A 113251-nucleotide genomic window follows, 5' to 3' on the forward strand; every position below is an offset into this window, starting at 1 on the left:
CATCATCGGCGGCTGTGCATAAAGCGCATGGGTCACAAGATTGGTGGCCAGCACGCGGCCCTCGCGATCGACGATATCGGCCCGCTGCGCATGGATGCCCGAAGGGGCGGCCGCGCGCGGCTCGACCGGCTCGGAGGCCGCAAGCGAGCCCATACGCACGCCCACAACGGTAAAGCCCGCCACAAAGGCGAGCCCCATCACCAGAAGCCGCCCCTCGGCACGCACCCGCGCACGGTCGCGGGTGGCCTCGCCACGGATGCGGGTGTTCTCGCGTTCGATATCGTCGGGGTTCTCGCCGCGATTGCGGGCCGAAATGATCTTTGCCAAAGGCCGGAGCGGAATGCGGATCATCTTACAACCCCTCTTTTGGTGCCTGCCCGTTTTTCGCCGCCTGACCGTTCTGCGCCAAGACATCCGGCTCCTGCGGGGCATCCGGATCCGCCATCTCGACCGGATTCGGATAGGGAATTTCCGACACGGTGGCGAATTGGTCGGCCTGTAGCGGCAGAAGCTCGAGATCGGTGAAATTCAGGTTCACCAGTTCCCGCAGACGATCGGGCCGGTTGAGATAGGCCCATTCGGCATGCAGAACGCCCAGACCCTCGTTCAGCGACGCGATCTCGCGATCCAGTGCGCGCAGCTCGTCCCGCTTGTCCTGAGTATCGTAATTGACGCGATATGCCCAGAAGGCCAGCCCCATCACACACAGAGCCGTTGCAAGATAGATCAACGATCTCATCGAGTTCTCCGTTTATGCGGCGTGGCTTTGCCAGCGGGTTCCAGAACAGGGGCAGGAAGCCCCAGCGTGCTACGGTCCGCCGGTGCGGCGGGGGTATCAAGACGACGCGCGACTCGCAATTTGGCCGAACGGGCGCGCGGGTTGTCTATAAGCTCTTCTTCGTCCGGAGGAATAGCCTTTGAGGGCTTATCAAAGCCCGGCACGGCGGATTTCTGCACTGGTGCATAGCGCGAGCCCTGCCCGCCCCCGCCAGAGCGCGCCTGCAAGAAGCGCTTCACAACACGGTCTTCCAGCGAATGGAAACTGACCACAGCCAGAAGCCCGCCCGGTTTCAGCGCGCGCTCGGCGGCTTCAAGCCCCTCGATGAGTTGACCGAATTCATCATTCACCGCGATGCGCAGCGCCTGAAAGCTGCGGGTCGCCGGATGCGACTGACCGGGCTTGGGGCGCGGAAGCGAGCGCTCGATCACCTCGACCAGCTGTTTGGTCGTAGCAAATGGCGCGATCTCGCGGGCTTTCACAATATTGCGGGCAATCCGGCGCGAGGCGCGCTCCTCGCCATAATGATAGAGGATATCGGCCAGCTCCTCCTCATCCAGCGTATTGACCAGATCGGCCGCCGACGGCCCGCTCTGCGACATACGCATATCCAGAGGGCCGTCCTGCATGAAGGAGAAGCCGCGCTCGGCCTGATCGATCTGCATCGAGCTGATGCCCAGATCCAGCACCACGCCATCCACACGCCCCTCGGGCGCGATCTCGGCGGCATAGTCATCCATCTCGGAGAAGGTTCCATGCACCAGTTGCAGCCGGTCGCCATAGTCTTTGCGCCAGCTTTCGGCCATATCGAACACCATCGGATCACGGTCCACACCGATCACCGTTGCTGCACCTTCCGCCAAAAGCCCGCGCGAATAGCCGCCCGCGCCGAAGGTGCCATCAATCCAGATGCCCTCGACAGGGGCCACAGCCTTCAGCAAGGGACGCAGAAGAACCGGAATATGCGGACGGCCAGGCGCGCTCATGGTTTAGGCCCCCAAAAGCGAGAGCGGGTCGAAATCATCGCCCATCTCGTCGATCCATTGATCCACATTGGCCTGATCGGCATCCTCGAAGGTCTCGGGCTTCCATATCTCGAAGGTCTCGCCGACGCCGGCGAAATAGGCCTCGTTCTCAAGACCGATCTTTTCGCGCAGGAATGCCGGAAGGACCATCCGGCCATCCGGATCGATCTCCAGCGGTTGCGATTTGGACAATACCATACGTTGCAGGATGGTACGGTTTTTCGAGCCGCGCGGCAGGGCCGCGATATCGGCCGCAAGCGCCTCGAAGGCGCTTTGCGTGTAAACCGTAAGCATTTTCTGATTGTCGGCCCCGTAGACGATCACCATGCGGGGGCGGTCCTGATTGGGGCGGCTCGGGTCACCGTCGGCCAGTTCTTGGCGATACGCAGCCGGGATCGACATGCGACCCTTGCTGTCCACCTTGAAGGTGTATTCGCCTATGAACATGCCCGCCAATTGCGAACCCTCTCCTGCCCCTCTCGACGCACCTTCTGCCTCTGGCCGTCGGGTGTATTGGCGACCCCGAAGGGTCAGAATGAAAACGGCGGATTGAGCTGCTGCCACTGCCCAATCCGCCGCCCTCGTTCCCATCTCTGGGCTGTCCGACTGCGCGCGCCACCTGGGGGGATGTCTGCTCGCTCGCGCGCCGGATCTCTCTTTTTCGCGTCAGGGGGTGCCTGTATGAAACTGCTCTTTTCGCCGTGAGGTCTTTGTGCCTCTATGTTCCCGCCTTTGCGATGAGTTAGGGATGCCACGGGAATTTACGGGAGGCAATAGGTTTTTAGCTAACAGTTGGTTAATGACCTTGGACAACTCTGTGGATAAGTTAACCTTCTGAGAACATGAGGGGAACGGCATAGTAATAAATCGTGGTTTTGTGAGATTCAGACACCAAATCTAGTAATAAAAAAACTTTTGCTTAATCCCGCCAAATCCCAAATGGCGGAGCGCAATGTCACCCAAAAACCACGGGTCCAGAACTTATTAACTATTTATTAACCACTATCACCGGAGCGTGATCTCTCGTGATCGGCCACCAGAGTCAAGCCCAACTCACCCTCGGAATTCGCCAAAAATTAGGCAAAATGCGCCATTTTTTATGATGCAACTGCGGGAGAAGGGGAATATGCGCGAAGCAGTTCCGCTGCGTCACGGGAGATTAACCGGCCAACCGTACCCCGAATCGGAAGCAGGGCCACTATCTCCCCAGTCAGAATCAGAATCGGCCGGCCTCGCCAGAAGCCGACCATTTCCCGTCATTTCCCGTCCCGCGAATTCCCGTGGCCCGTTCCCGTGAATTCCCAGCGGGGTCCCGCCCTGCCCCCGCCACGGCTTTGCCGGATCGGGCGACACGGATCGGCGTTCTCGGGCGCCGGACCGGACCGGCCCTTCAGCCCGCCAGATCCGCGACCCGCGCAAGCGTCGCGGCCAGCCCCGCATAAGGCGCCGCCACAGCGGTTTCGCCCGCCGCAACAGGGGTCCCCGCATCTGCGGCCAGACGCACCTCGATATTCAACGGCAAAGACCCCAAAAGCGGCAGACCAAGCCGCGCGGCCTCCTCGGCCACCCCGCCATGACCGAAGAGATGCGCCTCATGGCCGCATTCCGGGCAGATATAGGTGGACATATTCTCGACCAAGCCCAGCACCGGCGTGCCAAGACGCTTGAACATATCCAGCGCCTTGCGCGCATCCAACAGCGCGATATCCTGCGGGGTGGACACGATCACCGCGCCGTCAAGCTTGGTCTTCTGACACAGGGACAGCTGGATATCTCCCGTTCCGGGCGGCAGATCGATGATCAGCACATCCAGCGGCCCGTAATGATCCCATTTCACCTGCCCAAGAAGCTGCTGCAGCGCCCCCATCAGCATCGGACCACGCCAGATCACCGCCTCGTCCTCTTTCAACATGAACCCGATCGACATCAGAGTGACCCCATGCGCCTGCAACGGCAGGATCGTATGGCCATCGGGCGAGGCCGGACGTTTGGACACCCCCATCATACGCGGCTGGGAGGGGCCGTAGATATCGGCATCCAGCAGCCCGACCTTTACCCCCTGACGCGCCAGCGCAACCGCAAGATTGGCGGAAACGGTCGATTTCCCGACCCCTCCCTTCCCCGACCCTACGGCGATCACATGTTTCACCCCCTCCACCGGCAGCGGACCGGACTGCTTCTTGGGATGCCCGCCAATGGTCGGCCCCTTCGCCCCTGCAGGTCCGGCGGCGGGGATCACAATCGACAGGCTCTTGAGATCCGGCAGAGCCTTCAGCTCGACCTCGAGCCGCGACCGGATCGCCTCCAGCTCGGCCTGCGGTGCCCCCTCCAGCACGAATCGCACCACACCCGCCTCGACTGCCAGCGCGTGAATCAGGTTGCGCTCTGTTACGGTGCCGCCTTGCGGCAGCCTGACCTGCGCGAGGGTTGCCAGAACGGTGTCTTTGGTGAGTGTCATCGGGGCCTCCAGAACTCGAATTTCGCCGACTGTGGCCATTTGGACGCGCTGTTCAAGCCCCCGAAACGCCCTGCCCGCCGTTTTCCCGCAACCATGACGGGGCACACGCAATGAAATATCCGAATCCAGGGGGAAATAGGTCAGAATGTGTTATGCACTTTCCGCATGACGGGCTTGCCGCCGTCACCATTGTGCGAACGCGGCATTTTCGCCATGTTAGCGACAACAGAAGGCGAAAACGCCACGAACGCAAGCACGAACCCAAAGGAATACGCAAATGGCAGTAGCAACTGAAATCCGCCAAGACCGCCGTGGCTTTGGACTGATCGAAGCCCTCAAGGACGCGATCGCTCGTCGCAAACTCTATAACGAAACGCTGGCCGAGCTGCGCTCGCTCTCGACCCGCGAACTGGATGATCTGGGCATGAGCCGCGCAATGCTGACCCGCGTTGCTGCAGAAGCCGCCTACGGTCGTCACTGAACATAAGCTTCCATAGGCTCCCTCCTCCTCCCTGAGCCTTAGGAATGGGCGGCAGTCTCCTCCTCCTCCCTGAGACCGCCGCCACCCTTTACAGGCCCTGTTGCGCCACAGCCGGATACGCCGATCTTCCTCCTCCTCCCTGAAGATCGCGTTTGTGAAGTCGGCGGTTCCTCTTCTCCTCCCTTGGGGAACCGCCAGACTTCTCTTTCGGCTCGAGACGCCGCCGATGGTCTTGAAACACGGGAAGCCTCTTCCCATTTGCATACGGACAGCCCGCTCCTCCTCCCTAGGGCTGATCGTTTCGCGGTGTTCTCCTCCTCCTCCCTGAGGACACCGCATCAGATACCGCGCCTCACTCCTCCTCCCGAGGCGCGCGTTAGGACCGGTTCTCCTCCTCCCTGAGAACCGTTCCGTTTCCAAGGGCCCTCACTCCTCCTCCCGAGTGCCCTGGTCTACAAGAACGGCGATGCCCCTCTCCTCCCGGGCGTCGCCGTTTTTCTTTAATTCCCCCGAATCCGCCCCTTGTTCACGCGCCCCCTTGCGCCACGGCCCGTATCGCGGCATCACCGCCCAAACGACCGGGAGCCTTTGCCATGCTGTCCTATCAACACGCCTATCACGCCGGAAATCTGGCAGACCTGCATAAACATGCGCTGCTGTCGGTGATGCTGGACTATCTGACCCGCAAGGATAAGCCGCTGAGCTATCTGGAAACCCATGGCGGGCGCGGGCTGTATGACCTGTCGGATGCCTCAGCGGTAAAGACAGGCGAGGCCGCCCAAGGCATCCAGCGCCCCGAGGTCGCGGGCTGGTTCAAACCCGATCATCCCTATGCCCGCGCAATTACTAAGACCCGCGAAGCCCATGGCCCCGATGCCTATCCCGGATCGCCGCTGATCGCAGCGACCCTCCTGCGCGAGATCGACAGCCTTCAGGTCTGCGAGCTGCATCCGCAGGAATATCAGGCGCTGTTTCCGGTGATGAAGCGCCATGCGCGGTTGCATAACAAGGACGGGCTGGAGATGGCTGTGGCCATGACGCCCCCCACGCCGCGGCGCGGGCTGATCATGATCGACCCCTCATGGGAGGTGAAAACCGACTATACCGCCATCCCCAAACTGATCGACAAGCTGGTGACGCGCTGGAATGTCGGCATTATCGCGCTGTGGTATCCGGTTCTGGAAAACCGCGCGCAGGCGGGAATGGTGGCGCGGCTTGTGGGTCAATACCCCGAGGCGCTGTCCCATGAGGTCCGCTTCCCGCCCGCCCGCGAGGGGCATGGGATGATCGGGTCGGGGATGTTCATTATCAACCCGCCCTTCGGGTTGGATGGCGAGGCGAAACGCCTCACCAAACTGTTCAGCACGCTTTAAAACGGCACATCATCGGCGCTCTCGGCGGGCACCACGAAAGAGGCGATCAGCTTCTTCGTGCCCGCCATGTCGAATTCGACCACCAGCTTGTCGGCCTCGGTACCCATGACCTCGCCATAGCCGAATTTCTTGTGGAACACGCGGTCGCCGATATCGAAATCATTCTCGACGGTGACGGCACGCGGGCGCGAGGGCGTCTGGCTGTGCACCCCACGGCTTTGCAGCCGCTTCCAACCGGGGGAGTTATAGACATCGGCACTGGCCGCGCGCGCATCGATCTGGCTGCCCAGCGTCGAGGGCGCGCCCCCGCCCAGACCGGGCGGCGTCATGACATCCACATGATCCGAGGGCAGCTCATCGATAAAGCGCGAGGGCATCTGCGATTGCCACTGGCCATAGACCCGACGGTTGCCCGCAAAGGAGATATAGCAGACCTCCTCGGCGCGGGTGATGCCCACATAGCCCAGACGGCGCTCTTCCTCGAGCCCCTTCATCCCCGATTCGTCCATGCTGCGCTGGCTGGGGAAAAGACCATCCTCCCAACCGGGCAGGAAGACCACCGGAAACTCCAGACCCTTGGCACCATGCAGCGTCATCAGGGTGACCTTGGCCTCGGTATCTTTCGATTCGTTATCCATGATCAGCGCGACATGCTCCAAGAACCCCTGAAGGTTCTCGAATTGCTCCAGCGCCTTGATCAGCTCCTTGAGGTTTTCCAGACGACCCGGAGCCTCGGGGGTCTTGTCGTTCTGCCACATGGCGACATAGCACGAGTCCTCCAGAATTTCCTCGGCCAGACGCAAGTGCGAATGATCATTGGCCGGCGGCACCGCATCTTCCAGCACCTCGAACAGATCATCATCGTCATCGGCAGGGCTGCGTGCCGAGGCAGGCGAGGCCGCCCTCACGACCTCATTCCAACGATCGACATTGGCCACAAAGGCCCGCAGCTGCCCTGCCCCCTTGCCGCTGATCCCGCCCTGAGCCAGCAACAGCCGCGCGCCTTCCAGCAGGCTGACACCATTCTGACGCGCCTCGATCTGGATCTTCTGCTGGGCCTTATCTCCCAAGCCCCGTTTGGGCGTATTGATCACCCGCTCGAAGGCAAGATCATCCTCGGGGCTGATCGCAAGCCGGAAATAGGCCATAGCATCGCGAATCTCCATGCGCTCATAGAATCGCGGGCCGCCGATCACGCGGTAAGGCATGCCGATGGTCAGAAAACGGTCCTCGAAGGCGCGCATCTGATGCGAGGCCCGAACCAGAATCGCCTGATCCTCCAGGCTATAGGGCGCCATGCCCCGCGTACCGCGCGACAAAGCCTCGATTTCCTCACCGATCCAGCGCGCCTCTTCCTCGCCATCCCAATGGCCAATCAGCCGGACTTTCTCGCCGCCCTGCTCCTCGGTCCAGAGCGTCTTCCCCAAACGCCCCTCATTGCCGGAAATCAGCTGCGAGGCCGCCGCCAGTATATGTTCCGTCGAGCGGTAATTCTGTTCAAGCCGGATCACCTTGGCGCCCGCGAAATCGCGTTCAAACCGCAGGATATTGCCCACCTCGGCCCCGCGCCAACCATAGATCGACTGGTCGTCATCGCCCACACAGCAGATATTCTTATGCCCCTGCGCCAGAAGCCTCAGCCAGAGATATTGGGCAACGTTGGTATCCTGATATTCATCCACCAGAATATATTTGAACCAGCGCTGATAGCGTTCAAGCACATCAGGAAACTTCTGGAAAATCGTGACCATATGCAAAAGAAGATCACCGAAATCCACGGCATTCAGCGTGCGCAGACGTTCCTGATATTGCGCATAAAGCTCCGACCCGCGGTGATCAAAGGCCGCCGTATCGCCCCCTGTCACGCGATCCGGCGTCAAAGCCTTGTTCTTCCAGCCGTCAATCAGCCCCGCCAGCATCCGCGCAGGCCAGCGCTTCTCATCCATATTGGCCGCAATAATCAACTGCTTGAGCAAGCGGATCTGGTCGTCGGTATCCAGAATGGTGAAATTGGTCTTCAGCCCAACAAGCTCTGCATGGCGCCGTAAAAGCTTCACACAGACCGAGTGGAAGGTCCCAAGCCACGGCATCCCCTCGATCGAGCCGCCCAAAAGCGCCCCGATCCGGTCCTTCATCTCTCGCGCGGCCTTATTGGTGAAGGTCACGGCCAGAACCTCATTGGGACGCGCCCGCCCCGTAGTCATCAGATGCGCAATCCTGCAGGTCAAAGCCTTGGTCTTACCCGTCCCCGCCCCTGCCAACATCAACACAGGCCCGTCCAGAGTCTCCACTGCTTCACGCTGCGCAGGGTTCAAACCGTCAAGATATGGCAGCGCACGCGGCACAGCCCCAGCCATTGCACGCGCAGACAGGCTGACCGCGCCTTCAAATGCGTCATCTTCGTCAAATCGCGCCATGTTCCGGCCCCAAGCGTTCTACCATTGTTCCCGTCATAGCAAAGATGCCCGTCGACCAAAAGGGGGCTCTGCCCCCGTCGCTCGTTCCGAGCGCCTCCCCCGGGATATTTTAGGCAGCTGGAACTAGGGCGCAAACGCTACATTCCAGCTGCTAGAAATATCCCGGAGTGAATTGAGCCGCAGGCTCAAGAGAGGCAGAGCCTCTTACCCCCCGTGAATCAGGCTCGCAAACAATCGAGGGTCAAGGCTTTCGGATGCAAAGACCGACCCTTCTGTCAGCACCGCAACTGCATCATGGCTGTGCAGGCTTTCCTGATGGCTGGCAACAACACGGAAGTCGCCGATACGCGGATCTGCTTTCAGACCTTCGGCCAGCACTCTTACGGCATCTTCAACGAAGATCGGATGAGCGGCATTCAACTCGGCGAAGGCCTGTTCGTCTTCCCGCTTCACCATGACTTGCGTTTCAGTGGGTATCTGGCGGCGGGCAATCGCGATCAGATCCTCGAACCACAGGCGCTCACCCGGCAGCGTCTCCACCGAGATTCGTGCCACAGAACGCTGGGAGTGTGGTGTCGCCAGTTGCCCGCGTTGCGAACGCGCGTGCTCTGACAGTTCCAGCGAGCAGGGGCATGTCGAGCTATAGACATAGTCCAGATGCATGATCTTGCGACGCTGGCCGCTATGTTCGATCAACTCCAGAGCGATATCGTAATATTGCCAGCCCGACAGCCCCGAGCGTAGGCTGTCGCGCCGCATCGGGTAAGAGAACGCCATCGCAAGGCGCGCATCGAAGCTTTCGAGGTCGGCCTTATAATCGTCCAGCACCCCCGCCATCACATCCAGCGAGAAATCCGTCTCGGAATGGGCATAGAAGGACCGCATGATGCGGCTCATATTGATGCCTTTTTTCTCGGCCTCGAGGCTGACCGTACCGGTGACCGAGGTTTCCAGCTCGCGCTCGCCCCCGTCGCGGCGGCGGTAACGGATCGGCAGGCGGAAATTCGAGATCCCCACATGGCCGATGCGCGCCTTGGCCCCTACAATCAGCGAGGACGGCCCGTTCTGCAGATCGGGCATTGTGGCCTTATAGGCCTCATCCACGGTAAAATCGTGATCGTAGCGGCGCGTGAGATCCGGATAGTTGGCCACTTCCCGCCCGGGCAGGAGCCGCGCAATCGCCGGATCCAGTGCGGCTACTTCTTCCGGTGTGACGGAAGCCGCCCAATCCCGCAACTCGTTCAAAGCTGCGCGGGCACGTTCCTGACGGGCATCAATACGGCGATCGACGTTCATGGGATTTGTCCTTTCCGTAGATCGCACAGATAGGGTGGCAGATGTGATCATGCCACCCTTTTAACGACAAAAGCTTATCAAACTGCGTCAAGTGCCCCGACGATATCTTTCACCAGATCATCGCCATCCTCGATCCCGATCGAAATGCGCACCATGCCGGGGGTGATCTTGATTTCGGCGCGTTCGTCTTCGGTCAGGTTCTTGTGGGTGGTGGTCGCGGGGTGGGTCGCGATGGATTTCGCATCCCCCAGATTATTCGAAATCTTCACGATCTCCAGCGCATTGAGGAATTTGAACGCGGCCTCCTTGCCCCCCTTCAGATCCAGCGCCACCATCGTGCCACCCGACCCCATCTGGGCCATCGCCAGATCATGCTGCGGATGGCTCGGCAGGCCTGGATAGATCGAGCGGTTCAGCGCCGGATGGCCTTCGGCCGCCTTGGCAACTTTGGCCGCGCTTTCGGCCTGAGCCCGCACCCGCAGATCCAGCGTCTGCATGCCCGACAGGTGCAGCCATGCGTGATAGGGGCTCATCGCGCCGCCGGTATGTTTGGCATAGGTTTCGAGCGGCCCACGGATGAACTCGCGGTCGCCACAGACCACGCCACCAAGCGCGCGCCCGCCGCCGTCGATATGTTTGGTCGTCGAATAGACGATGATATCCGCGCCCTGCGCCACCGCATTCGAGAAAACCGGCGAGGCGAAGACGTTATCGACCACCAGTTTCGCGCCATGCGCATGGGCGATTTTCGCCACGCCCGTGATATCGATCACTTCCAGCCCGGGGTTCGAGACCGACTCGAAGAAGCAGAGCTTGGTGTTGGGCTTGATCGCGGCGTCCCATTCGGCAAGCTGGGTGCCATCGACCAGCGTGACCTCGACGCCAAAGCCCTGCAGGACCTTCAACACGTAAAGGCACGACCCGAACATCTGGCGCGCGGCCACGATATGGTCGCCCGCTTTCACCTGAGAGGTCAGCGCGGCATTGACGGCGGCCATGCCCGACGCGCAGGCAAAGGCATCTTCGGTGCCCTCGATCGCGGCGATCCGGTCTTCGAACATGCGGGTGGTGGGGTTGCCGTAGCGGGCATAGATGAATTCGTCCGGACCGGCATGCAGGAAACGTTCCTCGGCCACTTCTGCCGAAGGGTAGACAAAGCCTTGGGTCAGAAACAGAGCCTCGGCCATCTCGCCATACTGGCTGCGGCGGATGCCTTCATGAACCAGTTTCGTGCGGGTGTTCCAATCCTTGGTCATCGTCGTCCTCATCCTAAATGGCCGGACCGTCACCCGGCGCTTCTTGCCGATGCGATACGCCTATAGGCTGGGCCGGTCAAGGATTGGCTGCCCCGGAACGCCTCAGTCGTCGGTCTTGTCCTCGGCGCTCTCCTCAAGGGCATAGCGTTTCAGCAGCCCCCCCTGCGCCATCAGGAAGACGAACATCAGGATCATCAGGCCGAAGGTCTTGAAATTGACCCACATCTCTTCCGACTGGGTGCGCCAGATCACTTCGTTGAGCACCGCAAGCCCCAGAAAGAACAGCGCCAGCCGCTTGGTCAGGATGGTCCAGCCCTCGGGTTTCATCGGCAGATTGTCAGAAAGCACAAGCTGCAACCACGGTTTTCCCAGCAGCAGCCCCGCGCCAAGGATCCCCGAAAAGAGCAGGTAGATCAGCGTCACTTTCATCTTGAAGAATTTCGGATCATTGAGCCAGACCGACAGCCCGCCGAAGACAATCACCAAGACAAGCGTCGCAATCTGCATCGGCGCCAGCTTGCCCGTCAGTTTCCACAGCACAAGCGTGCAGATGGTCAAGAGCGGAATGAACATCGCCGTCGCGACGATAAAGCCGTGATATTCCGTGCCGTGGAACATCACCGTCTGGTCCTTGAGTTTCATATAGACCACGAAAAAGGCCAGAATGGGACCCCATTCAAGCGCGCCTTTCACCACGGGGCTGATCTTGCGTTCCGACATATTCCGTCCTGTCCTAGCTGGGCCTTTATTCCGATATGCCGCGTTCGGGGCGCAAAGTCACGCCCCGCACGGCTCACGGTGCCGTCAGGCCTGTTTCACGGGTTGGGGCCATAGCCGATCTGCAGACCAAAACCGCCCTGCGCCAGCAGCTTCGTGCCATAGGCCATCGCCCTATCCTGCGCCTGCAGTTCTTCCTGCGTCAGCGACAGTGATGGCACCCTGCCCCGCAGATCCACCGATAGCGCATGCTGCGGATGCGGCAGGTCCCCGATCAACCGCACAAGCGCCGCGCGTGACGGCGCATCGATATAGGCGTCCGGCAGCGCCTCGGCCAAAGCCGCATATTGGGTTTGCAATGCGGCAAGAGCTGCCGCAGGATCACCCTCTTCAGGCAAAAGCGCCATACCCATCGGCATCAGGGCAACCGCCTCGAACAGCCACGGCAAGGCCAGATCCAGCGAGAAAGCTTCGACCGAAGGGAAGCTCGCCTGTTCGACGGGGGCCGCGAAGAACGCAGGAGTGACCGACCCCAGCGTGAAGGACAGCTGCGAGACCTGCCCCAGCGGATCGGTCACCTCCATCCGGTTCAACCGCAACTCGGCATCTTCCTCGTTCCAGTCGAGATCCAGCGCAACCTGATATGCCGCCATCCGCGCGATTTCATTCTGTAGATAGGCCATCTTGGGCGGATAGCCTTCTATCCCGCGGATGCCATAGAACAGGTTGGATACACGCAGATCCACATGCGAGGGCAGCGCATCGGGCCGCAGCCCCGCATCCATCCCGCGCAGTGAGACATCCAGCTCGTCAGCATAAAGGGCCGCCAAATCAAGCGGAATCGGAACGACCAGATCGCGGAAAATGCAGCGATCGCCGTTCTGCTCCTGCGTGCCATAATCGACCTTTGCCAGCGCAAGCAGCTCTGCCACCGGCGCACAGGCTGTCTTTTTGGCATCATCGGCGGATGCAGGCCCCGCCATAAGCGGAAGCGCCAGAAGGGGCATCACCCTGACGCCTAGCGAAAGCCCCTGTGTAATAAATCTTCTAATACTCACGTCCTTCTAATACTCATTTCGCCTCGATCCCCACCAGCGCCTGCGCGAATTCCTGCGGGTCGAACGGGGCCAGATCGTCGATCTGCTCGCCTACGCCGATCGCATGGATCGGCAGGCCGAAGCGGTCTGCCAGCGCCACCAGAACCCCGCCCTTCGCGGTGCCGTCAAGCTTGGTCATCACCAGACCCGACACATCGGCCAGCTTGCGGAAGGTCTCCACCTGGTTCAGCGCGTTCTGCCCCGTCGTCGCATCCAGCACCAGAAGCGTGTTATGCGGTGCCGAAGGGTCTTTCTTGCGGATCACACGGACGATCTTGGCCAGTTCTTCCATCAGATCGGCGCGGTTCTGCAGGCGGCCTGCCGTGTCGATCATCAGAAGGTCTGCGCCCTCGGCCTCGGCACGGGTCATCGCGTCAAAGGCAAGGCTTGCAGGGTCCGAGCCTTCGGGCGCGGTCAGCACCGGCACATCGGCGCGCTCGCCCCAGACCTTCAGCTGCTCCACCGCGGCTGCGCGAAAGGTATCGCCTGCCGCAATCACCACCGATTTTCCGGCGGCCTTGAACTGGCTGGCCAGCTTGCCGATGGTCGTGGTCTTGCCCGAGCCATTGACCCCCACCACCAGCACCACCTGCGGGCGCTTGGGGAAGATCGGCATCGGCTTGGCCACGGGCTCCATGATGCGGGCGACTTCCTGCGCCAACAGCCCCTTGATCTCGTTGACCGAAAGCTTGCGCCCCATACGGCCCTCGGCAAGGTTTGCCGTCACGCGCAGGGACGTATCGACCCCCATATCCGAGGCAATCAGCAACTCTTCGAGGCTTTCCAGAAATTCGTCATCCAGCACACGGCGCGGGCTGTCATCGCGCGCCCCGCCCAGAAGCCGACCGAAGAAACCGGGCTTGCTGGCTGGCGCGGCAGGGCGAAGCGGCTCCGCTGCGGCGGGCATTTTCTGGACCGGAGCCGCAGGCGGCACAACAGAAGGCGCGCCCTGCGTTTGCGGCTGAGCGGACGGCTGTGCATCGGGCCGCGACATACCCGCCCCCGCATCCCCCGACCCTGCCGCCTCGGGCTTGTCCTTTTCCGGCGTTACCGCCTCGGGCTTAGCGCCTTCCGGCGTTACCGCCTCGGGCGTCGTATCTTCGGGCGCCGCCACACCCTGTGCATCGGGTGCGACGTCAGGCACCGCTTCGGGTTCGGGCAGCGCCGGCTTTTCGGCCACAAGATCCTCGATCCCTTCCTCAAGACGCGAGGAGGACCGTGTCAGACGGGATTTCAACTTTTTGAAAAACGACATAGCTTGCCCCTATACGCCTAATGGCCCTGCCCTGACGGCCCCGACCAGATTGGTTTCGTTTTCACCTAATCAATCCTGCCGAGCGATGGAAGGGCTTGCCAAAGCATTCTCCACGCAAGCGCAGGGAAATTGCGCCGTTTTCCGTCGATTCTACCCCGAAAATCCCGTATCACCGTCGCAACCTGCCCAGATCCACTGAAGGACCCCCATGAAGCGCCCGCCCGGAACATCGCTTTTCGCCTGTGCGACACTGGTGCCCATGATCTTGGTCGGGCTGGCAGCGGAGCTTGGCGGCTGGTGGTGCCTGCTGGCTTTCTGCGCCAGTTCGACGGTTCTGCACCTGCTCGACAGGCTCTTCCCCGCCCCCCTGCCGGATGCGCCGGAAGGGGTGGAATTTCCGGCCGCAGACGGGCTTCTGCTGGCAATTTTCGCAGGCCATCTGGTTATCTTCGCCCTGTGCCTGAACGCACTGGTCACAGGATGGGGCGCCGCTCCGCTGCCCACCACTCCCCTGCACAAGGACCCGTTCACGCTTGCCCTGTCCAAACTTGCCCTGTTTCTTGCATGTGGTTTCGTTCTGGGGCAGGTGAGCGTGCCCGCCGCCCATGAGCTGATCCATCGCCGCAATCGGCTGTTCTTCCGGCTGGGACAATGTCTCTATATCACACTGCTCTTCGGCCATCACGCCTCGGCCCATAGGCTGGTGCACCATATCCATGTCGCCACCCCGCAAGACCCCAATTCCGCGCCGCGCGGCATGGGGTTCTGGACCTTCCTGCCACGCGCTTGGATCGGGTCTTGGAAAGCGGGCTTGCAGGCCGAAGAAGCGCTGCGTCGCAAGGCTGGACGTCCGGTCCGGCACAGGGTCTATCTCGCCTATGGTCTGGGGGCTGTGCTGATGATCTGCATGGTGACACTGGCTTGGGGGCCTTGGGGGCTATGCGCCTATCTGGGCCTATGCGCCCATGCGCAGATCCAGCTCCTGCTGGCCGATTACGTGCAGCATTACGGGTTAAGGCGGCAGATCCGGAACGGGCGGGTCGAACCGGCAGGACCGGATCACAGCTGGGATGCCTGCCCACCCGCCTCTTCGCTCTGGATGCTCAACGCTCCGCGTCACAGCGACCACCATGCCCATCCCGCGCGCGCCTATCCCGCCCTTCGGATCGGCGAGATCACGGCAACCCGCCCGATCCTGCCGCGCTCGCTGCCGGTCATGGCGACGCTGGCGCTCTGCCCGCCGATGTGGCGGCGCGTCATGGATCGGCGGCTCGACCGGCTCGCTGGACCCGCTACGCACACAGACAGGCGCTAGCAGGCGGCCGTCGGCAAGGTCCCGCGGCCAGAAGCGGCTTGGCGCGGCCTTGGCGCAGGGAAAGGCCACGCAACGCAGCGGCGGTTCCACCCACCCAAACCGCCGTGAACTTCGCGTCCAGCCCCCGCAAAAGCCCCTGGCTTCCAGCCCCCCGGATAGAATGCGCGCATAGCAGGCGTTTCACGGGGCTGTGGGTTTCACATTGGCACGGTTTTTGCCAAGATGGCCCCGATCTTGCCCAGCCGGAGCCCCTGATGCGCGCCCTCGTCCTCGCCTTCCCGCTTGCCCTCCTTGCCACTGTGTCGCAGGCCGAAGATGCCACGCCCCCGCTGGATGCCGCGGGGTTCGACGCCCGCACCACCGGAAAGACAATCACCTATTCCGCCAATGGCCAAGCCTATGGAATCGAGCAATATCTGCCCGGTCACAAGGTGCTATGGGCCTTCACCGAAAGCGCGTGCAAAGTGGGCACATGGCATCAGCAGGGCGAAGAGATCTGCTTCGACTATCAGGACGAGAACGGCCAGCAATGCTGGAAGTTCTACGATACAGACAAAGGGCTGAAAGCCCAGTTCATGGGCGATGGCGGCATGTCCGAACCGCTGATCTCGCTCAGTGAAAGCGAGACCCCGCTGAATTGCCCCGGCCCCGATATCGGCGTCTGACAAGTCTCGAAGACCTATGGGTAAAGCGCCCCGATGCGGCACGCATCGCGCGGACTGGCGGGGTCCAATGCCCCGACAGGACGCGGCCCCGCCGAAGATCGGCGCGATCAGAACAGGCTGCCCTGCTCCGGAGGCGTAGACTTCACCGCTTTCTTAGGCGCCTTTTTGGCGGGTTTCGGCGCAGCAGTCTCCGCCACGGGGGATTTCGGCACGGGGGATTTCGGCTCTAGGGATTTCGGCTCGGGGGCCTTGGTCGCCTCAGGCAACGGACCGCCCTCCCCACCAGTGACCACCGGCAGAACACCATCGGCAAATTCGACCTGCAGCGCCGCGTGCCCGGCCGCCTCAACAGCCGTCGTCACCACGCTCTCGCCCGCGCGCACCACCGCATAGCCGCGCTTGAGCGTCTCACGATAGCCCAAAGTCTGGCGCATACGGTCCATCTGCTCCAGCCGCTCACCCAGCTGACGGATCCGGCGTTGCTGCGCCTGCGCCATCCGCTCGCCCAAAGCCTCCAGCCTTTCACGCGACTGCGCATTGCGCGAGCGCGCCAGATCAAGGTTGCGCGCCCGTGCCGAAACCAGCCGCGCGGACAGCCCCTCAAGCCTGCGCCCCTGTTCCGAAAGCCCCCGCGTCAACAGGGTCGGAGACAGCCGCGCCTCGATCCGGCCAAACTCGGAGCGCTTGCGCAAAGTCACCCCGCGCAGCGCCGGATCCAGCCTGTCGGCCCACCAGTCATAGCGCTGGCGCACAGGGTCCAGAACCGCCTCGGGCCGCCCCAAGGCACGCGACAGATCGCTATGACGCTGGCGCTGGATATCCACCCGCGCCCGCACCGCGCGCGCCATCCGCGCGCCTGCATCCTGCAGCCAGACAGCCAGCTCGCCACGTACCGGCACCGCCATCTCGGCCGCCGCCGTCGGCGTGGGCGCCCGCTTGTCCGAGGCATAATCGATCAGCGTGGTATCGGTCTCATGGCCCACCGCCGAAATCAGCGGGATACGGCTTTCCGCCGCCGCCCGCACAACAATCTCTTCGTTGAACCCCCAAAGGTCCTCGATCGACCCACCGCCCCGCGCCACGATCAACAGGTCGGGCCGCGGGATCGGCCCGTCAGGCGCCAGCGCATTGAAGCCACGGATCGCCCGCGCCACCTCGCCCGCACAGGCCTGCCCCTGCACCGCCACCGGCCAGATCAGCACATGGCGCGGAAAGCGGTCGCGCAGACGGTGCAGAATATCGCGGATCACCGCCCCCGAGGGCGAGGTCACCACCCCGATCACCTTCGGCAGCCACGGCAGAGGCCGCTTGCGACCCGCATCAAACAGCCCCTCGGCACCCAAGGCCTTCTTGCGCGCCTCCAGCATCGCCATCAGCGCGCCCGCCCCCGCAGGTTCGACGGTATCGACGATCAGCTGGTATTTCGACTGGCCCGGAAAGGTGGTCATCTTGCCGGTGGCAATCACCTCCATCCCCTCTTCGGGGATCACCGCCATCCGGTCCACCTGCCCCTTCCAGCTGATCGCAGCGATCACCGAGCGGTCGTCCTTCAGGTCGAAATACAGATGCCCCGAGCGCGGGCGTGTCGCACGCCCCACCTCGCCGCGCACCCGCACGCGGCCGAATTCGCCCTCGATCACGCGTTTGACCGCCCCCGAAATCTCGGAGACCGTGTAATCATGGGCGTTGTTATTGCCGCTCGGGCCTGATTCATCTTCAAAAAGATCCATACCCCTGTTTCGCCCATCCTCCCTGCCGCTTCAAGGCGTCAATGCCACTTGCCCGAAAGCCCCCTTCGCCGTAAACGGGGCGCGATCACACGAGTGCGGCAAAGGGACGACATATGAACATTCTGGTTCTTGGAAGCGGCGGGCGCGAACATGCGCTGGCATGGGCCATCAAGCAAAACCCCAAATGCGACCGTCTGATCGTCGCGCCGGGCAATGCGGGGATTGCCGCGATTGCCGAATGCGCCGCTATTGACCCCTGCGATGCGCAAGCCGTGCTGGACCTGTGTCAGGAACAGGCGATCGATTTCGTGGTGATCGGCCCCGAGGCCCCTCTGGCCGCAGGTGTGGCCGATGCGCTGCGTGCGGCGGGCCTTCTGACCTTCGGCCCATCGGCCGAGGCCGCCCAGCTCGAAGCGTCCAAGGCCTTCACCAAAGCCGTCTGCGATGCCTGCAACGCCCCCACCGCCGCCTATGCGCGGTTCGACAGTGCCGATGCGGCCCGCGCCTATGTCGAGGCGCAAGGCGCCCCCATCGTTATCAAGGCCGATGGTCTGGCCGCAGGCAAAGGCGTGATCGTCGCGATGACGCTGCAAGAAGCGCTCGACGGCATCACCGAGATCTTCGGCGGCGCCTTTGGCGAGGCCGGCGCAGAGGTCGTGATCGAGGAATTCATGGAGGGCGAGGAAGCCTCGCTCTTCATCCTGTCGGATGGCGAGAATATCGCGGTCGTGGGCGGCGCTCAGGACCACAAGCGCGTGGGCGATGGCGATACCGGCCCCAATACCGGCGGCATGGGCGCCTATTCCCCCGCCCCCGTCCTGACGCAGGCGGTCGAGGATCTGGCCATCACCCAGATCGTCAAACCGACCGTGGCCGAAATGGCGCGTCGTGGCACCCCCTTCCAGGGCGTGCTCTATGCGGGCCTGATGATCAAGGACGGCCAGCCGCGTCTGGTGGAATATAACGTCCGCTTCGGCGATCCGGAATGTCAGGTGCTGATGATGCGCTTGGGCGCGCAGGCGCTGGACCTGCTGCTGGCCTGTGCCGAAGGGCGTCTGGATCAGGTGCAACCGCAATGGGCCGATGACCATGCGCTGACCGTGGTGCTGGCGGCAAACGGCTATCCGGGCAGCTATACCAAAGGCACCGAGATCCGCGGCCTCGACGCCCTGCCCTCGACCTCAAGCGAAACGGTCTTCCATGCGGGCACCACGGCAAAAGACGGCGCAATCCTCGCCACCGGCGGGCGCGTGCTCAATGTCACTGCCCGAGGTGCTACGTTACAAGAAGCCCGCGACCGCGCCTATGCGCTGGTCGACCAGATCGACTGGCCCGAGGGCTTCTGCCGCAAAGACATCGGCTGGCGCGCGCTCTGAGCCGCGTGTCGGGGGCGTAACGCGCCCCCGAGGCCCCGCCCGAGCGGGAGGGTCCCCCTCCCCGAGGAAGGGGCCACCCCGCTGGGATAACCCTAGCGCCGGACATCATCCCAAACAGGCACCACAGGCTGGCGCCCCGCGGCATAGCCCGGCACAGTCGCATCCAGCCGCCGCGCCAGTTCCGGCAGGCGGCTGACCGGCACTTTGGGAAACAGATGATGTTCACGGTGGTAGAACATCAGATAGGCAACCCACGCCAGTGGCCCGCGCTGGCTACGCCCCGCAAGCCCTGTCTCGTCCGTTCCCTGATGGGTGATCCACACGGCAAAAAATGCCGTCAAACACTGCCCCAAAGCCATCGCCAGAAGATGGAACCGCAGCGTCCCCCCTCCCCAAGCCGCAGGCAGCAGCACTCCCAGCAGCACCAGCGCCGCCACCAAAGCCCAATCCACCAACAGCCTGCGCCGCCAGCGCGCACCGCCCCGCGCCCATGTCGTTGTGTTCAGCTTGACCGGAAACCTCGGCCCATAGCGCAGCACCTCCCAAAAGCTCATGCGCGCGCAATGGCCCTCGTGATCGCCCTCGCCCATCATGTCGCGGTGATGCTCCAGATGGCAGAAGGCATCCGCATGGTTCGACCCCAGCATCAAACCGCTCAGCCCATGCATGATGGCGTGATCCACCGCCCTAGGAGCACCAAGATTGCCATGGATCGCCTCATGGTTCAGCCGCAGACAGCAGAGGAAAAACATAAAGCTGCAGATAAAACCCAAGGGCCAGAACGGCCCCGCATAAAGCACCAAAGACCCGACAAACCACGGCAGCGGCAAAGCCAGTTCGATATACTTCTGATAACGGGGGATCTGCGTCAGATCGTGATACTCGACCCCTTTCGGGGCGCGCTCGAATTCGGTCATAAAAACCTCTGCAGGAAATCGCAAAATAAATCCCGCTCGGTCTAACCAGCTAGGGCCTCGCCCGCAAGTCAGGCCTTTACAGCACCAGCGCCAACCACGCACCGCCAAGCGCCAGACAGGCGCTGCCCATCTGCCATGGCCGCAGCCTGATGAAATACAAAGGCACCTCTTGGCGCCGAGCGGCCCTCGGGTCCAAGACCGCATAGATCGCATAACACAAAGCCAGCAGCGCCAGCCCGATGGCTTCGGGCAGAATCAGCGCCAAAAGCCCAGCGCCGAACATCCCCAGCATCACCGCAAGCTGCCCGACCCGAGGCCCGCCCGGCGTGCGGAAGCTCAAGCCCCGCCGGACACCTGCCAGAAACATCACGATCCCCGCGCTCCACAGGACCAGACCGCGCAGCGCCAAACCCTGCATCTCGCCCTGAAGACAGACCGTCAGCGCCAAGAGCCAGATCGGCACCATCGCCAGCCAGCCGAAAACCGCCCCGTCCAGAGGCACCTGCGCCTGTTCCTCGATCCTGATTTCGCGTGCCATCCCGTGTCCTTTCGCCAGTCTCCCTAGCAAAAGCCACTAATGCCCTGAAAGTTTCCGCCGAAGAGCCCCGCCGAGCGTCAGGAAAGATCAGGGCTCAGCAATTAGGCACATTCACCGCCAGCCCGCCAAGGCTGGTTTCCTTGTAATGTTCATGCATATCGCGGCCCGTCTGACGCATGGTCTCGATCGCGGCATCAAGCGGCACGAAATGCGTGCCATCTCCGCGCAGCGACAGCGAGGCTGCCGAGACCGCCTTGATCGCGCCCAGACCGTTGCGCTCGATGCAGGGCACCTGCACCAGCCCGCGCACCGGATCACAGGTCATCCCCAGATGATGCTCCAAGGCGATTTCGGCGGCATTCTCGATCTGCTCGGGCGTGCCGCCCATCACGGCGCATAGCCCCGCCGCAGCCATGGCCGCCGCCGAGCCCACCTCGGCCTGACAGCCGCATTCCGCCCCCGAGATCGAGGCATTGGTCTTGATCAGCCCGCCAATTGCCGCCGCCGTCAGCAGGAATTCCCCCACGCGGGCTCGACTTGCCCCCGGAACATGGTCCAGCCAGTAGCGGATCACCGCAGGCAGCACACCCGCCGCCCCATTCGTTGGCGCGGTGACGACCTGCCCGCCGGCGGCATTTTCCTCATTCACCGCCATCGCATAGGTCGAGATCCAGTCGTTGACGATATGCGGCGCCTGCAGGTTCTGGCCGCGTTCGGAGTGCAACGCGTCATGGATCGCCTTGGCGCGGCGCTTGACCTTCAGACCTCCGGGCAGGATGCCATCGGTCTCGAGCCCGCGCGACAGGCAGCCGTTCATCACCTCCCAGATGCGCGACAACCCCGCCTCGATCTCGGGGCGACTGCGGAAACGGGCCTCGTTCTGCAGCTTCATTTGCGCGATCCCCAGCCCCGAGGCATGGGCCATCGACAGCATCTCATCCGAGGAACGGAACCCGAAGGGCACGGGTGATGGCGCATCCTTGGCCGCGGCATCATCGGCGGCCGCCATCTCGCGGGCACTGCGCACAAAGCCACCACCGATGGAATAATAGGTCTCCTGCGCCAGCACGTCGCCCTGCTTATCCAGCGCCTCCAGCACCATCCCGTTGGCATGACCTTCCAGCGCGGGGCCATAATCAAAAACCAGATCCGTTTCGGGGTTGAAGGCCAGCGGCCCCAGCCCTTCGGGGGTCAGCAGATGATCCTTGGCATTCTGCGCCAGAACCGCTTCGGCGGCCTCGTGGTCATAGCTCTCGGGCAGGACCCCCGCGAGACCGAGGATCGTGGCACGGTCGGTGGCATGGCCCTTACCGGTGAAAGCCAGCGACCCGTAAAGCCGCGCACGCAGCCCGTGCGCCTTGAAATGCGAGCCCCGCAGAAGCGCCAGAAACATGCCACCGGCGACCATCGGCCCCATCGTATGCGAAGAGGACGGCCCGACCCCGATCTTGAAGATATCGAACACACTCAGAAACATCTCGCACTCCCTGGATGGTCCCGCGCGGGCGGGGATGGCTGCCTTTGCACAATGTCACAGCCCGACCGGCGGACCTGCGCGAAAACGACATTCGGCGCATCAAACGCGCGAATTCCCCCACAAGATTAAGAACATTAGCTGAACATTTACCGAAAATCGGTCAGATAGGGGCTGGTTCTGTAACTGACGTGATGGTGACATGCCAACCTTTGGCGCCTGGCAAATTTCCGACCTCGTGATCACGGGGCCTGACCCGTTTGCATCGAATGCGACGGCCGAGACAGATGCGCCCGGTGCCACCAGCTTTGTCATCTCCCCCAGCGCCGATCTGCAGCTTGTCGATCTGGTCGATGACGATGCCAGCTTCGAGGATGCCGATGGCGGGCAGGCTCTGGCCGCCGCCACCACATTCGACGGGGTCGCGTGGGATGCGGGCGACGGGGTCGAGACCGAATACAGCTATATCATCCGCCCCAGCGGTTCGAGCGATCCTGCCGACAACATCACGATCTATGTGCTGGAATATCAGGGGCAAGTGCATGGGATCGCCTCTACCGAACGGCTCTTTGCCGGACAGAGCTACGATATTGTGGGCATCGACAGCAATGATCCGGTTATTGCCTATAGTGCGATGGCGATCTGCTTTGCGGCAGGCAGTCTGGTGGCCACCAAGCAGGGGCCGGTGCCGGTGGAAAAGCTGCGCGAGGGGATGCGTATCCAGACCGTCGATAACGGCTATCGCCCGCTGGAATGGGCGGGGCGCTGGCTGGTTAACGGACGCGGAGCCAATGCGCCGGTGCGGTTTGAAACCGGTGTTATCGGCAATACGCGCCCGCTGTTTCTGTCGGGCCAGCACAGGGTGCTTATGCGACCGGAGCGGGGGCCGTTGCAGGGCGAGGAAATTCTTGTGGCGGCCCGCGCCCTTGTGGGACAACCCGGCATCACCCGTGCCGAATGCGACCGCATCCAGTGGGTCCATCTGCTGTTCGAACGCCACGAGGTCGTCTTTGCCGAAGATGCCCGCACCGAAAGCCTGCTGCCCGGCCCCGCCGCGCTGAGTTGCGTCGGCCCCGAAACGGCCCGCTATCTGCAAGCCACGCGCGAGGCCGACCCGTTCGGCATGCTGCCTGCGCGCCCGATCGTGCCCACGGGCAAAGCGCAGCGGATGTTGCGCCTGCCCCAGCGCGCGTGATCACGCGCGCCTGATCACGCGGCCCATATGATTTTATACGAAACCCTGAGGAATAGCGCGTGCATGGTCGCGCAGGTCTGCTATAAGCCGCGCGAACGGATCTTTGAGGAGCAAAACCATGCCCGCCGAGCTTTCCCCCATGGACAAGGCCAAATTCGCCGCCGCCCGCCGCGCGGTGGATTTCATCGAGGACGGCATGCGTGTCGGCCTTGGCACCGGCTCGACCGCTGCATGGATGGTGCGCTGTCTGGGCGAGCGTGTGCGCGAGGAAGGGCTGAACATCATCGGCGTGCCGACCTCGACCCGCACCGCAGACCTCGCGCGCCAGATGGGCATCAAGGTCGTCTCGCTGGAAGAGGCGAAATGGCTGGATCTGACCATTGACGGTGCCGATGAATTCGACCCCGAGCTGAACCTGATCAAGGGCGGCGGTGCAGCCCTTCTGCAAGAGAAGATCGTGGCGACCGCTTCGGACCGGATGATCGTGATTTCGGATGCATCCAAGGAAGTCGCGCATCTGGGGGCCTTCCCGCTGCCCGTCGAGGTCACGCCCTTCGGCTGGCCGGTGACCCGCACCCTGATCGAGGAAGTGCTGTCGTCGATGGATGTGCTGGGCCGCGAGACCACCGTGCGTATGGAGGGCGACCAGCCTCTGGTCACCGATGAGGGCAACCATATCATCGACTGCCATCTGAACAAGATCGGCAATCCGCGCCAACTTGCACTGGCGCTGAACCAGATCGCCGGTGTGGTGGAAAGCGGGCTGTTCATCGACATCTGCGATATGGTCATCATCGGTGATGCCGATGGCCGCGTCGAAGTGCGCGATATCAATGCTGGCACCGTGGCGCATGAAAAGATCGACTTTGCCGAGAACGACAACATATTTGGCGATCTGAAATAACCGCCACTCCGCCAAGCCACCCGCCTTGCGGGCGTGCTGCGACGGCCAATAAGCTAGACCGGGTCCGGGCGGCGCTGCCGCTGCGGGCCCGTTTCTGTTCCAGGGCCTGCGGGAGGCGTTCCGCATATTGAAGCGCCCCGCCCAAGGCCCCGCCCTGCATTGCCCTGCCCCGCTCAGACCCGAAATGCCGCCAGCACCGTGCAAGCTGTGTCAACACATGCCGGCTTCAAGCGCTCATGGTCCCACGGCACGGCTTTGGGCTACCCGCCGCATTGACCATATTGGTCGCGCATTCGGGGCAGACGCGACCCGACGACGGCAACTCTGGCCAAGCCCGCCGATGTGTGGTCTATCTTCGCGCAACAGAAGGGCCATGTGCTGCCCATGACAGCCCCGCGTCTGGCGGAGCGGAACGTAAGGACATCTCCCATGAGCAATTTCGACTTTGATCTTTTTGTCATCGGTGGCGGCTCTGGCGGGGTCCGGGCCGCACGGATCGCGGCAGGCCACGGGGCGAAAGTGGCACTGGCCGAAGAATACCGCATGGGCGGAACCTGTGTCATTCGCGGCTGCGTGCCGAAAAAGCTGATGGTCTATGCCTCGGGCTATCCCGAAGCCGTGCGCGAGGCGCAGGCCTATGGGTGGGACGCCACGATCGGTGCCTTCGACTGGGAGGTCTTCCACAGGAAGCTGGAGGCCGAGCTTGACCGTCTGGAAGGGCTTTATCGCAAGGGACAGGAAGGCGCGGGCGTCACCCTCCACGACTGCCGCGCGACCGTGGCGGGCCCGCATGAGGTGAGACTGGCCGACGGGCGCATCGTCTCGGCCAAGCATATTCTGGTGGCGGTGGGCGGCAAACCCTTCGTGCCGGAGTTCGAGGGGTGCGAACATGTGCTGACCTCCAATGACATGTTCAAGTTCAAGACCCTGCCGAAGACCATGCTGATCGTGGGCGGGGGCTATATCGCCTGCGAATTCGCCTGCATCCTGAACGGTCTGGGCGTCGAGGTCTCGTTGCTCAACCGCTCGGCCCTTCTGCGCGGCTTTGATGCGGAATCGCGCGATGTGATCGTGGGGCAGATGGAACGCGCGGGGGTCCGCATCCGCACCGGCCATGTCATCGACCGCGTCACCTGCAAGGGCACGGCCTTCAGCGTGCATATCGCGGGACAAACCGAAGAGACCTATGACGCCGTACTCTACGCCACGGGCCGTGTGCCGCTGACCGAAGGGCTGGGGCTGGAGGAGGCCGGCGTCAAACTGGGCCAGCGGGGCGAGGTGCTGGTGGATGAATGGTCGCAGACCAACGTGCCCTCGATCTTTGCGGTGGGCGATGTGACCGACCGCATCCAGCTGACCCCTGTGGCAATCCGCGAGGGCCACGCCTTTGCCGATACCGTCTTCGGGGCCAATCCGCGCAAGATGGACCATGATCTGGTGGCCTCGGCGGTCTTCACCCAGCCCGAATTCGGCACCTGTGGCGTGACCGAGGAGGAGGCCGCGGGCACCGGTGCCGATATTTACACCTCTAGCTTCCGCCCGATGAAGAGCCTCTTTGCGGGCAATGACGAGAAGGTCTTCCTGAAGCTGGTGGTGGATCAGAAGACACAGGTCGTGACCGGCTGCCATATCGTTGGCCCCGATGCGGGCGAGATGATCCAGATGGTGGCCATTGCCATGAAGATGGGCGCAACCAAGGCGCAATTCGATGCGACCTGCGCCGTGCATCCGACAATGGCCGAAGAACTGGTAACCATGCGCAGCCCGACGCGCAGCGTCTGAGCCACGGCCCCCGCAGGTAAACCGGCCCTGCGGGAATCCGGAAATATCGACAATCATATACTTAGAACTGCTATGGGGCGGGTTGAAACCTGCGGGTTCCCTCCCCAAATCACTGCGGAGATCAAGAAAAGGTGAGGAGTCTCATGAGCAATTCAGGTCCCTGGGGAACGGGCGGCGGAGATGACGGCGACAAGCCGAAAGGGTCCGACAAGCGCCCCGGACAACGTGGCCCCGGCAAAGAGCAGGTCCCCGAGATCGAAGAGTTCATGAAAAAGGGCTCCGAACAGCTGCGCGTGCTGATGGGCGGGCGTTCGGGGTCCGGTCGCGGGGCCGGACCGCGCGGCCCAAGCAATGGTCCCGGTGTCAAGACCATCGGCGCGATTGTCGTGGTCGGGGCTGCCGTGCTTTGGGCATGGTCGTCGTTCTATACCGTGCAGCAGGGCGAAGAAGCCGTCGAGATGACCTTCGGCAAATATTCGGCCACCAAGACCGCAGGCCTCAACTTCGCCCCTTGGCCTGTGGTGACCCATGAAATCCTGCCTGTCGATCTGGAACAGACGGTGGATATCGGGATGGGGCGCGCAGGCTCGAACGATACCGGCCTGATGCTGACCGGCGACCAGAATATCGTTGATATCCAGTTCCAGGTCGTCTGGAACATCAAGGATCCGGCGAAATATCTCTTCAACCTCTCCGATCCGCAGGAATCGATCCGCGCGGTGGCCGAATCGGCCATGCGCGACATCATCGCGCGCTCGGAACTGGCACCGGTGCTCAACCGTGATCGCGGGGCGATCCGTGCCGAGCTGGAAGGCGCCATCCAGGGCACGCTCGACAGCTATAACTCGGGGATCCATGTGATCCGTGTGAACTTCAACAAGGCCGATCCGCCGCAGGAGGTGATCGACAGCTTCCGTCAGGTGCAGGCGGCCCAGCAAGAGCGGGACCGTCTGACCAATGAAGCCGACGCCTATGCCAACCGCGTCACCGCGCAGGCCCGTGGTCAGGCCGCCCAGCTGAAAGAAGAGGCCGAAGCCTATCGTGCCCGCACCGTGAACGAGGCCGAGGGTCAGGCCGCGCGCTTTACCTCGGTCTATAATGAATATGTCAACGCGCCCGATGTGACCAAGCGCCGGATGTTCCTGCAGACGATGGAAAGCGTTCTGGGCGGGGTCGATAAGGTGATTATCGACGAGCCCGAGGGCGCTCAGGGGGTCGTGCCCTATCTGCCGCTGCCCGACATGAAACCTGCAGCCAAAACCGACACGTCGAGCGAGGGATCGAACTGATGCAAAAACTCGCAATCGCCATTCCTGTGATCGCCCTTGTGGCCGCTGTCGGCCTGAGCTCTGTCTATGTGGTCGACGAGCGCGAACAGGCGCTTGTGCTGCAATTCGGGCAGGTGAAAGAGGTCAAGACCACCCCCGGTCTGGGTTTCAAACTTCCCCTGATCCAGACGGTCAAAACCTATGAGGACCGCATCCTGTCGCTGACGACGCGCCCACTGGAGGTGACCCCTCTGGATGACCGCCGTCTGGTGGTGGATGCCTTTGCCCGCTGGCGCATCACCGATGCGGTGAAATTCCACACAGCCACCCGTGGCCGCGGCGAACCCTGGGCGCAGCAGCAGCTGGACAATATCATCACCGCCCAGATCCGCGAAGTACTGGGGGGTGTGCCCTCGACTGCGGTTCTGTCGGATGACCGGATCAGCCTGATGGTGAAGATCCGCGATTCCGCCCGCGCCGAGGCACAGGCCCTTGGGGTCGAGGTGATCGACGTGCGTCTGACCCGCACCGACCTGCCCGACCAGAACCTTGAGGCCACCTATGCCCGTATGCGCGCCGAGCGCGAGCGGGAGGCGGCTGACGAGATCGCACGCGGGAACGAGGCCGCCCAGCGGATCCGCGCCAGCGCCGACCGGACCCGCACCGAACTGACCTCGGATGCGCAACGTCAGGCCGAGATCGTTCGTGGTGAGGCACAGGCACAGGCCAACAAGATCTATGCCGAGGCCTATAATAAGGACCCGAACTTCTTCGCCTTCACCCGCCAGCTGGATTTCTACGCCAATACGCTGAAGTCGGATAGCTCGCGGATCATCGCGCAGCCCGATAGTCTTTACTTCGACTATGACCGCTTCCTGAAATCGCTTGGGGAAGCCCCCAGCCAAGCGCAGACGGCAAAGCCGCCAGCCGCGCAATAGGCCCCGCATCACAGAAAGGCCGCAGCCGCAAGGTTGCGGCCTTTCTCATGGACGAGCGCGCCGGTTACCGGACCGGATCAGAGGGATCATCGCCCGCGATACCGACCGTGGCGACACAGAACCGCCCCCTCACAGCAGAGCCCGTGTCAAATCACGATCCGGCCAGACAGGTGGTCACCGGCGTTTCACAGCCAATTGTCCCAATGAGACGGGGCTTTCATTTGTGATTTCCGTCACGACGTTCTTAAACTGGCATACCGAGGTCGGAAGCCTAAAGGTGCCGGCCAACCGCATCTTCGGAGCAAGAGAGAGCATGACAATCCAGACCCCCGCCTTCCTGTCCGCAAAAAATGTCCGTGGTGCCTTCGGGGCCGCGGCCGTGGCGGCCGCAATCGCCCTGACCCCGCTTCATGCCACGCCGGTATTTGCCAAAGCCGCGCCTGACAGTTTTGCAGATCTGGCGCAGAAGGTTTCGCCTTCGGTGGTGATGATCACCACCTCGATGACCGTCTCGACCCCGACCCAGTCGAACCCGATGTTCCCCGAAGGCAGCCCCTTCGATGATCTGTTCCGCGATTTCGGCTTCCCCGATCAGGGCCAGCAAAGCCCCTCGCGCCCGCATCACTCGAATGCGCTGGGATCGGGCTTCGTGATCTCGGAAGACGGCTATATCGTGACCAATAACCATGTGATCGAAAATGCCGATGACATCACGGTGGCCTTCTTCGATGGCACCACCAAGAAAGCCAAGCTGATCGGCACCGATCCCAAAACCGATATCGCGCTTCTGAAGGTCGAAACCGACAAGCCACTGCCCTTCGTCCCCTTCGGTGACAGCGACAAGATGCGGGTAGGTGACTGGGTCATGGCGATGGGCAACCCGCTGGGCCAGAACTTCTCGGCCTCGGCGGGGATCGTCTCGGCGCGCAACCGCGAGCTTTCGGGCACCTATGATGACTATATCCAGACCGATGCCGCCATCAACCGTGGCAACTCGGGCGGGCCGCTATTTGACATGAACGGCGAGGTGATCGGCGTGAACACCGCGATTCTGTCGCCCAATGGCGGCTCGATCGGGATCGGCTTCTCGATGGCGTCGAATGTCGTGAAAAACGTGGTGTCGCAGCTACAGCAATATGGCGAAACCCGTCGCGGCTGGCTGGGTGTGAAAATTCAGGATGTCACCGATGATATGACCGAAGCGCTGGGTCTGAGCTCGAGCAAAGGCGCGTTGGTTTCGGAAGTGCCCGACGGTCCGGCCAAGGATGCGGGCATGCAGGCGGGCGACGTGATCGTGAAATTCGACGGGGGCGATGTCGCCGACACCCGCGATCTGGTGCGCCGCGTGGCCAAGGCCCCGATTGGCGAGAAGGTTCAGGTGATCGTCCAGCGCGATGGCAAAGAGAAAACCCTGACCGTCACGCTGGGCCGCCGCGAGACCTCGGAAGACCAGCCCATTCCGGCGGCGGCAAAAAGCCAGTCGCAAGACAGCGATACCGTTCTAGGCATGTCCATCGAACCGCTGAACGACGACCTGCGCGGCCAGCTGGATCTGCCCTCGGATGCCAAAGGTCTGGTCATCAGCGATCTCGACGAGGAAAGCGATGCCTATGACAAGGGCCTGCGCGCCGGAGATGTGATTGCCGAAGCCGGTCAGCAGGATGTGACCAGCGTCACCGACCTGCAAGACCGCGTTAAAGAGGCCAAGGATGAGGGGCGGAAATCGCTTCTTCTGCTGATCCGTCGTGGGGGTGAGCCGCGCTTTGTCGCGCTGCCGGTGAAATAATCACCGCACATCCCCACCTGTAGAGAGAGGGGCGCCCCACGGGGCGCCCTTCAACCGATCTTGGCAATGGGTATGGCCCCAGAGGTCAGGTTGGTCCCATCTGGCCGGGATAGGGCGCAGCAACACCGGGCGTGGCCGAAGCCGTCGGGGCGGTCTTGTCCGACCAGAGCGTCAGCCCCAGCTCCTGTGCCGCCCGTGTCGAAAGGGTCGCGCTATAAAGCCCGCGCGCTTTCTGATAGGCATGGATCGCCTGCCCCGTGGACCGGTCCAGACTGCCCGACAGCCCCCCATGATAATAGCCCCGCGCCGCCAGAGCGCGTTGCAGCATCACCACGAAATCCTGCGTAAAGACCGGCGGACAGGGCGCGGCAAACCAGCGCGTGCCCCGCGCTGTCACGATCTGGTGGCGGGTTTCGGTGTGATAGGCGGCAGCCTGCGTGATTTTGCCGGTCTCGGGGTCGCGGATCTCGGGCGAGACCAGCCGCTGTTCGGTTACCGTTTCGACCACCGCCGGACTGGTCTGACGCGCATAACACCCTGCCGCCGCCGGATCGGGCGGGGTGTCGCGCCATTCATTGGCCAGTGTCAGCGGGATTTCGGAATCATCGCGCGGTGCGATCTGGCGATCGCCCGTCATACAACCGCCCAGCATGGCCAGCACCGAGACAGCCGCCACATATTTACGCATTCCCGCCATCCGCATTCCGTTCAACTTCGCCTGACCTGCCGCTTTGCACCACAGAGCCCCTGCCCGCGCACTGGTCAAGCCTTCCGTCATGCCCTACACCAGTTCCACTGACAACCAAAGCAAGTTCGGGGCGCAAAGCACAGCCATGGCAAAGATCACCTATATCGAACATAACGGCACGAAACATGAAATCGATGTCAAACCCGGTCTGACCGTGATGGAAGGCGCACGCGACAACGGCGTGCCAGGCATCGATGCCGATTGCGGCGGGGCCTGTGCCTGCTCGACCTGCCATGTCTATGTCGCCAAAGAATGGGTCGACCGCCTGCCGCCGAAAGACAGTATGGAAGAGGACATGCTCGATTTCGCCTATCAGCCCGACCCCGAGACCTCGCGGCTGACCTGCCAGATCAAGGTCACGCCGGATCTGGACGGCCTTGTGGTGCAGCTGCCCGAGAAACAGATCTAAGCTCCCCGCCCGAGGCCCCCGCTTCGGGCGTTTCTTTTGGCAATGTCGCAGGCGGGCGTCGCCTTTTCCCGTCAGCCTGTCGCAAATCACCGCGAAGGGAATGGCCGTTCGGATGAAGGTCATGGCAACAAGCCATGCGAGAGGACATCCGATGACCGCCCCTGAGACAACAGCCGGAAAGACCGCCGAACAGACCCCCGAACAGACCTTTGTCCTGACCGTGCAATGCCCGACCGCCCGCGGAATTGTGGCCGCCGTCACCACCTATCTGGCAGAAAAATCCTGCAATATCATCGACGCGCAGCAATATGACGATGCGCTGACGGGGCAGTTCTTCATGCGCATGACCTTCCGCAGCGAGGGCGGTATGGCGCTGGAGGATATCTCGGCAGGCTTCGATCCGGTGGCGGCCCCCTTCGCTATGGTCTGGAAATTCCACGATCCGTCGCAGCGGATGAAGGTCATGCTGATGGTGTCGCGCTTCGGCCATTGCCTGAACGACCTGCTCTATCGCTGGCGTATCGGAGCACTGCCGGTGGATATCGTGGGCGTCGTGTCCAACCACTTCGACTACCAGAAGGTCGTGGTCAATTACGACATCCCCTTCCACCACATCAAGGTCACTAAAGAGAACAAGCCCCAAGCCGAAGCCCGCCTTCTGGCGCTGGTCGAGGAAACCGGCACCGACCTGATCGTGCTGGCGCGTTATATGCAGGTGCTGTCGGATGATCTGTGCCAGAAAATGTCGGGGCGGATCATCAATATCCACCACTCCTTCCTGCCCTCCTTCAAAGGCGCGAACCCCTACAAGCAAGCCTATGAACGCGGCGTGAAGCTGATCGGCGCGACGGCGCATTACGTGACCGCCGATCTCGATGAAGGCCCGATCATCGAACAGGACACGGTCCGTATCACCCATGCCCAATCGGCCGCCGATTACGTATCGCTGGGCCGCGATGTCGAGGCGCAGGTGCTCTCGCGTGCGATCCACGCCCATATCCACCACCGCGCCTTCATCAACGGCAATAAAACGGTGGTCTTCCCCGCCTCCCCTGGCTCCTATGCCTCGGAACGGATGGGCTGAATAGAAGGGGCGCCTCGGGCGCCCCTTTTCGATTTGCGGCGGGGCTCGATGCCCATTGATAATTTTAGGGCTGACCACCAATTCGAAGAGGTAAATTCAATTGATTGAAAGCTTCAGAATTTGGGAAACCCTCGGAAAAAACGCCCAGAAAAAGTGCCAAACTTCGACGAATTTGTGCATGAACTCCAGCTAGCGTTGGATGACCTCTGCGTCGACATTGCCTTTGTACAGGAATATCTCGAACGAAACCCGCGCAAGCTCAAACGGCACGAACTTGTTGCTCTAACTCCCGTTCAGCAGTCAGCATGGATGACGTTCAAGACTTATGAAAACAGCCTTCTGCTTGAGACCGCTAAACTGCTCGACGGCACCACTGACGTAATATCCCCTACAAAATTCATCCAACACAAAGAAGGACAGATAGGCTGGAAGATTTTCCCAGACGAAAGCGCCTACGAAGAGTGGCGCATTTTATTCAAAGACTGGGATGATCGATGCTCCACACTCAAGATTTTCCGAGACGAAAACCTAGCGCATAAACTGGCACGCGGTGCTGGCAGAAAGCGCAAAGAGCTTTGGGATTATAAAGATAGGGCAGACGAAGACAACGCGGCCGGAACCTATGAAGGTCAGTGGGGAAAGCAGTTTGCCCTTTGTCTCGAAGGGATCCACCTACTCTCGTGGCTTCTCTGGCTTTGTGCTCACTCGAAGCATGATCTGGACTCCGCAGAGATATGGAAGCAACGCGCAAAAGAGCGCGTCAGTGACGACATCGCAGAATACCGCGCAACCCACGCCGCCCTACTCGACCTCGTCACACCAACCGCCAAATGAAAAAGGGGCCCGAGGGCCCCTTTTCTTATACCAACCGGCTTTGCTCTTTCGCGGCTTTCACGAAACCCGAGAAGAGCGGGTGCGGCGCGAAAGGTTTCGACTTTAGCTCGGGGTGGAACTGCACACCGATGAACCACGGGTGGTCCTTATGCTCGACGATCTCGGGCAGGCGATTGTCGGGCGACATGCCCGAGAACACCAGACCGCATTCCTCCAGCTTCTCGCGGTAGCGGCCATCGACCTCATAGCGGTGACGGTGACGCTCTTCGATCTCGGTGGTGCCATAGACAGCCGCCACATTCGAATCGGCCTTCAGCACGGCGGAATAGGCGCCCAGACGCATGGTGCCGCCCTTGTCGTCGCTGACCTTGCGCTCGACGCGGTGATTGCCCTGCACCCATTCTTTCAGGTGGTAGACAACCGGTTCGAAGCGGCGCTTGCCTGCCTCGTGGTCGAACTCTTCCGACCCCGCATCCTCGATGCCTGCAAGGTGGCGCGCGGCCTCGATCACCGCCATCTGCATACCAAGGCAGATGCCCAGATAGGGGATCTTCTTCTCGCGGGCGAATTGCGCCGCGCGGATCTTGCCCTCGGTGCCGCGTTCGCCAAAGCCGCCCGGCACGAGGATCGCGTTATAATCGCTCAGGAAGTTGGCCGGATCTTCTTTCTCGAACAATTCGGCATCGATCCATTCGGCCTTTACCTTCACGCGGTTGGCCATGCCGCCATGCGTCAGCGCCTCGGCGATCGACTTATAGGCGTCTTCCAGCTGGACGTATTTCCCGACGATTGCAACCTTCACCTCGCCCTCGGCATTTTCCAGACGGTCCATCACGTCTTCCCAACGCGACAGATCGGGCTTGGGCGCGGGCGAAATCCCGAAGGCATCCAGAACCGCCTGATCGAGACCCACGCGGTGATAGGCCAAGGGGGCCTCGTAGATGGTTTTCAGGTCATAGGCCGGAATCACCGCATCGGGGCGGACATTACAGAAAAGCGCGATCTTGGCGCGTTCCTTATCGGGGATCGGCTGTTCCGAGCGGCAGACCAGCACATCCGGCTGCAACCCGATGGAGCGCAGCTCCTTGACCGAGTGCTGGGTGGGCTTGGTCTTCAGCTCGCCGGAGGCTGCCAGATAGGGCAGCAGGGTCAGGTGCATGAAGATACATTGGCCGCGCGGACGTTCCTGCGCGAATTGACGGATGGCTTCAAAGAAGGGCAGACCTTCGATATCGCCCACCGTGCCACCGATCTCGCAGAGCATGAAATCGACCTCGTCATCGCCCACGGCGAGGAAGTCCTTGATGCCATTGGTGACATGCGGCACGACCTGAATGGTCTTGCCCAGATATTCGCCACGGCGTTCCTTTTCCAGAACGTTGGAATAGATACGCCCCGACGAAACCGAATCCGTCTTGCGGGCCGGAACGCCGGTGAACCGCTCGTAGTGACCAAGATCCAGATCGGTCTCCGCGCCGTCATCGGTCACGAAAACCTCGCCATGTTCGAACGGGCTCATCGTGCCCGGATCGACGTTCAGATAGGGATCGAGTTTGCGCAGCCGCACCGAAAAGCCGCGAGCTTGCAGCAAAGCCCCCAGCGCCGCCGATGCCAGCCCCTTCCCCAAAGAAGACACCACACCGCCGGTGATGAAGACATAACGTGCCATGAAAGCCCCCGTGAGTTTGCTTGGGTTTGCCGGTCCAGCAGCGGACCTGACAAAAATTATAAACACTCCCGAGGCCAAAGGCTTCGGGATCACGGGATTTGATGCTTACATGATTCGCGGCCAGCCCGCAATCGGACCGCAAGCAGTTGGGTAAATTTTATGTGGTTACGCTACCACTTGTGCGCCCGACAAAGGGGCGCACAGAAGTTGTGAGATGTCTTACTGCGCGGCCGGAGGCGTGACGGGAGAATCCGTCGCGGCGGGCGGGGTCAGGTCAACACTCGGGATCGCGGCATCATCGGTCTTGCTTTCGGATGCGGCATCCGGCTTGGCCTCGTCCTTGCCCGAAACGGTGAAATTGCCAGCACCCAGACGGTCCAGAACCGAAGATTCGCCCGCGTCGCGTGCGGCAACAACCGTCAGCGCCACCGAGGTGCACAGAAAGCCCGCCGCCAGAACCCATGTCGCTTTCGACAGGGCATTGGCCGCCTGACGACCGGTCATCACGCCGCCCGCGCCACCGCCCGAGCTGCCCATCCCGAGGCCACCGCCTTCGGAGCGTTGCAACAGAACAACGCCGATCATCAACAGCGCGAGGATCAGATGAACGGTAAGGATGATGTTCTGCATATGGAGACGGACCTTCTTGCAAAGCTTGCGCCTACTTATTCATATGCCGCCCATCGCGCAACCCCTTATCCCACAGCAGAGGGGCCCCGCAGGGGGGCTGCGCACTCCTTATATATGCGCGCCCCTCCCCCCGAGATGTTTTTTCACCGCATTCACGGCAGTTTTCCCAAGAAACTGGTTCCCCCTCGGGCTTGGCTTCTGTATACCGCCCGAGGTTTTTCGCAGCGCCAAGGAGAGTCTCATGGCCAATGTCGTCGTCGTCGGTGCCCAGTGGGGTGACGAGGGGAAAGGCAAGATCGTAGATTGGCTGTCGGAACGTGCCGACGTCATCGCACGGTTCCAAGGCGGGCATAATGCCGGCCACACGCTTGTCATCGACGGCAAGGTCTACAAGCTGAACGCGCTGCCTTCGGGTGTGGTGCGTGGCGGCAAGCTGTCGATCATCGGCAATGGCGTCGTGCTTGACCCGTGGCATCTGATCTCGGAAATCGAGAAAATCCGCGAACAGGGTGTGGATATCTCGCCCGAGACGCTGATGATCGCCGAGAACACGCCGCTGATCCTGCCGTTCCACGGCGAGCTTGACCGTGCCCGCGAGGCGCAGGTGGCAGTGGCCAAGATCGGCACCACCGGTCGCGGCATCGGTCCGGCCTATGAAGACAAGGTTGGCCGCCGCGTGATCCGCGTCGCGGACCTTGCCGACCCCGCCACGCTGGAACTGCGTGTGGATCGCGCCCTTGTGCACCACAACGCGCTGCGCGCCGGTCTGGGGCTTGAGCCCATCGACAAGGATGCGCTGATCGCCAAGCTGGGCGAGATTTCGGCAGAAATCCTGCAATATGCAGCCCCCGTCTGGAAAGTTCTGGCCGAGAAGCGCAAAGCCGGCAAACGCATCCTCTTTGAAGGTGCGCAGGGCTCGCTTTTGGATATCGACTTCGGCACCTATCCCTTTGTGACCTCCTCGAACGTGATCGCAGGTCAGGCCGCAACCGGCGTTGGCATCGGTCCGGGATCGATCGATTTCGTGCTGGGCATCGTGAAGGCCTATACCACCCGCGTCGGCGAAGGCCCCTTCCCGACCGAGCTGAAAGACGATGATGGCGAGCGCCTCGGCACCCGTGGTCATGAATTCGGCGTGGTCACCGGCCGCAAGCGCCGCTGTGGCTGGTTCGATGCGGCTCTCGTGCGTCAGACCTGCTCGGTCTCGGGTGTCAACGGGATCGCGCTGACCAAGCTGGACGTGCTCGACGGGTTCGAGACCATCAAGATCTGCGTGGGGTATGAACTGGACGGCGAGCGTCTGGACTATCTGCCGACGGCTTCGGACAAACAGGCGCGCTGCACCCCGATCTATGAAGAGATCGAAGGCTGGAGCGACTCGACCGAAGGTGCGCGGAGCTGGGCCGATCTTCCGGCTGCGGCCATCAAATATGTCCGCCGCATCGAAGAGCTGATCGACTGTCCCGTGGCCCTGCTGTCCACCTCGCCCGAGCGCGACGACACGATCCTCGTCACCGACCCCTTCGCGGATTGATCGCGATGGCGGGGCGACACTTAAGCTGGACGACGCGGCGCAGGCTGGCGATTCTGGTGCTGGTCATCGCCCTGCCGCTTTATGTCGTGGTGGCGGTGACACTGGCCAACTGGCTGGAGGCCCGCTTCGGGCGTCTGCCGCTCTGGGCCGAACTGGCACTGTATATCGGCCTTGGCGTCGCATGGATTTTCCCGTGCAAGCCGGTCTTCATGGGGGTCGGCAAGGCCGATCCCGCGAAACAGTCCGATACCACGCCGTAAACTGGCCATCAGACCTCTTCAAAAGCTCCCGAAACCGCTTCGGGAGCTTTTTCACATTCCCCCCTGTCGAGACCATCAGCAAAGACACGGCATGCCGCCGCCCGCGCACGGGCGCGCGCCGTCCAATGCGGAAGACCCGAAACGGCACGCACCGTTTCGGGTCTCTTTTCTGGCTTTCCAGTCGGCTTCAGGGCCTGCGTGCCGGTCTCTCAGGCGCGTTTTTCCTCGAGAAAGCGCGACTGCTCGGAGACCACATATTGACCGCGATTGATCTTGGCGATCTTCCCCTGCCGTAGGAGTTTCCCGAAGCTGCGCATCCGGTCCTCGCGCGAATAGCCTGCCCCTTCCTCCAATGCGGTCACCTTGCGCATGATCTGCGGCGCGGTGAAATGCGGCTGCTGCTCGATCTGTGCGGTGTAGGCGGCTGCGGCTTCCAGAAGATCGGCCAGACCACGCGTCCCCGCACGGTCCGCAAATTCGGCAAAGCTGGTTGCACCTCCTTGCGGGAGGCTGTCCTGAATGTCCTCCGCAGCGTCATCGATCTGCTGCGCAATCTCGGCGGTGGTCACCCGACGCGGACGGATCGCCTCTTCCGCCGCTTTGGCAGTGGCCGTGGGATCATCCACCCGCTGCTCCGACACCAGCACCAGCGGTGCCTCACGACGCGGCTCGGCGGCCGTTTGCACCGCTTCCGGCGCTTCGGGGCGGTTGTCGCGATCCTCTCCGGCAACCGGACGGCGCGGGCGCACCGCACGGTCGAGATCCTCGCGATAGGCTTTCGTCTCATCGGGCTGGGCTTTCTCGCCTTTCAGACGGCGCTCTGCCACCGTCGCAGCCACTGCGGCTTTCAGATGCGCAATCGCCGACAATCTGCGCCGGTTGTCACGCCCTGCAAACTGGGTTTCGGCCTCTTTCATCAGACGCGAGACATCCGCCTCCGAGGCCCCTTCCCCCATGCCCGCTTTCACCACAGCCGGTTCCGTCTCGGGCTCCTCTGCCGCAGCCTCGGCGGGTTTGTCATCGGCACGGCGGCGGCGCAGGATATCGGTCAGGCTGGGGCCACGCCGCGGCGTGACCTTGGCCGCGCCCTCGGGCTCTTGTGCCCGCTCTGCCTCGGCAGATTGAGGAGCGAGCTCTTCGACCGGCGCGGATGCCTCGTCAGCGTCGCCCTCAGGAGCCTCTTCCCCCGCATCCGCAACCTGATCCGCAGCCTCATCTGCAAGCAAGTCGGCGATTGCGGCTTCGCTTGCATCCTCTTCGGGCATCCGCGGCTGCGGCACCACCTCTTGCGGGGGCAGGTCTGCCGCCTCTTCGGGGCCATCCAGCTCGGCCAAGGTCTTGAGCAGATCTTCCTCATCCTCGGGCGAAAGATCGGCCCCCGGCAAATCATTGGTCGGCACATTCGGCAAGGCTGCGGGCATAGCAGGCGCAGGCTCTTCTGCCGCAGGGGGCGGGGCAACGCGCCGCACCTTGATCACGCGGGTCCGAAGCTGCGGACGCACAGGGCGCGGCGTGGCCTCTGCAGCATCGTCCTCCGTAACCTCCGGCGCGGCAGGGGCTTCAACCGTCTGCGGCGTGTGCTCGGCATCCTCCGCCGTTTCTTCCAAGGCCGAAAGCTCTGCTGCCAGACGGGCTTCAGCTTCACGGGCCTCTGCTTCACGGGCCTCAGCTTCGGCTTCAAGGGTTCTGGCCTTGACTTCGGCTTCGGCTTTGGCCGCTGCTTCGGCCTCTTCGGCTGCCTTTGCCTCGGCCTCGGCTTTCGCGCGGGCCTCTGCCTCTGCCGCCTGCGCAGCCTGCTCTGCGGCAACCCGTGCGGCCTCTTTTGCGGCTTTCGCTTCTTCCGCAGCCAAACGCGCGGCCTCTGCCTCAGCCTCTTCGGCCTGACGCGCCGCCTCCTGCAACGCCTCGGCCTCGGCGCGGGCAGAGGCTTCCAGCTCGTCGGGCGAGGTGCGGTCGCTCTCGGCCATCTGTGTCAACTCGTCATCCGATACCGGCCCGGAAATATCGAGCGGATCGCCAAATCCCCCTTTCCCGATATAGTCCTGATCCTCCGGCACACCGGCCAGATCTTCCATGAACTCGGCTCCCGAAAGCTCCGGAGCCTCAGCCACCGCGGCCTCCGCTTTGGAACGGGCCACGACATCGCGGATGCGCGCCAGCTTCGCAGCCACAGACTCCTCCATCCGGGCCGCCATCGGCGCAGGCGTTTTTAGGGGTGTTTGCACCGGTGTTTGAACGGGTGTTTGCACGGGCACCTGAACTGCCGCGGCCTCTTCCGGCGCGGCGACAGCAGCCTCGGGCTTCTCCGGTGCCAAGGACCTGGCGGCGACAGAAGGCACAGAGCCCGTTTCCGAAGCACGCAGAATCACCCCGTTTTTCTGGATCTTGGCATCAACGCGGCGCTGGATCTCGCGCTCGGCAATCCGGTGCAGCATCTCCGCATCAGGCTGGGGAGGCTCGGCACCGAAATATCGGTCCTCGGCGGCGAGGTCGCGGAAATATTCCGCAATCGCCTGCATCGTCTGGAACGGCTCGTCAAAGCCCTCAAGCGTGCAGGAGAATGTCCCGTAAGAAACAGTGAGAATCTTATTTGCACCGACCATTTGCTCGCCTCTTTGGACTTCTGTTCGGCTAACCATGTTTCGAAATTGGTGCCATTCAGTGAACGAATAATGGCAATTACAAGGAATTTTACCTATTCAGAGGCCAATCCAGCGCCCCTGACAGGATCAAATAATGACGGAATCGCCTGTATTATCAAGAAAAACCGGCATTACGCTGCTGGGTGGCGGGCAAATCGACCCTCGGGACGTTTACCATGCCATGACAATCGCGCCGCATTTGGTCGCGGCAGATGGCGGCGCAAATCAGGCCTTGGCGCTGGAACTGATGCCCGAAGCCGTGATCGGCGATATGGATAGCTTCGATCCGGCCCATCGTGGCAGAATCACGGCAGAACGGCTGCACCACATCGCCGAACAGGACAGCACCGATTTCGGCAAATGCCTGCGCCTGACACAAGCCCCTTTCTATCTGGGGCTCGGCTTTACGGGGCGGCGGCTCGACCATACGCTGGCGGCCCTGTCGGCGCTGGCCCACCCGCCACGTAAAAAGATCATCCTGATCGACGCGGAAGATATCGTGTTCTGCGCGCCACCGGAAATGGCTTTGACCCTGCCGGTCCAAAGCCGCTTTTCCCTTTATCCGCTAGGCCCCTCTGCCGGAACATCCACGGGGCTACGCTGGCCCATCGACGGCCTGACGCTGGAGCCTTGCGGCCAGATCGGCACCTCGAATGAAGTCACAGGGCCCGTCACCTTGCAGATGACAGGCCCCTGTCTGGTCCTTCTGCCCAAAACCGCCCTTGGCGAAGCGCTAAGGGCGCTGGGATGCGTGTGATCAGAGCTTGGACAGCTTCGATTGCAATTCGGAAAGCTGTTTCTTGATCTTTTCCAGTTCCTCGCGGTCCTCGGAAGCGGCGGGGGTTTCCCGCTCGGGGCCGGTGCCCGCTTTGGGCCAGCCCCCCATCATCGTCTGCAAGAACGCCTGCTGCTGTTTTTGCAGCGCCTCGAATCCCGGCATGGAAGCAATCGGCATACGGCCCATATTCTCCATCATCTGGGACTGGCCCTGACGCAGCATGTCGAAACTTGCCGCCAGAAACTGCGGCACAACGCTTTGCGCCGAACTGGTGTAAGAGCGCACGAGATCGGTCAGCACATCCACCGGCAGAACGCTCTCGCCGCGGCTTTCATGTTCGGCAATGATCTGAAGAAGATACTGGCGCGTCAGATCGTCGCCCGATTTCAGATCGACAATCTGCACCTCGCGGCCATCGCGAATGAAGCGGGCAATATCTTCCAGCGTCACATAATCGCTCGTCTCCGTATTATACAGACGACGGCTCGCGTAGCGTTTGATCAGTAGAGGCTTTTCCGCATCGGCCATGATGATCCTCCCCAGGATATCGTATGAAACGCTATCATGAGGCGCAAATGCCATAAAATCAATAAGAAAGGGGCGAGCCGAAGCCCGCCCCTAAGTCCGTTCCCTGACTGGGAGGATCTTGCCAGAGACCCGGGAGGAAGAGATTACTTCGCGGTCGCTGCTGCGGTGGTCTTTTTCGCAGCCGAAGTTGCCGAAGACGTTGCCGATTTCATGGCAGCGGTGGCATCTTCCGAGAAGTCCTTGCCGGCGGCCAGCATCAGTTCGACGGTTTCCATCTGCACTTTTTTCGCAACTTCTGCGAAAGCGGCGATGTTTTCCGACGCGATTTCTGCCGAAGCCGACGCGAAGTCGCTGACAGCTTTAGCATAGTCTGCCGGTTCGGATTTGGTGGTTGCGATATCGCTCATTTTGGCGAGCGTTTCTTTGGTCCATTTTGCCGAAATCTCGGTCGATTTCTCGGCAGCATCCAAAGCCACTTTGGACATTTTCTCACCGAAAGCCGCTTGCGCTTTGAAGCCCTCTTGGAACTTCGACATGTCCATCGGCATCGAGGACATCATATCTTGCATAATCTTGGTGAAATCTTGGGTAGTTGCGGCCATTTCGTCGCTCCGATCTGAGATAGAAGGGCCAGGGGTTCGGTCTGCGCGGCCCTATTCGCTACAATGAAGAGTATATGCTGCAGCGCAGAAAATCAAGTCTTTTATGCTGCATTGCAGAAAATTTACACTAGGTAAAGCACAGGACAAGTCTTAAACCACTCGGAAAAATTTTCACAACAAAATTGTCTCGCGAACGTAACTTCCGGGAGCATCCGCCACAATTTCATGCCCGCCTGCTCCGGGCACGCGCGCGGCAACCTGCCGCCCCGACCGTCCGGCCAGCCATTCGGACCAGCGCGGCCACCACGTGCCTTCGTGATATTCGGCAGCCGCATGCCAGTCGTCGGCATCCTCGATCGGGGCCGGACTGGTGTAATGGCCGTATTTCTTCTTGTCGGGCGGATTCACGATCCCTGCGATATGGCCCGATTCTGCCAAGACGAACTGTTTGTCTTTCGACCCCATCTGCGCCACCCCCCTGAACGAGGCACGCCACGGCGCGATATGGTCGGTCTCGCAGGCAATCGCCATAAGCGGCACATCAATATCGGCCAGTCGCAGATCCTCGCCCAACAGGGTAAAGGTCTCCTCGGCAAAGCGGTTCTGCTGGCACAGGCCGCGCAGATATTCCATTGCCATCTTGCCCGGCAGGTTGGTCGCATCGCCGTTCCAGTAAAGCAGATCGAAGGCGGGCGGGGCCTCGCCCATCATGTAGCTGCGGATCGCCGGACGCCAGATCAGGTCGTTCGAGCGCAGGAAAGAGAAGGTGCGCGACATGAAATAGCTCGAAAGCACACCGTCCACACGGCACTGCACCTCCAGCCCGTCCACGAAATCATCCTGCAAGAACGAGACAAACTCCCCCTGATCGGAAAAATCGGTCAGCGTCGTGAAGAAGGTCGCGCTATTGATCGAATGATCACCGCGCTTTTTCATCAAAGACAGCGTCAGCCCCAGAGTGGTGCCCGCGATGCAATAGCCGATTGCGTTGATTTTGGCGACGCCGGTCTCCTGTTTGACCTGCGCAATGGCCTCCAGATAGCTGGCGACATAATCGTCAAAGCCCACATCGGCAAAGCTGGCATCGGGGTTTTTCCAGCTCACGACAAACACGCTGAACCCTTGCTCCACCGCATAGCGGATGAAGCTGTTCTGCTCTTTCAGATCCAGAATGTAGTATTTGTTGATCCAAGGCGGGAAAATCAGCAAAGGCGTGCGATACACTTTCTCGGTGCGCGGCGTGTACTGGATCAGTTCGAACATGCGGCAGCGGTAGATCACCTTGCCCTCGGTCGTGGCCAGATTGCGCCCGACCTCGAAGGCGGTGCGGTCTGCCAATGTCACCAGCAGATCGCCGTGATTGCGCTCGACATCATGCACGAGATTCTCCAATCCCCGCACCAGACTTTCGCCTTCGGTTTCGATGGCGCGTTCCAGCGCGTCGGGATTGGTGGCGAAGAAATTGGTGGGGGCCATCATATCCACCAACTGCTTGGTGAAGTATTTCAGCCGCTTGCGATCTACATCGGCAAGGCCCGGCAGGGCGTCGGTGCCCTCGTCAATGGCCCGCGAGGCGATCATATATTGCTGTTTGACGAAGTTGAAATAGGGATGGGTCGTCCAGAGCGGATTGGAAAAGCGCTTGTCCTCGGGGCCCGGATCCTCGGGCGGACGGAAGCCTTGCGTGGCAAGAGCATGCGTGGCCTGAATATAATGGCTCATCGCATCGCCCCAGTATTTCACCTGCGCTTCGAGAATCTGAGCCGGCTTATCCGACAATTCCCGCATCAGCGCCGCGGTCGTCGACATATACAAATCGACGCCGGGTCCTTCCAAAGAGGGATTCGGCATGCGCCGATGGCTTAACGCATCGACAAGTCGCTGCGAAAGCTGTTCTATCTTTGCAAGATTTTCCTGCATTTTCTGCGATGCAGCAGAAACCTGCGCCTCCCCTGTTGTCATGCCTTCTCGCTCCTCCTATCCTTTTCCCAACCATAGACCTCTCTTCTCTAGGGTAAAGCGGGCATTCAGCAGATTTTCACCTCAGGCGTGTGAAATGTCCGGACTGGTCGGCCAAAGGAGCGACACGATGAAAGGCATCTACAGCTACGATCTGATGGAGAGCATCAGAAACACCAATGAATGGATCGGCGCCTCCGCCCGTGCCATCGCCTCTTACCCGGTGTTCGGCCTCTCGCCCAACCCCGCTTTCCGCATCATGGAATCATGGGGTGCGGTGACCGAACGCAGCTTCTCGCGCATGGTCATGAAACCCGACTGGGGCATCCGTGCCATCGCCGCTGCCGACGGGCGCGACCACATAGTGGAAATAGAAACCCTGATGGACAAGGCCTTCGGGTCGCTTGTGCATTTTAAGGTGCAGGGCCGCGACCCTATGCCGCGCCGCATCCTGCTGGTGGCCCCGATGTCGGGCCATTACGCGACCCTGATGCGCTCGACGGTCATCTCGCTGATGCCCGATGCAGAGGTCTATGTGACCGACTGGAAGAACGCGCGCGACATTCCGGTCAGCGAGGGTAAGTTCGACGTCGAGGATTACACCCGCTATCTGGTCGATTTCATGCGCAAGCTCGGCCCCGATATCAACGTAATCGCGGTCTGCCAACCGGCCCCGCTGGCGCTTGCCGCGACCGCCTATCTGGCCGAGGAAGACCCCGAGGCGCAGCCGCGCACCCTGACGCTGATCGGCGGGCCGATCGACCCCGATGCCGCCGACACCGAGGTCACCGATTTCGGACGCCGCATCACGATGGGCCAGCTGGAACATAGCGTGATCCAGCGCGTGGGCTATCGTTACAAGGGCGTGGGCCGCATGGTCTATCCCGGCCTGATGCAGCTTGCCTCTTTCATCTCGATGAATGCCGAGACCCATGCCAAGTCCTTCTTCGACAAGATCATGGCCGATGCGAAAACCGGCCCTGCCGAGCGTGACCGCCACAACCGCTTTTATGATGAATATCTCTCCGTCATGGATATGACGGCGGAGTTCTATCTTTCGACGGTGCAGCGGATCTTCAAGGGGCTGGAAGTGGCCCGCAACCGGTTCAGCATCGATGGCAAGAAGATCGATATCGGCAAGATCACCACAGTGGCGGTCAAAACGGTCGAAGGCGAGAAAGACGATATCTCCGCCCCCGGTCAATGTGTCGCGGCGCTGGATCTGTGCACCGGCGTGCCCGACCATATGAAAGGCCAGCATCTGGAGCCGAATGCAGGCCATTACGGCATTTTTGCAGGCGGCGCATGGCGCAACAATATCCGCCCGATCGTGCTGAAATTCATCGACGAGCATGCCGCGCCAGAAGATGCGGATCGCGAGATCAAGGGCAATAGTGCGGTCACTCCGATGGCACCGCGCAAAGCTGCGGTCCGCAAGGCGGCGGCCTCCGAAACGGCAGCCCCCAAGGCGGCGACCCGTCGCGGGCGCAAACCCGCCGCTTCCAAAATCGAGGCCCCCAAAACCAAGACCTCCGAAACCAAAGCAGAACCGGTAAAAACCGCGCCGGTCAAAGAGGTCGCCAAAGAGGCCGCGCCCGCCGCGTCCCCTGCCCCCGTCCAGCCCGCGCCGGTGGCGGCCCCTGTCACTGCAGCGCCTGTAACCGCCACGCCGGCACCTGTGGCACAGACCGTTGCCCAGAAACCGGAGGGCGCAGCCGCAGCGCCGCAAGCCGCTCCGGCCACCTCTGCCACCAAAGCGGCAGACCCGCTTCCTGCCGCAAAGGCCGAGGGCAACAAATCCTGAGACAGCCTCGTCCATAACTCCATAGAAAGGGCGCGCCACACCGCGCCCTTTTTTTACGCCCTAGGCTTCACGGCTTGGGGAGGTTTCCCCCGAAGGCAGGCCGATGCTGCGAGCCCGCTCTGCCGCCGCATCCAGCCCCTCAAAAAGCATCCTGCGCAGCGGCGCGTCGCGCAGCACCTGCAACCCCGCCGCTGTCGTGCCGCCATAGGCAAGCATGTCCCGCACATGGGCCGAGGCGGTGGCGGGCTGGTGCGCCATCATCTGCCCCGCGCCTAGAAAGAGCTGACGGATCGCACGGTCCGCCACCGCCTCTGCGACCCCGCGCGCGACCAGATAGTCCTGCATCATTTCGGCAAAAAGCGCGACAAACCCCGGCACCGGGCCGGTCAATGCAGTGAAAAGCGCCAGAAGCTCTTCGTTCTCCAGACGCTCCGCCCGCCCCAAAGCCCCCAGAAACGTCCCGACCTGCGCCATGCCGCGCGCGTCCAGCCCTGCCCCCGCCACCCAGGGCGAATAGGCAAGCCCCTGCTCTGCCGCCGGACTGGACATCGCACGGGCCAGTTGGGCCTCGGGGGCGATCCGTGCAAGCTGGGCCAGATCTATTCCGGCCATGACCGACAGAACCGGCTTGCCCGCCAGATCAAGACGCAATGTCCGCGCCTGTGCGGGCGGCAGCAACAGCACCGCCAGATCGCATCGGGCCGCAAGCTGTCGGTAATCCTGCATCAGGGCAACCGCTTCCAGCCCCTCTGGCAGCGGTTGGTCCGAGCGGCTGAAAACGGTGATATTCCGCGCCGGCATCCCCGCGCGCATCAGCCCCAGCCCGAAAGCGCGCCCAAGCATTCCCCGCCCTCCGACAAGCGCCACTCTCATATCCTGCATCCGCGTCCTCCCTGGTCTGGCGGCCAAATCATGCGGGCGCATCGCCTGCCTGCCGCCCGTCCTGCCAGCCCACGAAAAAACCGGCGCCTTTGCAAGCGCCGGTTCTGGTCTGAAAGCGTCCGGGCGGGTTAGTTCAGGCCACCCAGACCTGCCGGAGCCGGAATGCCAAGGCTTGCATCCCCGCCCTGCGGCGGCGTGGCGGGCTGGCCCGTGGGCGCACCCGGCATGCCCAGCGGCGGCAGGCCAAGCGGGTTGCTATCGCCGCCCGAAGGCGCCCCGCCCAACGGCGCAAGGCCGCCCATTCCGCCAAGACCCGGCATATCGGGCAGCTTCATCTCGATCGTCGACGGATCGATGGTCGGCCCTTTGTAATGCATGACCATCTGCGGGAAGGCGATTACCAGCCCGATCATCGCGATCTGGATGAAGAGGAAGGGCACCGCCCCCCAATAGATCTGCGAGGTCTTCACCGGCGCAATCGTCTTGCCGGTGATCCGGTCAAGATAGGGCACTTTCGGCGCGACCGAGCGCAGGAAGAACAGCGCGAAACCGAAGGGCGGGTGCATGAAGGAGGTCTGCATGTTCACGCCCAAGATCACGCCAAACCAGATCAGGTCGATCCCCATGGCTTCTGCCGCAGGGGCCAGAAGCGGCACGATGATGAAGGCCAGCTCGAAGAAATCGAGGAAGAAGGCCAGGAAGAACACCATCACCGAGACCACCAGCAGGAAGCCAAGCTGGCCGCCCGGAAGCGAGGTCAGCAGATGCTCGACCCAGAGGTGCCCGTTCACGCCGTAGAAGGTCAGCGAGAAGACCCGCGCCCCAAGCAGGATGAACATCACGAAGGCCGACAGACGCGTGGTCGAGGTCAGCGCGTCACGCACCACATCGAACTTCAGCCGCCCCTTCATCGCCGAGAGGATCAGCGCGCCAACCGCGCCCATCGCCCCACCCTCGGTGGGCGTTGCCACGCCAAGGAAGATGGTGCCAAGCACGAGGAAGATCAGCGCCAGCGGCGGGATCAGCACGATAACCACCTGCTGGGCCAGACGGCTCATGAGGTTGGTCTTCAGCCCGCGGTCGGCCAGCGCGATGACATAGGCCACGATCACAGCGGCAAAGACCGCCAGAATGCCCGCATCATTGGCCGCGTGATTGGTCGCCAGATAGAGATCGGTGCCATAGAAGACCGCGCCCGCGATCGCCAGCACGACAACCAGCGACATGACACCAGAGCCCAGCGTACGCGCCTCTTTCGGCAGCGCCGGCATGGCGTTCGGGCGGATGATCGACATCACGAAGACATAGCCCAGATAGAGCCCCATCAGGATCATACCGGGGATCAGCGCGCCTTTATACATGTCGCCCACGGACCGGCCCAACTGGTCGGCGAGGATGATCAGCACCAGCGACGGCGGGATGATCTGCGCCAGTGTCCCCGAGGCGGTGATCACCCCCGAGGCGATCTTGCGGTCATAACCGTAGCGCAGCATGATCGGCAGCGAGATCAGCCCCATCGCGATCACCGAGGCCGCAACGACCCCCGTGGTTGCCGCCAGAAGCGCGCCCACGATGACCACGGCATAGGCCAGACCACCGCGCACGGGGCCGAACAGCTGACCGATGGTGTCCAGCAGGTCTTCCGCCATGCCGGATTTCTCCAGCATCAGCCCCATGAAGGTAAAGAAGGGAATGGCGAGCAATGTCTCGTTCGACAAGACCCCCCACATCCGTTCCGGCATCGCGTTGAGAAGCGGCCAGCTAAGATGGATCGAGCCGCCCGACATCGGCGCCAGATAGACCCCGATCACAAAGAACAGCAGACCATTGGCCGCCAGCGAGAACGCCACCGGATAGCCCAGCAGCAGGAAGATCACCAGCGAGGCGAACATGATGGGCGCAAGGTTCTGCGCGATAAGCTCCATCAACATTACAGAGCCTCCTCTTTCACGACAGGCTCATCGGACATATCGCCGTGGCTGGACTGGCCCGCATGCGGGTCTTCGGTCAGACCGCGCAAAATAGCGATCTTCTTGATGATTTCTGCGATATTCTGCGCAAAGAGCAGCACGAAGCCGATCAGGAGCAGAAGCTTTGCGGGCCACAGGATCAGCCCGCCCGCATTCGTCGAAACCTCGCCCGAACGGATCGACAGCATCACATAGGGATAGAGGAAATACAGCATCAGCGATGTGAACGGCAGCAGAAAGAAGACATGGCCAAACAGGTCGATCCAGTTCTGGGTGCGCCGTTTCAGCGCGCCATAAAGGATATCGATCCGGATATGTTCGTTCTTTTGCAGGGTATAGGCCGCCGCCAGCAGGAAAGCCGCCCCGTAAAGATACCATTGCAGTTCAAGCCACGCATTGGACGAGACACTAAACACCTTGCGCACCACCGCATTGACCGCGCTGACAAGGATTGCCAGCAGGATCAACCATGACACAGATTTTCCGATGAATTCATTCACGCGGTCAACAGCCCGCGCGAATGCCAACATGGCACCCATAAGTTTCCTCCCTCACATCGGGTCCCGATGGGCAGGACCGCACTATGACACCCCCCCTCTTGGTGCAGACAGCCGTCTCAGGTCAAGGGGAATGCCTAAATCTGGTGAGATTAATTGACCACTTTGCACTTTTACCGCAACCAATCGGGCCGTTTGCTCCCCATTCAGGCGCATACCTTCCGATTACCACGTCCGGCGCCGTTTTACACCCATTCGCCGCCGAGCGCGTGGCCTTTCTCCGAATCTGCCGCAAATCCGCCCGCCCGGCCGTGGTCAATTTGCGATTATTCCGACAAGCCCCGGCATTTACGCAATAAAGAACCGAATTATATGCCCGCAGAGTTACTTTATTTCCGATTTTGAGATTGACGGCCCTTGCGCGGGGACATAATGTGCCAGCAACCACAGTGAAAGGACTAGCGATGAACTCGCTCCTCGTCGTCATTAGAAGGAAGCGCATGGGCCGTTAAGCGGTTAGACCATGATGGTTCCCATGCGCCCCCGCCACAGGTCGGGGGCTTTTTCGTATCGACACACTGGGTTGGATTGGAACGGGCCCGATATTGGGCAATGGATGGAGTATGCGATGTCACGGCAGATGACTGGCGCGAAAATGGTGGTTCAGGCGCTCAAGGATCAGGGTGTCGAAGTTATCTTCGGCTATCCGGGCGGCGCTGTGCTACCGATTTATGACGAGATTTTCCAGCAAAACGACATCCGCCATATCCTTGTCCGCCACGAACAGGCGGCGGTCCATATGGCGGAAGGCTATGCCCGCTCGACCGGCAAGCCGGGCGTGGTGCTGGTCACCTCTGGCCCCGGGGCGACGAATGCCGTCACCGGCCTGACCGATGCGCTGCTCGATTCCATCCCGCTGGTGGTTCTGTCGGGTCAGGTGCCGACCTTCCTGATCGGCACCGACGGTTTTCAGGAAGCCGACACCGTGGGCATCACCCGTCCCTGCACCAAGCATAACTGGCTGGTAAAAGAGACCGAGGAACTGGCCGCCACGATCCACGAGGCCTTCCATGTGGCGACCTCTGGCCGCCCTGGCCCCGTGCTGGTGGATCTGCCCAAAGACGTGCAATTCGCGCTTGGCACCTATTGCGAGCCGAAACAGGTGGATGTCAGCCATTACGCCCCCAAGGTGAAGGGCGATATCGAGGCGATCACCAAGCTGGTGGAGCTGATCGAAACCGCCAAGAAGCCCGTCTTCTATACTGGCGGCGGCGTGATCAATTCCGGCTCGGCGGCAAGCCAGCTTCTGTGCGAGCTGGTCGATGGCACCGATTTCCCGATCACCTCGACGCTGATGGGTCTGGGTGCCTATCCGGCCTCGGGCAAGAACTGGCTGGGGATGCTGGGGATGCACGGTCTCTATGAGGCCAATCTGGCGATGCATGACTGCGACCTGATGATCAATATCGGCGCGCGTTTCGATGACCGGATCACCGGCCGCGTGGCAGATTTCTCGCCCGAGTCCACCAAGGTGCATATCGACATCGACCCCTCCTCGATCAACAAGATCATCCCCGTGCATCTGCCGATCGTGGGTGATGTGGGCCATGTGCTGGAAGACGTGCTGAAGGTCTGGAAGGCGCGTGGCCGCAAGACCAACAAAGAGGCCGTGGCCGCATGGCACAAGCAGGTGGACGAATGGCGCGCCGTGCGCTGCCTTGCCTATACCGGCTCGGAAAAGACCATCAAGCCGCAATATGCGCTTGAGCGCCTGCAGGCGCTGACCGCCGACCGCGACCGCTATATCACCACCGAAGTGGGCCAGCACCAGATGTGGGCCGCGCAATATCTGCATTTCGACAAACCGAACCGCTGGATGACCTCCGGTGGTCTGGGCACCATGGGCTATGGGTTCCCTGCCTCGATCGGGGTGCAGATCGCGCATCCGGAGGCGCTGGTGATCAACGTGGCCGGTGAGGCCTCGTGGCTGATGAACATGCAGGAAATGGGCACCGCCTCGCAATTCCGCGTGCCGGTCAAGCAGTTCATCCTGAACAATGAACGCCTCGGCATGGTCCGCCAGTGGCAGGAGCTGCTGCATGGCGAGCGCTATTCCTCCAGCTGGTCCGAAAGCCTGCCCGATTTCGTCAAGCTGGCCGAGGCCTTCGGCTGGAAAGGGATCGTCTGTGACAACCCCGCCGATCTGGATGATGCCATCATGGAGATGCTCAACCACGATGGTCCGGTGCTGTTTGACTGCCTTGTCGAGAAGCATGAGAACTGCTTCCCGATGATCCCCTCGGGCAAGCCGCATAACGAGATGCTACTGGCCGCCGATGCGCAGGCCTTCAAAGAGGGCGCAGCCCTCGTGTAAGCCTGATCGGGCGGGTCCGCCCCGCCCGAGCGCTGAAATGCATGGATTGAAAGGAGACAGGCTATGGCCGCTCTGAACATCAAAAAGGGCTCGACGAGCCATTCGGCCTATGACCTACGGGATTTCCATTCCGAGGTCGTGCAAAGCCACACGCTGGCGCTGATCGTGGAAAACGAAGCGGGCGTTCTGGCCCGTGTGATCGGGCTGTTTGCCGGTCGCGGGTATAATATCGACAGCCTCACCGTGGCCGAGATCGACCATAAGGGCCACCGTTCGCGCATCACCATCGTGACCCGCGGCACCGTGGCCGTCGTCGAACAGATCAAGGCCCAGCTTGGCCGCATCGTGCCGGTGCATGAGGTGATCGACCTGACCATCGAAGGTCAGGCCGTTGAACGCGAACTGGCGCTGATCAAGGTGGTGGGCGCGGGCGACAAGCGTATCGAGGCGCTACGTCTGGCCGAGATCTTCCGCGCCAATGTGGTGGATTCGACGCTGGAGAGCTTTGTCTTCGAGATGACCGGCGCGCCCGAGAAAATCGACGCCTTTGCAGAGCTGATGCGTCCGCTGGGCCTGAGCGATGTCGCCCGTACCGGTGTCGCGGCCCTGTCGCGCGGGATCTGACCACCGCGTCGACCACCGCGTCACTGGCCCCGAAATACACAAAGGCGCGGCTGTCCTGCCGCGCCTTTAGTCTATTCCGGCACACCCGCTTCCGGAATGACGCCTTCGGAATGTCTGGCTTCGAAATGTCTGTGCAGCCGGTCAGGGCGGATCTTGCAAGAAGACATCGCCCATCAATGCCCCCTCGATCATTTTGACCAAAGCGGCCGCCCGCCGCGCCTCTGCCATGTGACGTTCCAGAACCGCGCCCGCATCGGCTTCCACACGGATCGCCCCACGCCTGCTGCTGCCCCGCGCCGGCGGGCTCAGGCGCGCCATTTGCGCCACGGCATCATTTGCAGGCTGTGGACGCGCCGCGTCGTTCTCATATTGCGGTGCGCTGTAGCTCACCAGATCACACCCCTTTTCCAAGGAAGCAATGCGCACAGAGCTGCCCTGAAAATATCGATGATCGTAAACGGGGTCGTTCGCTTTGAAAGTGCAACTCACGATACGGATCATCAGGCCCTCCCTGCCATCGATCGCCTTCGTGCAAGGCAATTGAAATAACCGAACCCACTATTCACCGTAGACAAGAGAATAGAGGCGCAAAAGTTCTTTCTGCCTCTCAGGAAGATGTTCCAGTGCAAACGTTAAAAAAACCCAAAGAAAGTATCTATTATTTGAAAGATTCTGGCAGGTTGAGCCAGTCCCGCAGCGCCTCGGTGACCACCTCCGGTTGCTCGAGCGGCGCCAGATGCCCCGCCTGCGGGATTTCCTTGTAAACGCCATGCGGAATCAGTTCGGCCAGAAACTGGTGACGGCGCGGCGGACAAATCGTATCGGCCTCGCCGCAGAGCAAAAGCGCCCGCAGGCGGGCCGTGCGCAGCGACCGCTGCTGGTCGGGGCGGCGCATCAGCGCCCGCGACTGGGCGGCAAACCGGTCAGCGCCCAGGCTGCCTGCCATATCCAGCAAGATCGCCTGAACCGTAGCGCGATGTTCGCCCGCAGCCAGAGCCTCCGCAGGCACCTCTTCCAGCATGGCATCATCCAGACGCCCGATTTTGGCCCGCAGGATCCGCTGCTCGCGCAACCCCGCCATTGTGGGCGTTTCTGTCAGGGGCGACACGTTCATCAGGGCAATACGGCTGATCCGCTCGGGGGCCTGCTTGAGCATTTCCATCGCCACCAGCGCGCCCAGCCAATGCCCTGCCAAAGCAAAACGCGGCGGCGCATCCGCCAGCACCGCCTGCGCCATCGCCTCGACGCTCTCGCCCCGCAGCGGACAGACCATCACCGATCGTTCTGCGGAAAGCTCTGCAACCTGATGCCAATACATACGGGCATCGCACATAAAGCCCGGAAGCAGAACCAGTGGTTCAGCTGTCATCGCTCGAATTCCCTCTTCCTCTTGTGGCGGCTTCACCGCTCTTGACGCCAATGTGACGCAAGGGCGATGGAGATTGAAGCGGAAATGTCATCTCGGGGTTATAACGGCGGCCGCAAGCGACCGGATCAGGGGTGATCCCTTACGGAATACGAGCCAGCACATCGGCCACGGCACGCTCGATCATCTTCAGACAATCCTCATCCGAGAAGCGGTGATCGGCGCCCTTCACCAGTTGCAGCGTCATATCGGGGCAATCGGCGTGATTCAGTAGCCGGATCGCCCAGTCATAGGGCACGGCTTCATCATTGGTGCCCTGCAGAAGCCGCGTCGGGAAGGGCAGCGACAGCGGGTCGCGCAGCACCAGACGGGTGCGGCCCTCGTTGATCAGGCGGCGGGTGATGATCATCGGCGCGCCATAGTCCGAAGGGATCGCGATCTGCCCTTCGGCTTCCAGCTTATGCTTGGTGTCCTTGTCGAAACTGGCCCAATAGCCGTCTTCGGTAAAATCAGGCGCCGCCGCAATCGTCACCAGACCTGCCACGCGGTCGGGGATCGTGCGCGCCACCAGAAGCGACACCCAGCCACCCATCGACGAGCCCACCAGAACCTGCGGCCCCTTGGTTAGCGTGGTGATCGCCGCCATCGCATCTTCGAACCAATCGCCAATCGCGCCTTCCTCGAAGGTCCCCGAAGACACTCCATGGCCAGAATAATCGAACCGCAGGAAGGACTTGCCCTGGGCCTTCGCCCATTGTTCCAGCGCCAGCGCCTTGGTGCCCTCCATATCCGAGCGCAAGCCCCCCAGAAACACGATGCCCGGCTCGCTGCCCTCGATACGGTTATAGCCGATCTTGCGGCCTTCGGGTGTGGTCAGGAAATCGGTCATGTCTGAACCTCGGTCAATTTCGTTGCAATCCAAGCGCCTGCCACAGACATCACAAGAAACACCCCGATGACAAGGGGCACCGAGACACTTCCCAATGCGGCAGCCCCTGCCCCCGCCACCAGCAGGAAGATGCCCACGACCGTATTCGAGACCGCCGTGTAATCCGCCCGCTCGCCCGGCGCCGACATATCCACCAGATGGGTAGACCGCCCTTGACGCACGCCATGATAGGCCAGCATCAGGCAAAACAGCACCACAGGCATCGCCCAGATGGTCTGCGCCAGCCCCATAGCGTTCATCCCCAAGGCCAGCGCCAAGCTGACCGCCGCCGCAAGCCCCGCATAGATCAGCACGCGACGCGAGGACCGGTCCGACAGCCGCCCCCAGATATAGGCCGAAAGGAAAGCCGCCACGGAGGAGGCCAGCACCAGCCCGCCCAATTCGGCAAAATCCTGACTGCCCTTGGAGGCCAAAAGCACCAGATAGGGCGGCGCCAAAGCCGTACCGACCAGAAGCGCGCGCGCCATAATGAACAGCCGCAGCTGGCGGTCTTCGCGCATCAGGGTCCAGGGGTTGGGCAGGCCCTGATCGCCCGTGCCGCCATCATCATCCTCGACCATCAGCGCCATCATCACCGCACCAATCCCCCAGCCGATAGCAGCTAGAAAGATCGCCCATTCCACAAGGGCATAGCGATCCACCGGCACAAACAGCAGCACCAGCGCAAAGATCACCACCGCCGCAGAACCGATCGTCGAGGCCGTGCCCGTCACCGTGCCGCGGCGGCTTTGACCAATCGTCTTTCCCAGCACATCCTTATAGGCCACCGAACAGGCCGAGCGCGCGACCGCCAGCACCGCCAGAAGCGCCACGATTACCGCGCCCGCCAAAGCTCCCTCAAGCCGCAGGCCCGCCAGCGCGATGCCGCCCGCCGCAAGCCCCTGCACCGCCGAGCCCAAAGCCCAGACCCATTTGCGCCGTCCCCGCCCGTGGATCAGCGCCGCCGTGAAGATCTGCGGCAAAAGCGCCCCCGCCTCGCGCACCGGCACCAGAAGCCCCGTATAGAAGGCCCCTGCCCCCAGATGGCTAAAAAGCCAGCTGAGCACCAGCTTCGGGTCAATCAGCCCATCCGCCGATTTCGTCCCCGCCAACCCCACGATATGACGCAGAAAATTCGAAGGCTCGGCCTTGCGGGGGGCGGGTTTCAGGCCGCCGTCGCGGTCGGCGTCGTCCACAAGGCGGCGGAACAGGGAACGGCTGAACTGGCTGGGCATGGAGACCTCGCTGAGACTTCCATAGATAACGGTGCTGTGAATGGGGAAGTTCCGCCATAGGCACCCGTTTTTATGGACATTCTTTATCGAAGACTTGACACCGTTTCCTGCGGGTTCCACAAGGCCCCCGAATACATAACTTGCAACCGGGCGTTCCGTGGGCGCCAAACCGACGAGGAGGACTCAGATGTCCCAGATTACCCTCACCTTCCCCGATGGAAATCAGAAGCAGGTCGATGCCGGCATCACGCCGATGGAAATCGCCGAGGGCATTTCCAAATCCCTGTCGAAAAAAGCGATCTCTGCTCAGGTAAATGGCCAGCATTGGGATCTGCAATGGCCGATCAAGGAAGATGCGCAGATCGCCATCAACACCATGTCCGATGATGCGCCCGCGCTGGAACTGATCCGCCACGATCTGGCCCATATCATGGCCCGCGCCGTGCAGGAGATCTGGCCGGATGTGAAAGTGACCATCGGTCCGGTCCGCGACAACGGCTGGTTCTATGATTTCGACCGCGCCGAGCCCTTCACCCCCGAAGATCTCGCGGTGATCGAGAAGAAGATGCGCGACATCATCAACGCCCGCGAGCCGGTAAAGACCGAGCTGTGGTCGCGTGAGGATGCGATCAAATATTACGAAGACCGTGGCGAGCCCTTCAAGGTCGAGCTGGTTAACCGCATCCCCGAGGGCGAGGATCTGCGGATGTACTGGCATGGCGACTGGCAGGACCTCTGCCGTGGCCCGCACCTTGTCCATACCGGCCAGGTGCCCGCCGATGCCTTCAAGCTGACCCATGTGGCGGGCGCCTATTGGCTGGGTGATTCCAGCCGCCCGATGCTGCAGCGGATCTATGGCGTGGCCTTCAAGACCAAGAAGGACCTGAACGCCTGGACCACCATGATGGAAGAGGCCGCCAAGCGCGACCACCGCCGTCTGGGCCGCGAGATGGACCTCTATCACATGCAGGAAGAGGCCCCCGGTCAAGTCTTCTGGCACCCCAATGGCTGGACCATCTACACCACGCTGCAGGACTATATGCGCCGCAAGCAGCGCACTGACGGCTATGTCGAGGTGAACACCCCGCAGGTGGTGAACCGCAAGCTCTGGGAAGCTTCGGGGCATTGGGAAAACTATCAGGAGAACATGTTCATCGTCGAAGTGGACGAGGATCATGCCCGCGAGAAAACCGTCAATGCGCTGAAGCCGATGAACTGCCCCTGCCACGTGCAGGTTTTCAACGTGGGGCTGAAATCCTATCGCGATCTGCCGCTGCGTATGGCCGAATTCGGGTCCTGCAACCGCTATGAACCCTCGGGGGCGCTGCATGGCATCATGCGGGTGCGCGGCTTTACGCAGGATGACGCGCATATCTTCTGCACCGAGGCGCAAATCGAGGAAGAAACCGCCAAGTTCATCAGCTTCCTTGCGGGCATCTATGCCGATCTGGGCTTCGAGAACTGGACGATCAAGCTCTCGACCCGCCCCGAAAAGCGCATCGGCACGGAAGAAAGCTGGGACCGCGTCGAGGCGGCGCTTGGCAATGCGTGCAACCACGCAGGCTATGAATACGAGATTCAGGAAGGCGAAGGGGCGTTTTACGGGCCGAAACTCGAATTTACCCTGACCGATGCGATTGGCCGCGAATGGCAATGCGGCACGCTGCAGGTGGACCCCAACCTCCCCGAGCGTCTGGATGCCAGCTATATCGGGCAGGATGGCGAGCGTCACCGCCCCGTCATGCTGCACCGCGCGGTTCTGGGCTCGTTCGAGCGCTTCATCGGCATGCTGATCGAGAATTTCGCGGGCAAGCTGCCTTTGTGGCTGGCGCCGCGTCAGGTGGTTGTGGCCTCGATCGTGTCGGATGCCGATGACTTCGTGCGCGAGGTCACTGCTGCATTGACGGCCCGTGGCATCCGTGCCGAAGCCGATACGCGCAACGAGAAGATCAACTATAAGGTGCGCGAGCACAGCCTCGGCAAAGTGCCCTATATCTTTGCCATCGGGATGAAAGAAGTTGAGGACCGGACCGTTTCGGTGCGTCGTCTGGGGGAAAACCGCACCGAGACCGTCGCATTGGACGAAATTATCGCAACGCTTGCATCGGAAGCCCTCGCCCCCGATCTGCGCTAATTTTTCGGGCAAAATGCCATGCGCCGTGACGCCATATCACAGAAAGGTGAGAGAGTTCGCTCTCTCGCCATTTCGTCATTGCATTTTCATACGCATGGTTCATGTTCGTACTCGCGTGTAACGCTGACTTTCTACCCCGTGTCCTAAGGGCTGCCGGGCGACTTGGAAGACCAGGCAGCACGGCCCGGTTGCAATCTCGCCGCCGGGAAGACCTGAAGGAGACTACGGGAATGGCCACTGGCACCGTAAAATGGTTCAACACCACCAAAGGCTACGGCTTCATCGCCCCCGATGAAGGCGGCAAAGATGTGTTCGTCCATATTTCTGCAGTTGAGCGCGCAGGGCTGACCGGCCTCGCCGACAACCAAAAGATCGAATACGAACTGATCAGCGGCCGTGACGGTCGTGCCTCTGCTGGTGAGCTCAAGGTTCTCTGAGCTTCATAGTCAGATGACGAGACGGCCCGATTCCATCATCGGGCCGTTTTATTTTGTCGGCACCCTCCCTGCCCCGAAGCCCCACTCGGGCACACCTGCCTCCGCAGTTCCGGAACAAAGCAAAAGCGCGCCGGATCAGGCGCGCAGGTCTAGGAGCTTGTCCAGAAAGCAGAGTATCGACAGGCCAAGGCTTATTCGCGCAGATCACCTTCCGGCACACCCAAAGCCGCAGCCGCCCGCAGCCGAAGATCGGAACCCAGCGCTTCTTTGCGGCATTCGATCCGCGCGAGCTGTTCCGGCGAAATCCCGACCGCATCTGCCAGACCCGCAGTGGACAGATTGGCCGCATGACGCCATGCGCAAAGCGGCGTTGCGCCCGCAGTAATCCAGGCAAGATGCACCCAATAATCGGGACGGACGGAAGTCACACGGGTAACCGGCGCACCCATAAGCTGGGCGGGGCTTGCAAGCTGAACCATACGGAATCCTTCCGTTACTGCGTCTTTTCACTACTCTGAACGACAGAGGTTAAAAATTCCGACGCGGAAAACTGATACATCAGGAAAGAAACATAAGCTGGTAAATAAAGTTCCCGCCCAGCCCAAATTTTTATGCCAGCCAGAGCCCCTGAACATCTTTCGCCCAGCCCAGCGTCATTTGCCCTGCCTCCTCAAGCACAGGACGTTTCATCAAGGTAGGGTGCAGGGCCAGAAGGTCTTTGACGGGCGTGGCGCGTTCGGCCTCGTCCAGCCCCCGCCATGTGGTGGAGGATCGGTTCAGCAGCTTGTCCCCGAAAGCCTCGTAAAAGGCCGCCAGCTTTTCCGCCGACAGAGGCGTTTCGCGAATATCGTGAAAGATCACGGTCTTGCCCGCGGCCTCCAAGGCTTTGCGCGCTTTGCGGCAGGTATCGCAGGTCTTGATGCCATATAGATCCATATCAGTCCCTCAACAGCCCCCCATCCAGCCGGAGCACCCGATCCATACGCTGTGCAAGCTCCATATTATGGGTCGCAATCAGCGCCGAAAGATTCGTCTCGCGCACGAGATCCATCAGCGCCGCGAATACCGTATCCGAGGTCGCCGGATCAAGATTGCCGGTGGGTTCATCCGCCAGAAGCAGGCGCGGTTTATTGGCCAAGGCGCGGCAAAACGCTACCCGCTGCTGTTCGCCGCCCGAAAGCGCCGAGGGGCGGTGGCTGGCGCGGTCCTTCAGGCCGACGCGCTCCAGCAGGGAGCGGGCATGAGACACCGCCTCGGCACGAGCGACCCCATTGGCCAATTGCGGCAGCACGATATTTTCCTCGGCGGTAAATTCGGGCAGCAGATGATGGAACTGGTAGACAAAGCCCAGCGAATTCCGCCGTGCCGCCGTACGCCGCTTGTCGGAGGCGCGCCCCAGATCCTCACCGTCAATCTGCACCTCGCCGGTATCGGGCGTATCCAGCAGCCCCGCGATATGCAGAAGCGTCGATTTACCGGTGCCCGAAGGCGCGACCAGTGCCACCACCTGCCCCGGTGCAATCGCCAGATCAAGGCCCCGCAGCACAGCGATCTCTTTGGCCGTGCCACGGTTATAGATTTTCTCGATGCCGGAGAGCTTCAACACATCACTCATAGCGCAGGGCCTCCACAGGGTTCAGACGCGCCGCACGACGGGCGGGAAAAATTGTCACCACAAAGCTGAGCCCAAGCGACAGGCCCACGGATTTGACCACATCCATCACCTGCAGCTTGGCGGGAAGCTCGTAGATGCCGCGCACCGAGGCATCCCAGACATCGCCGCCATTAAGCGCATTCAGCCCGTCCATGATGTGCTGGATATTCAGCGAGAACACCACCCCCACGACCAGCCCCGCAAGGGTGCCGATCACGCCGGTAAAGGCGCCACACAGAAAAAACACCCGCAGGATCGAGCCTTCGGTCAGCCCCATCGTGCGCAAGATCCCGATGTCGCGGCCCTTGTTCTTGACCAGCATGATCAGGCCCGAGGTGATATTCATCGAGGCAATCAGCACCAGCACCGACAGGATAATGAACATCACATTATCCTCCATCGTCAGCGCCTTGAGAAAGCTCCCCGAGCTGTCGCGCCATGTCCAGAGCATGGTGCCCTCGCCGCCCGCCTCCATAAGCTGGGGCGTCCAGTTATCCACATTCTCGGGGTCGGTCACACTGACATCAATCTCGTCGGCCCCACCCTCGCGGTTGAAATAGCTCTGCGCCTCGGTGAAGGGCATATAGATGCGGGTCTGGTCGATGTCATAGCGCCCCGCCGAGAAGATATAGGTCACCGTATAGGCCGAGACCCGCGGGCTGGTGCCAAAGGCGGTCTTGGCCCCTTCGGGCGACAGAAGGCGCAGCTTGTCCCCCAGACCGATGCCAAGGTCGCGCGCCATGCCGGACCCGATGGCGATGCCCTGATCGAAATTGTCCAGACTGCCAATGGCCTGATCCGAATGCGCCACGCCGGGGATTTTTTCCAGATCCGCTTTGCGGATGCCGAACACCTCGCCCACATTGTTGCGGTCGTTGAACGTGGCCATCACCTGCCCTTTCACCAAGGGCGCGGCATCTGTCACACCGGGAATTGCGGCGATGCGCTTGGCGCGTGCGTCATAATCACGGATGATCCGGCTATAGACGCCCGAGCCCTCCACCACCTCGGTTGGTGCCGAATAGACCGTGACATGGGGATTTGCACCAAGAATGGTATCCACGAATTCCGCGCGGAAGCCCGCGCGCACGGCCAGCGTGATGATCAGCGCAGCCACCCCCAGCGTGATGCCGATCAGGCTGATCCAGGTCATCACCGAGACCCCGCCTTCGGCCCGACGTGCCCGCAAGTAGCGCCAGGCAATCATGAATTCAAACGCCGAGAAGGGCCTGCTTTGGCCAGCCATATGGTCTCTCCGGATAATCGTAATCGCGCGGCACAGTTGCGGCACGCGGGGGAAAGGTCAAGCGCTGGCCGGTGCCACCTGCATCAAACTGCCGATATTACGGCTCCAGCAGCGGCTCGTAGCGCGCATCGGTCAGGGTCTTGAGAAACGCCACCAGCGCGTCGATACGCTGGTCATCCAGCGCAGGCCCGATCTCCAGCTCTTTAAGGGACAGCGTCCCCGCCACTTCCGGCGGCGCAAAGGGCTTGCCGGTTTCGGGGTTGATATGCCGCTCGGGGCGCTTGGTGTTATAGGTGTTGTAGAACAGGATCACCGTGCGCAGGTCGGAGAACACCCCGTTATGCATATAGGGGCCGGTGACCGCCACATTGCGCAGGGTCGGCACCTTGAACTTGCCCGCCTGTGCGGGGTCGGTGATGGCGGGGTTGGCCAGAAGCCCCTGATCGTGGAAATCGCTGGCCACACCATTCAGCCCGCGCGCGGCAACATTCACCGGAACACCGATATTATGGTATTGGTAATTCGAGAAGGTCTCCCCCGCCTCGCCCGGTGTCGCGCGCAGCTGATGGCACTGGTTGCAATTTGTAAACTGCTGCGAAAAGAACAGGATGCGCCCCAGTTCCTCTTCATCCGTCAATTCGATCTCGCCGCGCAGAAAACGGTCATAGCGGCTGTCGAAAGGGGCGAATTCGTCCGTGGCCTCGAAGGCGGCAATCGCCTTGGTGGCGGCGGCCAAAGTGGCTTCGGGGTCGGCTTCGGGGTCGGCAATGCCCGCCAGATCGCGGGCCAGCCGCGCCTGATCGGGGTTTTCAGCCAGTCGCCGGGCAAACAGCCCCGCCGATGCCAGCCCCATCTCGATCGGGTTGAACAGCGGGCCACGCGCCTGCTCGGTCAGATCCTTGGCACGCCCGTCATGGAACTGCCCGCCACGATAGATCCCCGAGCCATCCTGACCGAAGGCGGGGGAAAAGCGCGCATAGCCCAAAGTCGGCGCGTTCCTGTCGCCCAGACTTGTCATGTCATCGCCCAAAGACACTGCCCGCCCCGCCTGTGATTCACGTGGATCAGTGAAGGCCAGCGCCGGATCATGGCAGGTGGCGCAGGATTGCGTGCCATTCTGCGACAGCTCGGTGTCGTGAAACAGCATCTCCCCCCACGCGACCCAAGGCGCGGGTGCCGCCTCTTGCGCGGCAAGTGGCGCGGCAAGCGGTACCGCACAGGCAACGCCAAGGACAAACGCGGACAGACGGAACAGAACGGGCATCGGCATCACGGGATGTTATAAACCTACAGACCAAGCCCATGCCGCATTTTCCTGATTTTTTCAATCAAGATCTTGCATATTGCCTGCGATCCCGCCCTGTGCCAGATGCCACAAAGCAATGACGGGCTGTTTCTGATGCGCTATATTCTGCAAGGTTTTGTTATTCTCGGGCTGACATTCCTGACCCAGATCGGCGGGGTGGCGTGGCTGCTTTCTTTGCCCATGCCACGGCGCACTCTGCGTCTGGCGCTCTTTGCGCTGAGCTATCTGGTGTTATGGGCGGCCTGCCTGTGGCTTGCACCGCTGGGCGGTCGGGTGGCCCTCCCCTGCCACGGCACTGGCCACGCCACTGGCCCGCTGGAAATGCGTAGCTGGCTGACCTGTGCACTCAACCGCAATTATGTGACGCCCGATCTGAAAGCCGCGCTGGAACGCACGGCCCAGACCATGCAGGACCGCCATCCGGGAACGATCACGCAGGTGCTGGACGCCAATTTCCCCTTTCTCGACGGTTTTCCGCTGCTGCCGCACCTGTCGCATAAGGACGGGCGCAAGGCGGATCTGGCGCTGTATTATATGCGCGATGGCCAGTATCTGGCGGGCAAAACCCGCTCGCCCATCGGCTATTTCGCCTTCCAGCAAGGGCCCTCGGACTGCCCGCGCAAATGGCCGACCTTGCGCTGGGATATGGGGTGGCTACAGGGGCTCTTCCCCGACTATCAGCTGGACCCTCAGCGGACCCGTGACCTGCTGGCGGTTCTTCAGGCCGACCCTGCCATCGGCAAGGTCTTTCTGGAACCGCATCTGGTGGCAGAGATTGGCGCAAACGAGCCCAAGATCCGCTTTCAGGGCTGTCGGGCGGCGCGCCATGACGACCATCTGCATCTGCAACTGGCGCCCCGAGGCGGATGACCGCATGAAAAACCCCCGCTTGCAGGAAGCGGGGGCCTGAACCTTAGCGGTGGGGGGCGTAGATCTCGATGATCTTGGCCACAGCCGCATCTGCCGACATTTCCTCGCTTTCGCCGCTACGGCGCGAGGTCAGCTCGACCTTATTGGCCGCCAGACCGCGCGGCCCCACGGTAATCCGCCACGGCAGACCGATCAGGTCCATCGTGGCGAATTTCGCGCCCGCCCGTTCGTTGCGGTCATCGTAAAGCGGGTCCAGACCCGCCTTCACCAGCGCGGCATAAAGCGCGTCGCAGGCGCTGTCACAGGCCGCGTCGCCCTGCTTGAGGTTGACGATCCCCACGTGGAAGGGAGTCACGCCCTCGGGCCAGATGATGCCCTTGTCGTCGTGGTTCGCCTCGATCAGCGCGCCGACCAGACGCGAGACACCGATCCCGTGCGAGCCCATCTCGACCGGCACTTTCGACCCGTCGGGCGTCTGGACAACAGCGCCCATCGATTCCGAATATTTGGTGCCGAAATAGAAGATCTGGCCAACCTCGATCCCACGGGCCGATTTGCGGCGCTCTTCAGGGACCTCGTTGAAGATCGCCTCGTCATGGGTCTCGTCGGTGCGGGCGTAAAGCGTGGTGAACTCCTTGCAGATCGCTTCCACCTCTTCGCGGTTGTCGTAATCGACCTCGCGGTCGCCCAAGGTGAGGTCGGTGACATTGCTGTCATAGAACACCTCCGACTCGCCCGTGGGGGCCAGCACGAGGAACTCATGGGTATTGTCGCCACCAATCGGGCCGGAATCGGCGCGCATCGGGATCGCGGTCAGGCCCATACGCTCATAGGTGCGCAGGTAGGAGACCATATGGCGGTTATAGGCATGCAGCGCGTCTTCGCGGGTCAGATCGAAGCTATAGCCGTCTTTCATGAAGAATTCGCGGCCACGCATCACACCGAAACGCGGGCGGACCTCGTCGCGGAATTTCCACTGGATCTGATACAGCGTCATCGGCAGCGATTTGTAGCTTTCGACATGGGCGCGGAAGATGTCGGTGATCATCTCCTCATTGGTCGGCCCGTAAAGCATGTCGCGGCCATGACGGTCCTTGATGCGCAGCATCTCGGGGCCATAGGCGTCATAGCGGCCCGATTCCTGCCAGAGTTCCGCCGATTGCATCGTCGGCATCAGCACCGGAATATGGCCCGCGCGGATCTGTTCCTCATGCACGATCTGTTCGATACGGCGCAGAACCTTATAGCCCAGCGGCAGCCACGAATAGATACCGGCCTGCTGTTGCTTGATCATGCCGGCACGCAGCATCAGCCGGTGCGAGGCAATCTGCGCCTCGGACGGGTTTTCCTTCAGAACGGGAAGAAAGTAACGGGAAAGACGCATGAGGGACGGCCCCTGTCGGTTAGGTGAAACTGGCCTTCGGGCTAGCCCATTCGGCGCGGTCAGGCAAGAGCAACCACGCGCATCACAGATCTTGCGCCTGCTCCGCAGTGTCCGGCACGGTCTGGAACAGCGCACAGGCAAGCTGCACACCGTTCTGGCGCAGGCTGACCGCACGCGGCTGCCGCGAAAGGAAGGCGCTGCGCACATCGGTATCGGGCAGAAGATATTCGGCCTTCTGACGACCGGCGGCAGGCAGCAGCAATTTCGGTGCCTGCCCCTGCGCCTGCATTTGGCGGTCGGCCTGTGCCTTGGGGTCGGGCGGAAGATCCGACTGCGGGATCAGCAGCGTGCCCGCCGCCCCACGCGGACAGGCGCTGGCCGAGGCCAGCTCGACCCCTGCCCCGAGCCTGTCGCCTGCCGCCAGTTCGACCGTAGCCAGCGCCAGACGCACAGACCCCTCCTCGGGGGCCAGATCGGCGACCGTCACAGAGGCCAATGCCTGCCCCTGTGCATCGACCAGATCGGCGCGGGCCGTCTCTGCGGCGGCTGGAAGTGCAAGCCCCAGCGAAACCATCGCCATCACAAAGAAGGTCTTCATTTTACGCTCCTGTTTGTGGCGCGTCATGAGTGACGCCCGCCGCCCTTGGATGCAAGCCCCGCCCGCCTATCTTATGTTCACGTCTTCTCAAGCGCCCTGACATGCGCAATCGCGAGGGCGTCGGGGACACTGTCCGGTGCGGGCGGTTGCCTTTGCCCGATTTTTCGTCATTCTGCGCAAGACCCATATCAGGAGCAATCATGTCTTTTACCATGCGCAACCAAGCGCTCATCTGGTCCATCGTCATCGTCGTTTTCGTGCTGGCGCTCTGGCTGATGGGAGATGTGATCCTGCCCTTTATCGTGGGCGGTGCCATCGCGTATTTCCTTGATCCCGTGGCCGACCGGCTGGAAAAATTCATGTCGCGCGCCTTGGCCACCACCGTGATTGCCGTCACCGCCACGCTGATCTTCGTGATTGCGGCGCTGGCCATCGTGCCGCTTCTGGTCGACCAGTTGACGCAACTTGTGCAAACGGCGCCGCAGATTTTCAACCAGTTGAAAGACTTCCTGACGACCCAATTCCCCGAACTGGCACAAAGCGGCTCGCCGGTAAACGAGGCGCTGGTCTCGATCGGGCAGACCATTCAGGAGCGCGGCGGCGAGCTGGCCAGCACCCTGCTCAGCTCGGCTATGGGCGTGGTCAATTTCATCGTCTTCATCGTCGTGGTGCCGGTGGTGGCCTTCTATATGCTGCTCGACTGGGACCCGATTGTGGCCAAGGTCGACCGGATGCTGCCGCGCGAACATGCCGCCACCATCCGCAGCCTCGCGCGCGATATCGACCGCGTCCTGTCGGGCTTCGTGCGCGGGCAGGTGACCGTCTGCCTGATCCTCGGGACGTTCTACGCCGTCGGGCTGATGCTTGCGGGGCTGAACTTCGGCCTGATCGCGGGGGCGATTGCGGGGTCGTTGACCTTTATCCCCTATGTCGGTGCGATTATCGGCGGCAGCCTTGCCATCGGGCTTGCGCTGTTCCAGTTCTGGGGCGAATGGGGCCATATCGCGATTGTGGCGGCCATATTCGCGCTGGGGCAGTTTCTGGAAGGCAATATCATCACGCCGAAGCTTGTCGGCAATTCCATCGGGCTGCATCCTTTGTGGCTGATCTTCGCCCTGTCGGCCTTCGGGACGCTGTTCGGTTTTGTGGGGATGCTGGTTGCGGTGCCTGTCGCGGCGATGCTGGGTGTGCTTGCACGTTTTGGCATCCAGCAGTACATGCAAGGACCGCTTTACAAAGGGGTCGGCGCCAAGGATCTTCCGCCGGAAGATTTCACCAAGTGAAAAGGCACGACCCGGCCAGACCGGGGGAGGCAGGATGACAGGCAAACAGCTGATATTCGACCTGCCGCTGCGCCAGTCGCAGGGGCGCGAGGATTACTATGTCGCACAGGCCAACGCGCTGGCGCTGGCGATGCTCGACACGCCCGAAAGCTGGACCTCGGGGCGAATGATCCTGACCGGCGATGCCGGCGCGGGCAAAACCCATCTGGCGCAGATCTGGGCCGATGCGAACCGCGCGCCGCTGATCCCCGCCGCCGAATTGCAGAACTATGATGCGCCCTGGCTGGCAACAGCGGGCGCAATCGTCGTGGATGACGCCAATCACATCGCGGGCACCCGCGAACGCGAATCACTGCTGTTCCACCTGTGCAATCTGTGTCAGGCGGAGGGGGTGAAGCTTTTGCTGACCGCCCGCACCGCGCCGCGTGACTGGGGGCTTGTGGTGCCGGACCTGCGCTCGCGTATGGAGGCCACGACCAGCGCCAAGATCATGCCACCCGATGATGCACTGCTGGCTGCCGTTCTGGTGAAAATGTTTGCAGACCGCCAGATTCATGTGCCGGTGACGCTGATCCCGTGGCTTGTCAGCCGGATGGACAGGTCTCTGGCGACGGCACGGGCACTGGTGGCCGCTCTTGACGCAAGGTCACTGTCGGAAAAACGCGCGATTACCCGCTCTTTGGCCTCGGACGTTCTGGACAGTCTTGGTCTTCACGAGGAAGATTGATCAAACTGTCATCTTTCCGATACATTTCAGGGCAATAACCGCGGTCATGACACAGGCTGATTTTCTCAAAACCCCGTTTCCCGTGCCCGTCGAACTTCCCGAGGAAGTCATCTCCGGTCCCGGACGTTTCTTCAACCGCGAGCTGTCATGGCTCGCGTTCAACTGGCGGGTCTTGGAAGAGGCCACCAATCCGCGCGTTCCGCTGCTCGAACGGCTGCGCTTCGTCTCGATCTCGGCCACCAATCTTGATGAGTTCTACACCGTGCGCGTGGCCGGTCTGCGCGAACTGGTCCGCGAGGGCAATAACATCCCCTCGCATGACGGGCTCACCCCGCGCGAACAGCTGCAACTGATCAATGAAGACGCCCGCCAGCTGATGGATATGCAGCAATCGAGCTGGAACACCATCCGGCGTGAACTGGACGAGGCGGGCATCCATGTGGTGACCCGCGCGACGCTGACCGAAGACGATCTGGTTTTCCTGCGCGATCACTTCCTGCAAAAGGTGTTTCCGGTGCTCTCGCCTCTGGCGATTGATCCGGCCCACCCCTTCCCGTTCATCCCCAATCTGGGCTTCTGTCTGGCACTGGAGCTGGAACGCCCCGGCGACAAGCGCCGTATGCAGGCGCTTCTGCCGATTCCGCAGCAGATCGACCGGTTTGTCCGCCTGCCCGGAGAGGCGCGCTTCCTGCCGCTGGAAGACGTGCTGCTCTTGCACCTGAACTCGCTCTTCCCCGGCTTCCGCGAGCGCGGCCATTGTGCCTTCCGCGTGCTCCGCGACAGCGATCTCGAGATCGAGGACGAGGCCGAGGATCTGGTGCGCGAGTTTGAAACCGCCCTGAAGCGGCGGCGGCGCGGTCAGGTGATCCGGCTGAAAATCACGGCAGGTGCGCCCGAAAGCCTGCATCAGGTGATCCGCGAGGAATTGCATGTCACGCAAGACGAGGTGGTGGAAGTGCGCGGCCTTCTGGGCGTGGCCGATCTCAAGGAGCTGATCCTTGACGACCGCCCCGACCTGCTCTGGCCCTCCTTCACCCCTCGCGTTCCCGAACGGGTGCAGGACCATGAAGGCAATATGTTCGCGGCGATCCGCCAGAAAGACATGTTGCTGCATCACCCCTACGAGACCTTCGATATGGTGGTGCGGTTTCTGGCACAGGCGGCCAATGACCCCAATGTGGTGGCCATCAAGCAGACCCTCTACCGGACCTCGAAGGATTCGCCCATTGTCGCCGCGCTCTGCGAGGCCGCCGAGAACGGCAAGATGGTCACGGCACTGGTCGAGCTGAAAGCCCGTTTCGACGAGGCCGCCAATATCCGCCAGTCGCGGATGCTGGAACGCGCGGGCGCGCATGTGGTCTATGGTTTCACCAATTACAAAACCCACGCCAAGATCAGCACCGTGGTGCGCCGCGAGGGAGACAGTCTTGTAACCTATACCCATTACGGCACCGGCAACTACCACCCGATCACGGCCAAAATCTATACCGATCTCAGCTTCTTCACCTGTGACGATGCGCTCGGGCGCGATGCGACCAAGGTTTTCAACTATCTTTCGGGCTATGTGCAGCCGGAAAATCTCGAGAACCTTGCAATCTCGCCCCATACGCTGAAGCCGCGCCTGCTGGAGCTGATCGCCCGTGAGGCCGAACATGCCAAAGCCGGTAAACCCGCCGAAATCTGGGCGAAGATGAATTCGATCATCGACCCCGAGGTGATCGACGCGCTCTATGCCGCCTCGAATGCGGGCGTGAAGATAAGCCTTGTGATCCGTGGCATCTGCGGTATCCGCCCCGGCATCAAGGGCCTGTCGGAGAATATCCGCGTGAAATCCATCGTCGGGCGCTATCTGGAGCATTCGCGGATCGTCTGCTTTGGCAATGGCCACGGGCTGCCCTCGAAAAAGGCGCGGGTCTTTTTCAGCTCGGCCGACTGGATGGGGCGCAACCTCAACCGGCGCGTGGAAACGCTGGTGGAGACCACAAACCCCACCGTCAAGGCGCAGATCACCGAACAGATCATGGCGGCGAATATGGCCGATGAGGCCCAAAGCTGGATTTTGCAGCCCGATGGCAAATTCATCCGCTATCTGCCCGAGGACAATCAGACGCTGTTCAGCTGTCACCGCTTCTTCATGGAAAACCCGTCGCTTTCGGGACGGGGTTCCGCAGGGGCAAGTGACGTGCCAAAGCTTGCTCATAGCTTCGACTGAGCCTAGAATTTGGGCGATGTTTGTTTAGCCCGGAAGGCACAGATGGCAGATATGGTGGCCGTCGGTAGCAGCACTGACAATGACGAGTGGGATCCCTTCGGAAAACCGCTCTTTGACGACCCCTCGATTCGCGCGCTCAGCCGTGTTGGGGTCGTCGATATAGGCTCGAACTCTATCCGCATGGTCGTCTTTGACGGCGCGGCGCGTTCGCCTGCCTATTTTTTCAATGAGAAAGTCATGGCGGGGCTCGGGCAGGGGTTGGCCGAAACGGGCCGATTGAACCCCGAAGGGCGCATCCGCGCCCTGACCGCGATGCGCCGCTTTGCCGCGCTGGCCAAGGGGATGAAGGTCAATTCACTGACCTGTGTGGCCACCGCCGCCATGCGCGATGCCGAAGACGGGCCGGACTTCCACAAGCTGATCGAACAGGAAACCGGCCTGACCATCCATGTGGTGGACGGTCCCGAAGAGGCGCGACTGTCGGCACAGGGCGTGCTGCTGGGCTGGCCCGATGCCAACGGTCTCATCTGCGATATCGGCGGCAATTCGATGGAACTGGCAGAGGTGCGAGATGGCAAGGTCTGGCGGCGGGTTTCCTCGCAGCTCGGGCCGTTCCGTTTGCAGCTTGTGGGCGACCGTGCGGCGCAGATTGCCCATGTCAAAGAGACCATGCAGCGGCTGGCCGCCGAGGTGGGCACCGATTACGAGCGGATCTATCTGGTCGGTGGATCGTGGCGCGCCATTGCCCGCATCGATATGGAGCGCGAGGCCTATCCGCTTCTGGTGCTGCATGAATACCGGATGACACCGGAGGCGGTGGGCAAAACCCTCGAGATGATCGAAAGCACCAATCTCTCGGATTTGCGCACCCGCACCGGCATCGGTTCGGCACGGATGGATCTGGTGCCCTATGCGGCCATCGTGCTGCGCGAACTGGTCGCGCTGTTCCAGCCCGCCGAAATCGACGTGTCCTCTTACGGGATCCGCGAGGGGCTGCTTTACGAACAGATGCCCGACCGTCTGCGCCGCCGCGATCCGCTGATCGAGGCGTGCCGTCATGCCGAACGCCGTGCCGCCCGCCTGCCCGGCTTTGGCAAGAAGATGCACAGCTTCATCCAGCCGATCTGGGGCGAGGTGCCGCCCGAAACCTACCGTCTGATCCGTGCGGCCTGCCTGCTGCATGACACGACATGGCGCACCCATCCCGATTACCGCGCCGATGCCTGTTTCGAAAACGTCACCCGCGCCAATATGGCGGCCTTGTCCCATCCGGAGCGGATTCTGGTCGGGCTCGCGCTTTTGCATCGCTACAAGAACAACCGCTCGAACTCGGCGCATCAGGCCCTTTTCAAGCTGCTCTCGAAAGACCAGATCCGCGAGGCCGAAATCTTGGGCAAGGCCATGCGCTTTGCGGCCATGTTCTCGATTGACGATCCGACCGAGGCGGGCGTGCTGACCCATCACCGCGAGGACAAGCGGCTGGAACTCAGCCTGACCCGCAAGGGCGCGGACCTGTTTGGCGAAGTCACCGAATCGCGCTTCACCTCGCTATGCAATTCGCTTGGCGTGAAGCCGGTCATCCGCCAGCCCGCCTAAGGGCGGCCTTGTGCTGCCCCTGCTTCGACGGGGGCATGCAGCACCAGATCCAGCGATACCGGAAAATGGTCCGAAGCGGTCAGCAGCGCCTCCCGCAATTCGGCATTGCGATAACAGGCGGGGTCGTCGAACGGATGCCAGATCCGCCATGCAGGCCGGTTGGCGCAAAGATCCCCCGACACCATGATGTAATCGACCATCGCGCCGAAATAATGCTGATCGGCCACAGACCAGAACCGCGCCGATGCGGGTTGGGCAAGCGTCGGCCCGACCTGCAGGCGGGCATGCGGATCATGCAGCAGATACCGCCCCGGCCCGAGCTGCCCCGAAATCACTTCCAGCGCGGATTGGCCCAGCACTTCTTCATATTCGTCCAGCCCCGGACCATCGTTCAGATCTCCCAGCAAAATCAGTGACTTCCCCTGCCGTAGCAGGTCCTCCACCCGCTCGCGCAGCCAGAGCGATTGCACAAGCTGCTTGCGACGGCTGCGCAACGCCAGCCGGTGCATGTTCCGCGCGGTCTGGCCATGCGAGACCTTCGATTTGATATGCACCCCGATCAGATGGAAGGTGCTGCCCGCACTTTCGATGATCGCTTCAAGCGGCGGCTTGTCGAAGACATGATCGGCCGCACTCAGCCCGTGCACGCGCGGCACCGGATGGCTTCCCGGTTCCGGATCAAGCCTCACCGCCACCCGATCAGGATCATAGAGCAAGGCGATCTCTTGCTGGGTCACACTGGCCGCCCCATGCAGACAGGCACGGGTGCGCAACCCGAAATACTCGGCAAACAGCTCCAGACTGACCCGTGTATGCCGCCCGACCCCGTCATCGGGGGCCTCGACCACAAGCATCAGATCGGCATCGACAGAGGCCATCACCCGCGCCACCGCCCGTGCCTGACCGGCGGCGGTCGTCTGCTCGTGGCGCGTAGGCCGCCCGTCAAATAACGGCTCGCCCTGCGCATCGAACAGATTGGTGAACCACTCCACATTATAGGTCGCGATCCGCAAATTGATATCGCGCTGCATGATGCCCCTAGGCCATCTCCCGCCGCGTGCGAATCTCTTCCCACGCACGGTTCAGCGCCACTGTCCGGTCTTGAGCCAGACGCACGGCCTCTTCCGGCATCCCGCGGGCAATCGCGCGATCGGGATGGGCCTCGCGTATCGCCGCCTTCCACGCCTTGCGTACCTCGTCAAGGCTCGCATCCGGCGCGACCTCCAGAACGGCCCAAGGGTCCGGATCGGGCCCTGCCACGTAGCTGGCACGGATGGCGCTATAGCAGCAGTCCTTCAAACCGAAGATCCGCGCCACCTCTTTCAGGAAGATCTCTTCATTCTCGTGGAAATCACCATCGGCCACCGCAATGGCAAACAGCCCCTCCAGCACGTCTTTCAACACCCCGTTGCCCGGACCGAACATCGCGGCAATCTTGCGCGCATAGGCATCAAAACCGGCCACATCGGTGCGCGCCATGTTGAAGACACGCGCGGCATTGGTCTCTTCGCCCGGCGGGATCGAGAAAATCCGGCGGAATGTCTCGACCTCGTTACGGGTCACCTGCCCGTCGGCCTTGGCCATCTTTGCCCCCAGCGCGATCACCGCAATGGTGAAGGCCACCGACCGTTCGGGCGGCGCGCGCAGTTGGTCGAACACATCCGAAAGCGCCTCCCCCCGCGTCAGGGAAGCAAGTGCCGCCGCGATGCGCGACCATAGAGAAAGAGGCTTGTCCATGCAGCCAGTCTAGCCCGAAACAGCCCGACTGCACACCGCGATTTTTGCACAGAGGCTCACGAATTTATGCGCGGCTGCCAGATGCGGCCCCTTCGCTCGGGGCTACCTTCTTGGCCGTCAGGGGCTTCACGCGCCCCGCCCCGTGGCCAGACAGGTTCAGGCCTGCTTGGCCAGACGGCTTTCCAGCACGTCGAAAGGCACACCGGGCTCGTCCTTGGCACAACGGATCACCAGCGAGGTTTTCACGCTGGCCACGTTTTCCGCAGCGGTCAGATCGCTCATCAGGAAGCTCTGGAAGGTCGAGAGATCGGGGGCCACGCATTTCAGGATGAAATCGATCTCGCCATTGAGCATATGGCATTCCCGCACCAGCGGCCATGTATTGCAACGCGCCTCGAACTGCGCCAGATCGGCCTCGGATTGCGAATGCAGCCGGACCGAGGCAAAAACCTGCACCTCGAAATTCAGCTCGCGCGGGTTCACATCAGCATGGTAGCCGCGGATATATCCCGCCTCTTCCAGCGTGCGCACACGCCGCAGGCAGGGCGGTGCCGAGATCCCCACACGCTTTGCCAGCTCCACATTCGTCATACGCCCGTCGGCCTGTAACTCGGCCAAGATTTTCCGGTCGATTTCGTCAAGCTTTGAACTGGCCATGATCACACCTCCGCCTTGCGCCGAAAACTATCGAAAATATCGCAGTTGCGCAATAATATTTCACATCTTTATCTGCAAGCGCAATCGCACCCTGATTTCGCAAAGGCGGACCCGATCCGCCGCGCGGCACAATCGCATCATTCCTTCCGTCGAGCTCGGCGGGGGGTTTTCGTCGCAGGTTGCGGTGTCTATATCCGCATCAAACGCGCTGCAAGACAGGAATCTCAGGAGACCGGCATGTCCGAGACGACCAAGAAAACAAAACTGCTCATCATCGGCTCCGGCCCCGCTGGCTATACCGCAGGCGTCTATGCCTCGCGCGCCATGCTCCAGCCCGTTCTGGTGCAGGGCCTGCAACCGGGCGGCCAGCTGACCATCACCACCGAGGTCGAGAACTGGCCCGGCCATACCGAGGTCCAAGGCCCTGACCTGATGGTGCAGATGGAAGAGCACGCCCGCGCGATGGGCACCGAGATCATCGGTGATTACATCACCTCGCTCGATCTGGGCGCACGCCCCTTCACCGCGCAGGGCGACTCGGGCACCACCTATGTGGCCGATGCGGTCGTGCTGGCCACCGGCGCTCAGGCAAAATGGCTGGGCCTGCCCTCGGAAGACAAGTTCCAGGGCTTCGGCGTGTCGGCCTGCGCCACCTGCGACGGATTCTTCTATCGCGGCAAGGAGGTCGTGGTGATCGGCGGCGGCAATACGGCGGTGGAAGAGGCGCTCTTCCTGACCAATTTCGCCTCCAAGGTCACCGTGATCCACCGCCGCGACAGCTTCCGCGCCGAGAAGATCCTGCAAGAACGCCTGTTCAAGAACCCCAAGGTCGAGGTGGTCTGGAACCACACCGTTGAAGAAGTTCTTGGCACCGAGGCGCCCCTGGGCGTGACCGGCGTGCGGGTGAAATCCACCGCCGATGGCGCCGAGCGCGAAATCCCCTGTGACGGTTTCTTCGTGGCCATCGGCCATGCGCCCGCTTCGGAACTGGTGAAGGACCAGCTCAAACTGCAGGAGGGCGGCTATGTCTGGGTCGAGCCGGGTTCGACCCGCACCTCGATCGAGGGCGTCTTTGCCGCAGGCGATCTGACCGACCACACCTACCGTCAGGCCGTCACCTCGGCGGGCATGGGCTGCATGGCCGCACTAGATGCCGAACGCTGGCTGGCCGAACAGGGTCTGGCCGAATAACCCTGTCACACACAGACAGGTCCGGAACCTAACAAACCTCTGGAAAGCCGCCCCCCTCGGGGCGGTTTTTTGCCTTCCGGTTTCCCCTGCCCTGTTCAGGCCCGTTCCGTTCTGCCGCCCCCTATGGCCTGCGGCCTCCGGCGCATTTCACCGCAATTTAAGCTTTGTTTGCCAATCTCCCGAAGAACGGGATTTTGAAGCATAGATTGTAACCTATGGCAGATACATCTTCTTGGGGATGGTATTCCTCCAGCACATGGCCGGGCTATTCCGCAGCCTCGCAGGACAACCTCAATGCCAGCGGAAATGGCCGCTCGGTCGATCCGGCAGGCTATACCGAAATCACGCTACATGACACCAATAATGACGGGATTATCTGGGACTACGACACCGATGATGTGCATAGCCCCGATCCCGCCGAATATATCTCGGGCCCCTCGCTCAACCTCTATCCGCAGGAAATCGCGCTTTATACCAACTCGACGATGGTGGTGAACGGGGTCACCTATAGCGGACTGGAGATCGAGGTCACGCTGTTCACCGATGGCACATGGGGCGCCCGCCTGATGGACAGCTCCATTCCGGCGGGGGTGCATTACAGCAATGTCCAGTCCATCACATTGGGCACATGGGACGGGGTAGAATATGATGGCGTGACCATCGCCCATGTCGATGCCCCCTTCGTCTGCTTTGCGCAGGACACCCGCATCATGACAGTCGATGGCCCCCGCCCCGTGCAAAACCTGACCCCGCGCGACAGGCTGATCACCCCTCACGGTCCGCCCGCCCGTATTCTCTGGATCGGTTGCCGCGAGGTCGCGGCCCTCGGGCGCGCCGCGCCTATCCGCTTTGCGAAAGGCATATTGGGCAACACGCGGGCGCTGCTTGTTTCGGCCCACCATCGGGTGCTGGTCAGCCATCCCGCCTTAGAAGACCTTACGGGATACAGGCAGGGTCTGGCTGCGGCGCGTCACCTTGTCGGGCTCAGGTCCGGCATCCAGCCCGTCGCCTATCCGCGGCTGCGATACTGGCACATCCTGACCGAGCATCATCAGGTCATCATGGCCGAAGGCGCATGGGCCGAAACCCTCTATCCCGGCACCGAGGCATGGGCGATGCTCGGCCCCGCCTGCCAGAAGCTGATCCGGCAATCGCTGCCCCAGCTTTCCCGCCTACCCGCAGATTACGGCCCGCTGGCCTATCCGGCCCTCTCCGGCAGAATTTGCCGCGAACTGGGTCCGGCGCTGCTGCCACATACCCAATCGCGGGGCCTGGAAAAAGGCGTGGCCTGAGGGTCCGGCGGGCCATGCCCCCCTTTGGGACCAGCCGCCGGACACGCCTCACGTCCAAAGAAAACGGGGCGCCTATGCGGCACCCCGATATCAGTCAGCCTCCCGCCTCCAGAGGCCGGATTTGTCTTCTGCCGACGGCCCTTGCGATCAATGCACCGTCACAGGCGCAAGGTCGTTCTGCCGCGCAAGGATAAAGGCCATTTCGCGGTCACGGACCAAGGCCAGCCGCTCGCCGTCAGAAGAATGCAGCGCGTAAAGCTGTTTGACATCGCCCAGCTGGGCTTTCACCTCCTCGGGCAGATCGCCCGCATCCACCGCACGGATATAGGCAATCCGGTCCGTCTGGCCTTCGGGCGCAAAGTCGAATTTCGTATGCATCGCAAGTCCTCCTGCCTGATGTTATTTTTTCGAGATCGGGATCGTCTGCACGACGGGATCGGGCACCACCCGCCGCAGATCGACATGCAAGAGCCCGTTTTCCATCGACGCGCCCGCCACATCGACCCCATCCGCCAGCACGAAGCTGCGCTGGAAGGCGCGTGCAGCGATTCCACGGTAAAGATAAACGCGGTCCGCACCGTCTTCACCCTGCCGACCACGGATCACAAGCGCGCGATCCTCCATCGTGATCGACAGATCCTCTTCGGCAAATCCCGCCACCGCCAGAGTGATCCGGTAGCAATCCGGCCCCGACTGTTCGATATTATAGGGCGGATAGGCATCCGACCCTGTTTTGGCCGTCCGTTCCACCAATCGTTCCAGCTGGTCAAAGCCCAGCAGATACGGATGCGACCCAAAGCCTAGTTTCGTCATCAGGCAAGCCCTTTTCAAAGCGACGTGCAGCGAACGGGCCCCATGCACCGGCGGCCCTTCCCTATGAATATGGTCAGCCGCAGCGCATACCGCAAGACCCTGCCAGAGAAGGATTAACGTCGATTTTCTTCCGAAATTCCAAAAAATCGTGTATTAATAAAAATGAACACCTGCCGAGTCACCCTTTGAGGCCGGCGCCATACAGCAATCTACGGAACGCCATCATGAATGCGCATGTCGAAATGGAACACGAAGAAGTCCTGCGGGTCAAACTTGCGGTGCTACGTCAGGAACATCGCGATCTTGATGAAGCCATTGCAGCCCTTCAGGCTGTGGCCCATTGCGACCAGTTGCGTCTGTCGCGCATGAAGCGGCAGAAGCTGCAACTGAAAGACGAGATCGCCCGTATCGAAGACAAACTGATCCCCGACATCCTCGCCTAAGCCCCGAATCCCCCCTTTGGTCTTGCTCAGAACGGCTGCGCGCCTATAGTGCGCTTTCAAAGTTTCAGGAGGTACCATTGGGCGTAAAAGTCGGAATCATCATGGGGAGCCAGTCCGATTGGCCGACCATGAAGGGCGCAGCACAGATCCTTGACGATCTCGGGGTCAGCTACGAGACGAAGATCGTTTCGGCACATAGAACACCCGATCGCCTGTGGACCTATGGCAAGACCGCTGTCGAGCGCGGGCTGCAAGTGATCATCGCAGGTGCAGGCGGCGCGGCCCACCTGCCCGGCATGATGGCCTCCAAGACCCGTGTGCCCGTGATCGGTGTGCCGGTGCAGACAAAGGCGCTTTCGGGGGTCGATAGCCTCTATTCCATCCTCCAGATGCCCAAAGGCTACCCTGTGGCCACAATGGCGATCGGTTCTGCCGGTGCGCCCAATGCGGCCCTTCTGGCAGCGGGCATTCTGGCGCTTCAGGACGCGGCGCTGGCCGAGCGGCTGGACACATGGCGCACGACCCTGTCCGACTCGATCCCTGACGAGCCGCAGGACGTTCATCCATGACCGACATCTCGTTGCAACCCGGAGCCATGATCGGCATTCTGGGCGGCGGACAACTGGGACGCATGCTCTCGGTTGCGGCCTCGCGTCTGGGCTTCAAGACCCATATCTTCGAACCCGGCGCCAATCCGCCCGCAGCCGATGTGGCACATCAGGTGACCACAGCGTCCTATGAGGATGCCGAGGCCCTGCGCGCCTTCGCCCGTTCGGTGGACGTGATCACCTATGAGTTCGAGAACATCCCCACCTCGGCGCTGGATATCCTCGAGGCCATCCGCCCGCTGCATCCCAACCGGCGCGCCCTGGCGACCTCGCAGGACCGGATTATCGAGAAGAGCTTCTTGGGTGAGATCGGGCTGAAGACCGCGCCGTGGGCCAAGGTCACCGATACGGTCAGCCTCGACGCGGCGATTGCCGAGATCGGCACGCCCGCAATCCTGAAAACCACCCGTCTGGGCTATGACGGAAAGGGTCAGGCGCGGATCATGGCGCCCGAAGATGCCCCCGAGGCGCTGGCCGCGATGGCAGGGGCCGAGGCGGTTCTGGAAGGGTTCATCGACTTCTCGATGGAGATTTCGGTGATTGCCGCGCGTGGCACCACCGGTGAGGTCGCCTGTTTCGACCCCGGTCAGAATGTTCATAAGAACGGCATTCTGCACACCACCACCGTGCCGGCGCAAATCCCTGACAGCCTGCGCATGGATGCCGTTCTGATGGCGGCAAAGATCCTGAATGCGCTGGACTATGTCGGCGTGATGGGGGTCGAGCTGTTTGTCACCAAGGGGGGGCTGATCGTCAACGAGATCGCGCCGCGTGTGCATAATTCGGGCCACTGGACGCAGGCGGGCTGTGCCGTCGACCAGTTCGAACAACATATCCGCGCGATCGCGGGCTGGCCCTTGGGCGATGGCGCGCGCTATGCCGATGTCGAGATGCTCAACCTGATCGGCGATGATGTGCTGCGCGTGCCCGAATTTGCCAAGACCCCGCGCACGCAGATCCATCTTTACGGCAAGGCCGAGGCCAAGCCGGGCCGCAAGATGGGCCATGTAAACAGGCTGATATGAGAGTGAACGCCGCGCCCGATCAGCGCGGCGTCCGCTTCAGGAGCGGTCGAGATTGACGCCGATCAGATCGGCCAGACTTTCAAAATGCGTCAGCGGCAGCATATGCCCTGCCCCCGGCACCGTCGCCGTCCCGACATTCTGCATCCGCACCGCCAGTTCGGCACAGACCAGCGGCACCGAAGGGTGGGTCTGGTCGCCGTGGATCAGCAGGACCGGCGCGTCAATCGCCTCGATCCCGTCCGCCCGCAGGATCTGCCCGGGATCGGCGAAATTTGCTGTGGTCGTATTGGCCAGAATGGGCATCTGCTCCATGAAGCGCGCGCGTTGATGCTCTGGCAGAGCCTCCCAAGGCACACCGCTGCCCCATTGCGCCAGAAAGGCCCGTGCCGCCTCTTCGCGCTTTCCTGCAGCCAGAAGCTGCATCAGATGTTTCTGGTCCTTGGCCACCGCATCATATTCCGGCGTGCCTTCGATGGCGGCAAAAAGAATGGGCTCGATCAGCGTCAGACTGCGGATGGCCTCGGGGGCCGCAACCGCCAGCCGCAGCGCCACGCTGGAGCCGAAGCTATGCCCGATCAGATCAAGCGGGCGGTCGATGAAACTGGCCGCAATCTGTGTCACCAGCCTCTCGAAGGCACCGGCGGCCTCTTCTGCGGCCCATTCGCCCGACCGCCCGTGCCCCGGCAGGTCGAAGACCCGCGCGGTCATCCGGTCTTCCAGCAGCGCGAAGGACGGCTCCCATGCGCGGGCATTGCCCAGCATGCAATGGATCGCCAAAGCCGGGCGTTCGCCGCCCCCGAGCAATTCCGAGGCGATCTGGACGCCCCTGCGGTCATCGATCATGCACATGTCCCCAGATAGCTGTCGAGAAACGCCAGCCGGTCCTGCCCGAAGAAGCGCTGGTCGGTGTCGGTCACGATATAGAAGGGCGAGCCGAAGACCCCTGCGGCCACCGCGTCTTCAAGGTTTTTCTCGTAGGCAATCGCCCCGTCAAACAACCCCGTCGTCACCAGATTGCCGTCAAAACCATTGGCCTCCAGCGCCGCGCGGATCAGCCCTTCCTCGGCGATGTCGCGCCCTTCGGCCCAACGGGCGCGGGCAATGGCATGGACCAGCCCCCCCAGATCGCCGCCACCGGCCTTCTGGGCCGCGATGATCGCATAAGAGGCGGGGGCGGCATTGGGCACGGGCACCGAGATATTGGGCATCGGCAGCCCCAGTTTCTGCGACCAGCGCGTGACCTCCTGATTGCGATATTGCATCCGCGACGGATGGCGGTCCGCCGGACGGGTGCCCCCCGTGCGATCGAACAGCGCCATCAGGTCCAGCGGCCGATAGGTCACCTGCGCCCCGTGACGGGTTGCAATCTCTTCAAGACGCAGCCCCGCGAAATAGGTATAAGGCGAAAAAACCGAGAAGTAGTAATCAATATGTGACATTCGCATGTCTCCCTTGCACCCTTGGATTTGCCCAGACGCTACCTCGGTGCTAAGGCAGGCGCAATGTAAGCGAATCTCTGCCGCGACCTTCCCTTGCGGCGCTGCCCGGAGCCAAAGCCCATGTCCGCCATGACTGAACCCAAACTGATCGCCGGCAATGCCAACCGCCCGTTGGCCGAGGCCATTGCCCGCCGGATGTCGATGCATCGCGGAATGTCCGTGGGCCTCGTCGATGCCCGCGTCGAGCGGTTCAACGATCAGGAAATCTTCGTCGAAGTCTACGAGAACGTTCGTGGCGAAGACATGTATGTCATCCAGCCCACCTCCAATCCGGCCAATGACAACCTGATGGAACTGCTGATCATGGCCGATGCGCTCAAACGCTCCTCGGCGGATCGTATCACCGCCGTGATCCCCTATTTCGGCTATGCCCGCCAGGACCGCCGCACCAAGGCCCGTACCCCGATCTCGGCCAAGCTGGTGGCGAACCTGCTGACCGAAGCCGGTGTGAACCGCATTCTGACGCTGGATCTGCATGCGACGCAGATTCAGGGCTTCTTCGATATTCCGGTGGATAACCTCTATGCCTCGCCGGTCTTCTCGCTCGATATCATGCACCACTTCAAAGGCGATATGGATGATGTCATGGTCATCTCCCCCGATGTCGGCGGTGTGGCCCGTGCCCGCGAGATCGCCAAGCGCATCGGTGCGCCGCTGGCCATCGTCGACAAACGCCGCGAGAAAGCGGGCGAAGTGGCCGGCATGACCGTGATCGGGGATGTGACCGGCAAGAAATGTATCATCGTCGATGACATCTGCGATACCGCAGGCACGCTGTGCAAAGCCGCCGAAGTGCTGATGGAAGCGGGCGCTGTCGAGGTTCATGCCTATATCACCCACGGTGTCCTGTCGGGCCCCGCTGTCGAGCGCGTGTCGAAATCGGTCATGAAATCGCTGGTGATCACCGACTCGATCCAAGCGACCGAAGCCGTGAAGAAATGCCCCAATATCCGCATCGTGCCGACCGCGCCGATGTTTGCCCAAGCCATCCTGAACACATGGTCGGGCACCTCGGTCTCGTCGCTGTTTGAAACCGAAACCATCAAGCCGATCTACGAAGGCATGTATAGCCAGTCGTAAGACCGCCTCCGATACGATCCGAAAGCCCGGCCAAAGTGCCGGGCTTTTTCATTGCCCGAAAGTCGCATTTGCCAAGCTGGCTTAGGACCGGCAGAGTGACGGGATGCGCCTGTTTCTGACTACCTGCCTTGTGATGATCGCTTTTGCGGCCAATTCGGTGCTGAACCGGATGGCCGTGTTCGGGGCGGGCTGGGATCCGGCGCTTGTCGGGGTGCTACGGCTTGGGGCGGGGGCGGTGGTGCTATGCCTGCTCAGCGGGATACGCCTGCGCCATCCGCCCCCGCCTGCCATGCTGGCTTTGGGTGTGGCGACCCTGTTTCTGTATATCTGGGGCTTTTCACGCGCCTCCGGACGGCTGGATGCCGGTGTGGGCGCGCTGACGCTGTTCGGCACCGTGCAGATCACCATGTTCGGGGCCGCGGTCTTCCGCAAGACACACATCCCCCCGTTACGCTGGTTGGGGGCAGGCATGGCGCTCGCGGGGCTGGCGGTTCTGCTGTGGCCGCAAGGAGATCTGCGTATCGACATGACCGGACTGGCATGGATGATGGCGGCAGGCATGGGCTGGGGGCTGTATTCGCTGAACGGGGCAAAGGCACGCGATGCGCTGACGGCCACGGCGTTCAACTTCGCCCTTGCCACGCCTCTTGCGCTGCTCTGGTGGCTCGGGGCCGGCAGCCCGATGGCGGGGGCCTCCTACGGGCTTTGGGCCACACTGGCGTCGGGGGCGATAACATCGGGCTTAGGCTATGCGCTGTGGTATCGGGTGCTGCCGCAGATCCCCGCGACGCAGGCGGCTCTCGCGCAGTTGAGCGTGCCGCTGATCGCCGCATTGGGCGGCGCGGTGTTTCTGGCCGAACTGCCCGGCCCGCGCTTCTGGCTAGCGGGAGCCCTCGTGCTGGGCGGAATCGGGCTCGGCCTCCTGCGGCGCTAGGCTGCGCGGCGCTTCGGGCAGCGATCTGGCAGGCGCAACCCAGCCCAGAAGCCCCAGAAAGGTCTCGATCTCGGGCGTCGTGGTCGACCACGAACATACCAGCCGCGCCGAAAGCACCTCTTCCGCATCGCCTTCCAGATCCTGATCGAAGGGCCAGAAATAGTAATAGGCACCGTGATCGTGGAGCTTCTGGTGCAAATGGCGCGGCATGGCCACAAAAACCGCATTGGCCTGCGTGGGATGCAGCATCCGCACCTCGGGCAGGCTTGCCAGACCATCCGCCAGCTTGCGCGCCATTGCGTTGGCCTGACGTGCCAGCAACAGCCACAGATCGCCGTAAAGATAGGCCATCATCTGCGCCGCCAGATAGCGGTGTTTGGACATCAACTGCCCCGAACGCTTGCGCCGGATCTCGAATTCCTGCGCCCGGGCGGGATCGAAAACCACCACCGCCTCGACCCCCATACAGCCATTCTTGGTACCACCGAACGAGAGCACATCCACCCCCGCCTTCCATGTCAGATCAGCAGGGCTACAGCCCAGACGCACCACCGCATTGGCAAAGCGCGCCCCATCCATATGCACCGGCAGATCGAATTCGCGGGCCACATCACACAGCGCCTTGACCTCGTCCACCGTGTAAACAGTGCCGAATTCGGTCGCATTGGTGATCGAGACCATACCGCGCTTGATATTATGGATTGCCGCCCCCGTATGGCGGATCTTGTCCCGAAGCGCCTGCGGTTCCATCTTGGCATCTTCGCCCTCCACCAGAACCAGCTTGGCCCCATCGGTGAAAAATTCCGGCGCGCCGCATTCGTCTTCCTCGATATGGGCGTTGCGATGGCAGAAAATCGCCTCCCACGGTCGGGTCAGAAGCGCGCAGGACAGGGCATTGGCCGCCGTGCCGGAGGTCACCAGAAAAACACGCGCCTCGGGGGCCTCGAAAATATCGCGGATACGGGCTTCGACAACCGGCGTCAGGGCATCGCCGCCATAGGGGCGCGCATGGCCTTCATTGGCGGCCTGAATGGCCTCCATAATGCGAGGAGCCACCGCCGAAGTGTTGTCAGAGCCGAAATTCATGAAAGATCCTCGATCACATAATCTTCCCAGTCTTCTTCCGGCACCTCGTATTCCGGCACGGTCCAGCCACGCACGGACTGGCCCGCCTCATGCACCGTCTCTTTCGATCCGGAAAGAAGATAGTGCCAGCTTTCCAGCGGCTTGTCTTCAAACCGCAACCGATAGGCGCAGGTGCGCGGCATCCAGTAGGCGATCTGCTCGATCGACTCCGGTGTCAGACGCACGCATTCGGGCACGAAATGGTGCCGGATCTCGTATTGCGCACAGCGGCAGGTCTGCCCATCCAGCAGACGGCAGGCAACACGGGTAAACTCGACTTCGTTGGTATCAACGAATTCCAGCTTGTTGAGGCAGCACTTGCCGCACCCGTCGCACAGCGCCTCCCATTCCGAGGCATTCAGATCCCCGAGCGGCAGTTCCCAGAATTTCTTGCGTAGCTTGGACATAGAAGGAGACTCATCATTTGGCTGGGAAAGGCAATGCGTCTCTTGGCTCAGGCGGTCAAGATCTCGCGGGTGCGTTCGACATCACGATCCATCTGCGTGATCAGGTCGGGGATGCCGGTAAAGGCCAGTTCGGGGCGCAGATACTCGACCAGCGCGATCGATAGATGCTGGCCGTAAAGATCGCCCTTGAAATCCAGCAGATAGGTTTCAAGATTGGGCGTATTGACCCCGAACATCGGTCGCACCCCAAGGCTGGCCGCGCCCATATAGCTGCCCTTCTGCGGACCGGTCATCACATCGACCTTCACCGCATAGACGCCGAGTTTCGGCAGATGCAGCCCGTCCACCGACATATTGGCCGTGGGAAAGCCCAACTCGCGCCCGCGTTTCTCGCCATGAATGACCGCCCCTTCGATCCGGTGCAGGTGGCCCAGCATGGCGGCTGCGAGTTCCGGCTGGCCCTCGGACAGCGCATTGCGGATCGCGGTGGAGGACACATGCACCCCCTCCACTTCCAGAAGCGGCGCCACAGTCACGTCAAACCCGAATCTCTGGCCAAAGAGCGCCAGCTCCTCTACCCCGCCTGCCCGCTTGCGGCCAAAGCGGAAATCGCGCCCGACCGTCACATTGGACACGCCAAGCCCCTCTGCCAGCACATCGCGGGCAAAGGGTTCCGGCTCCATCGACGCCAGCTGCGCATCGAACGGAAGCGCATAAAGACTGTCGACGCCCAGCTTTTCCAGCCGGTTGCGGCGGGCTTCGGCATTCATCAGACGGAAAGGCGGATCTTCGGGGCGGAAAAACTCGCGCGGGTGGGGTTCGAACGTCACAACCCCCAAAGGCACGCCGTCACGACGCGCCAGATCGATCACAGAGCGGTGCCCCAGATGCACACCATCGAAATTGCCCATGGCAATGGAGGCGCCGCGCGCCTCCGGAGGAATCTGCCAGTGGTCGTAAACTCGCATAAAGCCGTCCGTTCCCGCATTCCCGCGAGAACGGGTCTGCCTCAGCCGCGCGAGATATCCCGCGACGGAGCCAGCACCACGGCCTCGCCCTTCAGAACAACCGTATCGCCCACCGTGCATTGGGTTGCAAGTGTGACACGCCGCTTAACCCGATCAATCGCCGCCACGCGGACAGTTGCACAAACTTCATCCCCCGGACGCACCGGCGCCATGAAAGTCAGCGATTGTTTAAGATAGATCGCACCATGCCCCGGAAGCTGTTCGCCAATCACGGCCGAAATCAGACCAGCGGACAGGATGCCGTGGGCGATCCGGCCCTTGAACATCGTGGTACGGGCGTAATCGTCATCGACATGCACAGGGTTCCGGTCCGTCGAGACTTCGGCAAAAAGCTCGATGTCACGGTCGGTCACCGTCTTCACCAGCTGGCGCGACATGCCTTCCTGAAGATCTTCGATGAAGATCGTGGAGCCTTCGATTTCCTTCATCAGCGTCATCCGCGTGGCCTTTCCAAACTGGTTATGTTGCATCGCAGCATAGCGCATCCCCGCGCCAATATCAATCGCCATAGCAATAATATATTGCCAACTACTACCAAATGATAATATTCTTGTGCGAAAGATTGTTTCAATCCGAACTCCGCATAGCAAAACGCCCCCTGAAACACTACGTTCCAAGGGGCGCTCAAATCACTAAAATTCGATTCAACTGGTTAGCGAAGTCTTCCAATCGCATAAAGCGGTGCCTGCTGCTGGTCATCCAGCCACGGCTCCAGCTTGTCGGAATCGGGGGCCTCCACATCCGGCCCGAAAGCCTCGGCGGCCAGACCACCGGTCACGAAAAGGCAATCAAGCCCCTCGCCCGCCGCCCCCGCGACATCGGTCAGGATCCCGTCCCCGATTGCCAGAATGCGGCCATCCTCCGGCAGACCGAAGGACGCGCTCAGCTTGCGGCGGGCCAGATCGTAGATCGGCGGATGGGGCTTGCCGCAATAGATCGCATCGCCCCCCATGTCCTCATAAAGCTCGGCCAGCGCACCCGCGCAGTAAATCCGCTTGTCGCCCATATCCACCACCAGATCGGGATTGGCGCAAAGCATCTTCAGCCCGCGGGTCTTGGCGGCCAGAAACGTCGCGCGGTAATCCTCGGGGGTTTCGGTCTCTTCGTCGAAAGGCCCCGTACACACAATGCCCTCGGCTTCTTCGAAAGACACGCGTTCGATCTTGGCACGGCCTTCCCATTCGGCGGGAATGGACGTGAAGAACCCGTTGTCTTTCTCCGGCCCCAGATGCCAGATCTTGCGCCCTACGGCACCGGCAAACATCGCATCCTGCGCGGCATCCCCCGAGCTGACAATCAGATCCCACGCATCGTCGGGGATCGCCATCCTGGCAAAGCGTTCTTTCACGAATTCCGCCGGACGCGGCGCATTGGTCAGCAAGACAACCCGTCCGCCTTTGGCACGAAACGCCTGCAGGGCTGCGACAGCCGCAGGATAGGCCGTCACGCCATTATGCAAACACCCCCACAGATCGCAAAACAGCGCATCATAGGAGGCAGAAATCTCGGCAAGCGATTGGACGATACGGGTCATAGCAACCTTTCGGGCAGTAAGTCTGTGGCGCGTCACGTGCGCAGGGCTCTCTTAGGGCTGCTCTATGACATGTCTGTAACAGTTACGAAAGCAAGGCCTGACCGCCGATCAGCGTCATTATGCCTTTCGCCAGCAAAATAACCGAAAGCAGGAACAGCATCCCCTGTATCACCCGGACATAATGCGTATCCGACAGTTTGACCGTCAGCCAGCGCCCGATAAACGTCCCCAGAATACCGGTGGCGGCCAATGCGGCAATCAGGCCCCAGTTCAGCCCGTCAAGCTGTCCGATCGCAAAATAGGCCGGAAGCTTCGCCAGATTGCCAATCGCGAAGGAAATCGCGATGGTGCCCGCAAATTTCAGCTTTGGCAGGCGCTGGGGCAAAAGATAGGCCTGCGCGGGCGGCGAGCCGGAATGGGTGATGAAGCTTGCGATCCCTGTCAGAGTGCCCCAGAAAAGCCCGGGCAAAAGCGCAGGCTGCGTGACCTTTGTGCCACCGCGCCCGCACCATGCGCGCAAACAGAACCAAAGCCCGATGCCTCCGGTAAACAGCAGCAGGACAGGCTCGGGCGTATATGGGGTGATAAAGGTTGCCACCCCCACCCCGAACAGCAGGGCAGGCGTGAAGATCAGCAGGTTGCGACCCGAAAACTCTTTCCGGAACAGCCAGACCCCGATCCAGTCGGTCACGATATAGACCGGCAGAAGCGTCGCAGCGGCGGTCACGGGGTTCATGAACAAAGCCAGCAAAGGCACAGCGATCGCCGCAGCCGATGCCAGACCGCCTTTCGACATGCCCACGATCAGCGCCGCGATGATAAAAAGAACGGTCTGGTCCATGTCATCCTCCAAGGCCGAACTCCACCCAAAGGCGAGCGCCTGCTTCTTCCCACGATCCCCCCCGAAGAACCAGCGCATTTCTCGCAAGGCCGCGCGAACACATCTCCGCCCTCATGTTCAGGCCGACACGCTTTGGGCCGAAAACGACCTTGTCGCACTTAACGCTTATGCGCTTCAGAGGATCTGAAGTTCGCAAGCAAGGTGAAGCTGCGAGCGCAAACCTGTTATTTTGATAAGGTGAGGATATGCTTCAAATTACAACACACACTAAACGGCGTTAGTGGTGCTTTTCCCCGTTCACCCAGACAGATGCGATGGCGCGGTCGTCGCCCATCATGATGGTGGCGAAAAGGGCTTGCGTGAAGCTGTCCGCGCGGGACATGCGTTGACGGATGGCGGGGGTGGAGGCCAGATCCACCACGATCAGGTCCGCCTCCAGCCCAACAGCGATATTCCCCACACGATCATCGATCTTCAAACTGCGCGCGGAGCCTTGGGTCGCCAGCCACCACAGGAATGCCGGATGCAGCGGCGTTCCCCGCAGCTGGCCGATCTCGTAGGCTGCAGCCATCGTGCGTAGCATGGAAAAGCTCGACCCGCCGCCCGTGTCGGTCGCAAGACCTACGCGGGTGCGGCCCACCATGCCCGCCATATCGAACAGCCCCGAGCCGATGAAGGTATTCGAGGTCGGGCAATGGGCAATCCCGGCATTCAGCTCGGACAACCTGTCGATCTCGCGCGGCTCCAGATGGATCGCATGGCCATAGAGACCGTTTTCGCCCAATAGCCCAAAGGCCTCGTAAGTGTCGAGATAATCGCGGGCTTGCGGGAAAAGCGATCTGACCCAGGCGATCTCGTCGGTCTGCTCGGAAAGATGGGTCTGCATCAGGCAGTCGGGATGTTCGGCCCATAGATCCCCCAGAGCGCGCAGCTGGTCTGGCGTGGATGTGGGCGAGAACCGCGGGGTGATCACATAAGACAGCCGGTCCACCCCATGCCATTTGCGCAAAAGCGCCTTGCTGTCATCATAGGCCGATTGGGCGCTATCGCGCAGCCCCTCGGGGGCGTTGCGGTCCATACAGGTCTTGCCGCCCATCGCGCGCAGACCACGCCTTTGTGCCGCCGTGAAAAAAGCGTCGACGCTTGCCGGATGGACGGTACAGAAGCTGCACATGCTTGTCGTGCCATTGGCCAGCGCCAGATCCATATAGGTCTCGGCAATCGTCTTGGCATAGAGCGGATCGGCCAGTCGCATTTCCTCCGGAAAGGTATAGGCGTTGAGCCAGTCGATCAGCCGCTTTCCCCAGCTGGCAATGATCGCGGTTTGCGGAAAATGCACATGGGCGTCGATGAACCCTGCCGAAATCAGTTTGTCCCCGTAGTCGTGCAGGCGCGCCTGCGGCCAGGCGCGCTTCACATCTTCGGCAGGGCCGACCGCCGCGATCCGACCGTCCTTTACAACGACGGCACCTTGGGTCAAATGCTCCATCCCGAACGCCTGATCTGTCATGGGGATGTCACAAAAACGGATCACCTGTCCCAACAGAAGATCGACCATCACCATTCCTTTCCGCTCGCAAAAGACGCACCATCTTAGGCATGAGCGAAAACGGGATACCAGCCTCTTCTGCCCGCCCAGCGGATAGGCTAGTTTGAATACCGAGTTGCGGGCCAATAAAATCCAAGGGGGCCGGATGGCAGAAGATCTGATCGAGGACCAAGAGCGCGAAGAGCAGGATTACCGGCTGGATGGCGAGCTGGTCGAGACGATCCTGCAGGCCGTGGAAGACGAGGACGCAGAGGCGCTCAAACGCCTGCTGGAGCCTTTGCACGCCGCAGATATCGCTGACCTTCTCGAACAGATCTCGGGGAATGAACGCCGCGGGATCCTGCGCCTCTGGGGCCGCGAGATCGACGGGGAGATCCTGACCGAGATCGACGAATCGATCCGCGAGGAAGTGCTGTCGAGCCTCGAGCCCGAGGTTCTGGCCGAGGCAGTCCGCGAGCTTGATTCCGATGACGTGGTCGACCTGATCGAGGATCTCGAAGAACCGCAGCAGGAAGCGATTCTCGACATCCTCGATGACCGTGACCGGATCGCGGTCGAGAAATCGCTGACCTATCCCGAATATTCTGCCGGTCGTCTGATGCAGCGCGAGGTGGTCACCGCCCCCGAGCATTGGACCGTGGGCGAGACCATCGACTATCTGCGCTCGTCGGAATGGTTGCCGGACCAGTTCTACCACGTCATTCTGGTGGACCCCGCACATCACCCGCTGGCCAATGTCACGCTGGGGCGCATTCTGTCGGCGCCGCGCGATTCCGGCCTCAGGGATATTGCCGAGGAAGAGTTCCGCACGATCTCCGTCTATCAGGAGGAAGGGGATGTGGCCTATGCCTTCAACCAGTACCACCTGATCTCCTGCCCCGTGGTCGACGAGAATGACCGCCTTGTCGGCGTGATCACCATCGACGACGCCATGTCCGTGCTGGATGAGGAACACGAGGAAGACATCCTGCGTCTGGCGGGTGTGGGGGATGAATCCTCGCTTTCCGACACCGTTCTGGAAACCCTGCGCCAGCGGTTGCCGTGGCTGATGGTGAACCTGCTGACCGCCATTCTGGCCTCGCTGGTGATCTCGGTCTTTGAAGGCACGATCCAGAAAATCGTCGCCTTGGCGGTGCTGATGCCGATTGTCGCTTCAATGGGGGGCAATGCGGGCACGCAGACACTGACCGTGGCCGTGCGGGCGCTGGCAACCAAAAGCCTGACCGATAGCAACGTCTGGCGTGTGGTCAGGCGGGAAACCATTGTGGGGTTGCTCAACGGGCTGGCCTTCGCGCTTGTCATGGGGATCGTCGCATGGGTCTGGTTTGACGGGGCCACGCTTGGCGCGGTGATTGCCATTGCGATGGTCATCAATCTGGTGGTGGCAGCGGTTGCCGGCATTCTGGTGCCGCTGGCGCTGGAGAAACTCGGGGCCGACCCTGCACTGGCCTCGGGGACCTTCGTGACGACCGTCACCGATGTCGTGGGGTTTTTCGCCTTTCTGGGCCTTGCGGGGACTATGCTTTTATGAGCTCGGGCGAGGACAAGCAGGCCGCGCGCAAAGCCGCCTTCGCCGCCCGCAAGGCCGCCTTCGCCACGCAGGGGCTGGCGCTGCAGGCCAATGCCCGCCTGAGCGAGGTCCTGCGCCGCTATGCGGGTCAGATCGTGGCGGGATACATGCCGATCCGCACCGAGCTTGACCCCCGCCCTGCCCTGCTGCGCCATGACGGCCCTCTCTGCCTGCCCGTGGTCGAAGCCGAGGCCCGACCGCTGTCCTTCCGACCGTGGTCGGCGGAAGCCGAGATGATCCCCGGCGCATTCGGCGCGGCCATTCCCGCCGCTACGGCGACGGTCTGCCCGCAGGTGGTCGTGGTGCCGCTTCTGGCTTTCGACCGCCGCGGCTTCCGGCTGGGGTATGGCGGCGGGTTTTACGACCGTACCCTTGAGGGCCTGCGCCAGCGCGGCCCCGTCACGGCGATCGGTTTCGCCTTTGCCGCGCAGGAAATGGCGCGGGTTCCCGTCGAGGCCACCGACCAGCCGCTGGACCTGATGGTGACCGAAACCGGCGTTTTCGGTCCTTTCCCCACCCGCTCCGAGGCGCCGTAACGCCAAAAATCGGGGGAAACGGGTGAAAACATTTGCCCTTTCACGCCCGACCCCCTAAGGCAGGACCCCATGAAAATACTCTTTCTTGGCGATGTAATGGGCCGCGCGGGGCGCACGGCAATCAGCGAGCGTCTTGCGGGTCTGCGCGAGGCGTGGAAGCTGGATTTTGTCGTGGTCAACGGCGAGAACTCCTCGAACGGGATGGGGCTCTCGGCGGATCATGCCAAGCTTTTGCTGAATGCGGGTGCCGATGTGGTGACGCTGGGCGATCATGCCTTCGACCAGAAGGACATGATGCCGTTCATCGCGCAGGAAAAACGGGTGATCCGCCCGCTGAATTTCGCCAAGGATGCCCCCGGTGCAGGAGCGCGGCTGTTTGAGGATCGTCGTGGCCGCAAGATCCTTGTGGCGCAGGTGCTGGGACAGGTCTTCATGAAGCGCCCCTTCGACGACCCCTTCTCCGCAGTCGAAAAGGTGCTGAAATCCTATCCTCTGGGCGGTCAGGCACAGGCGATCTTGCTGGATGTCCATTGCGAGGCGACCTCGGAGAAGATGGCGATGGGGCATTTCTGCGATGGCAAGGCCAGCATGGTTGTGGGCACCCATACCCATGTGCCCACCGCCGATGCCATGATCCTGCCCGCAGGCACCGCCTATCTGACCGATGCGGGTATGTGCGGCGATTACAACTCGGTGATCGGCATGGAAAAAGCCGAGCCCATGCGCCGCTTCATCACCGGCATGGCACGGGACCGATTCACCCCTGCCAAGGGCGAGGCATCCCTTTCGGGGTTCTTCGTCGAAACCGATGACCGCACGGGGCTGGCCAAACGCTGCCAGCCGGTGCGGGTGGGCGGACGTCTTCCCGAACAGACGCCGATTTGAGCGGATCCGGTTGCCTTTTGCTCCGTTGCGGCGGAAAGGCTCCTGATTTTCAAACTCTGCTTGTGCCGCGTCCCGTGCTGATTAGTATCCGCCCGAAGACGCTTGAAAAATTCTTGGGGTCATGATGATCGATCTGCCGCTTTCCGATACGGTGCGGGCCATTTTGCCGCTGCTGATCGTGGTCTGGATGTTCGTCATGTTCATCCGCGAAACGCGCCCGCCCGAGGTGATCGCGATTGCGGGTGCGGCGCTGATGGTCATCTTTGGCTTCGAGCCCGTGAAACAGGCCACCGAAAGCCTGTCGAACTCGGCACCTTGGACCATTGCCTTCATGTTCCTGATCATGGGCGCGCTGGTGCGCACAGGCGCGCTGGATGCGATGACCCGCTATGCCGAGACCCATATTTCGAAGCGCCCCGTCTTCACGGTCGGGCTGATGTTTGCCATCACCGCCGTCGCATCCGGGGTGATGAACAACACCCCCGTCGTGGCGGTGATGATCCCCGTCTTCATTCAGGTGGCGCGCAAACTGGGCAAGTCGCCCTCGAAATTCCTGTTGCCGCTCAGTTACTTCACCGTCATGGGCGGTATGCTGACGCTTCTGGGCACCTCGACAAACATCCTCGTTGACGGGGTCGCGCGGCGCAGCGGGCTGGAGCCTTTCGGCGTGCTGGAGATTCTGCCGGTCGGGATCGCGGTGCTTGTGGCAGGCTCGCTCTTCATGGCGCTGACCACCAGATTCCTGCTGCCCGAGCGCCAGTCGATGGCCTTCCTGCTGGGCCAGCGCCCGAAGATGAAATATTTCACCGAGGTGGCCATCCCCGAGGACAGCTCGCTTCTGGGCACGCCGGTTCTGGAGGTGGATGCCTTCAAACGCGAGGGCGTGCGCGTGGTGGATGTGCTGCGCGGCGATGCCTCGCTGCGCCGCGATCTGCCCAATGCCGTTCTGGAACAGGGCGACCGCGTGGTCTTGCGCACCGAGATGACCGAGCTGCTGGGCATGCAGAAAAACCCCGATCTGCGGATGATCGACAAGCTGAGTTCGGTACAGACCGAAACCGTCGAGGTGCTGATTTCGCCCGGTTGCCGGATGATCGGGCGGTCCTTGGGCGAGCTGCGCCTGCGCCGCCGCTACGGGGTCTATGTTCTGGCCGCCCACCGCCGCAACCAGAATATCGGGCGCCAGCTGGATGATCTGGTGGTTGTCGTGGGCGACACGCTGCTTCTGGAAGGCGCGCCGGAAGACATTGCGCGTCTGGCCTCGGATATGGATCTGGTGGATGTCTCCAAGCCCACCGCCAAAGCCTATCGCCGCAGCCATATGCCGCTGGCGATCGGGGCGCTGCTGGGCGTTGTCGGGCTGGCCGCCTTTGACATCGCCCCGATTCTGGTGCTGGCGGGCGTGGCCGTAGCCATCATTCTGGTCAGCAAATGCATTGATGCCGATGAAGCCTTCACCTTTGTCGACGGGCGCCTTCTGGCCATGATCTTCTCGATGCTGATCGTGGGTGACGCGCTTGAGGCTTCGGGATCGGTGAAACTGCTGGTCGATTATATCTCGCCCTGGCTGACCCATCTGCCGCCCTTCGCCACCCTGATGGCGGTGTATTTCATCGGGCTGGTGATGACGGAATTCCTGTCCAACAACGCCGTGGCCGTGATCTATGCCCCGATCGCCATCAGCTTGGCCCATTCTTTGGGCTATGACCCCCGCCCCTTCGCCATCGCGGTAATGTTTTCGGCATCGGTGGCCTTTGCGACGCCGATCGGCTATCAGACCCATATGATGGTCTACGGGCCGGGTGGCTACCGTTTCAACGACTTCCTGCGTCTGGGGATTCCGCTGGATATTGTCACCGGCCTGACCGCTTGCCTGATTATTCCTTTGATCTGGCCGCTTTGATTCACTTCGGGAGAACGTCCCATGAAATATCTGATTGGTCTGGGGCTGGCGCTCGGCCTCGCCGCCTGTGCTCAAACCGGCTGGAAGGCCAACCCGCAAGGCGTCACGCTGCATGGCGAACAGCTTGCGGTAAGCTTTTTCAACGGCGAGGTGTGCCGCGTGACTATGGGTGGTGCGCATTCGGGAACATTGTCCAACTGTTCCAACCCGTTGCACTACGAGGTCCGGATCGAGAGCCACCCGCTTGTACCCGCAGCCTCGGCGATCTTGCAGACGCAATCCACGGTGGTCCTGTCCAATGGCGCGGGCCGCACCTGGACCTTCCACACCCCCTCGCTGCGCGACACCACAGGCGACAATGTCGACCCGCCAATGGCGCTGCACTAAGCGTTTTCGCGCGGCATCTTGCAGATTGGGCGCTGTCTGTCCTATATCAGCGCCAAATTATATGAACATCTGACGGAGAAGACGGCTCATGGCAGGCCATTCAAAATGGGCAAACATCCAGCACCGTAAAGGCAAGCAGGATGCCATCCGCTCGAAAATGTTTTCGAAGCTTTCGAAAGAGATCACCGTGGCCGCAAAGATGGGCGACCCTGATCCCGAGAAAAACCCGCGTCTGCGTCTGGCGGTAAAAGCGGCCAAGTCGCAATCGATGCCGAAGGACGTGATCGACCGCGCGATCAAGAAATCGCAGGTGGGTGACGGCGATGAATATACCGAGATCCGCTATGAAGGCTACGGCCCCGAGGGGATCGCGGTGATCGTCGAGGCGCTGACCGACAACCTCAACCGCACCGCCTCGAACGTGCGTTCGACCTTCACCAAATGCGGCGGCAATCTGGGCACCAGCGGCTCGGTGAGCTTCATGTTCGACCGCCTCGGCGAGATCATCTATGACGCCTCCGTAGGCGATGCCGATACCGTCATGATGGCGGCCATCGAAGCGGGTGCGGAAGATGTGGAATCCGATGAGGAAGGCCACTGGATCTACTGCCCGATGGAAGATCTGTCCACGGTGACCGACGCGCTGGAAAAGGAACTGGGCGAGGCAAAAGAAGCCAAGCTGATCTGGAAGCCGCAAAACCGCACCGAGGTCAATCTCGAGACCGCGCAGAAGCTGATGAAGCTGATCGACACGCTGGAAGACGATGATGACGTACAAAACGTCACCGCCAATTTCGACGTGCCGGAAGACGTGGCCGCCCAACTGTAAATGAGGCCCTTCCGCCTGAATTCCAACGGCTACCGGATTGCTTCCGGTAGCCGTTTGTTTTTTGAAGCAGGGAAGACGCGGCATGACGCCTGCCACGCCTCTGTGCCGCTCAGGAACGGGACAGACCCGCGCCACGCCGTGCCCCTGTCGCAGGGCGGGTTCCCAACCAGACGCTGAGCAGCACCACACACGCCCCCGCCCATTGCGCCGCTGACAGCGTTTCCTGCCGCAGCTGCCAGCCCAGCAAGACCGCCGTGAGCGGGCTGAGAAAGCCCAGCCCCGTTACCGCCGCAGGCCCCAGGCGTTCGATCCCGCGAAACCAGAAAAAGTAGCTTAGCGCCGCCCCTGCAAGGCTCAACCAGAGAAAGCCCACAATCGCCCCCGCCCCGAGCGCGGGAAGCGCGGGCTCGGCCAGAAGGGCGAAGGGCAGCAGCAATATCCCCCCCGCCGTCAGTTGCCACGAGGTGAAGGTCAGCGCCGACACGTCGGGGTGCCATTTGCGCGTCAGCACCACCCCCGCGGCCATAGAGACAGCTCCCAGCAAGGCCGCGCCCATTCCGACCGGATCGAAATCCGCCCCCGGCCCCAGCACCAGAAGGCCCACGCCCCCCAATCCTGTCAGCGCGGCAAGAATTCCACGCTGCGAGAGCGGAACCTGCAGGATAAAGCGGGCCAGAACCAGCACGATCAACGGCTGCACCGCCCCCAATGTGGCGGCCACCCCGCCCGGCAGGCGATAGGCCGCCACAAACAGCGCGCCCCAGAACAGCGCAAAGTTCAACGCCCCCAAGATCAGCAGGCGCCCGAGCCAGCGCCTTGGGGGCCATTGCCGGGTCAGCGCCATCAGCAAAAGCCCCGCAGGCAGCGCGCGCAAAGCGGCATCGGTGAGCGGATAGCCTGCGGGCAAAAGCCCGGTGGTGACAATATAGGTGCTGCCCCAGATCACCGGCGCAAGGGCGGTCAGCAGCATATCGGTCTTGGCGGACATTGGTTTCTCCATCTATCTTGATGTCGAGATAAATGAGAGAAACTTGACGTCAAGATAAAAACCGCCTATCCGCTGTTTTATGGATCAAGTCGACACTATTCTCGCCCAGTGGCACCAAGAGCGCCCCGATCTTGATGTCGGGCCGATGGGGATCTTCGGCAGGCTCAAACGGCTGACCGATCATCTGTCCCAAGAGATGGCACAGCTGTTCAGACAGCATGACCTGACGGCGGCGAGCTTTGATGTTCTGGCAACATTGCGCCGCGCGGGGCCGCCTTATGCGCTGAGCCCTTCGGCATTGATTTCCTGGACGATGGTGACCTCGGGCACGATGACCAACCGGCTGGACCGGCTGGAAGCCGGCGGGCTGATCGAGCGGCGCAGCAACCCCGAGGACGGGCGCGGCTCGGTTGTGGCGCTGACCGATACGGGCTTCCGGCTGATCGATCAGGTGGTGACCGAGCATGTGGCCAACCAGCACCGCCTGATCAACGATCTCCCGCCGCCCCTGCGGGCTGCGATGGACGAGGCGCTGCGCGCATGGCTGGCCCGGATCGATCCCCCCAAAGGCGAGCCCCCCGTCACCCCAGCACCTCCCGCATGACCTCGTAGATCTGCGGGTCCTGCATCTGCGTCACATTGAACCGCATGAAACGGCTGGCCGAATGCGATGGGCTGAACACATTGCCCGGTGCCAGCATCAGGTTTTTCTGCATCGCGCTTTGGGCAAAATCGCCCGTATCGATGCCGTCGGGAAAACGGCACCACAGGTAGAACCCGCCGCGCGGCAGAACCCAAGGGGTGATTCCCAATCCGGCCAGCCGCGATACAGCGGTTTTACGGGCCCCATTCAGGCGGCGATGCAGATCGGCAATATATCTGCGATACCCGCCCCCTGCCAGCACGCTGGACAGCAGCTCTGTGGTCACAGGGCTTGGCCCGCCAAAGCTGGTGGCCACCTGCAAATCGACCAACGCCTCGATCCAGTCCGCGCGCCCCGCGATATAGCCGCAGCGCATCGAGGCCGAAAGCGTCTTGGAAAAGCCGCCAATCCTCAGCACCCGCTCCAGCCCGTCCAGAACGGCAAGGCGCGGTGTCGGGTCGGGATCAAGATCCACAAAGGTGTCGTCCTCGACGATGGTCAGATCATGCGCCGCAGCCAACCCCAGCACGCGATGGGCCACCGTCGGGGCAAGCGTGGCCCCTGTAGGATTATGCAGCGCGGAATTGGTCAGATACAGGCGCGGCGCATGGGCCAGCGCCGCCTCGAAAGCCACAAGGTCGGGCCCGTCCCTCGTATAGGGCACGCCGAGCACCTCCACCTGATGGGCCCGCAAAAGGGCACGGAAGTTGAAATATCCCGGATCATCCACCAGCACCGTATCCCCCGGACGCAGCAGCAACCGGCAGATCAGGTCCATAGCCTGCGACGCCGATCCCGTCAGCATCAGTTGATCCTGCGTCGCCTGCAGGTTCTCTGCCGCAAACCGGCCCAGCAGGCAGCGCCGTAATGCCGGAGAGCCGCGCGCAGTGGCGTAATTGGTCAGCACCGTCGTCTCGGCCTTGGCAAGCTGGCGCAAGCCCCGCCGCAGTGCCTCATGCGGCATCCAGTCCTCGGGCAGCCAGCCACAGCCCGGTTGCAAGCTGCCGGCCCGCGCATCCATCGACTGGCGCGACACCCAGAACGGATCGACAGCGCGTGCCTTGGGCGTTGTGGCCGTGCCCAGCGTCCTCAGTGCGGGCGGGCTTTCGGCCACGTAAAACCCCGCCCCGCGCCGAGCACGGATCACCCCTTCTGCCGCGAGACGGTCATAGGCCTCGACCACGGTTGACGGCGAGACCTTCATCTGTTCGGCAAACCGGCGGATCGAGGGCATACGGTCCCCCGGCCCCAAGGCACGCGCCGCGATCCTGTCGCGCAGGGCCTCGATAAGGCGCTCGGTCTTGGTGCCCGCCATAGGATGCTCCTTCAAACTGTATGCCCCGCTGATCCAGTACAGTTTGACAGAATTGTACTGGACTGTGCCTGTCTATATCGCCGGACAGGCATTACCCAGCCCAAAAGGAGACCAAGCTATGGATCAAAGACTTCGGGGCTGGAACAAAGGGTGGGGCAGCGGCTGTCTGGGCATGCTGATCTTTAGCGGCTCGCTACCGGCCACACGACTGGCCGTGGCGGATTTCTCGCCGCTTTTCCTGACGGCAATCCGTGCGTTGATCGCGGCGGCGCTGGCCCTTGTCTGCCTGACGGTCCTGCGCCAGAAACGCCCTGCCGCACGCGATCTGGTAGGGCTGGCCGTGGTGGCCCTTGGGGTTGTCGTGGGGTTTCCCCTGCTATCGGCCTTGGCGTTGCAATCGATCACCGCTGCCAGATCAGCGGTATTCATCGGGCTTTTACCACTGTCCACCGCGCTTTTTGCCGTGCTGCTGGAAGGCGAGCGCCCGCGCGCCCGTTTCTGGCTGTTTTCGCTGGCAGGGGCGGCAAGCGTGTCCGGCTTTGCCCTGACACATAGCGCAAGCGGTGCCCTGCGCGGCGATCTGCTGATGTGCGCGGCAATCCTGATCTGCGGACTGGGCTATGCCAAGGGGGCAAGCCTGTCGCGCCGTCTGGGCGGCTGGCAGGTCATCTCATGGGCGCTGGTGCTGGCCGCCCCCGTGACGGGCCTGCTGGCCACCGCCACATGGCCTGCCGCCGGATTGCGCGGGGTCTCGCCTGCGGCATGGGCAGGGTTGGGCTATGTGGCCATATTCAGCATGCTGGTGGGGTTTGTCTTCTGGTATCGCGGATTGGCTCTCGGAGGGATTGCCCGCGTCGGGCAGCTACAGCTTCTGCAACCTTTCTTCGGCCTCCTGCTGGCGGCGCTCTTCCTGCGGGAACCGGTTGTCTGGCCGATGCTGGCCTGCACGGGCCTGACCGTGCTCTGCGTCGCCGGTGCCCGCCGCTTTGCCTGAGCGCATGAAAACCGCCTCAGGCGCGGCAGGGCCTTTGGTCGCCACTGCCATAAGCAGACAGTGAGGACGCCCACCCGTTCTGCGCGCATTGCCCCGCCCGGACATCATTGATACTCTGCCCGTATGACATATTGGCGCCCTGCCCAGACCATCCGCATAAAGACCCTTGGCCTGCATTGGCGCGAGGGGCGGCTTCTGGCGGCCTGTGTCTTCAACGATGATGGGACGCTAAAGGGGGTGCGCCCGTTGGGGGGCACCGTCGAATTTGGCGAAACCGCCGAGAGCGCGTTGATGCGCGAGTTTCGCGAAGAGCTGGGTGTGACCGCAACAATTATCGGGCCGCCGCTTTTCATGGAAAATCTCTATCACCACGAAGGGATGCAGGGCCACGAGCTGTTGATCCTGTTTCCGGTGGATCTGCCCGTAGAGAGATTGCCCGCAACGGGCGGCTTTACCTTTTACGAAGACAGCGGCACAGCCTGTCACGCCGACTGGTTCGCGCTGGACGGGCTGGATGGCCCGAACCAGCCTTCGCTCTATCCGGCAGGGCTGAAAACGCGCCTGCAATCCGCTCAGACGCAGGCCATCTGAAACCGGCCTTCATGCCGAAGGGCGGCCCGCACGCCGCCCGAAGCTTTTCCTGCCCTCAGCCTGCGGCCACTGTCACGGCCTCGACCACCGCATCCACGCAGGCCTCCAGCACCTTGTCATCCTCGCATTCCGCCATCACGCGGATCAGAGGTTCGGTCCCCGATTTACGGATCAGCAGCCGACCCTGCCCCGCCAGACGGGATTCGGCCTCGGCAATCACCTTCTGCACCCGAGCGTCATTCAAGGGCTCCTGCCCTGCCTGATAGCGCACATTCTTCAGAAGCTGCGGCACCGTGTCAAACTGGCGCACCAGATCCGAAGCGCGCTTGCCCGTCTCGGCCATCGCCAGCAGGAATTGCAGCCCCGCCATCAGACCATCGCCGGTGGTGGCGTAATCGGTCATCACGATATGGCCCGATTGCTCGCCCCCCAAGTTGAAACCTCCCGCGCGCATACGTTCGACCACATAGCGGTCGCCCACTTTGGTCCGCTCAAGCCCTATGCCGTGCCCTTGCAGGAAGCGCTCGAGACCGAGGTTCGACATCACCGTGGCCACCAAGGCCCCGCCGCGCAGAATGCCCTTTTCGGCCCAGCGATGGGCAAAAAGCGCCATGATCTGGTCACCATCGGCCACGCGGCCCGTCTCGTCGATGATCATCACGCGATCGGCGTCCCCATCCAGAGAGATGCCCAGATCGGCGCCATGAGCCACCACCGCTTCGGCGCAGGTCTCGGTATGGGTCGAGCCGACCCTATCGTTGATATTATAGCCATTGGGCGAGACACCCACGGGGATCACCTCGCAGCCCAGCTCCCACAGCACCTGCGGCGCGGCCTTATAGGCGGCCCCATTCGCGCAATCGACCACAACCTTCAGCCCCGACATACGGTCGCGCGCAGGAAAGGTCGTCTTGGCATATTCGACATAGCGCCCAAGACCGTCATCAATACGCTTGGCACGACCGATATTATCGGGCACCGCCAGACGGATCTCGCCCTCCAGCATGGCCTCGATCTCCATCTCGGCCTCATCGGACAGTTTGAACCCGTCCGGCCCGAAGAACTTGATCCCGTTATCCTTGGCGGGGTTATGGCTGGCCGAGATCATGATCCCCAGATCGGCGCGCATGGACCGCGTCAGATAGCCCACAGCCGGCGTCGGCACCGGCCCGAGCAGCAGCACATTCATCCCCGTCGAGGTCAGACCGGCGGTCAGCGCGTTTTCAAACATATAGCCCGACAGGCGGGTGTCCTTGCCGATGACCACGCGATGGCCATTGGTGCCTGCACGGCGGAAATAGCGCCCCGCCGCCGCGCCCAGACGCAAAGCCATCTCGGCGGTCATATGGCCCTGATTGGCCTCGCCGCGCACGCCATCGGTGCCAAAAAGTTTTCTGCTCATTTCTCGTCCTCCCAGCCCAGGGTCAGGGCCGCCCAGAGGTTTACCCCCTGTTTGATTTCCGCCACATCATGCACGCGGTGGATCTGCACACCCTGCGCGATGCCCGCAAGGGTCACAGCCAGAGTACCGGGCATACGGTCCTTTGCGGCCTCGACCCCCGCGATGGTGCCGATGAAGCGCTTGCGCGAGACGCCTAGCAGGATCGGGCAGCCAAGGCTGTGGAACAGCGACAGCCCGCGCAGAAGTGTCAGATTATGTTCGACCGTCTTGCCAAAGCCGATCCCCACATCCGAGATGATCGCCGCGCGGTCGATCCCCTCGGCCTCGGCCAGCGCAATTCGTTCTTCGAGATGGTCATAGACATCCAGCAGAACGTCATCATATTCGGGCTTGTCCTGCATGGTCTCGGGGTCGCCTTGGGCATGCATCAGACAGATCGGCAGGCCCGACACCATCGCCAGTTCCGCCATGCCCGGATCATATTCCATCGCCGAGACATCGTTGATCATATCGGCGCCCGCCTCGACCGCCGCATCGGCCACCAGAGCCTTGCGCGTATCAATCGAGATCGGCATGTCGAACATATCGCGCAGCTCCTGAATCAGCGGCACGGTGCGCTCGATCTCTTCATCCTCGGGCACGGTCTCGGCGCCCGGACGGGTGCTTTCGCCGCCGATGTCAAAGATATCGACACCCTCTTCGACCATCGCTTCGGCGCGTTCCATCGCCGCATGCATGTCGAAATACTCGCCGCCATCCGAGAAACTATCGGGCGTGGCATTCAGGATGCCCATCACCCGCGGCACCTCGAGGTTCATCGACCCGATCATCCGGCGCTTGGCGGTCAGCCGTTCCAGCACCTCTTCTGGGCAATGCTGCGCGGGGATCACCTCGGGCGGCAATCCACGGCGCAGAACCTCGACTTCATCAAACCAGCACCAGCCACCGGCAAGCCGGAGGGCGGTGTCGGGGCGGGCAAGATCCGTGCGCGGGATCGGGCGATAATAGAGCTTTTCCATGGCCTCCATTCACCGCATGTGCCGCGATTTGGCAAGCCGTCTTTGCGCGGCGCTCAGGCGTGGGTCAGAACCTTCACGCGGGAACCTGCCGGCGCTGCAATATTTCCGTGAAGTTCCAACCGCTCGGCCACCAGCTGTTCGGCCAACCAGACGGCAAGCGCCACCGCATCATGCGCAGCCCCCTTGGGCCCGTCCACCGCATCCAGCACAATCTTCGAGGGCGCCCAGACGACCGTCTTGCCGTGTTTCATCGCCCAATCAAGCTCGGTGCGCGACGACACAACCACACAGCGCGCATCGCGCCCCGCCAGAACCCAGGCGTTCTGCTCGATGGCCAGCAGGTCAATCCGGCGCTGGGTGGGCTTTTGCGCCGATTGGGGCGGCGTGGCCTCGGGCAGACCAACCACTAGAACCACAGCCTTTGCCCCCGCCTCCAGCGCATCAAGCCGTGCGGCAAGATCGGGGGCCTGAATGACGTCATTGGACAGATAGGCCAGCACGGGATGCACGGCCTCGCCTTCCGCCTGCACCGGCACCGAGGCCCGCGAGCGCACGATTTCCACGCCCAGAGCCCCCGGACCACGGTCGAGCTTCTCGATCCGCACGAAGACCCGCATCGCCTGAGGGGCGGCCAGAATACGCTCGGCCACGCGCTCGGCCAGCGTTTCCAGCAGGTTCAGACGCTCGGCGGCAAGCTCGGCGGCCACGGCCTCGGTGATCCGGTCATAAGACAGGATGCGGTCCACATCATCCTCCAGCGGCGCCGTCACCGGCCGCACCTCGACCACGATATTGAACTGCAGCCGCTGGCCATGCCCGCGCTCCTGCTGGAAGGCCCCGATATCGGCTGTCACGATATGGTCGCGCAGGCTGATCCGGTCGCGGGGATCCGCCGGAGCCGAGGCGATAGAACGCTCTTCGGGGTGAGCAAAAGCTTGGGCGATATCGCTGGACATGTCGGTTCTTTCAGGCTGCGGATGGCGCGGAAAATAGAAAAAGGGCGGGCCATTGCCCACCCCGAAACGTCAGATGCCGGCGAGAAACGACACCATCACGCGCTTATGCCTCAGTTCGATGCGGTGCGCACCGGCTTGCGGTAGAAAATATGCGCCCCGACACGCGTGGTTTTCACAAAACGCTTCGACCAGGACGGGCGCACGGCGGGGGTGTGGAAGTAGGTCGCCCCTTGGGTAAGGCTGCGCGGCGCACCATCCATCATCGCACGGGCCACCTTTGCCACGCGGGCATAGCTGGCGCGGTTGGCAATGGCATCCGTCTTGCCATCGCAGGTCCAACTGAACTGGCACGAGCGCTTGCCGCCCTGATGCACCACGCCACAAACGGTATTCGGGAAGGCGGGGTCATCGACACGGTTGAGCACGACCTCGGCCACGGCCTGCTGCCCCGCCAGACTTTCGCCCCGCGCTTCATGATAGATCACCTGCGCCAGACAGTCGAACTGGTCGCCCCCTTTGGCAACCGGCTGTGCCGCCAGCCATGCGGCGGTCAGCTCGGGCGGGGTCGCACCTTCCGGCGGGGTGAGCATCTTGGAAATCTGCGAGGCCGAGAACCTGCCCAGAGTGTCGCGCTCGCCCGAGAGCATCGAGGCCAGCGGCGCGTCGATATCGATTGTCGGATCATTGGAACCACTGACGGTCACTTCCGCCTGCGCAGAGCCCAAGCCAGCACAAAGCGTCAGGGCAAAAATCGCAACAATCTTACCGACCAGTTTCGTCATGAGTCCGTCTCGCAGTGGTTACACGCCCTGACGGACCCGGGCCCATCACGACCCGGCGGAGGTACATCCTAAATCGTTAAAAATCTACAACCAGATGATTTTCCCAGCATTTCCGTCAAATAAATGGCGAAAATCCGCCTACCTTAACGTAACCTTGACGTTATCAAGTTTCGCGGAATCCTGAAAACTGACTGATTTACATCAAGTTTTAAGGTCACGAAACGGAGAGTCATCATTGTTGCTGTTTCGGAGCCAAGAGCGCAAAATGCGCCGCAGCAAGCCGCGCCACCGGCACACGAAATGGTGAACAGGACACATAATCGAAGCCCGCAGCCCGACAGAAGGCAATCGATTCGGGGTTTCCGCCATGTTCGCCACAGACCGAAATCGTGATATCGCGCCGCGTCGCACGCCCCCGCCCTGCCCCGATCAGCAGCAGCTCGCCCACCCCTTCGATGTCGAGAATATGGAACGGGTCCTCGGCAAAGACGCGCTGATTGACATAGGTCGACATGAAGCGCCCCGCATCATCGCGCGACAAGCCATAGGTCATCTGGGTCAGGTCGTTCGTCCCGAAGGACATGAACTCGGCATGTTCGGCAATCTCGCCCGCGCGCAGCGCCGCCCGCGGGGTCTCCATCATGACGCCAAGACGGTAGGAAAACTGCGCCTTCTGCTGGGTGCGGACAGCCGCTGCCACCGCATCGATCCGCGTCTTCACCAGCTCGACCTCACGCGAGGCCGAAACCAGCGGGATCATGATCTCGGGCACGATAACCGACCCGCGCCGCCCCGCCTCGATCACCGCCTCGAAAATGGCGCGGGCCTGCATGTCGTAGATTTCGGGCAGGGTCACCCCAAGGCGCACCCCCCGCATGCCAAGCATCGGATTAAACTCGTTCAGCGCCTCGCAGCGCCGCGTGACCTCCGAAAGCGGACGCCCCACGGCCTCGGCCAGTTCGCGCAGACCTTCGCGGTCATGCGGCAGGAATTCATGCAAAGGCGGGTCGAACAGCCGGATACAGACCGGCGCCCCCGCCATAATGTCGAACAGCGCGATGAAATCGTTGCGCTGCATCGGCAGCAGACGTTCCAGCACGGCCGCGCGATCCTCGGGGCTGTCCACGAAAATCATCTCGCGCATCACGGTCAGCCGGTCTTCATCGAAGAACATATGTTCGGTCCGGCACAGCCCGATCCCGTCCGCCTCGAAGTTACGCGCCGTGCGGGCATCATCGGGCGTGTCGGCATTGGCGCGGATACCGATGTCGCGCACATTATCCGCCCAACGCAGAAGCGTGCGGAACCCGTCATCCAGCGCGGGTTCCAGCATCTCGGCCTCGCCTAGCAGCACTTCACCGCTGGAGCCATCGACCGTGATGATATCGCCCTCGCGGAACACCCGCCCCTTGGGGCCGGTGAAACTACGGTCGCGCGAATTGAGCGTGATGGAATTGCAGCCCACGATGCAAGGCAGCCCCAGACCGCGCGCAATCACCGCCGCATGGCTGGTCATGCCGCCCCGTTCGGTCAGCACCGCATTGGCCGCATGCATGCCGCGGATATCCTCGGGCTGGGTCTCGCGGCGCACCAGAATGCAGGGTTCGTCCCGCGCCGCCGCCGCCTGCGCCGCCGAGGCCGAGAACACGATCTTGCCCGTCGCCGCCCCCGGCGAGGCCGCGATTCCCCTAGCGATCACATCGCGGGGCGCGCGCGGGTCCACCTGATAGTGCAAGAGCTCGGTCAGGGCACGCGGTTCCACCCGCAACAGCGCCTCGTCGCGCGGGATCACCCCGTCTTCGGCCAAAGCCACGGCGATCCGCACCGCCGCGCGGGCCGAACGTTGCACCCGCACCGCATCAATCACCGCGATCCGCCCGCTTTCGATGGTGAACTCGATCTGCATCTCCTCGCGCAGGCGGGTCCGGCAGACAGGGCTATAGCTGCAAAGCTGGGCAAACACATCGGGGGCCACATCCTCCAGTGCCGCGCCACGCGGGTCGCTGGTCAGATAATGGGTGTCCACCGCATTGGTCCGCCCCTGCGACTGGCCACGGAACCGCCCCGTAATCTGCGGTTGACCGGTGACACTTTCAACAAACTGGATCGTCCCCGACCCCGACAGGCCGGGACCGATGCCCAGTGCCATCTCCTGCAGCACCAGCCCCAGCGTCGCCTCGGCGGGCGCGCCTTTGGCCTGCCGCAGAAGCCGCGCCGTTGTGCCTTCCCACGCCCGCGCCATAGAGCGCAGAACCTCGCGCAGTTGCAGCAACGGATCTTGCGGGAAATCGTCATCCATTTCTTCGGCAAATGCGGCAAGCGCTTGTTCCAGCGCCCCGTCGCCCGCCTCGGCCGAGAACATGTCGGGGTCAAGCCGCGCGACATGGATCGCATAGCCTTGCACGAAATTCAGATAGAGCGCATCCGCCGCCTCCTGCCCGTGGCTGGCGCAAAGACGCTGATGCATGGCGTCATTCATGCCCACATTCAGCACCGTCCCCGGCCCGCCCCATTCGGGGTTTTCGGGGCTGGAGCGCACGGAAATCAGGAAATCCTGCCCGAAAACATTGGTCAAAGGCGCCAGATCGGGCATCTGCCCCGTGGCAATCGCCTTCACCGTTTCAACCGGCAGCGCAACTGTCGGCGGCACCGGCAGATCAAGCCGGATCAGGCGCTGCAGGCATTTTGCCCGCCAGCCGTGCCGCGATTTCTCAACTCTGGCCGTCGGGGTCAACTCGACGAATTCGGGAAAATCATAGAATTTCTGCATCGCAGCACGCCCTATTTTGCAGGTGCAGCATACATGAAAACCGGAGGCACGCAAAGCATGTGCCGCCGGTTTCGCATGAACAACTTTTTACCAAACCAACCTGCTTGAAAAATAGCAGGCAGATAAAGCACTTAGCCCTCGATTCGGTTCAGATCGGCCACCGAGAGACAGATCTGACGAATACGCGAGAGCAGGTTCAGACGGTTCCGGCGCACGATCTGGTTGTCGGAATTGATCTGCACGGCGGTGAAGAACGCATCGATCGGCGCGCGAAGCTGGGCCATCGCCCCCATCGCGCTTGCAAATTCTTCAGCTTTCATCGCGGGCGTGATCTCGGCCTCGGCCTTATCAAGGGCGGCAAACAGCGCCTTCTCCTCGGGGCCTTCGGCAAATTTCACATCCGCGCCGAAGCTGTATTCAACGCCATCCTTCTCTTCGGCCTGCGCCAGAATGTTATTGGCGCGCTTATAGCCCTGAATCAGGTTCTCGCCATCATCGGTTTTCAGGAAGCCCGACAGCGCCTCGGCACGGTTGACCAGCAGCGTCAGGTCATCATTTCCGGGCATCGCCAGAACCGCATCGATCACATCATGGCGGATGCCCTGATCCTTCAGATAGACCTTCAGACGGTCATGGAAGAAGGACAGAAGATCGCCCCCGTCCGCGCCCTCATAGCCTTTGGCAAAGACCTCCAGCAGGTTCAGACGCAGCTCATTGGTCAGGATCAGGCGGATCACCCCCAAAGCCGCACGGCGCAGCGCAAAGGGGTCTTTGGAACCGGTGGGCTTTTCGTCAATCGCCCAGAAGCCCGTCAGCGTGTCGATCTTATCGGCCAGAGCCACGGCCACCGTCACCGGCGCGGTGGGCACATCATCGGACGGGCCCAGCGGCGAGTAATGGTCGCGGCAGGCATCGGCCACGGCCTCGGGCAGACCCGCACGTTGCGCATAATAGCGCCCCATGATCCCCTGCAGTTCGGGGAATTCATAGACCATTTCCGAGCGCAGATCGGCCTTGGCGACTTGGGCGGCCTCACGGGCCAGATCGGGCGACGCGCCGACCTTATCCGCAATCTCACCGGCCAGTGCCGCGATCCGCGCGATGCGGTCGGCCTGAGAGCCAAGCGCGTTATGGAAGGTCACATCGGCCAGACCTGCGCCCATGCCCGACAGGCCTTCGGTTTTCACCAGACGGTTGTCGTTTTCCCAGAAGAATTTGGCATCCGACAGACGCGCCGAAAGCACCTTCTGGTTGCCCTTCAGGATGGTCGCGCCATGATCCGCCGTCTGGCGGTTGGCCACGGTGACAAAGCCCTCGATCCGGCCCGTCTTCGGGTTTTTCACCGAGAAGAACTTCTGGTGCTCTTTCATCGAGGTCTGCAGCACCTCGGGCGGCAGTTCGAGGAATTCCGCGTCGATCTCGCCCATCAGCGCCACGGGGCATTCGACAAGCCCCGCCACCTCGGTCAGCAGGCCACGGTCGGCCACAAGTTCAAGCCCGCGGGCAAAGGCCATCTGCTCGGCATCATGCCAGATGGTCTGTTCACGCTCGGCACTGTCCAGAACGACGGATGCCGCCGCCAGCTTGGCGCAGTAATCCTCAAAGCCCGTCACAGCAAAACGGCCCGGCGCCATAAAGCGGTGGCCTTCGGTCGTATTGCCCGACTTGATGCCGTCGATGTCCAGCTCAACCACTTCGGCGCCGCTTTCATCGGACAAAAGGCACAAGATCGAATGCAGCGGGCGCACCCAACGCAAGGAGCCCGCGCCCCAGCGCATCGACTTCGGCCAAGGGAAATTGCGGATGGTCTTTTCCAGCACCTCGGCAATGATCGCAGGTGCCGGACGGCCCTCTTTCTCGACGACGGCAAAATAGACCTGCCCCTTTTTCTCGTCGCGGATCTCCAGCTGGTCCAGCGTCAGACCGGTCGAGCGCAGGAAGCCCTCAACCGCTTTCTCGGGCGCGCCGACCTTGGGGCCTTTGCGTTCCTCGCGCAGGGTCGGGCTCTCTTTCGACAGGCCCTCCAGCGTCAGCACAAGGCGACGCGGGGTGGAAAACGCCCCCGCCGAGGCGTAGGTGAGGCCCGCCTCGACCAGCCCGTCGGTCACAAGCTTCTTGAGGTCCTCGCGCGCGCGGCCCTGCATCCGCGCGGGAATTTCCTCGGAAAAGAGTTCGATTAGAAGATCGGGCATGTCAATTCTCCGCGGCGTGTCGCTGATGCCAGGCATAGGCCCGGCCATCGGAATAAATGGCCACCACCCGGTCCATACCGGGGGTGATGTCGGGTTCGGACAGGAAGGCCACAGCCTCGCCTGTGCGCAGATCCTCGGTCAGGCGGGCCGGATCATAGCAGGACAGCCCACGGGTGTCCGGCTCGGGCTTGGCCAGAGGGTCTACGGTGAAAGTTTCGGTCAGCATGCCAAGGCTGAGGGGCGTGGTGAAACAGCCCCGATAATCCGCGGCCAAGGCATCCTGCGTGGTTTTAAGACCGTCCGTCAGGATCGGCTCGGGCTGGCCTGACGAAATCGACACAAGACGGATCTCCTGCGCCTGCGGGGTCGCCGCAAGCGCGAGAGAGGCGGTTCCCCCCGCCAGAGCCACAAGGGCCAGTATCCTGTGCCAAGCCGCCATGATCAGGCCGCGCCGCCTGCGGGCGTGCGCACAAAGGCATCGGCGCATTGCTTGGCCAGCGCCCGCACCCGCCCGATATAGGCCTGACGCTCGGTGACCGAGATCACGCCGCGCGCATCCAGCAGGTTGAAGAGGTGGCTGGCCTTGATGCATTGATCATAGGCGGGATGGGCCATGATGATCCGGCGCTCGGCGCTGTCTTCATCGGCTTGGGCCAGAATACGCTCGCATTCGGCTTCGGCATCCTTGAAGTGCTGCAAAAGCATATCGGTATCGGCCACATCGAAGTTCCAGCGGGAATATTCCTGCTCGGTCTGCTTGAAGACATCGCCATATTTCAGCGCGATCGGCGCGTCGGGGTCGTTGAAGGGCATATCCATCACATGGTCGATGCCCAGCACATACATCGCCAGACGCTCAAGACCATAGGTCAGCTCGCCCGAAACGGGGTGGCAGTCATGACCGCCGACCTGCTGGAAATAGGTAAACTGCGACACTTCCATGCCGTCGCACCAGACTTCCCAGCCCAGCCCCCAAGCGCCCAGCGTCGGGGATTCCCAGTCGTCTTCCACAAAACGGATGTCATGCAGGTCGATATCGATCCCGATCGCGCGCAGCGAGCCCAGATAGAGCTCTTGCAGATCCGGCGGGCTGGGTTTGATCAGCACCTGATACTGGTAGTAATGCTGCAGGCGGTTGGGGTTTTCCCCGTAACGGCCATCGGTCGGACGGCGCGAGGGCTGCACATAGGCGGCGGCCCAAGGCTTGGAGCCAAGCGAACGCAGCGTGGTCGCAGGGTGGAAGGTGCCCGCCCCTACTTCCATGTCATAGGGCTGCATGATCGCGCAGCCCTTGCCCGCCCAATAGGCTTGCAGCCGCAGGATAATCTCCTGAAACGACCGCGGCGCGGCGGGTTTGGTGGCGGTGGCATCTGACATGCGAACTCTCCCAGACGGATCTGTCATCGAAACTTGCCTATGCCTGATAGGCAAGCCCGCAAGCGGGGTCAACGTGCAACAACACGCAGCCTTGGACAACCGCACCGGCTTTAAGGGATGACGCGGGCCAAAACCCTGCTAATTTGCGCCAACTTTGCAATTTTGAACAGGGCAGGAATTATAATGAGGGTTATGCGCAAAGCTGTGTCGATGATGGTCGGGGCCAGCCTGACGGGAATGGTCTGGGCAGGCGCAGCATGGGCGGCCCCCCTGTGGCTGCAGATCGAAGCCCAGCCCTCGCTGGCACAGGCCGAACAATCGGCACGCGGTTGGTCCAGCCTGCCCGATCTGGCGGGCTTTGCGATGACCACAGGATGGTATGCCATTTCCGTCGGTCCGTTCGACACACGCGAGGCCGCCAATGACCGCCGCCGCCTACTGCAACGCGAGGGGCTGATCCCCTCTGATTCCTATGTCACCGACGGGGCCAATTACCGCCAGCAGTTCTGGCCGGTCGGCGCGCGCTTCCAGCAAGTTCCAACGTCTCAGGCCACGGCCCCACAGACCCCGCAGGATGCACCCGTTAGCGCGGGCGATCCGATTGCCCCCGTGGGCGAGATGACCGCCCTTCCCGAGGCCGCGGCATCGCAGCCTGCGACACCCACCACACCGGCCACCGAAACGGGCACAGAGCCCGCGCCCGCGCCCGCGCAAAGCCCGTCTGAAACGCCCGCTCTTGTCCAGCCGTCCCCCGCACAGCCCGATCCTGCTGTGGCACAAGAGGCCCCGCCGGTCGAAACGCTGGCCCAGTCCCGTCAGCGCGAATCCCTTCTGACGCGCGACGAGAAGATGGCCATTCAGGATGCGCTCTCGTGGCAGGGCGTCTATACCGGTCGACTGGATGCGTCTTTCGGTCCGGGCACGCGCAGCTCGATTGCCGCTTGGCAGAGCGCACAGGGCGAAGAGCCGACAGGCGTGCTGACATCCGCCCAGCAGGCCGCCCTTCTGGCCCAAGTCGAAAAGGAACGCGCCGAACTCGGGCTGGAGATCGTCGAGAATAACGATGCCGGCATCCGTATTGCCCTGCCCACCGGTCTGGTGGCGTTCAAAGGCTATGACGCGCCGTTCGTGACCTATGGCCCGAAGGACGGATCTGGGGTGTCGGTGCTACTGATCTCGCGTCAGGGCGACGCCAAGAACCTCGGCGCGCTATATGATGTGATGCAGCGTCTGGAAATGGTCCCGATGGAAGGGCCGCGCGCCCGGACCGCGACCGCGTTCCATATCGAGGGACGAAACGACAGGATTGTCTCTTATACACAGGCAGCTCTATCAGGCGGTCTGATCAAGGGCTTTACGCTGGTCTGGCCCGCAAATGGCGATATGGCACAGCGCGCGCGCGTGCTGAACGCCATGCAGCAGAACTTCCAGCCCTTCGGCAATCAGGCACTGGACCCGACCTTGGGCAAGCCGATGACCGTTAGCCGCGAAGACCTGACCAGCGGGCTCGACATCCGCAAACCCGCCTTTGCGCGGTCAGGCTTTTATGTGGACAGCCACGGAACGGTCGCCACCGCCGCCGCCGGTATCGACAGTTGCACGCGCCTGACCATCGAGGATGGCAAGGCCAAGCTGACGGCACAGGACAAGGATCTGGGGCTGGCCCTGCTGACGCCGGAAAAACCGCTATCGCCCCGTCAGGTTGCCAAATTCCAGACGGCACAAACCGCGCCGGGGGCCGATATCGCCGTGGCAGGGTTCTCCTATCCCGAGGCGCTTTCGGCACCGGTGCTCAGCTTCGGAACGCTCACGGCGCTCAAGGGGTTGGAGAACGAACCCCAGCAGGCACGTCTGGCCCTGCGCAGCCTGCCTGGCGATGTCGGCGGCCCCGTGCTGGACAGCTCGGGCGCGGTGATCGGCATGGTGCTGCCCAAGACCACCGCAGATGACAAGATCCTGCCCGAAGATCTGTCGGTGGCCCTACAAGCCCAGCCAATGGCCGATGCGATGGCCCGCATGGGCACAGCCCCGGACGCCGCAGAGCCTCATGGGGCCATTGCCACCGAAGACCTCACGCGGGCGGCGCAGGGTCTGGTTGTTCATGTAAGCTGCTGGAAATAAGGGAGACACCCCTGCAAGTGCCGTTTGCACATTTGCAGGGGAAAGCGTGCAAGGCGAAGAAATCAGGCGTTCAGAAGCGCCAGCGCTGCGGCATGAACCTCGGGGTTTGCCGCAGCAATCACCTGCCCGCCCAGATGCGCCGGACCGCCCTGCCAGTCGGTCACCAGACCGCCTGCTGCCTCGACCACGGCCATCGGCCCCTGAATGTCGTATGGATGCAGCTGGGCCTCGATCACCAGGTCGATCTGCCCTGCCGCCAGAAGCGCATAGGCATAGCAGTCCATCCCGTAACGGGTCAGCTTGGCCGCTTGTGATACCTGCCGGAAAGCCGCGCCTTCTGCGGCCGTGCCCACTTCGGGGAACGTCGTGAACAGCACCGCATCGGCCAGCGCCTGCGGAGCCGCTGCGCGCGTCTTGAGCGGAAATTCTCCATGCGGCCCGATCAGCCGCGCCTGCCCCAGACCGCCGATAAACCGCTCGCCAATATAGGGTTGGTCCACGACCCCAAGGAACGGCGCGCCCAAGGCACCGTCAACCACCTGCGCCAAACCGATCAGCACGCCCCAAGTGGGTGTGCCCGACATGAAACCACGCGTGCCGTCAATCGGGTCAAGCACCCAGACATAGCCGCTTGTGCCAAGCGATTGCCCCTGCTCTTCCCCGTAAATACCATCATTCGGACGTTCTTTTGCCAGAATGGCGCGCATCGCGGCTTCTGCCGCGCGATCCGCTTCTGTCACCGGATCGAAGCCGCCCGCATCCTTATTGGCTGCAGCAATACCACCAAGCGGACGAAACCGCGCCAATGTTTCCACACGCGCCGCATCCGCAAGCCGCTGCGCAAGATCAAGCAAGGCATCGGCTTCAAGAGATGTGATATCCAAAGGCTTTTTCATCGCGCACTCCCGCTTTTGTTCAAGCGGTACAGAGCCACCTTCGGGAGGTCAAGGCAAGGCATGATGCCGCGCCTCGTAAGACGTGCCACCCCACGCCCTAGCCCGGCCCAGACAGGCCGGACGACATAACGCGCAGGATCGCAAGATCACGCGGCAGAAGACGCCGAGAGAACCTTGGCCAGATCGAACAGGCGGCGGCGCTGCTCTTCCGGAATCGCGTAATAGGAGCGCACCAGAGCCAGTGCTTCCTTATCCGCCAAGATATCGCCTTCGACCTCTTTCTTCTCGACACGGCCTTCCAGCCCTTCGAAGAAGAAGGAAATCGGCACATCCAGCGCTTCCGAGATGTCCCAAAGACGCGATGCCGAAACACGGTTCATGCCGGTCTCGTATTTCTGGATCTGTTGAAATTTGATTCCAACCTTGTCAGCAAGTTGTTGCTGCGTAACGCCAATCATCCAGCGACGATGGCGAATACGTTTGCCCA

Annotated in this window: 105 protein-coding genes and 1 pseudogene (2 of these 106 only partly in view); 44 read left to right on the forward strand and 62 right to left on the reverse strand. The window is 62.0% G+C overall.

Annotated features, from left to right (window positions below):
* From WDB88_RS11405 to WDB88_RS11425, 5 genes are all read right to left on the reverse strand, one after another.
* Positions 1–351: the 5' portion of a penicillin-binding protein 2 gene (locus WDB88_RS11405; protein ID WP_339107795.1), read on the reverse strand. The gene continues 1455 nt to the left of window position 1, outside the view; the window shows 351 of its 1806 coding nt (coding positions 1–351); it begins with the start codon at positions 349–351; its stop codon lies off the left edge, out of view.
* Between the two features lies 1 nt (position 352).
* Positions 353–739, reverse strand: coding sequence for a cell division protein FtsL (locus WDB88_RS11410; protein WP_339107796.1), 387 nt, complete (start codon positions 737–739; stop codon positions 353–355).
* Positions 736–1764, reverse strand: a complete 1029-nt coding sequence (gene rsmH, locus WDB88_RS11415) for a 16S rRNA (cytosine(1402)-N(4))-methyltransferase RsmH (RefSeq protein ID WP_339107797.1) — start codon at positions 1762–1764, stop codon at positions 736–738. The genes WDB88_RS11410 and rsmH overlap by 4 nt, the downstream gene beginning before the upstream one ends.
* Before the next feature lie 3 nt (positions 1765–1767).
* Positions 1768–2205, reverse strand: a complete 438-nt coding sequence (locus WDB88_RS11420; protein WP_339107798.1) for a transcriptional regulator MraZ — start codon at positions 2203–2205, stop codon at positions 1768–1770.
* Positions 2206–3193: 988 nt separating this feature from the next.
* The gene (locus WDB88_RS11425) at positions 3194–4261 is read right to left on the reverse strand and encodes an Mrp/NBP35 family ATP-binding protein (RefSeq protein WP_339107799.1); all 1068 of its coding nucleotides are present in this window, start codon (positions 4259–4261) and stop codon (positions 3194–3196) included.
* Between the two features lie 277 nt (positions 4262–4538).
* Between WDB88_RS11425 and WDB88_RS11430 the strand changes: the two genes are divergently transcribed.
* Both WDB88_RS11430 and rlmJ read left to right on the forward strand, forming a co-directional pair.
* Positions 4539–4742, forward strand: coding sequence for a DUF1127 domain-containing protein (locus tag WDB88_RS11430; RefSeq protein ID WP_339107800.1), 204 nt, complete (start codon positions 4539–4541; stop codon positions 4740–4742).
* A 593-nt stretch (positions 4743–5335) separates the two neighbouring features.
* Positions 5336–6115 carry a 23S rRNA (adenine(2030)-N(6))-methyltransferase RlmJ gene (gene rlmJ / locus WDB88_RS11435; RefSeq protein ID WP_339107801.1) on the forward strand — a complete coding sequence of 260 codons (780 nt, stop codon included), beginning with the start codon at positions 5336–5338 and terminating at the stop codon, positions 6113–6115.
* Here rlmJ and WDB88_RS11440 read toward each other — a convergent pair.
* The 6 genes from WDB88_RS11440 to ftsY all read right to left on the reverse strand — a co-directional run bounded on the left by WDB88_RS11440 (position 6112) and on the right by ftsY (position 14153).
* A complete protein-coding gene (locus WDB88_RS11440) occupies positions 6112–8532 on the reverse strand; it encodes a UvrD-helicase domain-containing protein (protein ID WP_339107802.1) in 2421 nt (806 codons plus the stop codon). The two genes, rlmJ and WDB88_RS11440, sit on opposite strands and share 4 nt — an antisense overlap.
* A gap of 204 nt (positions 8533–8736) precedes the next feature.
* Positions 8737–9828, reverse strand: coding sequence for a GTP cyclohydrolase FolE2 (gene folE2, locus WDB88_RS11445; protein ID WP_339107803.1), 1092 nt, complete (start codon positions 9826–9828; stop codon positions 8737–8739).
* Positions 9829–9905: 77 nt separating this feature from the next.
* A complete protein-coding gene (gene metZ / locus WDB88_RS11450; RefSeq protein ID WP_339107804.1) occupies positions 9906–11084 on the reverse strand; it encodes an O-succinylhomoserine sulfhydrylase in 1179 nt (392 codons plus the stop codon).
* A gap of 102 nt (positions 11085–11186) precedes the next feature.
* Positions 11187–11804, reverse strand: a complete 618-nt coding sequence (locus WDB88_RS11455) for an inner membrane-spanning protein YciB (protein WP_339107805.1) — start codon at positions 11802–11804, stop codon at positions 11187–11189.
* Between the two features lie 95 nt (positions 11805–11899).
* Positions 11900–12859 (reverse strand): hypothetical protein, encoded by a 960-nt coding sequence (locus WDB88_RS11460; protein ID WP_339107806.1) that lies wholly within the window; start codon positions 12857–12859, stop codon positions 11900–11902.
* A 13-nt stretch (positions 12860–12872) separates the two neighbouring features.
* Positions 12873–14153, reverse strand: a complete 1281-nt coding sequence (gene ftsY / locus WDB88_RS11465) for a signal recognition particle-docking protein FtsY (RefSeq protein ID WP_339107807.1) — start codon at positions 14151–14153, stop codon at positions 12873–12875.
* 208 nt (positions 14154–14361) lie between these two features.
* Between ftsY and WDB88_RS11470 the strand changes: the two genes are divergently transcribed.
* On the forward strand, positions 14362–15468 hold the full coding sequence (locus WDB88_RS11470) for an alkane 1-monooxygenase (protein ID WP_339107808.1): 1107 nt from the start codon (positions 14362–14364) through the stop codon (positions 15466–15468).
* A 254-nt stretch (positions 15469–15722) separates the two neighbouring features.
* Positions 15723–16133, forward strand: coding sequence for a hypothetical protein (locus tag WDB88_RS11475; RefSeq protein WP_339107809.1), 411 nt, complete (start codon positions 15723–15725; stop codon positions 16131–16133).
* 107 nt (positions 16134–16240) lie between these two features.
* On the opposite strand, the gene xseA is transcribed toward WDB88_RS11475, so the two are convergent.
* Positions 16241–17863: an exodeoxyribonuclease VII large subunit gene (gene xseA, locus WDB88_RS11480; RefSeq protein WP_339107810.1), complete on the reverse strand. Its 1623-nt coding sequence runs from the start codon at positions 17861–17863 to the stop codon at positions 16241–16243.
* 113 nt (positions 17864–17976) lie between these two features.
* Here xseA and purD point away from each other — a divergent pair, with 113 nt between their 5' ends.
* Positions 17977–19239 carry a phosphoribosylamine--glycine ligase gene (gene purD / locus WDB88_RS11485; RefSeq protein WP_339107811.1) on the forward strand — a complete coding sequence of 421 codons (1263 nt, stop codon included), beginning with the start codon at positions 17977–17979 and terminating at the stop codon, positions 19237–19239.
* A gap of 92 nt (positions 19240–19331) precedes the next feature.
* On the opposite strand, the gene WDB88_RS11490 is transcribed toward purD, so the two are convergent.
* From WDB88_RS11490 to WDB88_RS11500, 3 genes are all read right to left on the reverse strand, one after another.
* Positions 19332–20156, reverse strand: a complete 825-nt coding sequence (locus tag WDB88_RS11490) for a fatty acid desaturase (protein WP_339107812.1) — start codon at positions 20154–20156, stop codon at positions 19332–19334.
* Positions 20157–20232: 76 nt separating this feature from the next.
* On the reverse strand, positions 20233–20694 hold the full coding sequence (locus tag WDB88_RS11495) for a DUF3429 domain-containing protein (RefSeq protein ID WP_339107813.1): 462 nt from the start codon (positions 20692–20694) through the stop codon (positions 20233–20235).
* Between the two features lie 94 nt (positions 20695–20788).
* Positions 20789–22171: an L-serine ammonia-lyase gene (locus WDB88_RS11500; RefSeq protein WP_339107814.1), complete on the reverse strand. Its 1383-nt coding sequence runs from the start codon at positions 22169–22171 to the stop codon at positions 20789–20791.
* Positions 22172–22370: 199 nt separating this feature from the next.
* On the opposite strand from WDB88_RS11500, the gene WDB88_RS11505 reads away from it, so the two are divergent.
* The 6 genes from WDB88_RS11505 (at position 22371) to WDB88_RS11530 (ending at position 30041) form a co-directional block, all read left to right on the forward strand.
* A complete protein-coding gene (locus tag WDB88_RS11505) occupies positions 22371–23363 on the forward strand; it encodes a Hint domain-containing protein (protein ID WP_339107815.1) in 993 nt (330 codons plus the stop codon).
* Positions 23364–23481: 118 nt separating this feature from the next.
* Positions 23482–24267, forward strand: coding sequence for a ribose-5-phosphate isomerase RpiA (gene rpiA / locus WDB88_RS11510; RefSeq protein ID WP_339107816.1), 786 nt, complete (start codon positions 23482–23484; stop codon positions 24265–24267).
* Positions 24268–24696: 429 nt separating this feature from the next.
* Positions 24697–26049 (forward strand): glutathione-disulfide reductase, encoded by a 1353-nt coding sequence (gorA, locus tag WDB88_RS11515; RefSeq protein WP_339107817.1) that lies wholly within the window; start codon positions 24697–24699, stop codon positions 26047–26049.
* Between the two features lie 143 nt (positions 26050–26192).
* Positions 26193–27338 (forward strand): FtsH protease activity modulator HflK, encoded by a 1146-nt coding sequence (hflK, locus tag WDB88_RS11520; protein ID WP_339107818.1) that lies wholly within the window; start codon positions 26193–26195, stop codon positions 27336–27338.
* Positions 27338–28255, forward strand: a complete 918-nt coding sequence (locus tag WDB88_RS11525; RefSeq protein WP_339107819.1) for a protease modulator HflC — start codon at positions 27338–27340, stop codon at positions 28253–28255. The genes hflK and WDB88_RS11525 overlap by 1 nt, the downstream gene beginning before the upstream one ends.
* A gap of 313 nt (positions 28256–28568) precedes the next feature.
* A complete protein-coding gene (locus WDB88_RS11530; RefSeq protein ID WP_339107820.1) occupies positions 28569–30041 on the forward strand; it encodes a DegQ family serine endoprotease in 1473 nt (490 codons plus the stop codon).
* Between the two features lie 85 nt (positions 30042–30126).
* On the opposite strand, the gene WDB88_RS11535 is transcribed toward WDB88_RS11530, so the two are convergent.
* Positions 30127–30819, reverse strand: coding sequence for a peptidoglycan-binding domain-containing protein (locus WDB88_RS11535; RefSeq protein ID WP_339107821.1), 693 nt, complete (start codon positions 30817–30819; stop codon positions 30127–30129).
* 55 nt (positions 30820–30874) lie between these two features.
* Between WDB88_RS11535 and WDB88_RS11540 the strand changes: the two genes are divergently transcribed.
* The 3 genes from WDB88_RS11540 (at position 30875) to WDB88_RS11550 (ending at position 33116) form a co-directional block, all read left to right on the forward strand.
* On the forward strand, positions 30875–31198 hold the full coding sequence (locus tag WDB88_RS11540) for a 2Fe-2S iron-sulfur cluster-binding protein (RefSeq protein WP_339107822.1): 324 nt from the start codon (positions 30875–30877) through the stop codon (positions 31196–31198).
* A 151-nt stretch (positions 31199–31349) separates the two neighbouring features.
* Positions 31350–32282 carry a formyltetrahydrofolate deformylase gene (gene purU, locus WDB88_RS11545; protein ID WP_339107823.1) on the forward strand — a complete coding sequence of 311 codons (933 nt, stop codon included), beginning with the start codon at positions 31350–31352 and terminating at the stop codon, positions 32280–32282.
* 120 nt (positions 32283–32402) lie between these two features.
* Positions 32403–33116: a hypothetical protein gene (locus WDB88_RS11550; protein WP_339107824.1), complete on the forward strand. Its 714-nt coding sequence runs from the start codon at positions 32403–32405 to the stop codon at positions 33114–33116.
* Between the two features lie 25 nt (positions 33117–33141).
* Here WDB88_RS11550 and WDB88_RS11555 read toward each other — a convergent pair whose 3' ends face one another.
* Positions 33142–34785 (reverse strand): CTP synthase, encoded by a 1644-nt coding sequence (locus tag WDB88_RS11555; protein WP_339107825.1) that lies wholly within the window; start codon positions 34783–34785, stop codon positions 33142–33144.
* Positions 34786–35004: 219 nt separating this feature from the next.
* Positions 35005–35415, reverse strand: coding sequence for a preprotein translocase subunit SecG (gene secG / locus WDB88_RS11560; RefSeq protein WP_339107826.1), 411 nt, complete (start codon positions 35413–35415; stop codon positions 35005–35007).
* Positions 35416–35656: 241 nt separating this feature from the next.
* Here secG and WDB88_RS11565 point away from each other — a divergent pair, with 241 nt between their 5' ends.
* Together WDB88_RS11565 and WDB88_RS11570 are read left to right on the forward strand one after the other, a co-directional pair.
* A complete protein-coding gene (locus tag WDB88_RS11565) occupies positions 35657–36949 on the forward strand; it encodes an adenylosuccinate synthase (protein WP_339107827.1) in 1293 nt (430 codons plus the stop codon).
* Between the two features lie 5 nt (positions 36950–36954).
* Positions 36955–37209, forward strand: coding sequence for a DUF2842 domain-containing protein (locus tag WDB88_RS11570; protein ID WP_339107828.1), 255 nt, complete (start codon positions 36955–36957; stop codon positions 37207–37209).
* A 209-nt stretch (positions 37210–37418) separates the two neighbouring features.
* Here the strand turns inward: WDB88_RS11570 and WDB88_RS11575 are convergent, their stop codons facing one another.
* On the reverse strand, positions 37419–39812 hold the full coding sequence (locus tag WDB88_RS11575; protein ID WP_339107829.1) for a hypothetical protein: 2394 nt from the start codon (positions 39810–39812) through the stop codon (positions 37419–37421).
* A 133-nt stretch (positions 39813–39945) separates the two neighbouring features.
* Here WDB88_RS11575 and WDB88_RS11580 point away from each other — a divergent pair, with 133 nt between their 5' ends.
* Positions 39946–40608, forward strand: coding sequence for a thiamine diphosphokinase (locus WDB88_RS11580; RefSeq protein WP_339107830.1), 663 nt, complete (start codon positions 39946–39948; stop codon positions 40606–40608).
* Here WDB88_RS11580 and phaR read toward each other — a convergent pair whose 3' ends face one another.
* The 3 genes from phaR to phaC form a co-directional block, all read right to left on the reverse strand.
* Positions 40609–41157, reverse strand: coding sequence for a polyhydroxyalkanoate synthesis repressor PhaR (phaR, locus tag WDB88_RS11585; protein WP_339107831.1), 549 nt, complete (start codon positions 41155–41157; stop codon positions 40609–40611).
* Between the two features lie 143 nt (positions 41158–41300).
* Positions 41301–41759, reverse strand: coding sequence for a Phasin (locus WDB88_RS11590; protein ID WP_339107832.1), 459 nt, complete (start codon positions 41757–41759; stop codon positions 41301–41303).
* A 171-nt stretch (positions 41760–41930) separates the two neighbouring features.
* A complete protein-coding gene (phaC, locus tag WDB88_RS11595; RefSeq protein WP_339107833.1) occupies positions 41931–43721 on the reverse strand; it encodes a class I poly(R)-hydroxyalkanoic acid synthase in 1791 nt (596 codons plus the stop codon).
* Positions 43722–43848: 127 nt separating this feature from the next.
* Here phaC and phaZ point away from each other — a divergent pair.
* Positions 43849–45075: pseudogene (gene phaZ / locus WDB88_RS11600) on the forward strand (polyhydroxyalkanoate depolymerase); the annotation flags it as partial.
* 507 nt (positions 45076–45582) lie between these two features.
* Here phaZ and WDB88_RS11605 read toward each other — a convergent pair.
* The 3 genes from WDB88_RS11605 to WDB88_RS11615 form a co-directional block, all read right to left on the reverse strand.
* Positions 45583–46404 (reverse strand): pyrroline-5-carboxylate reductase dimerization domain-containing protein, encoded by an 822-nt coding sequence (locus WDB88_RS11605; RefSeq protein WP_339107834.1) that lies wholly within the window; start codon positions 46402–46404, stop codon positions 45583–45585.
* 128 nt (positions 46405–46532) lie between these two features.
* Positions 46533–48332 (reverse strand): TRAP transporter large permease subunit, encoded by a 1800-nt coding sequence (locus tag WDB88_RS11610; RefSeq protein WP_339109530.1) that lies wholly within the window; start codon positions 48330–48332, stop codon positions 46533–46535.
* 2 nt (positions 48333–48334) lie between these two features.
* The gene (locus WDB88_RS11615) at positions 48335–48913 is read right to left on the reverse strand and encodes a TRAP transporter small permease subunit (protein ID WP_339107835.1); all 579 of its coding nucleotides are present in this window, start codon (positions 48911–48913) and stop codon (positions 48335–48337) included.
* A gap of 586 nt (positions 48914–49499) precedes the next feature.
* Between WDB88_RS11615 and WDB88_RS11620 the strand changes: the two genes are divergently transcribed.
* Positions 49500–51245: an acetolactate synthase 3 large subunit gene (locus tag WDB88_RS11620; protein ID WP_339107836.1), complete on the forward strand. Its 1746-nt coding sequence runs from the start codon at positions 49500–49502 to the stop codon at positions 51243–51245.
* 63 nt (positions 51246–51308) lie between these two features.
* Positions 51309–51869 (forward strand): acetolactate synthase small subunit, encoded by a 561-nt coding sequence (gene ilvN / locus WDB88_RS11625; RefSeq protein ID WP_339107837.1) that lies wholly within the window; start codon positions 51309–51311, stop codon positions 51867–51869.
* A gap of 141 nt (positions 51870–52010) precedes the next feature.
* On the opposite strand, the gene WDB88_RS11630 is transcribed toward ilvN, so the two are convergent.
* From WDB88_RS11630 to WDB88_RS11645, 4 genes are all read right to left on the reverse strand, one after another.
* Entirely contained in the window at positions 52011–52259 is a 249-nt protein-coding gene (locus tag WDB88_RS11630; protein WP_339107838.1) for a hypothetical protein, read from the reverse strand.
* 268 nt (positions 52260–52527) lie between these two features.
* Positions 52528–53238: an alpha/beta fold hydrolase gene (locus tag WDB88_RS11635; protein WP_339107839.1), complete on the reverse strand. Its 711-nt coding sequence runs from the start codon at positions 53236–53238 to the stop codon at positions 52528–52530.
* 139 nt (positions 53239–53377) lie between these two features.
* The gene (locus tag WDB88_RS11640; protein WP_339107840.1) at positions 53378–54124 is read right to left on the reverse strand and encodes an alpha/beta hydrolase; all 747 of its coding nucleotides are present in this window, start codon (positions 54122–54124) and stop codon (positions 53378–53380) included.
* Positions 54121–55398 (reverse strand): MFS transporter, encoded by a 1278-nt coding sequence (locus WDB88_RS11645; protein ID WP_339107841.1) that lies wholly within the window; start codon positions 55396–55398, stop codon positions 54121–54123. The genes WDB88_RS11640 and WDB88_RS11645 overlap by 4 nt, the downstream gene beginning before the upstream one ends.
* Positions 55399–55585: 187 nt before the next feature.
* Here WDB88_RS11645 and thrS point away from each other — a divergent pair, with 187 nt between their 5' ends.
* Together thrS and WDB88_RS11655 are read left to right on the forward strand one after the other, a co-directional pair.
* Complete coding sequence (thrS, locus tag WDB88_RS11650) at positions 55586–57532, forward strand: threonine--tRNA ligase (protein ID WP_339107842.1); 1947 nt, start codon at positions 55586–55588, stop codon at positions 57530–57532.
* Between the two features lie 230 nt (positions 57533–57762).
* Positions 57763–57969, forward strand: a complete 207-nt coding sequence (locus WDB88_RS11655; protein ID WP_339107843.1) for a cold-shock protein — start codon at positions 57763–57765, stop codon at positions 57967–57969.
* A 191-nt stretch (positions 57970–58160) separates the two neighbouring features.
* Here the strand turns inward: WDB88_RS11655 and WDB88_RS11660 are convergent, their stop codons facing one another.
* The 5 genes from WDB88_RS11660 to WDB88_RS11680 all read right to left on the reverse strand — a co-directional run bounded on the left by WDB88_RS11660 (position 58161) and on the right by WDB88_RS11680 (position 62139).
* Positions 58161–58448: a helix-turn-helix transcriptional regulator gene (locus WDB88_RS11660; RefSeq protein WP_339107844.1), complete on the reverse strand. Its 288-nt coding sequence runs from the start codon at positions 58446–58448 to the stop codon at positions 58161–58163.
* Between the two features lie 130 nt (positions 58449–58578).
* Positions 58579–58905 carry an ArsC/Spx/MgsR family protein gene (locus WDB88_RS11665; RefSeq protein ID WP_339107845.1) on the reverse strand — a complete coding sequence of 109 codons (327 nt, stop codon included), beginning with the start codon at positions 58903–58905 and terminating at the stop codon, positions 58579–58581.
* Position 58906: 1 nt separating this feature from the next.
* Positions 58907–59584: an ABC transporter ATP-binding protein gene (locus tag WDB88_RS11670; RefSeq protein WP_339107846.1), complete on the reverse strand. Its 678-nt coding sequence runs from the start codon at positions 59582–59584 to the stop codon at positions 58907–58909.
* Complete coding sequence (locus WDB88_RS11675) at positions 59577–60869, reverse strand: lipoprotein-releasing ABC transporter permease subunit (RefSeq protein WP_339107847.1); 1293 nt, start codon at positions 60867–60869, stop codon at positions 59577–59579. The genes WDB88_RS11670 and WDB88_RS11675 overlap by 8 nt, the downstream gene beginning before the upstream one ends.
* A gap of 97 nt (positions 60870–60966) precedes the next feature.
* Entirely contained in the window at positions 60967–62139 is a 1173-nt protein-coding gene (locus tag WDB88_RS11680) for a cytochrome c peroxidase (RefSeq protein ID WP_339107848.1), read from the reverse strand.
* A gap of 129 nt (positions 62140–62268) precedes the next feature.
* Between WDB88_RS11680 and WDB88_RS11685 the strand changes: the two genes are divergently transcribed.
* Positions 62269–63045, forward strand: a complete 777-nt coding sequence (locus WDB88_RS11685; RefSeq protein ID WP_339107849.1) for a hypothetical protein — start codon at positions 62269–62271, stop codon at positions 63043–63045.
* 43 nt (positions 63046–63088) lie between these two features.
* On the opposite strand, the gene proS is transcribed toward WDB88_RS11685, so the two are convergent.
* On the reverse strand, positions 63089–64429 hold the full coding sequence (proS, locus tag WDB88_RS11690) for a proline--tRNA ligase (protein WP_339107850.1): 1341 nt from the start codon (positions 64427–64429) through the stop codon (positions 63089–63091).
* Between the two features lie 82 nt (positions 64430–64511).
* Entirely contained in the window at positions 64512–65027 is a 516-nt protein-coding gene (locus tag WDB88_RS11695) for a hypothetical protein (protein ID WP_339107851.1), read from the reverse strand.
* Positions 65028–65227: 200 nt separating this feature from the next.
* On the opposite strand from WDB88_RS11695, the gene WDB88_RS11700 reads away from it, so the two are divergent.
* Genes WDB88_RS11700 through WDB88_RS11715 form a run of 4 tightly spaced genes read left to right on the forward strand, consistent with a single transcriptional unit; the run spans position 65228 to position 70845 of the window.
* Positions 65228–66310 carry an AI-2E family transporter gene (locus WDB88_RS11700; RefSeq protein WP_339107852.1) on the forward strand — a complete coding sequence of 361 codons (1083 nt, stop codon included), beginning with the start codon at positions 65228–65230 and terminating at the stop codon, positions 66308–66310.
* Between the two features lie 34 nt (positions 66311–66344).
* Positions 66345–67037 (forward strand): DnaA/Hda family protein, encoded by a 693-nt coding sequence (locus WDB88_RS11705; protein ID WP_339107853.1) that lies wholly within the window; start codon positions 66345–66347, stop codon positions 67035–67037.
* Positions 67038–67083: 46 nt separating this feature from the next.
* The gene (locus tag WDB88_RS11710; protein ID WP_339107854.1) at positions 67084–69249 is read left to right on the forward strand and encodes an RNA degradosome polyphosphate kinase; all 2166 of its coding nucleotides are present in this window, start codon (positions 67084–67086) and stop codon (positions 69247–69249) included.
* 42 nt (positions 69250–69291) lie between these two features.
* Positions 69292–70845, forward strand: a complete 1554-nt coding sequence (locus tag WDB88_RS11715; RefSeq protein WP_339107855.1) for a Ppx/GppA family phosphatase — start codon at positions 69292–69294, stop codon at positions 70843–70845.
* On the opposite strand, the gene WDB88_RS11720 is transcribed toward WDB88_RS11715, so the two are convergent.
* The 3 genes from WDB88_RS11720 to WDB88_RS11730 form a co-directional block, all read right to left on the reverse strand.
* Positions 70842–71876: an endonuclease/exonuclease/phosphatase family protein gene (locus WDB88_RS11720; RefSeq protein ID WP_339107856.1), complete on the reverse strand. Its 1035-nt coding sequence runs from the start codon at positions 71874–71876 to the stop codon at positions 70842–70844. The genes WDB88_RS11715 and WDB88_RS11720 overlap by 4 nt on opposite strands.
* Positions 71877–71883: 7 nt before the next feature.
* A complete protein-coding gene (locus WDB88_RS11725) occupies positions 71884–72582 on the reverse strand; it encodes a molecular chaperone DjiA (protein WP_339107857.1) in 699 nt (232 codons plus the stop codon).
* Between the two features lie 156 nt (positions 72583–72738).
* Positions 72739–73239: an Lrp/AsnC family transcriptional regulator gene (locus tag WDB88_RS11730; protein ID WP_339107858.1), complete on the reverse strand. Its 501-nt coding sequence runs from the start codon at positions 73237–73239 to the stop codon at positions 72739–72741.
* Positions 73240–73476: 237 nt separating this feature from the next.
* Here WDB88_RS11730 and trxB point away from each other — a divergent pair, with 237 nt between their 5' ends.
* On the forward strand, positions 73477–74430 hold the full coding sequence (trxB, locus tag WDB88_RS11735) for a thioredoxin-disulfide reductase (protein WP_339107859.1): 954 nt from the start codon (positions 73477–73479) through the stop codon (positions 74428–74430).
* A gap of 215 nt (positions 74431–74645) precedes the next feature.
* Positions 74646–75722 (forward strand): Hint domain-containing protein, encoded by a 1077-nt coding sequence (locus WDB88_RS11740; protein WP_339107860.1) that lies wholly within the window; start codon positions 74646–74648, stop codon positions 75720–75722.
* 147 nt (positions 75723–75869) lie between these two features.
* Here WDB88_RS11740 and WDB88_RS11745 read toward each other — a convergent pair whose 3' ends face one another.
* The gene (locus WDB88_RS11745; protein WP_339107861.1) at positions 75870–76100 is read right to left on the reverse strand and encodes a DUF1150 family protein; all 231 of its coding nucleotides are present in this window, start codon (positions 76098–76100) and stop codon (positions 75870–75872) included.
* A gap of 21 nt (positions 76101–76121) precedes the next feature.
* Positions 76122–76535, reverse strand: a complete 414-nt coding sequence (locus WDB88_RS11750; protein ID WP_339107862.1) for an Hsp20 family protein — start codon at positions 76533–76535, stop codon at positions 76122–76124.
* 224 nt (positions 76536–76759) lie between these two features.
* On the opposite strand from WDB88_RS11750, the gene WDB88_RS11755 reads away from it, so the two are divergent.
* The 3 genes from WDB88_RS11755 (at position 76760) to WDB88_RS11765 (ending at position 78611) form a co-directional block, all read left to right on the forward strand.
* The gene (locus WDB88_RS11755) at positions 76760–76978 is read left to right on the forward strand and encodes a DUF465 domain-containing protein (RefSeq protein ID WP_339107863.1); all 219 of its coding nucleotides are present in this window, start codon (positions 76760–76762) and stop codon (positions 76976–76978) included.
* A 77-nt stretch (positions 76979–77055) separates the two neighbouring features.
* Positions 77056–77547, forward strand: coding sequence for a 5-(carboxyamino)imidazole ribonucleotide mutase (gene purE / locus WDB88_RS11760; RefSeq protein WP_339107864.1), 492 nt, complete (start codon positions 77056–77058; stop codon positions 77545–77547).
* Positions 77544–78611 (forward strand): 5-(carboxyamino)imidazole ribonucleotide synthase, encoded by a 1068-nt coding sequence (locus tag WDB88_RS11765; RefSeq protein ID WP_339107865.1) that lies wholly within the window; start codon positions 77544–77546, stop codon positions 78609–78611. Before purE ends, WDB88_RS11765 begins: the two co-directional genes overlap by 4 nt.
* Before the next feature lie 36 nt (positions 78612–78647).
* Here the strand turns inward: WDB88_RS11765 and WDB88_RS11770 are convergent, their stop codons facing one another.
* Positions 78648–79454 (reverse strand): alpha/beta hydrolase, encoded by an 807-nt coding sequence (locus WDB88_RS11770; RefSeq protein ID WP_339107866.1) that lies wholly within the window; start codon positions 79452–79454, stop codon positions 78648–78650.
* Entirely contained in the window at positions 79451–80050 is a 600-nt protein-coding gene (locus WDB88_RS11775; RefSeq protein ID WP_339107867.1) for a 2-hydroxychromene-2-carboxylate isomerase, read from the reverse strand. The genes WDB88_RS11770 and WDB88_RS11775 overlap by 4 nt, the downstream gene beginning before the upstream one ends.
* A 120-nt stretch (positions 80051–80170) precedes the next feature.
* Here WDB88_RS11775 and WDB88_RS11780 point away from each other — a divergent pair, with 120 nt between their 5' ends.
* Positions 80171–81190 (forward strand): ribose-phosphate pyrophosphokinase, encoded by a 1020-nt coding sequence (locus tag WDB88_RS11780; protein WP_339107868.1) that lies wholly within the window; start codon positions 80171–80173, stop codon positions 81188–81190.
* A gap of 103 nt (positions 81191–81293) precedes the next feature.
* Positions 81294–82124, forward strand: a complete 831-nt coding sequence (locus WDB88_RS11785) for a DMT family transporter (RefSeq protein ID WP_339107869.1) — start codon at positions 81294–81296, stop codon at positions 82122–82124.
* Here the strand turns inward: WDB88_RS11785 and WDB88_RS11790 are convergent.
* From WDB88_RS11790 to guaD, 7 genes are all read right to left on the reverse strand, one after another.
* Positions 82071–83210, reverse strand: a complete 1140-nt coding sequence (locus tag WDB88_RS11790; RefSeq protein ID WP_339107870.1) for a low specificity L-threonine aldolase — start codon at positions 83208–83210, stop codon at positions 82071–82073. The genes WDB88_RS11785 and WDB88_RS11790 overlap by 54 nt on opposite strands.
* Complete coding sequence (locus WDB88_RS11795) at positions 83207–83656, reverse strand: YcgN family cysteine cluster protein (protein ID WP_339107872.1); 450 nt, start codon at positions 83654–83656, stop codon at positions 83207–83209. The genes WDB88_RS11790 and WDB88_RS11795 overlap by 4 nt, the downstream gene beginning before the upstream one ends.
* A gap of 47 nt (positions 83657–83703) precedes the next feature.
* Positions 83704–84624 (reverse strand): bifunctional riboflavin kinase/FAD synthetase, encoded by a 921-nt coding sequence (locus tag WDB88_RS11800; protein ID WP_339107873.1) that lies wholly within the window; start codon positions 84622–84624, stop codon positions 83704–83706.
* Between the two features lie 41 nt (positions 84625–84665).
* Positions 84666–85112: a MaoC family dehydratase gene (locus WDB88_RS11805; RefSeq protein ID WP_339109531.1), complete on the reverse strand. Its 447-nt coding sequence runs from the start codon at positions 85110–85112 to the stop codon at positions 84666–84668.
* Positions 85113–85336: 224 nt separating this feature from the next.
* Positions 85337–86218 carry a TIGR01459 family HAD-type hydrolase gene (locus WDB88_RS11810; protein ID WP_339107874.1) on the reverse strand — a complete coding sequence of 294 codons (882 nt, stop codon included), beginning with the start codon at positions 86216–86218 and terminating at the stop codon, positions 85337–85339.
* 82 nt (positions 86219–86300) lie between these two features.
* A complete protein-coding gene (locus WDB88_RS11815) occupies positions 86301–87059 on the reverse strand; it encodes a sulfite exporter TauE/SafE family protein (protein ID WP_339107875.1) in 759 nt (252 codons plus the stop codon).
* Between the two features lie 277 nt (positions 87060–87336).
* Complete coding sequence (guaD, locus tag WDB88_RS11820) at positions 87337–88617, reverse strand: guanine deaminase (RefSeq protein WP_339107876.1); 1281 nt, start codon at positions 88615–88617, stop codon at positions 87337–87339.
* Positions 88618–88753: 136 nt separating this feature from the next.
* Here guaD and mgtE point away from each other — a divergent pair, with 136 nt between their 5' ends.
* The 6 genes from mgtE (at position 88754) to WDB88_RS11850 (ending at position 94718) form a co-directional block, all read left to right on the forward strand.
* On the forward strand, positions 88754–90139 hold the full coding sequence (gene mgtE / locus WDB88_RS11825; RefSeq protein ID WP_339107877.1) for a magnesium transporter: 1386 nt from the start codon (positions 88754–88756) through the stop codon (positions 90137–90139).
* Positions 90136–90714: a 5-formyltetrahydrofolate cyclo-ligase gene (locus WDB88_RS11830; RefSeq protein WP_339107878.1), complete on the forward strand. Its 579-nt coding sequence runs from the start codon at positions 90136–90138 to the stop codon at positions 90712–90714. The genes mgtE and WDB88_RS11830 overlap by 4 nt, the downstream gene beginning before the upstream one ends.
* Before the next feature lie 69 nt (positions 90715–90783).
* Positions 90784–91599 (forward strand): TIGR00282 family metallophosphoesterase, encoded by an 816-nt coding sequence (locus WDB88_RS11835; RefSeq protein ID WP_339107879.1) that lies wholly within the window; start codon positions 90784–90786, stop codon positions 91597–91599.
* A gap of 124 nt (positions 91600–91723) precedes the next feature.
* The gene (locus tag WDB88_RS11840; protein WP_339109532.1) at positions 91724–93502 is read left to right on the forward strand and encodes an SLC13 family permease; all 1779 of its coding nucleotides are present in this window, start codon (positions 91724–91726) and stop codon (positions 93500–93502) included.
* Positions 93503–93523: 21 nt separating this feature from the next.
* The gene (locus WDB88_RS11845; protein ID WP_339107880.1) at positions 93524–93889 is read left to right on the forward strand and encodes a hypothetical protein; all 366 of its coding nucleotides are present in this window, start codon (positions 93524–93526) and stop codon (positions 93887–93889) included.
* Positions 93890–93977: 88 nt separating this feature from the next.
* A complete protein-coding gene (locus WDB88_RS11850; protein ID WP_339107881.1) occupies positions 93978–94718 on the forward strand; it encodes a YebC/PmpR family DNA-binding transcriptional regulator in 741 nt (246 codons plus the stop codon).
* A 109-nt stretch (positions 94719–94827) separates the two neighbouring features.
* On the opposite strand, the gene WDB88_RS11855 is transcribed toward WDB88_RS11850, so the two are convergent.
* On the reverse strand, positions 94828–95706 hold the full coding sequence (locus WDB88_RS11855) for an EamA family transporter (RefSeq protein WP_339107882.1): 879 nt from the start codon (positions 95704–95706) through the stop codon (positions 94828–94830).
* Between the two features lie 79 nt (positions 95707–95785).
* On the opposite strand from WDB88_RS11855, the gene WDB88_RS11860 reads away from it, so the two are divergent.
* A complete protein-coding gene (locus WDB88_RS11860) occupies positions 95786–96310 on the forward strand; it encodes a MarR family transcriptional regulator (protein WP_339107883.1) in 525 nt (174 codons plus the stop codon).
* Here WDB88_RS11860 and WDB88_RS11865 read toward each other — a convergent pair.
* Positions 96288–97664: a PLP-dependent aminotransferase family protein gene (locus WDB88_RS11865; protein WP_339107884.1), complete on the reverse strand. Its 1377-nt coding sequence runs from the start codon at positions 97662–97664 to the stop codon at positions 96288–96290. The genes WDB88_RS11860 and WDB88_RS11865 overlap by 23 nt on opposite strands.
* Before the next feature lie 118 nt (positions 97665–97782).
* Here WDB88_RS11865 and WDB88_RS11870 point away from each other — a divergent pair, with 118 nt between their 5' ends.
* Entirely contained in the window at positions 97783–98658 is an 876-nt protein-coding gene (locus WDB88_RS11870) for a DMT family transporter (protein ID WP_339107885.1), read from the forward strand.
* A gap of 123 nt (positions 98659–98781) precedes the next feature.
* Positions 98782–99249, forward strand: coding sequence for an NUDIX domain-containing protein (locus WDB88_RS11875; protein WP_339107886.1), 468 nt, complete (start codon positions 98782–98784; stop codon positions 99247–99249).
* Positions 99250–99304: 55 nt separating this feature from the next.
* Here WDB88_RS11875 and glmM read toward each other — a convergent pair whose 3' ends face one another.
* From glmM to WDB88_RS11915, 8 genes are all read right to left on the reverse strand, one after another.
* Positions 99305–100651: a phosphoglucosamine mutase gene (gene glmM / locus WDB88_RS11880; RefSeq protein WP_339107887.1), complete on the reverse strand. Its 1347-nt coding sequence runs from the start codon at positions 100649–100651 to the stop codon at positions 99305–99307.
* Positions 100648–101670, reverse strand: coding sequence for a dihydropteroate synthase (gene folP, locus WDB88_RS11885; RefSeq protein ID WP_339107888.1), 1023 nt, complete (start codon positions 101668–101670; stop codon positions 100648–100650). The genes glmM and folP overlap by 4 nt, the downstream gene beginning before the upstream one ends.
* Before the next feature lie 53 nt (positions 101671–101723).
* Positions 101724–102626 carry a dihydroneopterin aldolase gene (locus tag WDB88_RS11890; protein ID WP_339107889.1) on the reverse strand — a complete coding sequence of 301 codons (903 nt, stop codon included), beginning with the start codon at positions 102624–102626 and terminating at the stop codon, positions 101724–101726.
* 110 nt (positions 102627–102736) lie between these two features.
* A complete protein-coding gene (locus WDB88_RS11895) occupies positions 102737–103408 on the reverse strand; it encodes a cell wall hydrolase (RefSeq protein ID WP_339107890.1) in 672 nt (223 codons plus the stop codon).
* 232 nt (positions 103409–103640) lie between these two features.
* The gene (locus tag WDB88_RS11900) at positions 103641–106178 is read right to left on the reverse strand and encodes a putative PEP-binding protein (RefSeq protein WP_339107891.1); all 2538 of its coding nucleotides are present in this window, start codon (positions 106176–106178) and stop codon (positions 103641–103643) included.
* 131 nt (positions 106179–106309) lie between these two features.
* On the reverse strand, positions 106310–108370 hold the full coding sequence (glyS, locus tag WDB88_RS11905) for a glycine--tRNA ligase subunit beta (RefSeq protein WP_339107892.1): 2061 nt from the start codon (positions 108368–108370) through the stop codon (positions 106310–106312).
* Between the two features lies 1 nt (position 108371).
* Positions 108372–108809 (reverse strand): DUF6446 family protein, encoded by a 438-nt coding sequence (locus tag WDB88_RS11910; protein ID WP_339107893.1) that lies wholly within the window; start codon positions 108807–108809, stop codon positions 108372–108374.
* A 2-nt stretch (positions 108810–108811) separates the two neighbouring features.
* Positions 108812–109747: a glycine--tRNA ligase subunit alpha gene (locus WDB88_RS11915; protein WP_339107894.1), complete on the reverse strand. Its 936-nt coding sequence runs from the start codon at positions 109745–109747 to the stop codon at positions 108812–108814.
* Between the two features lie 183 nt (positions 109748–109930).
* Between WDB88_RS11915 and WDB88_RS11920 the strand changes: the two genes are divergently transcribed.
* Positions 109931–111868, forward strand: a complete 1938-nt coding sequence (locus tag WDB88_RS11920) for a trypsin-like peptidase domain-containing protein (RefSeq protein ID WP_339107895.1) — start codon at positions 109931–109933, stop codon at positions 111866–111868.
* A 62-nt stretch (positions 111869–111930) separates the two neighbouring features.
* Here the strand turns inward: WDB88_RS11920 and WDB88_RS11925 are convergent, their stop codons facing one another.
* Together WDB88_RS11925 and WDB88_RS11930 are read right to left on the reverse strand one after the other, a co-directional pair.
* Entirely contained in the window at positions 111931–112764 is an 834-nt protein-coding gene (locus WDB88_RS11925) for an inositol monophosphatase family protein (RefSeq protein WP_339107896.1), read from the reverse strand.
* Positions 112765–112910: 146 nt separating this feature from the next.
* Positions 112911–113251 carry the 3' portion of a helix-turn-helix transcriptional regulator gene (locus WDB88_RS11930; RefSeq protein ID WP_339107897.1) on the reverse strand. 25 nt of this gene lie beyond the right edge of the window, so 341 of the gene's 366 nt are visible here — the last part of the coding sequence; its start codon lies beyond the right edge, outside the window; its stop codon occupies positions 112911–112913.

Source organism: Thioclava sp. GXIMD4216, assembly GCF_037949285.1.
Classification (GTDB): Bacteria; Pseudomonadota; Alphaproteobacteria; order Rhodobacterales; family Rhodobacteraceae; genus Thioclava; species Thioclava litoralis.

What these genes read in the sequence shown, in the direction of transcription:
- WDB88_RS11410 (WP_339107796.1), bottom strand. Translation starts at nt 739, where the DNA reads ATGAGATCGTTGATCTATCTTGCAACGGCTCTGTGTGTGATGGGGCTG.
- rsmH (WP_339107797.1), bottom strand. Translation starts at nt 1,764, where the DNA reads ATGAGCGCGCCTGGCCGTCCGCATATTCCGGTTCTTCTGCGTCCCTTG.
- WDB88_RS11420 (WP_339107798.1), bottom strand. Translation starts at nt 2,205, where the DNA reads ATGTCGATCCCGGCTGCGTATCGCCAAGAACTGGCCGACGGTGACCCG.
- WDB88_RS11425 (WP_339107799.1), bottom strand. Translation starts at nt 4,261, where the DNA reads ATGACACTCACCAAAGACACCGTTCTGGCAACCCTCGCGCAGGTCAGG.
- WDB88_RS11430 (WP_339107800.1), top strand. Translation starts at nt 4,539, where the DNA reads ATGGCAGTAGCAACTGAAATCCGCCAAGACCGCCGTGGCTTTGGACTG.
- rlmJ (WP_339107801.1), top strand. Translation starts at nt 5,336, where the DNA reads ATGCTGTCCTATCAACACGCCTATCACGCCGGAAATCTGGCAGACCTG.
- WDB88_RS11440 (WP_339107802.1), bottom strand. Translation starts at nt 8,532, where the DNA reads ATGGCGCGATTTGACGAAGATGACGCATTTGAAGGCGCGGTCAGCCTG.
- folE2 (WP_339107803.1), bottom strand. Translation starts at nt 9,828, where the DNA reads ATGAACGTCGATCGCCGTATTGATGCCCGTCAGGAACGTGCCCGCGCA.
- metZ (WP_339107804.1), bottom strand. Translation starts at nt 11,084, where the DNA reads ATGACCAAGGATTGGAACACCCGCACGAAACTGGTTCATGAAGGCATC.
- WDB88_RS11455 (WP_339107805.1), bottom strand. Translation starts at nt 11,804, where the DNA reads ATGTCGGAACGCAAGATCAGCCCCGTGGTGAAAGGCGCGCTTGAATGG.
- ftsY (WP_339107807.1), bottom strand. Translation starts at nt 14,153, where the DNA reads ATGTCGTTTTTCAAAAAGTTGAAATCCCGTCTGACACGGTCCTCCTCG.
- WDB88_RS11470 (WP_339107808.1), top strand. Translation starts at nt 14,362, where the DNA reads ATGAAGCGCCCGCCCGGAACATCGCTTTTCGCCTGTGCGACACTGGTG.
- WDB88_RS11475 (WP_339107809.1), top strand. Translation starts at nt 15,723, where the DNA reads ATGCGCGCCCTCGTCCTCGCCTTCCCGCTTGCCCTCCTTGCCACTGTG.
- xseA (WP_339107810.1), bottom strand. Translation starts at nt 17,863, where the DNA reads ATGGATCTTTTTGAAGATGAATCAGGCCCGAGCGGCAATAACAACGCC.
- purD (WP_339107811.1), top strand. Translation starts at nt 17,977, where the DNA reads ATGAACATTCTGGTTCTTGGAAGCGGCGGGCGCGAACATGCGCTGGCA.
- WDB88_RS11490 (WP_339107812.1), bottom strand. Translation starts at nt 20,156, where the DNA reads ATGACCGAATTCGAGCGCGCCCCGAAAGGGGTCGAGTATCACGATCTG.
- WDB88_RS11495 (WP_339107813.1), bottom strand. Translation starts at nt 20,694, where the DNA reads ATGGCACGCGAAATCAGGATCGAGGAACAGGCGCAGGTGCCTCTGGAC.
- WDB88_RS11500 (WP_339107814.1), bottom strand. Translation starts at nt 22,171, where the DNA reads ATGTTTCTGAGTGTGTTCGATATCTTCAAGATCGGGGTCGGGCCGTCC.
- WDB88_RS11505 (WP_339107815.1), top strand. Translation starts at nt 22,371, where the DNA reads ATGCCAACCTTTGGCGCCTGGCAAATTTCCGACCTCGTGATCACGGGG.
- rpiA (WP_339107816.1), top strand. Translation starts at nt 23,482, where the DNA reads ATGCCCGCCGAGCTTTCCCCCATGGACAAGGCCAAATTCGCCGCCGCC.
- gorA (WP_339107817.1), top strand. Translation starts at nt 24,697, where the DNA reads ATGAGCAATTTCGACTTTGATCTTTTTGTCATCGGTGGCGGCTCTGGC.
- hflK (WP_339107818.1), top strand. Translation starts at nt 26,193, where the DNA reads ATGAGCAATTCAGGTCCCTGGGGAACGGGCGGCGGAGATGACGGCGAC.
- WDB88_RS11525 (WP_339107819.1), top strand. Translation starts at nt 27,338, where the DNA reads ATGCAAAAACTCGCAATCGCCATTCCTGTGATCGCCCTTGTGGCCGCT.
- WDB88_RS11530 (WP_339107820.1), top strand. Translation starts at nt 28,569, where the DNA reads ATGACAATCCAGACCCCCGCCTTCCTGTCCGCAAAAAATGTCCGTGGT.
- WDB88_RS11535 (WP_339107821.1), bottom strand. Translation starts at nt 30,819, where the DNA reads ATGACGGAAGGCTTGACCAGTGCGCGGGCAGGGGCTCTGTGGTGCAAA.
- WDB88_RS11540 (WP_339107822.1), top strand. Translation starts at nt 30,875, where the DNA reads ATGGCAAAGATCACCTATATCGAACATAACGGCACGAAACATGAAATC.
- purU (WP_339107823.1), top strand. Translation starts at nt 31,350, where the DNA reads ATGACCGCCCCTGAGACAACAGCCGGAAAGACCGCCGAACAGACCCCC.
- WDB88_RS11555 (WP_339107825.1), bottom strand. Translation starts at nt 34,785, where the DNA reads ATGGCACGTTATGTCTTCATCACCGGCGGTGTGGTGTCTTCTTTGGGG.
- secG (WP_339107826.1), bottom strand. Translation starts at nt 35,415, where the DNA reads ATGCAGAACATCATCCTTACCGTTCATCTGATCCTCGCGCTGTTGATG.
- WDB88_RS11565 (WP_339107827.1), top strand. Translation starts at nt 35,657, where the DNA reads ATGGCCAATGTCGTCGTCGTCGGTGCCCAGTGGGGTGACGAGGGGAAA.
- WDB88_RS11570 (WP_339107828.1), top strand. Translation starts at nt 36,955, where the DNA reads ATGGCGGGGCGACACTTAAGCTGGACGACGCGGCGCAGGCTGGCGATT.
- WDB88_RS11575 (WP_339107829.1), bottom strand. Translation starts at nt 39,812, where the DNA reads ATGGTCGGTGCAAATAAGATTCTCACTGTTTCTTACGGGACATTCTCC.
- WDB88_RS11580 (WP_339107830.1), top strand. Translation starts at nt 39,946, where the DNA reads ATGACGGAATCGCCTGTATTATCAAGAAAAACCGGCATTACGCTGCTG.
- phaR (WP_339107831.1), bottom strand. Translation starts at nt 41,157, where the DNA reads ATGGCCGATGCGGAAAAGCCTCTACTGATCAAACGCTACGCGAGCCGT.
- WDB88_RS11590 (WP_339107832.1), bottom strand. Translation starts at nt 41,759, where the DNA reads ATGGCCGCAACTACCCAAGATTTCACCAAGATTATGCAAGATATGATG.
- phaC (WP_339107833.1), bottom strand. Translation starts at nt 43,721, where the DNA reads ATGACAACAGGGGAGGCGCAGGTTTCTGCTGCATCGCAGAAAATGCAG.
- WDB88_RS11605 (WP_339107834.1), bottom strand. Translation starts at nt 46,404, where the DNA reads ATGCAGGATATGAGAGTGGCGCTTGTCGGAGGGCGGGGAATGCTTGGG.
- WDB88_RS11615 (WP_339107835.1), bottom strand. Translation starts at nt 48,913, where the DNA reads ATGGGTGCCATGTTGGCATTCGCGCGGGCTGTTGACCGCGTGAATGAA.
- WDB88_RS11620 (WP_339107836.1), top strand. Translation starts at nt 49,500, where the DNA reads ATGTCACGGCAGATGACTGGCGCGAAAATGGTGGTTCAGGCGCTCAAG.
- ilvN (WP_339107837.1), top strand. Translation starts at nt 51,309, where the DNA reads ATGGCCGCTCTGAACATCAAAAAGGGCTCGACGAGCCATTCGGCCTAT.
- WDB88_RS11635 (WP_339107839.1), bottom strand. Translation starts at nt 53,238, where the DNA reads ATGACAGCTGAACCACTGGTTCTGCTTCCGGGCTTTATGTGCGATGCC.
- WDB88_RS11640 (WP_339107840.1), bottom strand. Translation starts at nt 54,124, where the DNA reads ATGACCGATTTCCTGACCACACCCGAAGGCCGCAAGATCGGCTATAAC.
- WDB88_RS11645 (WP_339107841.1), bottom strand. Translation starts at nt 55,398, where the DNA reads ATGCCCAGCCAGTTCAGCCGTTCCCTGTTCCGCCGCCTTGTGGACGAC.
- thrS (WP_339107842.1), top strand. Translation starts at nt 55,586, where the DNA reads ATGTCCCAGATTACCCTCACCTTCCCCGATGGAAATCAGAAGCAGGTC.
- WDB88_RS11655 (WP_339107843.1), top strand. Translation starts at nt 57,763, where the DNA reads ATGGCCACTGGCACCGTAAAATGGTTCAACACCACCAAAGGCTACGGC.
- WDB88_RS11660 (WP_339107844.1), bottom strand. Translation starts at nt 58,448, where the DNA reads ATGGTTCAGCTTGCAAGCCCCGCCCAGCTTATGGGTGCGCCGGTTACC.
- WDB88_RS11665 (WP_339107845.1), bottom strand. Translation starts at nt 58,905, where the DNA reads ATGGATCTATATGGCATCAAGACCTGCGATACCTGCCGCAAAGCGCGC.
- WDB88_RS11670 (WP_339107846.1), bottom strand. Translation starts at nt 59,584, where the DNA reads ATGAGTGATGTGTTGAAGCTCTCCGGCATCGAGAAAATCTATAACCGT.
- WDB88_RS11675 (WP_339107847.1), bottom strand. Translation starts at nt 60,869, where the DNA reads ATGGCTGGCCAAAGCAGGCCCTTCTCGGCGTTTGAATTCATGATTGCC.
- WDB88_RS11680 (WP_339107848.1), bottom strand. Translation starts at nt 62,139, where the DNA reads ATGCCGATGCCCGTTCTGTTCCGTCTGTCCGCGTTTGTCCTTGGCGTT.
- WDB88_RS11685 (WP_339107849.1), top strand. Translation starts at nt 62,269, where the DNA reads ATGCGCTATATTCTGCAAGGTTTTGTTATTCTCGGGCTGACATTCCTG.
- proS (WP_339107850.1), bottom strand. Translation starts at nt 64,429, where the DNA reads ATGCGTCTTTCCCGTTACTTTCTTCCCGTTCTGAAGGAAAACCCGTCC.
- WDB88_RS11695 (WP_339107851.1), bottom strand. Translation starts at nt 65,027, where the DNA reads ATGAAGACCTTCTTTGTGATGGCGATGGTTTCGCTGGGGCTTGCACTT.
- WDB88_RS11700 (WP_339107852.1), top strand. Translation starts at nt 65,228, where the DNA reads ATGTCTTTTACCATGCGCAACCAAGCGCTCATCTGGTCCATCGTCATC.
- WDB88_RS11705 (WP_339107853.1), top strand. Translation starts at nt 66,345, where the DNA reads ATGACAGGCAAACAGCTGATATTCGACCTGCCGCTGCGCCAGTCGCAG.
- WDB88_RS11710 (WP_339107854.1), top strand. Translation starts at nt 67,084, where the DNA reads ATGACACAGGCTGATTTTCTCAAAACCCCGTTTCCCGTGCCCGTCGAA.
- WDB88_RS11715 (WP_339107855.1), top strand. Translation starts at nt 69,292, where the DNA reads ATGGCAGATATGGTGGCCGTCGGTAGCAGCACTGACAATGACGAGTGG.
- WDB88_RS11720 (WP_339107856.1), bottom strand. Translation starts at nt 71,876, where the DNA reads ATGCAGCGCGATATCAATTTGCGGATCGCGACCTATAATGTGGAGTGG.
- WDB88_RS11725 (WP_339107857.1), bottom strand. Translation starts at nt 72,582, where the DNA reads ATGGACAAGCCTCTTTCTCTATGGTCGCGCATCGCGGCGGCACTTGCT.
- WDB88_RS11730 (WP_339107858.1), bottom strand. Translation starts at nt 73,239, where the DNA reads ATGGCCAGTTCAAAGCTTGACGAAATCGACCGGAAAATCTTGGCCGAG.
- trxB (WP_339107859.1), top strand. Translation starts at nt 73,477, where the DNA reads ATGTCCGAGACGACCAAGAAAACAAAACTGCTCATCATCGGCTCCGGC.
- WDB88_RS11740 (WP_339107860.1), top strand. Translation starts at nt 74,646, where the DNA reads ATGGCAGATACATCTTCTTGGGGATGGTATTCCTCCAGCACATGGCCG.
- WDB88_RS11745 (WP_339107861.1), bottom strand. Translation starts at nt 76,100, where the DNA reads ATGCATACGAAATTCGACTTTGCGCCCGAAGGCCAGACGGACCGGATT.
- WDB88_RS11750 (WP_339107862.1), bottom strand. Translation starts at nt 76,535, where the DNA reads ATGACGAAACTAGGCTTTGGGTCGCATCCGTATCTGCTGGGCTTTGAC.
- WDB88_RS11755 (WP_339107863.1), top strand. Translation starts at nt 76,760, where the DNA reads ATGAATGCGCATGTCGAAATGGAACACGAAGAAGTCCTGCGGGTCAAA.
- WDB88_RS11765 (WP_339107865.1), top strand. Translation starts at nt 77,544, where the DNA reads ATGACCGACATCTCGTTGCAACCCGGAGCCATGATCGGCATTCTGGGC.
- WDB88_RS11770 (WP_339107866.1), bottom strand. Translation starts at nt 79,454, where the DNA reads ATGATCGATGACCGCAGGGGCGTCCAGATCGCCTCGGAATTGCTCGGG.
- WDB88_RS11775 (WP_339107867.1), bottom strand. Translation starts at nt 80,050, where the DNA reads ATGTCACATATTGATTACTACTTCTCGGTTTTTTCGCCTTATACCTAT.
- WDB88_RS11780 (WP_339107868.1), top strand. Translation starts at nt 80,171, where the DNA reads ATGTCCGCCATGACTGAACCCAAACTGATCGCCGGCAATGCCAACCGC.
- WDB88_RS11785 (WP_339107869.1), top strand. Translation starts at nt 81,294, where the DNA reads ATGCGCCTGTTTCTGACTACCTGCCTTGTGATGATCGCTTTTGCGGCC.
- WDB88_RS11790 (WP_339107870.1), bottom strand. Translation starts at nt 83,210, where the DNA reads ATGAATTTCGGCTCTGACAACACTTCGGCGGTGGCTCCTCGCATTATG.
- WDB88_RS11795 (WP_339107872.1), bottom strand. Translation starts at nt 83,656, where the DNA reads ATGTCCAAGCTACGCAAGAAATTCTGGGAACTGCCGCTCGGGGATCTG.
- WDB88_RS11800 (WP_339107873.1), bottom strand. Translation starts at nt 84,624, where the DNA reads ATGCGAGTTTACGACCACTGGCAGATTCCTCCGGAGGCGCGCGGCGCC.
- WDB88_RS11805 (WP_339109531.1), bottom strand. Translation starts at nt 85,112, where the DNA reads ATGAAGGAAATCGAAGGCTCCACGATCTTCATCGAAGATCTTCAGGAA.
- WDB88_RS11810 (WP_339107874.1), bottom strand. Translation starts at nt 86,218, where the DNA reads ATGACCCGTATCGTCCAATCGCTTGCCGAGATTTCTGCCTCCTATGAT.
- WDB88_RS11815 (WP_339107875.1), bottom strand. Translation starts at nt 87,059, where the DNA reads ATGGACCAGACCGTTCTTTTTATCATCGCGGCGCTGATCGTGGGCATG.
- guaD (WP_339107876.1), bottom strand. Translation starts at nt 88,617, where the DNA reads ATGGTCGATCTTCTGTTGGGACAGGTGATCCGTTTTTGTGACATCCCC.
- mgtE (WP_339107877.1), top strand. Translation starts at nt 88,754, where the DNA reads ATGGCAGAAGATCTGATCGAGGACCAAGAGCGCGAAGAGCAGGATTAC.
- WDB88_RS11830 (WP_339107878.1), top strand. Translation starts at nt 90,136, where the DNA reads ATGAGCTCGGGCGAGGACAAGCAGGCCGCGCGCAAAGCCGCCTTCGCC.
- WDB88_RS11835 (WP_339107879.1), top strand. Translation starts at nt 90,784, where the DNA reads ATGAAAATACTCTTTCTTGGCGATGTAATGGGCCGCGCGGGGCGCACG.
- WDB88_RS11840 (WP_339109532.1), top strand. Translation starts at nt 91,724, where the DNA reads ATGATCGATCTGCCGCTTTCCGATACGGTGCGGGCCATTTTGCCGCTG.
- WDB88_RS11845 (WP_339107880.1), top strand. Translation starts at nt 93,524, where the DNA reads ATGAAATATCTGATTGGTCTGGGGCTGGCGCTCGGCCTCGCCGCCTGT.
- WDB88_RS11850 (WP_339107881.1), top strand. Translation starts at nt 93,978, where the DNA reads ATGGCAGGCCATTCAAAATGGGCAAACATCCAGCACCGTAAAGGCAAG.
- WDB88_RS11855 (WP_339107882.1), bottom strand. Translation starts at nt 95,706, where the DNA reads ATGTCCGCCAAGACCGATATGCTGCTGACCGCCCTTGCGCCGGTGATC.
- WDB88_RS11860 (WP_339107883.1), top strand. Translation starts at nt 95,786, where the DNA reads ATGGATCAAGTCGACACTATTCTCGCCCAGTGGCACCAAGAGCGCCCC.
- WDB88_RS11865 (WP_339107884.1), bottom strand. Translation starts at nt 97,664, where the DNA reads ATGGCGGGCACCAAGACCGAGCGCCTTATCGAGGCCCTGCGCGACAGG.
- WDB88_RS11870 (WP_339107885.1), top strand. Translation starts at nt 97,783, where the DNA reads ATGGATCAAAGACTTCGGGGCTGGAACAAAGGGTGGGGCAGCGGCTGT.
- WDB88_RS11875 (WP_339107886.1), top strand. Translation starts at nt 98,782, where the DNA reads ATGACATATTGGCGCCCTGCCCAGACCATCCGCATAAAGACCCTTGGC.
- glmM (WP_339107887.1), bottom strand. Translation starts at nt 100,651, where the DNA reads ATGAGCAGAAAACTTTTTGGCACCGATGGCGTGCGCGGCGAGGCCAAT.
- folP (WP_339107888.1), bottom strand. Translation starts at nt 101,670, where the DNA reads ATGGAAAAGCTCTATTATCGCCCGATCCCGCGCACGGATCTTGCCCGC.
- WDB88_RS11890 (WP_339107889.1), bottom strand. Translation starts at nt 102,626, where the DNA reads ATGTCCAGCGATATCGCCCAAGCTTTTGCTCACCCCGAAGAGCGTTCT.
- WDB88_RS11895 (WP_339107890.1), bottom strand. Translation starts at nt 103,408, where the DNA reads ATGACGAAACTGGTCGGTAAGATTGTTGCGATTTTTGCCCTGACGCTT.
- WDB88_RS11900 (WP_339107891.1), bottom strand. Translation starts at nt 106,178, where the DNA reads ATGCAGAAATTCTATGATTTTCCCGAATTCGTCGAGTTGACCCCGACG.
- glyS (WP_339107892.1), bottom strand. Translation starts at nt 108,370, where the DNA reads ATGCCCGATCTTCTAATCGAACTCTTTTCCGAGGAAATTCCCGCGCGG.
- WDB88_RS11910 (WP_339107893.1), bottom strand. Translation starts at nt 108,809, where the DNA reads ATGGCGGCTTGGCACAGGATACTGGCCCTTGTGGCTCTGGCGGGGGGA.
- WDB88_RS11915 (WP_339107894.1), bottom strand. Translation starts at nt 109,747, where the DNA reads ATGTCAGATGCCACCGCCACCAAACCCGCCGCGCCGCGGTCGTTTCAG.
- WDB88_RS11920 (WP_339107895.1), top strand. Translation starts at nt 109,931, where the DNA reads ATGAGGGTTATGCGCAAAGCTGTGTCGATGATGGTCGGGGCCAGCCTG.
- WDB88_RS11925 (WP_339107896.1), bottom strand. Translation starts at nt 112,764, where the DNA reads ATGAAAAAGCCTTTGGATATCACATCTCTTGAAGCCGATGCCTTGCTT.